The organism is Pseudomonas sp. G1002, from assembly GCF_013385455.1.
Taxonomy (GTDB): domain Bacteria; phylum Pseudomonadota; class Gammaproteobacteria; order Pseudomonadales; family Pseudomonadaceae; genus Aquipseudomonas.
In genome coordinates, this window is the sequence record NZ_JACAPY010000025.1 from 1 (window position 1) to 111,436 (window position 111,436).

General features: G+C 60.9%; 117 protein-coding genes and 2 pseudogenes (1 of these 119 cut by a window edge). 61 read left to right on the forward strand and 58 right to left on the reverse strand.

The features are described from left to right. The first annotated feature begins 165 nt into the window (after positions 1-165). The gene (locus HX801_RS13225; protein WP_087693118.1) at positions 166-879 is read left to right on the forward strand and encodes an HNH endonuclease; all 714 of its coding nucleotides are present in this window, start codon (positions 166-168) and stop codon (positions 877-879) included. Between the two features lie 71 nt (positions 880-950). Further along, positions 951-1,592: an HAD-IB family hydrolase gene (locus tag HX801_RS13230; protein ID WP_177022215.1), complete on the forward strand. Its 642-nt coding sequence runs from the start codon at positions 951-953 to the stop codon at positions 1,590-1,592. Between the two features lie 41 nt (positions 1,593-1,633). Here HX801_RS13230 and HX801_RS13235 read toward each other — a convergent pair whose 3' ends face one another. From HX801_RS13235 to HX801_RS13245, 3 genes are all read right to left on the reverse strand, one after another. Next, positions 1,634-2,038 carry a type II toxin-antitoxin system VapC family toxin gene (locus tag HX801_RS13235; protein WP_026077784.1) on the reverse strand — a complete coding sequence of 135 codons (405 nt, stop codon included), beginning with the start codon at positions 2,036-2,038 and terminating at the stop codon, positions 1,634-1,636. Further along, complete coding sequence (gene vapB, locus HX801_RS13240) at positions 2,031-2,270, reverse strand: type II toxin-antitoxin system VapB family antitoxin (protein WP_008432930.1); 240 nt, start codon at positions 2,268-2,270, stop codon at positions 2,031-2,033. Before vapB ends, HX801_RS13235 begins: the two co-directional genes overlap by 8 nt. A gap of 286 nt (positions 2,271-2,556) precedes the next feature. Further along, on the reverse strand, positions 2,557-3,516 hold the full coding sequence (locus tag HX801_RS13245) for a LysR family transcriptional regulator (RefSeq protein ID WP_177022216.1): 960 nt from the start codon (positions 3,514-3,516) through the stop codon (positions 2,557-2,559). Between the two features lie 262 nt (positions 3,517-3,778). Here HX801_RS13245 and argH point away from each other — a divergent pair, with 262 nt between their 5' ends. From argH to HX801_RS13275, 6 genes are all read left to right on the forward strand, one after another. Further along, complete coding sequence (gene argH, locus HX801_RS13250; RefSeq protein WP_134327176.1) at positions 3,779-5,206, forward strand: argininosuccinate lyase; 1,428 nt, start codon at positions 3,779-3,781, stop codon at positions 5,204-5,206. A gap of 138 nt (positions 5,207-5,344) precedes the next feature. Next, a complete protein-coding gene (locus HX801_RS13255; protein ID WP_003211504.1) occupies positions 5,345-6,223 on the forward strand; it encodes an amino acid ABC transporter permease in 879 nt (292 codons plus the stop codon). 24 nt (positions 6,224-6,247) lie between these two features. Continuing rightward, entirely contained in the window at positions 6,248-7,012 is a 765-nt protein-coding gene (locus HX801_RS13260; protein WP_003211502.1) for an amino acid ABC transporter ATP-binding protein, read from the forward strand. A gap of 25 nt (positions 7,013-7,037) precedes the next feature. Further along, entirely contained in the window at positions 7,038-7,859 is an 822-nt protein-coding gene (locus HX801_RS13265) for an ABC transporter substrate-binding protein (RefSeq protein WP_102605193.1), read from the forward strand. Between the two features lie 147 nt (positions 7,860-8,006). Next, entirely contained in the window at positions 8,007-9,176 is a 1,170-nt protein-coding gene (locus HX801_RS13270; RefSeq protein ID WP_003211499.1) for an MFS transporter, read from the forward strand. Positions 9,177-9,240: 64 nt separating this feature from the next. Continuing rightward, entirely contained in the window at positions 9,241-10,188 is a 948-nt protein-coding gene (locus HX801_RS13275) for a hypothetical protein (RefSeq protein WP_177022217.1), read from the forward strand. Here HX801_RS13275 and HX801_RS13280 read toward each other — a convergent pair. Continuing rightward, on the reverse strand, positions 10,185-10,991 hold the full coding sequence (locus HX801_RS13280) for a sulfite exporter TauE/SafE family protein (RefSeq protein WP_177022218.1): 807 nt from the start codon (positions 10,989-10,991) through the stop codon (positions 10,185-10,187). The genes HX801_RS13275 and HX801_RS13280 overlap by 4 nt on opposite strands. A gap of 115 nt (positions 10,992-11,106) precedes the next feature. Between HX801_RS13280 and HX801_RS13285 the strand changes: the two genes are divergently transcribed. The 4 genes from HX801_RS13285 to HX801_RS13300 all read left to right on the forward strand — a co-directional run bounded on the left by HX801_RS13285 (position 11,107) and on the right by HX801_RS13300 (position 13,024). Continuing rightward, a complete protein-coding gene (locus HX801_RS13285; protein WP_177022219.1) occupies positions 11,107-11,877 on the forward strand; it encodes a helix-turn-helix transcriptional regulator in 771 nt (256 codons plus the stop codon). 103 nt (positions 11,878-11,980) lie between these two features. Beyond that, the gene (locus HX801_RS13290) at positions 11,981-12,301 is read left to right on the forward strand and encodes a helix-turn-helix transcriptional regulator (RefSeq protein WP_023659239.1); all 321 of its coding nucleotides are present in this window, start codon (positions 11,981-11,983) and stop codon (positions 12,299-12,301) included. Positions 12,302-12,348: 47 nt separating this feature from the next. Then, positions 12,349-12,711 (forward strand): type II toxin-antitoxin system RelE/ParE family toxin, encoded by a 363-nt coding sequence (locus HX801_RS13295; protein WP_003211487.1) that lies wholly within the window; start codon positions 12,349-12,351, stop codon positions 12,709-12,711. Continuing rightward, positions 12,686-13,024, forward strand: coding sequence for a helix-turn-helix domain-containing protein (locus HX801_RS13300; protein WP_003211485.1), 339 nt, complete (start codon positions 12,686-12,688; stop codon positions 13,022-13,024). Before HX801_RS13295 ends, HX801_RS13300 begins: the two co-directional genes overlap by 26 nt. A gap of 28 nt (positions 13,025-13,052) precedes the next feature. Here the strand turns inward: HX801_RS13300 and HX801_RS13305 are convergent, their stop codons facing one another. After that, on the reverse strand, positions 13,053-13,991 hold the full coding sequence (locus HX801_RS13305; RefSeq protein ID WP_008432938.1) for a GlxA family transcriptional regulator: 939 nt from the start codon (positions 13,989-13,991) through the stop codon (positions 13,053-13,055). A gap of 116 nt (positions 13,992-14,107) precedes the next feature. Here HX801_RS13305 and HX801_RS13310 point away from each other — a divergent pair, with 116 nt between their 5' ends. Next, positions 14,108-14,902 (forward strand): SDR family oxidoreductase, encoded by a 795-nt coding sequence (locus tag HX801_RS13310; protein WP_008432939.1) that lies wholly within the window; start codon positions 14,108-14,110, stop codon positions 14,900-14,902. Positions 14,903-14,908: 6 nt separating this feature from the next. On the opposite strand, the gene HX801_RS13315 is transcribed toward HX801_RS13310, so the two are convergent. From HX801_RS13315 to HX801_RS13325, 3 genes are all read right to left on the reverse strand, one after another. Continuing rightward, on the reverse strand, positions 14,909-16,291 hold the full coding sequence (locus HX801_RS13315; RefSeq protein WP_177022248.1) for an amidase family protein: 1,383 nt from the start codon (positions 16,289-16,291) through the stop codon (positions 14,909-14,911). 235 nt (positions 16,292-16,526) lie between these two features. After that, entirely contained in the window at positions 16,527-17,174 is a 648-nt protein-coding gene (locus HX801_RS13320; RefSeq protein ID WP_371316567.1) for a hypothetical protein, read from the reverse strand. 240 nt (positions 17,175-17,414) lie between these two features. After that, complete coding sequence (locus HX801_RS13325) at positions 17,415-18,473, reverse strand: MBL fold metallo-hydrolase (RefSeq protein ID WP_003211475.1); 1,059 nt, start codon at positions 18,471-18,473, stop codon at positions 17,415-17,417. 124 nt (positions 18,474-18,597) lie between these two features. Here HX801_RS13325 and HX801_RS13330 point away from each other — a divergent pair, with 124 nt between their 5' ends. From HX801_RS13330 to HX801_RS13345, 4 genes are all read left to right on the forward strand, one after another. Further along, entirely contained in the window at positions 18,598-19,218 is a 621-nt protein-coding gene (locus HX801_RS13330) for a TetR/AcrR family transcriptional regulator (RefSeq protein ID WP_003211473.1), read from the forward strand. 188 nt (positions 19,219-19,406) lie between these two features. Next, entirely contained in the window at positions 19,407-20,465 is a 1,059-nt protein-coding gene (locus HX801_RS13335) for a diguanylate cyclase (protein ID WP_003211472.1), read from the forward strand. A 239-nt stretch (positions 20,466-20,704) separates the two neighbouring features. Then, positions 20,705-22,024 (forward strand): PAS domain-containing methyl-accepting chemotaxis protein, encoded by a 1,320-nt coding sequence (locus HX801_RS13340; protein ID WP_003211470.1) that lies wholly within the window; start codon positions 20,705-20,707, stop codon positions 22,022-22,024. 80 nt (positions 22,025-22,104) lie between these two features. Beyond that, positions 22,105-22,620: a DUF1003 domain-containing protein gene (locus HX801_RS13345; RefSeq protein ID WP_003211469.1), complete on the forward strand. Its 516-nt coding sequence runs from the start codon at positions 22,105-22,107 to the stop codon at positions 22,618-22,620. A 38-nt stretch (positions 22,621-22,658) separates the two neighbouring features. Here HX801_RS13345 and HX801_RS13350 read toward each other — a convergent pair whose 3' ends face one another. Further along, the gene (locus HX801_RS13350) at positions 22,659-23,543 is read right to left on the reverse strand and encodes a LysR family transcriptional regulator (protein ID WP_003211467.1); all 885 of its coding nucleotides are present in this window, start codon (positions 23,541-23,543) and stop codon (positions 22,659-22,661) included. 79 nt (positions 23,544-23,622) lie between these two features. Here HX801_RS13350 and HX801_RS13355 point away from each other — a divergent pair, with 79 nt between their 5' ends. Continuing rightward, positions 23,623-24,318, forward strand: coding sequence for a CTP synthase (locus HX801_RS13355; RefSeq protein ID WP_177022221.1), 696 nt, complete (start codon positions 23,623-23,625; stop codon positions 24,316-24,318). Further along, positions 24,315-24,638 (forward strand): antibiotic biosynthesis monooxygenase, encoded by a 324-nt coding sequence (locus tag HX801_RS13360; RefSeq protein ID WP_087693147.1) that lies wholly within the window; start codon positions 24,315-24,317, stop codon positions 24,636-24,638. The genes HX801_RS13355 and HX801_RS13360 overlap by 4 nt, the downstream gene beginning before the upstream one ends. Positions 24,639-24,879: 241 nt before the next feature. Here HX801_RS13360 and HX801_RS13365 read toward each other — a convergent pair whose 3' ends face one another. Beyond that, positions 24,880-25,203 (reverse strand): DUF2025 family protein, encoded by a 324-nt coding sequence (locus tag HX801_RS13365; protein ID WP_008432956.1) that lies wholly within the window; start codon positions 25,201-25,203, stop codon positions 24,880-24,882. Positions 25,204-25,435: 232 nt separating this feature from the next. Between HX801_RS13365 and HX801_RS13370 the strand changes: the two genes are divergently transcribed. Next, positions 25,436-26,563, forward strand: a complete 1,128-nt coding sequence (locus HX801_RS13370) for a glycerophosphodiester phosphodiesterase (RefSeq protein ID WP_177022222.1) — start codon at positions 25,436-25,438, stop codon at positions 26,561-26,563. Beyond that, complete coding sequence (locus HX801_RS13375) at positions 26,564-27,241, forward strand: helix-turn-helix domain-containing protein (RefSeq protein WP_177022223.1); 678 nt, start codon at positions 26,564-26,566, stop codon at positions 27,239-27,241. Here the strand turns inward: HX801_RS13375 and HX801_RS13380 are convergent. Further along, complete coding sequence (locus HX801_RS13380; RefSeq protein WP_102369739.1) at positions 27,182-28,111, reverse strand: sterol desaturase family protein; 930 nt, start codon at positions 28,109-28,111, stop codon at positions 27,182-27,184. The genes HX801_RS13375 and HX801_RS13380 overlap by 60 nt on opposite strands. A 140-nt stretch (positions 28,112-28,251) precedes the next feature. On the opposite strand from HX801_RS13380, the gene HX801_RS13385 reads away from it, so the two are divergent. The 4 genes from HX801_RS13385 (at position 28,252) to HX801_RS13400 (ending at position 32,874) form a co-directional block, all read left to right on the forward strand. Further along, positions 28,252-28,557 carry a PepSY domain-containing protein gene (locus HX801_RS13385; protein ID WP_008432961.1) on the forward strand — a complete coding sequence of 102 codons (306 nt, stop codon included), beginning with the start codon at positions 28,252-28,254 and terminating at the stop codon, positions 28,555-28,557. A gap of 185 nt (positions 28,558-28,742) precedes the next feature. After that, the gene (locus tag HX801_RS13390) at positions 28,743-29,918 is read left to right on the forward strand and encodes a GAF domain-containing sensor histidine kinase (RefSeq protein WP_177022224.1); all 1,176 of its coding nucleotides are present in this window, start codon (positions 28,743-28,745) and stop codon (positions 29,916-29,918) included. Between the two features lie 100 nt (positions 29,919-30,018). Beyond that, positions 30,019-31,041 carry a transporter gene (locus tag HX801_RS13395; protein WP_003211449.1) on the forward strand — a complete coding sequence of 341 codons (1,023 nt, stop codon included), beginning with the start codon at positions 30,019-30,021 and terminating at the stop codon, positions 31,039-31,041. Positions 31,042-31,257: 216 nt separating this feature from the next. Beyond that, positions 31,258-32,874: an inorganic phosphate transporter gene (locus tag HX801_RS13400; protein WP_008432964.1), complete on the forward strand. Its 1,617-nt coding sequence runs from the start codon at positions 31,258-31,260 to the stop codon at positions 32,872-32,874. 123 nt (positions 32,875-32,997) lie between these two features. Here the strand turns inward: HX801_RS13400 and HX801_RS13405 are convergent, their stop codons facing one another. The 3 genes from HX801_RS13405 to HX801_RS13415 all read right to left on the reverse strand — a co-directional run bounded on the left by HX801_RS13405 (position 32,998) and on the right by HX801_RS13415 (position 35,682). Then, on the reverse strand, positions 32,998-33,972 hold the full coding sequence (locus tag HX801_RS13405) for a biotin-dependent carboxyltransferase family protein (protein ID WP_177022225.1): 975 nt from the start codon (positions 33,970-33,972) through the stop codon (positions 32,998-33,000). Next, positions 33,969-34,847, reverse strand: a complete 879-nt coding sequence (locus HX801_RS13410; protein WP_177022226.1) for an allophanate hydrolase subunit 1 — start codon at positions 34,845-34,847, stop codon at positions 33,969-33,971. The genes HX801_RS13405 and HX801_RS13410 overlap by 4 nt, the downstream gene beginning before the upstream one ends. 76 nt (positions 34,848-34,923) lie before the next feature. After that, complete coding sequence (locus HX801_RS13415) at positions 34,924-35,682, reverse strand: 5-oxoprolinase subunit PxpA (RefSeq protein WP_003211441.1); 759 nt, start codon at positions 35,680-35,682, stop codon at positions 34,924-34,926. Positions 35,683-35,914: 232 nt separating this feature from the next. Here HX801_RS13415 and HX801_RS13420 point away from each other — a divergent pair, with 232 nt between their 5' ends. Continuing rightward, on the forward strand, positions 35,915-36,832 hold the full coding sequence (locus HX801_RS13420; protein WP_177019369.1) for a LysR family transcriptional regulator: 918 nt from the start codon (positions 35,915-35,917) through the stop codon (positions 36,830-36,832). Here the strand turns inward: HX801_RS13420 and HX801_RS13425 are convergent. Then, entirely contained in the window at positions 36,753-37,724 is a 972-nt protein-coding gene (locus HX801_RS13425) for a LysR family transcriptional regulator (RefSeq protein WP_177022227.1), read from the reverse strand. The genes HX801_RS13420 and HX801_RS13425 overlap by 80 nt on opposite strands. Positions 37,725-37,836: 112 nt before the next feature. Between HX801_RS13425 and HX801_RS13430 the strand changes: the two genes are divergently transcribed. Continuing rightward, positions 37,837-38,595, forward strand: a complete 759-nt coding sequence (locus HX801_RS13430; RefSeq protein WP_003211435.1) for an SDR family NAD(P)-dependent oxidoreductase — start codon at positions 37,837-37,839, stop codon at positions 38,593-38,595. A gap of 57 nt (positions 38,596-38,652) precedes the next feature. Next, positions 38,653-39,561: a LysR family transcriptional regulator gene (locus HX801_RS13435; RefSeq protein WP_177022228.1), complete on the forward strand. Its 909-nt coding sequence runs from the start codon at positions 38,653-38,655 to the stop codon at positions 39,559-39,561. A 57-nt stretch (positions 39,562-39,618) separates the two neighbouring features. On the opposite strand, the gene HX801_RS13440 is transcribed toward HX801_RS13435, so the two are convergent. Beyond that, the gene (locus HX801_RS13440; protein WP_177022229.1) at positions 39,619-40,056 is read right to left on the reverse strand and encodes a multidrug/biocide efflux PACE transporter; all 438 of its coding nucleotides are present in this window, start codon (positions 40,054-40,056) and stop codon (positions 39,619-39,621) included. 89 nt (positions 40,057-40,145) lie between these two features. Between HX801_RS13440 and HX801_RS13445 the strand changes: the two genes are divergently transcribed. Further along, positions 40,146-41,000: a LysR family transcriptional regulator gene (locus HX801_RS13445; protein ID WP_177022230.1), complete on the forward strand. Its 855-nt coding sequence runs from the start codon at positions 40,146-40,148 to the stop codon at positions 40,998-41,000. Between the two features lie 137 nt (positions 41,001-41,137). Here the strand turns inward: HX801_RS13445 and HX801_RS13450 are convergent, their stop codons facing one another. Further along, positions 41,138-41,980 (reverse strand): LysR family transcriptional regulator, encoded by an 843-nt coding sequence (locus HX801_RS13450; protein ID WP_003211429.1) that lies wholly within the window; start codon positions 41,978-41,980, stop codon positions 41,138-41,140. Positions 41,981-42,091: 111 nt separating this feature from the next. Between HX801_RS13450 and HX801_RS13455 the strand changes: the two genes are divergently transcribed. Further along, entirely contained in the window at positions 42,092-42,817 is a 726-nt protein-coding gene (locus tag HX801_RS13455) for an SDR family oxidoreductase (protein ID WP_177022231.1), read from the forward strand. A 138-nt stretch (positions 42,818-42,955) separates the two neighbouring features. On the opposite strand, the gene HX801_RS13460 is transcribed toward HX801_RS13455, so the two are convergent. Genes HX801_RS13460 through HX801_RS13475 form a run of 4 tightly spaced genes read right to left on the reverse strand, consistent with a single transcriptional unit; the run spans position 42,956 to position 45,488 of the window. Beyond that, the gene (locus HX801_RS13460) at positions 42,956-44,167 is read right to left on the reverse strand and encodes an RNA polymerase sigma factor (RefSeq protein ID WP_043225961.1); all 1,212 of its coding nucleotides are present in this window, start codon (positions 44,165-44,167) and stop codon (positions 42,956-42,958) included. A gap of 2 nt (positions 44,168-44,169) precedes the next feature. Beyond that, positions 44,170-44,652: an SRPBCC family protein gene (locus tag HX801_RS13465; protein ID WP_003213108.1), complete on the reverse strand. Its 483-nt coding sequence runs from the start codon at positions 44,650-44,652 to the stop codon at positions 44,170-44,172. A gap of 29 nt (positions 44,653-44,681) precedes the next feature. Next, positions 44,682-45,026 carry a YciI family protein gene (locus HX801_RS13470; protein WP_003213107.1) on the reverse strand — a complete coding sequence of 115 codons (345 nt, stop codon included), beginning with the start codon at positions 45,024-45,026 and terminating at the stop codon, positions 44,682-44,684. Between the two features lie 42 nt (positions 45,027-45,068). Next, positions 45,069-45,488 carry a nuclear transport factor 2 family protein gene (locus tag HX801_RS13475; protein ID WP_003213104.1) on the reverse strand — a complete coding sequence of 140 codons (420 nt, stop codon included), beginning with the start codon at positions 45,486-45,488 and terminating at the stop codon, positions 45,069-45,071. A 146-nt stretch (positions 45,489-45,634) separates the two neighbouring features. On the opposite strand from HX801_RS13475, the gene HX801_RS13480 reads away from it, so the two are divergent. Continuing rightward, complete coding sequence (locus HX801_RS13480) at positions 45,635-46,120, forward strand: N-acetyltransferase (RefSeq protein WP_134327202.1); 486 nt, start codon at positions 45,635-45,637, stop codon at positions 46,118-46,120. Between the two features lie 20 nt (positions 46,121-46,140). Further along, complete coding sequence (locus HX801_RS13485) at positions 46,141-46,746, forward strand: pyridoxamine 5'-phosphate oxidase family protein (protein WP_063027754.1); 606 nt, start codon at positions 46,141-46,143, stop codon at positions 46,744-46,746. A gap of 46 nt (positions 46,747-46,792) precedes the next feature. Here HX801_RS13485 and HX801_RS13490 read toward each other — a convergent pair whose 3' ends face one another. Then, entirely contained in the window at positions 46,793-47,278 is a 486-nt protein-coding gene (locus tag HX801_RS13490; RefSeq protein ID WP_008431629.1) for a GyrI-like domain-containing protein, read from the reverse strand. 196 nt (positions 47,279-47,474) lie between these two features. Here HX801_RS13490 and alaC point away from each other — a divergent pair, with 196 nt between their 5' ends. Continuing rightward, entirely contained in the window at positions 47,475-48,692 is a 1,218-nt protein-coding gene (gene alaC / locus HX801_RS13495) for an alanine transaminase (RefSeq protein ID WP_003213096.1), read from the forward strand. 134 nt (positions 48,693-48,826) lie between these two features. Here alaC and HX801_RS13500 read toward each other — a convergent pair whose 3' ends face one another. Further along, positions 48,827-50,182: a GntP family permease gene (locus HX801_RS13500; RefSeq protein ID WP_008431626.1), complete on the reverse strand. Its 1,356-nt coding sequence runs from the start codon at positions 50,180-50,182 to the stop codon at positions 48,827-48,829. A gap of 84 nt (positions 50,183-50,266) precedes the next feature. Next, positions 50,267-50,800, reverse strand: a complete 534-nt coding sequence (locus tag HX801_RS13505) for a gluconokinase (protein WP_087693163.1) — start codon at positions 50,798-50,800, stop codon at positions 50,267-50,269. A gap of 212 nt (positions 50,801-51,012) precedes the next feature. Here HX801_RS13505 and HX801_RS13510 point away from each other — a divergent pair, with 212 nt between their 5' ends. The 6 genes from HX801_RS13510 (at position 51,013) to HX801_RS13535 (ending at position 56,274) form a co-directional block, all read left to right on the forward strand. Next, a complete protein-coding gene (locus HX801_RS13510; RefSeq protein WP_177022249.1) occupies positions 51,013-52,044 on the forward strand; it encodes a LacI family DNA-binding transcriptional regulator in 1,032 nt (343 codons plus the stop codon). A gap of 341 nt (positions 52,045-52,385) precedes the next feature. Beyond that, the gene (locus HX801_RS13515) at positions 52,386-52,622 is read left to right on the forward strand and encodes a DUF6124 family protein (protein ID WP_134327205.1); all 237 of its coding nucleotides are present in this window, start codon (positions 52,386-52,388) and stop codon (positions 52,620-52,622) included. Between the two features lie 199 nt (positions 52,623-52,821). Then, positions 52,822-53,454, forward strand: coding sequence for a glutathione S-transferase family protein (locus HX801_RS13520; protein ID WP_177022232.1), 633 nt, complete (start codon positions 52,822-52,824; stop codon positions 53,452-53,454). A gap of 16 nt (positions 53,455-53,470) precedes the next feature. Continuing rightward, complete coding sequence (locus HX801_RS13525; RefSeq protein ID WP_177019374.1) at positions 53,471-54,208, forward strand: NAD(P)-dependent oxidoreductase; 738 nt, start codon at positions 53,471-53,473, stop codon at positions 54,206-54,208. Between the two features lie 11 nt (positions 54,209-54,219). After that, positions 54,220-55,629: an MFS transporter gene (locus HX801_RS13530; protein ID WP_087693167.1), complete on the forward strand. Its 1,410-nt coding sequence runs from the start codon at positions 54,220-54,222 to the stop codon at positions 55,627-55,629. Positions 55,630-55,764: 135 nt separating this feature from the next. Continuing rightward, entirely contained in the window at positions 55,765-56,274 is a 510-nt protein-coding gene (locus tag HX801_RS13535; RefSeq protein ID WP_008431614.1) for a hypothetical protein, read from the forward strand. A gap of 190 nt (positions 56,275-56,464) precedes the next feature. Here HX801_RS13535 and HX801_RS32285 read toward each other — a convergent pair whose 3' ends face one another. The 3 genes and pseudogenes from HX801_RS32285 to HX801_RS13545 form a co-directional block, all read right to left on the reverse strand. After that, entirely contained in the window at positions 56,465-57,037 is a 573-nt protein-coding gene (locus HX801_RS32285) for a methyl-accepting chemotaxis protein (protein WP_371132976.1), read from the reverse strand. An 18-nt stretch (positions 57,038-57,055) separates the two neighbouring features. Next, a pseudogene (locus tag HX801_RS32290) lies at positions 57,056-57,784 on the reverse strand (PAS domain-containing protein); the annotation flags it as partial. Positions 57,785-57,951: 167 nt separating this feature from the next. Further along, positions 57,952-58,821 carry a LysR family transcriptional regulator gene (locus tag HX801_RS13545; protein ID WP_177022233.1) on the reverse strand — a complete coding sequence of 290 codons (870 nt, stop codon included), beginning with the start codon at positions 58,819-58,821 and terminating at the stop codon, positions 57,952-57,954. A 98-nt stretch (positions 58,822-58,919) separates the two neighbouring features. Between HX801_RS13545 and gstA the strand changes: the two genes are divergently transcribed. Further along, entirely contained in the window at positions 58,920-59,522 is a 603-nt protein-coding gene (gene gstA / locus HX801_RS13550) for a glutathione transferase GstA (RefSeq protein WP_008431610.1), read from the forward strand. Positions 59,523-59,628: 106 nt separating this feature from the next. Here the strand turns inward: gstA and HX801_RS13555 are convergent, their stop codons facing one another. The 9 genes from HX801_RS13555 to HX801_RS13595 form a co-directional block, all read right to left on the reverse strand. Then, positions 59,629-61,023, reverse strand: a complete 1,395-nt coding sequence (locus HX801_RS13555; protein WP_177022234.1) for an aromatic amino acid lyase — start codon at positions 61,021-61,023, stop codon at positions 59,629-59,631. Next, positions 61,020-62,024: an ornithine cyclodeaminase family protein gene (locus HX801_RS13560; protein ID WP_134327210.1), complete on the reverse strand. Its 1,005-nt coding sequence runs from the start codon at positions 62,022-62,024 to the stop codon at positions 61,020-61,022. The genes HX801_RS13555 and HX801_RS13560 overlap by 4 nt, the downstream gene beginning before the upstream one ends. A gap of 293 nt (positions 62,025-62,317) precedes the next feature. Next, the gene (locus HX801_RS13565) at positions 62,318-63,244 is read right to left on the reverse strand and encodes an aliphatic sulfonate ABC transporter substrate-binding protein (protein WP_008431606.1); all 927 of its coding nucleotides are present in this window, start codon (positions 63,242-63,244) and stop codon (positions 62,318-62,320) included. After that, entirely contained in the window at positions 63,244-64,257 is a 1,014-nt protein-coding gene (locus HX801_RS13570; protein ID WP_177022235.1) for an ABC transporter substrate-binding protein, read from the reverse strand. The genes HX801_RS13565 and HX801_RS13570 overlap by 1 nt, the downstream gene beginning before the upstream one ends. 165 nt (positions 64,258-64,422) lie before the next feature. After that, a complete protein-coding gene (locus HX801_RS13575) occupies positions 64,423-67,062 on the reverse strand; it encodes a TonB-dependent receptor (RefSeq protein WP_177022236.1) in 2,640 nt (879 codons plus the stop codon). A gap of 253 nt (positions 67,063-67,315) precedes the next feature. After that, positions 67,316-68,251 (reverse strand): FecR domain-containing protein, encoded by a 936-nt coding sequence (locus HX801_RS13580; protein ID WP_177022237.1) that lies wholly within the window; start codon positions 68,249-68,251, stop codon positions 67,316-67,318. After that, on the reverse strand, positions 68,248-68,757 hold the full coding sequence (locus HX801_RS13585) for a sigma-70 family RNA polymerase sigma factor (protein WP_003213062.1): 510 nt from the start codon (positions 68,755-68,757) through the stop codon (positions 68,248-68,250). Before HX801_RS13585 ends, HX801_RS13580 begins: the two co-directional genes overlap by 4 nt. 218 nt (positions 68,758-68,975) lie before the next feature. Beyond that, complete coding sequence (locus HX801_RS13590) at positions 68,976-69,755, reverse strand: phosphate/phosphite/phosphonate ABC transporter substrate-binding protein (RefSeq protein WP_177022238.1); 780 nt, start codon at positions 69,753-69,755, stop codon at positions 68,976-68,978. A gap of 9 nt (positions 69,756-69,764) precedes the next feature. Continuing rightward, positions 69,765-70,706: a fatty acid desaturase gene (locus HX801_RS13595; protein ID WP_008431594.1), complete on the reverse strand. Its 942-nt coding sequence runs from the start codon at positions 70,704-70,706 to the stop codon at positions 69,765-69,767. A 334-nt stretch (positions 70,707-71,040) separates the two neighbouring features. Here HX801_RS13595 and HX801_RS13600 point away from each other — a divergent pair, with 334 nt between their 5' ends. Further along, complete coding sequence (locus tag HX801_RS13600; protein ID WP_177022250.1) at positions 71,041-71,478, forward strand: GNAT family N-acetyltransferase; 438 nt, start codon at positions 71,041-71,043, stop codon at positions 71,476-71,478. A gap of 60 nt (positions 71,479-71,538) precedes the next feature. Next, positions 71,539-72,357, forward strand: a complete 819-nt coding sequence (locus HX801_RS13605; protein ID WP_177022239.1) for a class I SAM-dependent methyltransferase — start codon at positions 71,539-71,541, stop codon at positions 72,355-72,357. A gap of 136 nt (positions 72,358-72,493) precedes the next feature. Here HX801_RS13605 and def read toward each other — a convergent pair whose 3' ends face one another. The 3 genes from def to HX801_RS13620 form a co-directional block, all read right to left on the reverse strand. Next, the gene (def, locus tag HX801_RS13610; RefSeq protein WP_003213049.1) at positions 72,494-73,033 is read right to left on the reverse strand and encodes a peptide deformylase; all 540 of its coding nucleotides are present in this window, start codon (positions 73,031-73,033) and stop codon (positions 72,494-72,496) included. Between the two features lie 3 nt (positions 73,034-73,036). After that, positions 73,037-73,981 (reverse strand): YihY/virulence factor BrkB family protein, encoded by a 945-nt coding sequence (locus HX801_RS13615; protein WP_003213047.1) that lies wholly within the window; start codon positions 73,979-73,981, stop codon positions 73,037-73,039. Positions 73,982-74,162: 181 nt separating this feature from the next. After that, on the reverse strand, positions 74,163-74,348 hold the full coding sequence (locus HX801_RS13620; protein ID WP_003213044.1) for a CsbD family protein: 186 nt from the start codon (positions 74,346-74,348) through the stop codon (positions 74,163-74,165). A gap of 199 nt (positions 74,349-74,547) precedes the next feature. On the opposite strand from HX801_RS13620, the gene HX801_RS13625 reads away from it, so the two are divergent. Next, positions 74,548-74,925, forward strand: a complete 378-nt coding sequence (locus tag HX801_RS13625; RefSeq protein ID WP_003213043.1) for a hypothetical protein — start codon at positions 74,548-74,550, stop codon at positions 74,923-74,925. A 181-nt stretch (positions 74,926-75,106) separates the two neighbouring features. On the opposite strand, the gene fadD1 is transcribed toward HX801_RS13625, so the two are convergent. Together fadD1 and fadD2 are read right to left on the reverse strand one after the other, a co-directional pair. Continuing rightward, a complete protein-coding gene (gene fadD1, locus HX801_RS13630) occupies positions 75,107-76,798 on the reverse strand; it encodes a long-chain-fatty-acid--CoA ligase FadD1 (protein WP_177022240.1) in 1,692 nt (563 codons plus the stop codon). 394 nt (positions 76,799-77,192) lie between these two features. Further along, entirely contained in the window at positions 77,193-78,881 is a 1,689-nt protein-coding gene (gene fadD2 / locus HX801_RS13635; RefSeq protein ID WP_003213039.1) for a long-chain-fatty-acid--CoA ligase FadD2, read from the reverse strand. Positions 78,882-79,090: 209 nt separating this feature from the next. On the opposite strand from fadD2, the gene HX801_RS13640 reads away from it, so the two are divergent. Next, positions 79,091-80,035 carry an alpha/beta hydrolase gene (locus tag HX801_RS13640; protein ID WP_003213037.1) on the forward strand — a complete coding sequence of 315 codons (945 nt, stop codon included), beginning with the start codon at positions 79,091-79,093 and terminating at the stop codon, positions 80,033-80,035. A 58-nt stretch (positions 80,036-80,093) separates the two neighbouring features. Then, entirely contained in the window at positions 80,094-80,564 is a 471-nt protein-coding gene (locus tag HX801_RS13645; RefSeq protein ID WP_003213034.1) for a MaoC family dehydratase, read from the forward strand. A gap of 55 nt (positions 80,565-80,619) precedes the next feature. Here HX801_RS13645 and HX801_RS13650 read toward each other — a convergent pair whose 3' ends face one another. Next, positions 80,620-81,087: a PA2169 family four-helix-bundle protein gene (locus HX801_RS13650; protein WP_003213033.1), complete on the reverse strand. Its 468-nt coding sequence runs from the start codon at positions 81,085-81,087 to the stop codon at positions 80,620-80,622. Positions 81,088-81,293: 206 nt separating this feature from the next. Here HX801_RS13650 and HX801_RS13655 point away from each other — a divergent pair, with 206 nt between their 5' ends. The 3 genes and pseudogenes from HX801_RS13655 to HX801_RS32025 all read left to right on the forward strand — a co-directional run. Continuing rightward, the gene (locus HX801_RS13655) at positions 81,294-81,530 is read left to right on the forward strand and encodes a DUF3820 family protein (protein WP_003213031.1); all 237 of its coding nucleotides are present in this window, start codon (positions 81,294-81,296) and stop codon (positions 81,528-81,530) included. Positions 81,531-81,542: 12 nt separating this feature from the next. After that, the gene (locus HX801_RS13660) at positions 81,543-82,724 is read left to right on the forward strand and encodes an aminotransferase class V-fold PLP-dependent enzyme (RefSeq protein WP_177022241.1); all 1,182 of its coding nucleotides are present in this window, start codon (positions 81,543-81,545) and stop codon (positions 82,722-82,724) included. Continuing rightward, positions 82,715-82,822, forward strand: a pseudogene (locus tag HX801_RS32025) (outer membrane lipoprotein carrier protein LolA); the annotation flags it as partial. The gene HX801_RS13660 and the pseudogene HX801_RS32025, both read left to right, overlap by 10 nt. A gap of 99 nt (positions 82,823-82,921) precedes the next feature. Here the strand turns inward: HX801_RS32025 and HX801_RS13665 are convergent. From HX801_RS13665 to zwf, 3 genes are read right to left on the reverse strand one after another with little or no spacing between them, the layout of a single operon-like run. Then, positions 82,922-83,587, reverse strand: a complete 666-nt coding sequence (locus tag HX801_RS13665; RefSeq protein ID WP_003213027.1) for a bifunctional 4-hydroxy-2-oxoglutarate aldolase/2-dehydro-3-deoxy-phosphogluconate aldolase — start codon at positions 83,585-83,587, stop codon at positions 82,922-82,924. A gap of 17 nt (positions 83,588-83,604) precedes the next feature. Continuing rightward, positions 83,605-84,318: a 6-phosphogluconolactonase gene (gene pgl / locus HX801_RS13670; protein WP_087693179.1), complete on the reverse strand. Its 714-nt coding sequence runs from the start codon at positions 84,316-84,318 to the stop codon at positions 83,605-83,607. Further along, positions 84,305-85,771 (reverse strand): glucose-6-phosphate dehydrogenase, encoded by a 1,467-nt coding sequence (zwf, locus tag HX801_RS13675; RefSeq protein ID WP_003213023.1) that lies wholly within the window; start codon positions 85,769-85,771, stop codon positions 84,305-84,307. Before zwf ends, pgl begins: the two co-directional genes overlap by 14 nt. Positions 85,772-85,989: 218 nt before the next feature. On the opposite strand from zwf, the gene HX801_RS13680 reads away from it, so the two are divergent. Then, a complete protein-coding gene (locus HX801_RS13680; RefSeq protein ID WP_173406104.1) occupies positions 85,990-86,850 on the forward strand; it encodes a MurR/RpiR family transcriptional regulator in 861 nt (286 codons plus the stop codon). 142 nt (positions 86,851-86,992) lie between these two features. Here HX801_RS13680 and HX801_RS13685 read toward each other — a convergent pair whose 3' ends face one another. The 10 genes from HX801_RS13685 to HX801_RS13730 form a co-directional block, all read right to left on the reverse strand. Then, entirely contained in the window at positions 86,993-87,838 is an 846-nt protein-coding gene (locus HX801_RS13685) for a D-hexose-6-phosphate mutarotase (RefSeq protein ID WP_003213018.1), read from the reverse strand. Positions 87,839-88,016: 178 nt separating this feature from the next. Continuing rightward, a complete protein-coding gene (locus HX801_RS13690; RefSeq protein ID WP_177022242.1) occupies positions 88,017-89,363 on the reverse strand; it encodes a carbohydrate porin in 1,347 nt (448 codons plus the stop codon). Positions 89,364-89,468: 105 nt separating this feature from the next. Next, on the reverse strand, positions 89,469-90,629 hold the full coding sequence (locus HX801_RS13695; protein ID WP_003213014.1) for an ABC transporter ATP-binding protein: 1,161 nt from the start codon (positions 90,627-90,629) through the stop codon (positions 89,469-89,471). A 2-nt stretch (positions 90,630-90,631) separates the two neighbouring features. Beyond that, entirely contained in the window at positions 90,632-91,477 is an 846-nt protein-coding gene (locus HX801_RS13700; RefSeq protein WP_003213012.1) for a carbohydrate ABC transporter permease, read from the reverse strand. Continuing rightward, entirely contained in the window at positions 91,470-92,378 is a 909-nt protein-coding gene (locus HX801_RS13705; RefSeq protein WP_003213011.1) for a carbohydrate ABC transporter permease, read from the reverse strand. Before HX801_RS13705 ends, HX801_RS13700 begins: the two co-directional genes overlap by 8 nt. Before the next feature lie 88 nt (positions 92,379-92,466). After that, complete coding sequence (locus HX801_RS13710; protein WP_177022243.1) at positions 92,467-93,753, reverse strand: ABC transporter substrate-binding protein; 1,287 nt, start codon at positions 93,751-93,753, stop codon at positions 92,467-92,469. 106 nt (positions 93,754-93,859) lie between these two features. Further along, positions 93,860-95,119, reverse strand: coding sequence for an AGE family epimerase/isomerase (locus HX801_RS13715; protein ID WP_177022244.1), 1,260 nt, complete (start codon positions 95,117-95,119; stop codon positions 93,860-93,862). A gap of 156 nt (positions 95,120-95,275) precedes the next feature. Continuing rightward, positions 95,276-96,103 carry a hypothetical protein gene (locus HX801_RS13720; RefSeq protein ID WP_003213005.1) on the reverse strand — a complete coding sequence of 276 codons (828 nt, stop codon included), beginning with the start codon at positions 96,101-96,103 and terminating at the stop codon, positions 95,276-95,278. 118 nt (positions 96,104-96,221) lie between these two features. Then, positions 96,222-97,220: an NAD(P)-dependent oxidoreductase gene (locus HX801_RS13725; RefSeq protein ID WP_177022245.1), complete on the reverse strand. Its 999-nt coding sequence runs from the start codon at positions 97,218-97,220 to the stop codon at positions 96,222-96,224. Between the two features lie 52 nt (positions 97,221-97,272). Next, the gene (locus tag HX801_RS13730) at positions 97,273-98,166 is read right to left on the reverse strand and encodes a LysR family transcriptional regulator ArgP (protein WP_003213001.1); all 894 of its coding nucleotides are present in this window, start codon (positions 98,164-98,166) and stop codon (positions 97,273-97,275) included. A 98-nt stretch (positions 98,167-98,264) separates the two neighbouring features. On the opposite strand from HX801_RS13730, the gene HX801_RS13735 reads away from it, so the two are divergent. The 7 genes from HX801_RS13735 (at position 98,265) to HX801_RS13765 (ending at position 105,943) form a co-directional block, all read left to right on the forward strand. Continuing rightward, positions 98,265-98,666, forward strand: a complete 402-nt coding sequence (locus HX801_RS13735) for an ACT domain-containing protein (protein WP_003213000.1) — start codon at positions 98,265-98,267, stop codon at positions 98,664-98,666. A 5-nt stretch (positions 98,667-98,671) separates the two neighbouring features. After that, on the forward strand, positions 98,672-99,274 hold the full coding sequence (locus tag HX801_RS13740) for a LysE/ArgO family amino acid transporter (RefSeq protein ID WP_177022246.1): 603 nt from the start codon (positions 98,672-98,674) through the stop codon (positions 99,272-99,274). Positions 99,275-99,449: 175 nt separating this feature from the next. After that, complete coding sequence (locus tag HX801_RS13745) at positions 99,450-100,046, forward strand: superoxide dismutase (RefSeq protein WP_003212997.1); 597 nt, start codon at positions 99,450-99,452, stop codon at positions 100,044-100,046. Positions 100,047-100,204: 158 nt separating this feature from the next. Beyond that, a complete protein-coding gene (locus HX801_RS13750) occupies positions 100,205-100,402 on the forward strand; it encodes a hypothetical protein (RefSeq protein WP_003212995.1) in 198 nt (65 codons plus the stop codon). Between the two features lie 270 nt (positions 100,403-100,672). After that, a complete protein-coding gene (locus HX801_RS13755) occupies positions 100,673-102,724 on the forward strand; it encodes a bifunctional diguanylate cyclase/phosphodiesterase (RefSeq protein WP_003212994.1) in 2,052 nt (683 codons plus the stop codon). 162 nt (positions 102,725-102,886) lie between these two features. Next, positions 102,887-104,224: an imelysin family protein gene (locus HX801_RS13760; protein WP_003212990.1), complete on the forward strand. Its 1,338-nt coding sequence runs from the start codon at positions 102,887-102,889 to the stop codon at positions 104,222-104,224. 264 nt (positions 104,225-104,488) lie between these two features. After that, on the forward strand, positions 104,489-105,943 hold the full coding sequence (locus HX801_RS13765; protein ID WP_177022247.1) for a TrkH family potassium uptake protein: 1,455 nt from the start codon (positions 104,489-104,491) through the stop codon (positions 105,941-105,943). Here HX801_RS13765 and HX801_RS13770 read toward each other — a convergent pair. Next, entirely contained in the window at positions 105,900-106,955 is a 1,056-nt protein-coding gene (locus HX801_RS13770; protein ID WP_003212986.1) for an AraC family transcriptional regulator, read from the reverse strand. The two genes, HX801_RS13765 and HX801_RS13770, sit on opposite strands and share 44 nt — an antisense overlap. A gap of 161 nt (positions 106,956-107,116) precedes the next feature. Here HX801_RS13770 and HX801_RS13775 point away from each other — a divergent pair, with 161 nt between their 5' ends. Both HX801_RS13775 and HX801_RS13780 read left to right on the forward strand, forming a co-directional pair. Beyond that, the gene (locus HX801_RS13775; RefSeq protein ID WP_003212984.1) at positions 107,117-107,428 is read left to right on the forward strand and encodes a DUF962 domain-containing protein; all 312 of its coding nucleotides are present in this window, start codon (positions 107,117-107,119) and stop codon (positions 107,426-107,428) included. Positions 107,429-107,461: 33 nt separating this feature from the next. Next, on the forward strand, positions 107,462-108,046 hold the full coding sequence (locus HX801_RS13780; RefSeq protein WP_003212982.1) for an HD domain-containing protein: 585 nt from the start codon (positions 107,462-107,464) through the stop codon (positions 108,044-108,046). Here the strand turns inward: HX801_RS13780 and HX801_RS13785 are convergent. Next, positions 108,043-109,317, reverse strand: coding sequence for an MFS transporter (locus tag HX801_RS13785; RefSeq protein WP_052024259.1), 1,275 nt, complete (start codon positions 109,315-109,317; stop codon positions 108,043-108,045). The two genes, HX801_RS13780 and HX801_RS13785, sit on opposite strands and share 4 nt — an antisense overlap. 362 nt (positions 109,318-109,679) lie before the next feature. On the opposite strand from HX801_RS13785, the gene HX801_RS32030 reads away from it, so the two are divergent. From HX801_RS32030 to HX801_RS13795, 3 genes are all read left to right on the forward strand, one after another. After that, positions 109,680-109,808: a hypothetical protein gene (locus HX801_RS32030; RefSeq protein WP_003212978.1), complete on the forward strand. Its 129-nt coding sequence runs from the start codon at positions 109,680-109,682 to the stop codon at positions 109,806-109,808. A gap of 74 nt (positions 109,809-109,882) precedes the next feature. Further along, positions 109,883-110,056: a hypothetical protein gene (locus HX801_RS13790; protein ID WP_008430977.1), complete on the forward strand. Its 174-nt coding sequence runs from the start codon at positions 109,883-109,885 to the stop codon at positions 110,054-110,056. Positions 110,057-110,142: 86 nt separating this feature from the next. Continuing rightward, positions 110,143-111,342, forward strand: coding sequence for an MFS transporter (locus HX801_RS13795; RefSeq protein WP_003212974.1), 1,200 nt, complete (start codon positions 110,143-110,145; stop codon positions 111,340-111,342). Here the strand turns inward: HX801_RS13795 and arfB are convergent. Beyond that, a protein-coding gene (gene arfB / locus HX801_RS13800; protein ID WP_003212972.1) for an alternative ribosome rescue aminoacyl-tRNA hydrolase ArfB crosses the window boundary here: on the reverse strand, positions 111,339-111,436 show its final stretch. The gene runs 316 nt beyond the window's last position; 98 of the gene's 414 nt are visible here — the last part of the coding sequence; its start codon lies beyond the right edge, outside the window; its stop codon occupies positions 111,339-111,341. The two genes, HX801_RS13795 and arfB, sit on opposite strands and share 4 nt — an antisense overlap.

Here is a 111,436-nt window from a genome sequence, read left to right on the forward strand (position 1 = left end):
GCGCGCTGAGCTGGGATTGATTCCTTAGCCAACTGAAAAGCCCTGACTTGTTCAGGGCTTTTTTGTATTTGCAGAGTGCCAAATCCTACAGCCCAGTAGGAAATTTCGTAGACGTGCTAGTGGCCACTCAGTATCGTCCGAGGACTTTCTACCCTCGGCGACTGTATGGATATTACAAAAGACAGCATCGACTGGAGCGACGAGGAATTAGCCGCGGCAGTCGAGACCTACTTGAAGATGTTGGCGTTGGAGAAGAACGGCCAACCCTTTAATAAAGCCCATGAAAACCGATTGCTACGTCAGGGACCAATCGCAGGTCGTACAGAAGGCTCCATCGAGTTTCGCATGCAGAATATCTCTGCGGTTCTGGTCCAAATGGGCCTGTATCGGATCAAGGGGTACAAACCTGCAAATAACGTGGGCTCGGGAGTAGAACAACAGATTCGCAAAGCCCTCACTGCCCTTCGTATATTTGAATCAGATGAAACAGCGCAAACTGCAGATGAACAAACCCTCGTCCGCCGAGCATCCAAGCTACTGCAGCAGCCCATCGAGAAGGTGCCGGACGGAATTGCGAAGCCACAGAAAGTGTCCATTGTCGGTACGGCTTTTGTTCGCGATCCCAAAGTACGCGCTTGGGTATTGAATGAGGCCAATGGCATTTGCGAAGGCTGCGGTTCAAACGCTCCCTTCGAAGTGGATGGCTTGCCATTTCTTGAAGTACATCACGTCAAGCACCTCGCCCAGAAGGGTTCGGATCGCATCACCAATGCTGTAGCCTTGTGCCCGAATTGCCATCAGCGTTGTCACCGATCAAGTGACCGCGGTGACTTCACCAAAGGGCTTTACTCGAAAATCGAAAGATTGAAAGAAGAGTAAACTTCTGTGGTCACAACTGATGTATTACCAAAATTACGAGATAGGACCGAGACCCGCCCGTGAACCCAGACATGCTCGAATCCGGCCCCTTGGATGCCAAAGTGCTCTCCGTCTTTGACTTCGACGGCACCCTGACCCACCACGACAGCTTCGTGCCGTTCCTGAAGTTCGCCTTTGGTAAAGGCGAATTCGTGCGCAGGATGGTGAAGCTGGCCGTACCTGGCGCGCAGTTTGTGTTGCGCGTGATTAGCCGTGATGAGCTCAAGGCGCAGTTGATCCGCACCTTTATGACCGGCGTGGACAAGGCGTGGGTTCAGCAGAAAGCGGAAGCGTATTGCCAGGCCTATTGGAACAAGCTGATGCGCCCAACCGGGCTGCAATCGGTGGCCGATGAGGTGAAGTCCGGGGCCGTGGTGACGCTGTGTTCGGCGTCGCCGGCATTGGTGTTGCAGCCGTTTGCGGATCGGCTTGGGATCCGGTTGATCGGCACTGAGCTTGAGGTGGTTGACGGGGTATTGACGGGCAAGCTCACGGGGAATAATTGCCGGTGTGAGAATAAGGTGCTTCGGCTTGAGGCGGTTTATGGGGATCTGGGGGAGTATCGGCTCAGGGCCTGGGGTGATACGCGCGGGGATCGGGAGTTGTTGGCGGCGGCGCAGGATGCGCATTTTCGGCATTTTCATGCGAAGAAGAAACGAATCAAGCAACGCTGAATCGCCTGGACGACCTATCTGTGTGCGCTGGATTGACTGCCTTAGGCGGCGATCCAGTTTTCCACGATCAAGCCATTCACTCGCTTGAACTCACCTTCGTTGTTAGTCACCAAGACCAATCCTGAGCTTCTGGCGTGGCCCGCGATATGCAGGTCATTTACGCCGATTGGAGTGCCCTTCTTTTCGAGATCGGAGCGGATCGAGCCGTAGTGAAAAGCGGCCTTGTCATCGTAGTGAATGACGTCAAGCCGGGAGATGAAGTCCTCCACCGCCCGAGTATTTTTCTCAACAAACTGGCTTTTTTCGGCCCCGTGCATCAATTCCGCAAGGGTGATCGAAGAGATCACCATACGACCTACATTCGCATTGAATTTTTCCAGTATTTCCATAGGCCGACGCTTGATGATGTAGATCACGATGTTCGTATCAAGCATGTACTTAATCATCAAAGGACTCTCGCTCTTGCTGGGTTTGGTCGGCGCGCTCCTCCATAAAATCATCAGATACCGATTCGCTTGCAAGGAAAAAGCTGTCCCAAGTGTTTTCAACCGGCGAAATAATCAGTTCGCGCCCCACGGCACGCACCTCTACAGTTTTCACCCCAGCGGGAAAACGCATATCAGCAGGGATGCGGATATTTTGTGTACGGTTATTGGTGAAGATCGTTCCAGTAGACATAAGGAACACCTCTCTAGGCATGGGAAGACAGGTAAGAATGATAGTTTGCAGATGCTCTATTGCATAGCTCTATAGCAGCTACCCGACAAGCGTAGCCGAACAGGTAGCTGTTGGTAGCGGCGCAGGAAGCGCATTTTCATGCGAAGAAGAAGTTGGGCAAGTTGCGGCGGTGATGCGGGTGGATAGGGTCTGCGGGTAGACCGAGTTGATCCCATCGCAGCCTCGCTGGGGCTCGACAGCTCCCACAGGGGATCTCTGTAGGTTCTTAGGGGGTGGTGGGAATTCGTTAGATTGGCGCTTTCAGATCCACGCCGAGTGCCGTTGCGAAGGCTTTGACCAGCGGGCTTCGTGGGGCGTTGTGGCGCAGGATGAGGTTGAACGGCGTGCTCAGGTGGATCTGCTCCGGGCATAACACGCGCAGGCGCCCTTCCCTCACCAGCGGCGCGGCGTAGTGTTCCGGGAGGAAGCCCAGGAAGCGGCCGGTGAGAATGAGGATGGCCACGGCTTCTACCTGTGAGGCCGAGGCGGACTGGCTGTCGTAGCTGACGAAGTTGGCCTTGTCGCTGTGGATCGCGTAACGATGGTTGACCACTTCATGCTGGCGCAACACATCTGTGTTGATATCACTCGCTTCAAACAGCGGATGCCCGACGGCGCAGTACGCGTGGGACTTTTCTTCGTACAGCGGGAAATAATCGAATTCTTCCCGCCGCTGGTACACCGGGACGATGCCGACAATCAGCCGCCCTTCCACCACGCCCCGTTCAATTTCGTCCAGTTGCGAGGCATGTAGACGTAATCTTATTTTTGGCGACTCTGTATGTAATCTTCCCAGCGCGTTAATCAACGGTGAATTAACGTCGGAGACGGTGTTATCAATAACACCCACACTAAGGTCGCCGATCAGTTCGTTCTGTGCCGAACTAAGCTTGTCTCTGAAACTGTCTACCGAGGCAAATAATTCAATGGACGCTTGATAGACTAATTTGCCTTCTTCGGTCAGGCCAAACCCTTCCCGCCCTCGCGTACACAGGCGCATGCCGATGCGAATTTCCAGGTCGGAAATCTGCTTGCTGATCGCCGCCAGGCCCACATTCAGCTCGTTCTGCGCCGCGCTGAAGCCGCCCGCTTCGACCACAGCCTTGAACACCCGCAGCAATTTGAAGTCCAGGCCGCTGAGTTGCAGGGGCGGTCTTGTGCCGGGTTTTGGCGGTATGTTTCCAGAATTGGAAAGTGGGGTTTCCATAATACGTGTTGACCTCAAGTGCCATATTCAACAGGCTTTGACCTACTCCATGAACATCGCCGGGCGGCAATAATGAACATACTTAACCGCCCTTGGCAACCTTGAATATAGCGGGTTGAACAGCTTTTACCGGCTGATTTAACGCCCATAAAAACCTGACACTACGATCAGGACTTTTCGTTTTGCTACTGCCCTCCGAATCCATAAGGCCAAGCCACGTCCATCGGGCTTGTCACTTCTAAAAACAAGCGTGAGGAACACCATGTCTCAGCCCATCGATCGCCTCTGGGGTGCTCGTTTCAAGTCCGGCCCGTCCGCTGCTTTGGCGGCGCTGTCCCGTTGCCCCGAGCGCTATTTTCGCCTGACGCCCTACGACCTGGCCGGCTCCCGGGCCCATGCCCGTGAGTTGCAGCGCGCCGGGTTGCTGGATGAGTCGGAAACCTTGCGCACCCTGGAAGCGCTGGACCGCATCGGTGAGGACTTTGCCGCTGGCCGCCTGCACCCGACGCTGGATGACGAGGATGTGCACACCTTCATCGAGCGGGTGTTGACCGAGCGTTTGGGCGCCCTGGGCGGCAAGCTGCGCGCCGGGCGTTCGCGCAATGACCAGACGGCCAACGATTTGCGCCTGTTCCTGCGAGACCACGCGCGCACCATCACCACCGAGGTGTTGGGCTTGCAGCAGGCGCTGGTGGACCAGGCCGAGCAGCATATCGAGAGCATCTGCCCGGGCTTCACCCATTTGCAGCAGGCGCAGCCGATCGTGTTCGCCCATCACTTGTTGGCTCATGCGCAATCGATGCTGCGGGATGTGCAGCGCCTGGTGGATTGGGATGCGCGTACGGCGTTGTCGCCGTTGGGTGCTGCGGCGATGGCGGGCTCGGCAATTGCTCGCCAGCCGGAGCATTCGGCCAAGGAGATGGGTTACACCGGGCCGTGCGAAAACTCTATCGATGCTGTAGCCAGTCGTGACCACGTGGCGGAGTTTCTGTTTGTGGCGGGCATGCTCGGGGTGAATATTTCGCGGCTGTCGGAGGAGTTTTGCCTGTGGTCGTCGCGGCAGTTTCGCTGGGTGCAGTTGGACGATGCCTACGCCACCGGTAGCTCGATCATGCCGCAGAAGAAGAACCCGGACATTGCCGAATTGGCGCGGGGTAAAGCGGGGCGGTTGATTGGCAACCTGACCGGGCTGATGTCCACGCTCAAGTCCTTGCCGCTGTCGTACAACCGCGATTTGAGTGAAGACAAACACAGTGTGTTGGACAGCGTGGATACGTTGCTGTTGGTGCTGCCGGCGATGGCCGGGATGGTCGCGACGATGAAGGTGCAGGTGGAAGAGCTGCGGCGTCAGGCGCCGATGGGTTTCACATTGGCAACTGAGGTGGCGGATTGGCTGGCCACTCGTGGTGTGCCGTTCAAGGAGGCCCATGAGATTACCGGTGCCTTGGTGCAGGCCTGTGAGAAGCATGAAATTGAATTGTGGGAAGCCTCGCCGGCGTTGTTGGCAGAGGTGGATACGCGGCTGACGCCGCAAGTGCGTGAGTGCCTGACCCTGGAAGCGGCGATTGCGGCGCGCAGTGGTTGGGGCGGTACGGCGCCGGATCGGGTGCGGGAGCAGATTGGGCGGTTGAAGGTGGCTCTGGCTGCGCAACAGAAGTGGGCAGAAAACTACACCGGCTTTCGAATTTAAAGATCGTTCCCACGCTCTGCGTGGGAATGCCTCTTGTGACGATCCGCGTCACGCTTTGGGGACGCAGAGCATCCCTTGCTGCATTCCCACGCAGAGCGTGGGAACGATCAGTGTATTCAGTTGTTTTGGAGAGTCACCATGAAACAAACCCCGGCAGAGCGCTTGCAAGCCGAGCGCCAGCAGACCGAGAACCAGTTCGATATCACCCAGTACGAGCACGTGCCCCGTCGCTATTACGGGCGGATGTTTTTTGCCACGTTGATCGTGATCGCACTGGCTGCCTTGCTGCGTGCATTCGCCAACGGTCAGATCGAATGGTCCTACATCGGTCAGTTCCTCACGTCCGAGGCGATCATCTGGGGCCTGGTGAACACCATCATCATGTCGATCCTGGCCATGGCGCTGGGCGTGGTGATCGGGGTGATCACGGCGATCATGCGCATGTCGGCCAACCCGATCCTGCGCTACGTGGCCATCACCTACACCTGGCTGTTCCGGGGTACGCCGCTGATTCTGCAACTGCTGTTGTGGTTCAACCTGGCGCTGATTTTCCCGGTGATCGCGATTCCCGGGCTGTTCAGCATCGACACCGTGGACCTGATGACGCCGTTCGTGGCCGCCCTCCTCGGCCTGAGCATCAACCAGGGTGCCTACACCGCTGAAGTGGTGCGCGCCGGCCTGTTGTCGGTGGACACCGGCCAGTACGAAGCCGCCAAGTCGATCGGCATGCCGAGCCTTCAGGCGCTGCGTAGGGTGATTCTGCCCCAGGCGATGCGGGTGATCATTCCGCCTGTAGGCAACGAGTTCATCAGCATGGTGAAAATGACCAGCCTGGCGAGTGTGATCCAGTACTCGGAGCTGCTGCACAACGCGCAAAACATCTACTACGCCAACGCCCGGGTCATGGAGCTGCTGATTGTTGCAGGCATCTGGTACCTGGCGGTGGTGACTGTTCTTTCATTCGGTCAGAGCCGCCTCGAGCGTCGTTTTGCCCGCGGCGCCGGCAAGCGTTCGTAAGCCCTGACTGAGGAGATTTGCCCCATGAGAAGCATCGTCAAGGCCGTGAACCTGAACAAGTATTACGACCAGTATCACGCGTTGCAGGACATCAACCTGGAAGTCGAACAAGGCGAAGTGCTGTGCATCATCGGCCCGTCCGGTTCCGGCAAAAGTACCCTGCTGCGCTGCGTCAATCAGCTGGAAAAAATCGACAAGGGCGGCCTGTGGGTCGACGGCGAACTGGTGGGTTACCGGGTCGTCGGCAACAAGCTGCACGAATTGAATGAATCACAGATCGCCCGTCAGCGGTTGGCCACCGGCATGGTGTTTCAGCGCTTCAATCTGTTCCCGCACATGACCGTGTTGCAGAACATCATCGAGGGCCCGTGCCAGGTGCTCAAGCGCTCGCCCAAGGAAGCCACCGAGGATGCGTTGGAGTTGTTGGCCCGCGTCGGCCTGGCGGACAAGCGCAATGCCTACCCGGTGGAGTTGTCCGGCGGCCAGCAACAACGTGTGGCAATTGCCCGTGCGCTGGCGATGCGCCCCAAGCTGATGTTGTTTGACGAACCCACGTCAGCCCTCGACCCGGAGCTGGTAGGAGAAGTGCTGTCGGTGATGCGCGATTTGGCCACCACCGGCATGACCATGATTGTGGTCACCCATGAGTTGGGCTTCGCCCGCGAAGTGTCCAACCGCATGGTGTTTATGGATGCCGGCCAGATTGTGGAAGCCGGCAGCCCGGAAGAAATTCTAATAAGCCCACAAAACCCGCGTACCCAAAGCTTTATTTCTGCCGTTCGCACTTAACTAAAAAACTAACGAGAACGCCCCCATGAAAAATCTGTTTCTTCCAAGTTTGCTCGTAGGCCTGATGGCCTCCACTTCGGTTTTGGCGGCATTGCCGGCAGCGATCAAGGACAAGGGTGAGATCAGCGCGGCCATCGTGCCGAACTACCCGCCGATGGATTTCAAGGACACCGCCACCAACAAGCTCACCGGCCTGGACTTTGACCTGGGCAACGCCCTGGCCGAGCGTTTGGGGGTGAAGATCAAGTGGCAGGAAACCGGCTTCGAACAAATGCTCAGCGGCCTGACCACCAAGCGCGTGGACATTGTGCTGTCGGGCATGACCGACACTGCCGAGCGTCAGAAGGCGGTGACCTTTATCGACTACTTCACCAGCGGCCCGCAGCTGTACACCCTGGCCAAGCGTGAAGACCTCAAGGAATTGACTGACCTGTGCGGTAAAAAAGTCGGCACCAGCCGACGTACCACCTGGCCGTCGGAAATTGCCGCGTGGAGCAAGGAAAACTGCGAGAAGGCCGGTAAGCCAGCCATCGTGGTGATTGGCACTGAGGGTTCGGCGGATGCCCGGGCGCAATTGCAGCAGAACCGTCTGGATGCGGCGATGCAGGGCAGTGAAACCATTCCTTACCTGATGTCGCTGGACAAGGGTAAGTACAAGCCGGTGGGCCTGGCGATTTCCAAGCAGTTCACCGGGCTTGGGATTGAGAAGAGCAATACCGAGTTGGTCACGGCCATCAGTGAGGCGTTGCAGGGCATGATTGATGACGGGACCTACGGCAAGATTCTGCAGAAGTGGGATCTGGAGCAAGGTGCGGTTGAGAAGATCAGCATCAATGCCGGCCAGTAACTCGATCTAAATGTGGGAGCGGGCTTGCTCGCGAATGCGGTGGATCAGCCAGTACAGTTGGCACTGACACACCGCATTCGCGAGCAAGCCCGCTCCCACACTGGATCTTCATCGCCTTGAAAAAAGAATAAGGACATCCGCCCCACCGTGGCCACGTACTCCCTGGTAATCCGCCGCCTGATGATCTGCTCGGTGACCATCGTCGTCAGCCGCGCCATGACCAGCCCATTGCTCGCCCTGTTGCTGAGCACCCGCCTGGGCCTCAACCAGCAAGACATCGGCTTGCTGATGGGCATCGCCGTGTTCATCGCCACCCTGCTGGGCCTCTATGGTGGCTACATCATCGACCGCCTGGAAAAGCGCAAGCTGCTGATCCTGGCGATGCTTTCCAGCTCCATCGGTTTTCTGTTGCTGACCTTCGCCAGCAACCTGTACCTGACCACCCTGACCCTGGTGATCACCGAAGCCGCTTCGGCGCTGTTCCTGATCGGCTCCAAGGCGATCATCAGCGAGAACCTGCCGGTGGGCCAGCGGGCCAAGGTGTTTTCCCTGCGCTACACCCTGACCAATGTCGGCTACGCCACCGGCCCGATGCTCGGCGTGGTGATTGCCGGGCAGATGCCCCTGGCACCGTTCCTGATCGCCAGCGCGATTGCCTTTGGCAGCCTGTTCCTGATGATCGGCATCCCACCGACCCAGCGCGACGACAGCAACAAACCCTTAAGTTTTCTCAGCACCCTGAGGACCCTGCGCAGCGATCGCACCTTGATCCTGTTTACCAGCGGCAGCCTGTTGAGCACCATTGTCCACGGGCGCTACACCCTCTATCTGTCGCAGTTTCTGCTTGTGGCCTACAAGCCGGAGAACGCGCTGAAAATTCTCTCTGCGGTGCTGGCGTGCAACGCCATCACGGTGATCCTGATGCAATACCAGATCGGCCGCTTCCTCAAGCGTGAACAACTGCGCTACTGGATCGTGCTTGGCACCTCGCTGTTTATTGCCGGGTTGATCGGCTTCAGCATGGCAGACGGCCTGGTGTCGTGGTGTGTCGCGATGTTTGTGTTCACCCTCGGGGAGATGATCATCTACCCGTCCGAGTTCCTGTTTATCGACACCATCGCCCCGGACGCCCTGCGCGGCAGTTATTACGGCGCACAAAACCTGGCGGCATTTGGCGGGGCGCTGAGCCCGGTGATCTGCGGCTACCTGCTGATCAACGCATCCCCCGCCTCTATGTTCTATGTACTCAGCGGGCTGACGGCGGTGGGTGGCACCTTGTGTTTCCTGAGTGGCCGGCGTGTGGTGGTCCGTGCGTAATTTCTACTGATATTTGCTCGATATCCCGCTATTAATAGCGAAACCTCTCACGGACCCGAGCCCCATGAAATTCGACACGGCCTACAGCCTGAGTCTCGACGACAAGCTGTCGATCTATGACGTGCGCGACCTGAATTTCGACGAAACCGCCGCCTTCGATTCCGACAAGGACAGTTTCCTGTGCCCCAACGACGAATGCCGGGCGGCGTTTGCGGCGGGCAATGTGCTGGGGACGTTCAATGCGAAAAACGTCAATTACCTGCGTACGCCGCACTTCAAGAACATCCCCAGCACCCGGCATATCGAGGGTTGCCGTTACGCCAGTCGCCCTGCCGGAAAAGGCGAATCTGAGGATGGGCCGGAGGAAAACTTCCCGTCGGAATTTGTCCTGACGCGGCGCCAGTACGAACGCAAAACGCCGGTCATCGGTGCTGAGGCTGGCACCCCACAAGAACCACCGAAAACGCCGGCAACCCGCAACGCCTTGTCTCACAGCTCAAGCGACACCACCCCGGACAAGACCAGCGTCTTTGCCCACCCCGTGGAATGCTACGTGTCGAATATCGGCGATAAGGAAAAGCTGAAAAGCATGCCCTTGAAGATCGGCGATCACACCGCGACCTACTGGACGTTTTTCAAGAAGATCGAATACCTGCAAGACAATAAAGGCCTGATCTACTGGGGCAAGATCAAGGAGATCAAGGACTACACCAGCAGCTTTCGCATCGACTTCGAAAAGAAAGCCTGGCTCGACAAAAAGCCCTATTCCATCAACGTTTACCTGAGCAAAAAACTGATCGAGAACTACCGCAAGCGCAAGGCGTTCCTGGAGCAGATCAAGGCCGCGGTGGACAGTGATCGAGCGCTGTATTGCTTCTTCTACGGGGTGACACCGGAGCTGAAACAGGTGCCAAGCAAGAAAAACCCCGAGCAGACGTTCGGGGTGTTCAGTGCCAATATCGAGAACCTCGATCACCTGATTATTCGCGAGGCGCCGGGGTTGGAAACCTAAAGCAGCATGCTCACCATCACCACGCCCAACAACCCGATATACACCCGCGCATGCAGTGCATCCGGGATGCGACCGATCCACGGCGTGGCCAGGCGAATGCCCAGCAGCGAGCCCAGGGTGAGGATGGCGAACGCCAGCAAATCGACATAGCCGACAAACCACGCGCCCAATTGCACCTTGGCGAATCCAGCCATGAGCATGTAGGTAAACGTACCGGCCAGCGCCACCGGCACGCTCAGCGGGTTGGCCATGGACGTGGACTGGGACATGCTCAAGCCGCAACGGCGCAAGAGCGGCACGGTCATCACGCTGCCGCCCACACCCAGGAAGGTCGCGATCAGGCCAATGGCGATGCCGCCGCCCGTCACTTCCGCGCCGCTCAGGCGTCGTGGCTGGAGCCTGTCGTCCTGGCTGAGAAAGCCCCTGCGCAACAGGCAATCGACAATGGTGATGGCCAGGTAGGCGATAAAGGCGTACCGCATGAAATCGCCGCTGGCGAACATTGCAGCCCCTGCCCCCAGCACGGCGCCGACCCCGATGTACCCGCCCAACGGCCACAGGTAGTGGCGAATCAGATTACCTTTGCGCTGGTGTTTTCCGGTAGCAAGCAGCGCGTTGACGATCATCACGCAGGTGGAGGTGGCGACCGCGATATGCATCGCTGATTCACTCACGCCCGCGTCGTGGCTGAGCTTGAGCATGCCGTACAGCAACGGCACCACCACGAACCCGCCACCGAAGCCGAACAGCACAGCGGTCACGCCGGTCATGCAGCCGAACAGTGCCAGTAATAGATAGAACATCGAGAATCGCCTTCAGTATCAGGGAGAGCTGTCGACGATAGAGATTCAAGGCTTGGCCCGCTTGCGCATGTCGGCCAATAATGTGCGAGATATTGCCACTTCCGGGATCAGCTCCATGCGCAACGTTTCCATCGCTCAGCTCGACCTGACCCCGCGAACGGTCGTGGCAATCGGCACCGACTATCCCCACGGCTATCTGCTCAAGCGCCACAGCCATCGGCGCGGCCAGTTGCTGTATGGCGCCACCGGGGTGATGCAAGTCAGCACCCAGCAAGGCAACTGGGTTGTGCCGCCCCAGCGCGCGGTGTGGATTCCGGCCCAAGTGCCCCATGAAGTGCTGATGCTCGGCGTGTCGACGCGCAGCCTGTATATCGAACCGCACGCCGTCACCGACTTGGGCACCGACTGCCACGTCATCAACGTTTCACCCCTGATGCGGCAGTTGCTGATGGAGGCGGTGGAGCTGCCGCTGGAATACGACGAGGCCGGGCGCGACGGTGCGCTGGTCAGCCTGCTGTTGTATGAACTGGCACGCGCCACGCACTTGCCCCTGCATATCCCGCTGCCGGAGGACCCTCGCCTGCTTGCTCTGTGCCTGACGTTTCTGCAGCGGCCGGACGTGCACCAGTCACCGGTTCAATGGGCGCAACAATCGCACCTGAGCCTGCGCACCTTCAGCCGGCATTTCCGCCAACAAACCGGCCTGAGCTTCGTGCAGTGGCGCCAGCGAGCCTGTGTTGTGCAGGCCTTGGCGCGGTTGGCCAGCGGTGCAAGCGTCACCCGGATCGCCCTGGACCTGGGCTATGAAAACCCGGCGGCATTTTCCAGCATGTTCCGCCGGGTGCTTGGGCAGTCACCGAGCACCTACCTGGAAGGGGCGAAATAGAGCGGCGGCAGCGCTATCGGAAAATCCAGTTGATGAGCGGTCAAAACAACTGTACAAAAACACAGTATAGTTTGCCCTCCCCCGTCGAACCTGGAGAAAGTCCATGTCCTCTCTGGCAATGAGCAGCACTGTAGAACAGCAGATCGTCCTTCATCAATTCACCCCACGGCACAGCGTCCAGGCCCGCCTGATGCTGGGCTGGAGCCGGGAAGACCTGGCCCGGGAAGCGGATGTGGAAGTGGACGCCCTTCAACGTTTTGAAAGCCATGGCGATGTGGACGATGCTGTCCGCCTGAGTGTGGCGTTTCGCCTGGAGGCTGAAGGGTTGGTGTTTTTCCCGGGCTTTGCGCCGGGTTGGGGGATGAATGTGCGGGGCTCTTTGCCACTGTCGTCAGAGCATTCAGTGCTTGAAACGGTTGAGTAAGATTTCTCTTCGCGCTGACGCTTATCCCTATTTAGGTATATCCTCTCATGAGTTCATGGAAGCCACTCCTCTGGGTGGGCGGTAGCAAGAAAGATCTGCAGCAAATGCCTGGGCCTGTTCAAGATGTGTTTGGCTTTGCGCTCCACCTCGCCCAAGGAGGAGGCAAGCACTCACAGACCAAGGCATTGAAAGGGTTTGGCGGTAACGCGGTACTTGAGGTAGTGGAGGATTTCGACAGCAACACTTATCGTGGTGTGTATACCGTCCGTTTCGACTCAGCTGTTTATGTCCTTCATTGCTTCCAGAAAAAGTCGACGAAAGGCATCGCTACAGCACAGCACGACATACAACTGATCAAACAGCGACTCAAGGCGGCGCAGGATCATGCACAAGCATCACAACGCGATTGAGATCGAAGAAAGCACCGGCAATGTCTATGAAGACATCGGGCAGCCCGACGCCAGTGAAATGCAGGTCAAGGCACAGCTGGCGACGAAGATTGGTGAGATTCTCAAGGCACGTAGCCTCACTCAGGCACAAGCCTCCGTCATTCTCGGTTTATCCCAACCCAAGGTGTCTGAAATGCTGCGTGGCAGGTTTCGGGGTATCAGTGAAGCCAAAATGCTTGAGTGTTTGTCGCGCCTGGGGCGCGATGTGCAAATCGTTATTACGGCTGCGCCAGCTTCACGTACTCAAGGACGTATTGAAGTGCTATTCGCCTGAGTTGCCCTAGGTTCTGGCTCCCGCAAGTTCACGCCTGCAACTGCAACGCCCGACGGATCATTTGTGGCGGTTGGCCAAACGCTCGCAGGAAGGCTCGACGCATGCGCTCCGGGTCACCGAAGCCCGTCTCCCGGGCGACAACGTCGATGGAGTGGCTGCCGGATTCGAGCATCAACCGGGCGGCTTCAATGCGCAGGTGTTCTACCGCCTTGGCCGGCGATTGCCCGGTTTCGGCGCGGAACAGTCGGCTGAACTGACGCGGGCTGAGGTGTGCCGCTTGCGCCAGTTGTTCTACCGAGAGGTCCTCGTGCAAGTGCCCTTTGGCCCACGCCAGGGCGGTTTGTACGCGGTCAGACTTTGGGTCCAGTTCCAGCAACGCCGAGAACTGTGACTGGCCACCGGCACGGCGATGGTAAACCACCAGTTTTTTCGCCACGTCGCGGGCCACTTCCACGCCCAAATCGTGCTCGACCAGGGCCAGGGCCAGGTCGATGCAGGCGGTCATCCCGGCAGAGGTCCAGAGCGGGCCATCGACGGTGAAGATCCGGTCTTCCTCCAGCTTCACGTTGGGGTAGCGCTGGCGAAACGTCATGGCGTGGTACCAGTGGGTGGTTGCCTTGCGCCCTTCCAACAGGCCGGCCGCTGCCAGGTGGAACGAACCGGTGCAGGCCGATGTAACCCGGCGCGACGCCGTCAACGACGCTTGCAGGTACTCCACCATGCCAGGAGTGGGCTCAAGTAGTTCGTTGTCCCCCAGCACCAGGATCGTGTCGTAGACCTGCTGCCCGAACGCCAGGCTATCAATGGCAAAGCCCATGGAGCTTTTTATCGGCCCGCCATGCTCCGACAACAAGTCCACGCGGTAGAACGGTCGCCCCACAACGAAGTTGGCAAACTCGAACACGCTGCTGGTGGACAGGCTGAGCACCTGGAAACCGGGAAAAAGCAGGATACCGACGGACACCATGGCCAAACCTCATGTCTCTAAAGGAGGGATATATGACATTGCAGCCATCACATTACACCCATAATCTTGGTTCCAACAAGGCCGATCCCCTCCCCGGCCCATTTGGAGCAACTGCCATGTCGCAACACAAAGGTTATGCCCTGATTACCGGTGCCTCGTCAGGAATTGGTGCGGTGTATGCCGACCGCCTGGCCCGTGCCGGCTACGATCTGATTCTGGTGGCCCGCAACCAGCAACGTCTGGAGCAGTTGGCAACACGCTTGAAAGCCAATACCCAGCGTGACGTGCAGGTGATAGCGGCCGATCTCAATCTGCCAGCCGACTTGGCGCGAATCGCCCGGATCGCGCACGAAGACAGCCGTATCAGCCTGCTGGTGAATAACGCCGGTGTGGGCGCCACGGCTTCGCTGCTGGAGTCGGATGCCGACAAAATGGACGCGATGATTCTGCTGAACGTACTGGCGCTGACCCGCCTGGCCAAAGCCGCGGCAACCAACTTTGTCGCCCAGGGCCGTGGCACGATTATCAATATCGGCTCGATTGTCGCTCTCGCTCCCAAAGTGCTGAACGGCGTGTATGGCGGTACCAAAGCGTTCGTGCAGGCGTTCAGCGAATCGCTGCAGCATGAGCTGAGTGACAAGGGCGTGGTGGTCCAGGTAGTGCTGCCAGGCGCTACCGCCACGGAGTTCTGGGACATCGCCGGCCTGCCTGTGAACAACCTGCCGGAAGCCATGGTGATGACCACCGAGAACCTGGTGGACGCCGCCCTGGCAGGCCTTGCCCAGGGTGAAGCCGTGACGATTCCGTCCCTGCCGGACAGCGCCGATTGGGACACCTACGAAAGCGCACGGCTGGCCCTAGGCCCGAACCTGTCGCACCGTGAACCCGCCGCTCGTTATGGGTTGAAGTAATCCGGACTAGCGCAGGCCGGGTGTAAACGCAGGCTTCCTAATTGCATGGGAGGCCTGCTCATACCCGTAGGCGACCGACAGCAACGTGGCTTCGCTCAAATTTGCGCCATAAAAGTGAACAGCCGTTGGCATCCCTTCGTCGTCCATTCCCGATGGCATGGAGATACCGGGATAACCGGCCACTGCCGAGTAGTAGTAACTGTACGAGTGAAAATTGGACACTATTGCGTCAAGCTTATGCTCGGCCAGCGGCTTATCGATGGTGCTTTTGAAAATCGGGCCGATGGCAGCCCATAACTCATTGCGCGCCTCATCATTGATATCCATCCCGTTGATCATGGTGAGCATCTGTTGATCCGGCACACCCGGACCGCTGTTGCGCTCGTTGAATTCAATCAGCTCAGCCAGCGACTTCACCGGCAAGCCTGCCCGTCCGGCCAGGTAGGCTTCAAGCTGGTGTTTAACGTCCGATAACAACGCGTCGTTATATTGTTCATGGGTTTCGTACGGGACGCCCTCACCCAGTTGACCCACGGGTACCAATGTCGCGCCCTTGCCCCGCAGCAACGTAATGGCATCCTCGAAGTGCTGCCTGTCGGCTATTTTCGCCGGGTCGTTGGCATCTTCTGCTGATAACTCAGGCAACGGCGTATAGCCGATGCGCTTGCCCACCAAGGCGTCAGGCTTGATTCCCTGGGTGTAGCGGTTGGTATCCGTCATCGCATCCAGTGCTTGCGCCGCATCACGCACGTTACGGGTGAAGGTGCCCACCGTGTCCTGGCGGGAACTGGTCATCACCCCTTCAGTGCTCACTAACCCTTCGGTCGGTTTGAAACCAATAACACCGTTGTAAGCCGCCGGCGTAATGATTGAACCATTGGTTTCGACCCCCAATGCCAAGGGCACAATCCCTTGAGCAACGGCTACTGCAGAGCCCGTACTCGAGCCCGCCGCCTGGCCATCCAGCCGATGCGGGTTGAGGGTCAAGCCGCCCCTGGAGCTCCAGCCATCAACCGGCGCCTCAGAGCGAAAATTGGACAATTCGCTCATGTTGGTTTTTCCAATAATCACCACGCCAGCCTTCAGCAGGTTGTCCACCACCTTGGCGTTCCTTGAAGCGGGCCTGCCCACCAACGCCATGGAGCCACCGCTGGTCTGCATCTTGTCGCCGGTTTCGAACACATCCTTGAGCGCTATCGGAACGCCATGCAAAGGCCCGCGCACTTTGCCTTCGGCCCGTTCCAGATCCAGCGCACGGGCTTTCACACGAGCGTCAGGATTGATTTCAATGAACGCATTGCCGCCCTGCAAGCCCTTGTCCATGTTGGCGATCAGCTTCAGCGAATCCCTCACCACCGAATCGGAACTGGCCCCATTGGGCCGGGTCATGGCCACTGCCAAATCGTCGGCACTCCTGTAGGCCTGTGGCGGGTTCACCACTGCATCGAAAAGCCCCGCTGCCCATCCCGCGCCCAAACCTGGTCCGATCATAAATACTCCCCGCCTGCCTGAATGTTGGGAATACCGTTCGATATCCCTGCCTCAGTCTAAGAAGCGAAATACTCGATGACTCGGGGGCAACTCTTACCGCGGCGTACGATCACTCTTCCCATGGCGTAGGCCCTTAAAGCCGCCCTAGAACCTGCTGACAACCTCGCACCAACGCCGCCAGACGATCTCTGGACCAGTGCGCACCATAGAACCAGACGACCCTCGACACCCCGTCGACGTCGGTGCCCGCGGGCACGCTGAAGCGTGGGTTATCGGCAGTCGCTGCTTTGTGGAAAGCAACACCTTGCGCATCCGCCACCACCCCATCCAGGCGGTTTTCCGTGACCCGGTCGTTAATCTCATTGCCGGGGTCCAGGGTGAAGTGACGTGTGTCATCGGTCACCCGCGCCGTCACAGGCACCAATTGCGCACCGGCTGCACGCAGTACGTCCAGTACCCGGGCAAAGTGCGAGCTGTGTTTGGCGGGTTTGCGCACATCACCGGTAACGTACTCGCTGGCAAAACCAATACGGCTGCCAGCCAGGGGCGGTGTGTTGATCAGATGACCCGGATCAGCGACGGGTGGAATCTCCACCATCACCCGCCCCTCAGGGTCGACACCGCTGAGGGCAATCAGTGATAACGCGGGATCGCGCACGCTGTGCATCATGGGGCCAGGGAGGTCGAGCCTGGGGCCGTAACCGCCCGTGGAGCCAAACTCCAGGCCGCCCTGGTGAGTGGCCGAATTGACGATCGTACCGGCCGCATGACTGCCAAACACAACACCCTGGCTGGCAGTGGGGGCGCAAGGCTGGGGAGTACAACTGTCCCCCGATCCTGAAGGCTTGAACAGGCAGCGCACGCACGGCCCCGTGACCTTCCTACTCTTATCGTCCATACACTCCCACGCCCCGGAATAAAGTTTCGAGGCGTGATTGCATCCCTTCAGCGAGGTGGATGTCTGTCGGAAATGGCTGGTTATGGCTCGTTCAAAATCCCTGAGCGCGCGATCAGACGGTGATTATCCGCTGACGTGCGCTTCACTGCCCTGATGCTCGACTTCCAGCCACCAGGCCTGCCCGCGCTCCGGCTGGTTGAGCATGAACGCCTGCCCCATCGCCGGTGTGGTGATCGACACGTTACGCTCCCATGCCAGCGCCATGATGCGGTCGAAGGGTTCGTGCCATGCATGAAACGCCAGGTCGAACGTGCCGTTATGGATCGGCAGCAGCCAGCGGCCCTTCAAGTCGATGTGCGCCTGCAGGGTTTCTTCCGGTTGCATGTGCACGTGGGGCCAGTCGACGTTGTAGGCCCCCGTCTCCATCAGGGTCAGGTCAAACGGGCCGTACTGCTCGCCGATACGCTTGAAGCCCTCGAAATAGCCGGTATCACCGCTGAAGAAAATTCGCCGTGAGCCGTCGATCATCACCCACGAACACCACAGCGTCTGGTTGCCATCGAACAGGCCGCGCCCGGAAAAGTGCTGGGCCGGCGTGGACACAAAACGAATCCCGTCCACTTCAGTGCCCTGCCACCAATCCAGCTGCCGCACCTTGCTGGCATCCACACCCCACTTGACCAGGGTATCGCCCACACCCAGCGGCGCGAGGAAATAGCGGGTCTTGTCCGCCAGTTGCACCACCGCCTTGTGGTCCAGATGGTCGTAGTGGTTGTGGGAAAGAATCACCGCCTCGATCGGCGGCAGGTCCTCAAGGCTGATCGGCGGCTGATGGAAACGCTTGGGGCCCGCCCAACTGAACGGCGAAGCACGCTCGGCGAACACCGGGTCGGTCAGCCAGAACTTGCCGCGCATTTTCAGCAGCACGGTGGAATGGCCGAGGCGGAAAACGCTATGGTCCGGGGCGGCAAACAGTTGCTCGCGAGTCAGCGGCTGCACCGGGATCTCACCCACCGGGCGCGTGCTACGGGGCTTCTGGAAGAGCATCTTCCACATGATGCCCAGGGTCTTGCCCAAGCCGCCATGCTGGATGGGCTTCTGATTGGTGAAGTGACCTTGATGCTGTTCGGAAGACTTGGGCGCTGTAGAAGAACTGTCGAGACGGGTTGAGATCGTGGCCATTACCGAGGAACTCCTGCAGACTGCTCTAAAAATTACACTGCACAGTGTAGTTTCTAGATTGCAACAAAACCGGGAGCAAGTAAACTACCGAGTGTAAGTTTCCCTTCAGAGCCGAACTCCCACCATGACTGTACCCCTGCGCCTCACCGACCGTAAACGCGAAGCCATCGTGGCAGCCGCCATTGCCGAGTTTCGTGACAACGGGTTCGAGGTCACCAGCATGGACAAGATTGCCGCCACGGCGGGGGTTTCCAAGCGCACGGTGTACAACCACTTCCCGAGCAAGGAAGAGCTGTTCGCCGAGATCCTGCATCAACTGTGGGCCAGCAGTGTTGCGCAACTGGACGTCAGCTACGCCAGCGACCGCCCGCTGCGAGAGCAACTGCGCGGGTTGCTGCAGGCCAAGATGACGATGATGTCGGACGCCAACTTCCTCGACCTGGCCCGGGTCGCGATTGCCGCCACCATCCACTCGCCGGAACGTGCCCAGGACATGGTCAACCGCCTGAGCAAGCGTGAAGAAGGCTTCACCCAATGGGTGCGCGCCGCCCAGGAAGACGGCCGGCTGAGCTGCACCGACCCATGCTTCGCCGCCCACCAGGTGCAAAGCCTGCTCAAGGCCTTTGCCTTCTGGCCACAGATCACCCTCGGCCAGCCGACCCTGGACGCCGACGCCCAAGCGAACGTCATCGAGTCGGCCATCGACCTGTTCCTCGCAGGCTATGAGGTCGTGCCGCAGCACTGACCTGTTGCAGGAACGACATCCAAGGTCGTTTTTATCTGATTCGCCGCGTGTCCTTTGCAAATGGCCTGGAAGGACACTGATTATTCCCACGCGAATAACTGACAATATTCACACGTATTATCCGACCAGTGGTTTTCCCGATCACGTGTGCCGTCGTACCTGCAAAAAAAGAATCGACCCAGGAATCTATGGAAAACCAACGAGGCAAAGGGCTGTCATTTGCCAGACGTATCTACAGGCCAAGGATCATCGGCCTGGGCATCGGCTGCATCAGCGTCATCGCCGCGCTCTACCCACTGCAAATGCCAGGCTGGGTCTGGGCGTTGCTGCTGTTCAATGGTTTTGGCTGGGCGCACCTGGCCTATCAACTTTCGACCCGCTCCGATTTCCCCTACAAGGCGGAACGGCGAAACCTGCTCTACGACTCACTGCTCGGCGGGTTCTGGGCGGCGACTACACAGTTCACGCCACTGACGGCCGTGACCATCCTGTCGATGATGACCATGAACAACGTCGCCGCCGGCGGCAAACGCCTGTTCCTCCACGGCATCGTGGCGCAACTGGCGGGTATCGGCGTGTCCTGGTTGCTGTTTGGCATCCACTTCAATCCCGACGTCAGCCTGGTCCAGGTCTACGCCTGCCTGCCGATGCTGACCCTGTATCCCATGGCACTGGGCATGGTCTGCTACCGCCTGGCGATCAAATTGTCGGAACACAAACGCGCCCTGAGCGCCTTGAGCCGCACCGACAGCCTCACCGGCCTGCTCAACCACGGTTCGTGGAAAGACCTGCTGCACCTGAAGTTTCACAAGTGCCAGCAACAACATGGGAACGCCACCATCGCACTGATCGACATCGACCATTTCAAGCAGATCAACGACAGCTATGGGCACATCATCGGTGACCAGGTTCTGCGCCAACTAAGCCTGGAACTTCGACGCAACCTGCGGGCAAACGACCTGGCCGGGCGATACGGCGGCGACGAGTTCTGTGTGATTCTTCCGGACATGCCCATGGAACAGGCCGCACAAGTCATGGAACGCATGCGCGAGGTGTTCAGCAATTACCGCAACCCGGAAATCCCCGAGCTGCGGGTCAGCCTGAGCATTGGCCTAGCGTCTTTCCAGAGCACCTTCACCGACGCGGCCATGTGGCTCAACGCAGCGGACCGCGCGCTGTACGCGGCCAAGGACACCGGCCGTAACCGAGTCAATATCAGCGACTACGTGGTCGCCCATTCCGCCTGAATCCCGCCCTCTGCATCTCGTCTGAATTAAACGCGCCCGTCGCCGACCGATAGCATAATGCCGCCATTGATCGACTGGCATAGAACTTCTTGCCGGCCATACGACTCAGAACCCGCTGTTCCACCCCGCTGTCAGCACAAGGAAGCTGGCAATGAGCACGTTTGCCGTATGGCCAGGCCTTACGGTGGCAGGCGCCCCCATGGATACCCCTGACGCTTGCTTCCCCCGAGCACACGACCATGCTATTCAACGCCCATAAAAAAACCATCAGTACCCTGCAAGCCACCCTTGCCCAGCAAGCCAGCCTTCTCGACGCCATCGACCGCTCAATGGCGGTGATTGAATTTGATCTGCAAGGCACGGTCCTGCGGGCCAACGAGAATTTCCTCAAGGTCATGGGCTACACCGCCGACCAAGTCGTGGGCCAGTCCCACCGCCTGTTCTGCACCCCGGCCTTTGCCCGCAGCGCCGAGTACGGCCAACTGTGGACGCAATTGCGCAACGGCCAATTCCAGTCCGGGACCTTCGAACGGGTGACCAGCGGCGGCCAGCCGATCTGGCTGGAGGCCAGCTACAACCCGGTGCGCGACGAGTCCGGCAGCGTGGTGAAAGTGGTGAAGTACGCCATGGACGTCACCCCGAAAATGCAGGCCGAGAGTGAAGCCAACGCCAAGTTGCAGGCCATCGACCGCGCCATGGCGGTGATCGAGTTCAACCTCGACGGCACCATCATCAGCGCCAACCAGAATTTCCTGCAGCGCATGGGCTACAACCTGGCGCAGGTGCAGGGCAAGCATCACCGCATGTTCTGCACACCGGAGCTGGCCAACAGCAGCGCCTACAGCGATTTCTGGCGACGGCTGAACCAGGGTGAACTGTTCAACGGCCAATTCGAACGCATCGACAAAAACGGCCAGGTGGTGTGGCTGGAAGCCAACTACAACCCGGTGTACGACGCCAGCGGGCGCCTGTGCAAGGTGGTGAAATACGCCTCCGACGTCACGGCCATGGTGGAGAAACACGCGGCCGACGCGCAAAGCGCCACCCAGGCTTATCACATCTCGCTGCAAACCCGGGACATCGCCGAAAAAGGCGCCGAGGTGATCCAGCAGACCGCCACCGGCATGCGTGAGATTGCCGCCAATATCGACGGTTCTTCCGCGCTGATCGCCAAGCTGGGCGAGCGTTCGCAGCAGATCACCGCCATCGTCAACACCATTCGCGGGATTGCCGACCAGACCAACCTGCTGGCATTGAACGCTGCCATCGAAGCCGCACGCGCCGGCGAACAAGGGCGTGGCTTTGCGGTGGTGGCCGATGAAGTGCGGCAATTGGCGGCGCGCACCAGCGGTTCAACGGCCGAGATTTCGTCGATGATCGAGATGATCCAGACCGAAACCCGCCAGGCCATCGACAGCATGGACGGTACCCGCGACCGCGCCGCCCAGGGCGTGGACCTCGCCAACCAGGCCGGCACCGTGATCCTGCAGATTCGCGAAGGCGCCAGCGAGGCGGTACAGGCGGTGAGTGCGTTTGCCAATGAACGGGGCAACAGGTAAGCGACAGGCTTCTTCATGTGCCCGGCCGAGGGCTCGGTCTATAGTGGTGGCTTGTCTTACGCCACGGATTCGAGCCCGCCATGACCCCGGATAAACCTGAAGCCAACGTTGACCACCTGCGCTTTCATCGTAAACACGCCCATCTCGCGCCGACCTTTGGCAACGACACCTTTGCGTTGAAAGCCGAAGCCTTCGCGCGCTTCTTTGGCACCCCGACGTTCCTGGGGGCGCAAACGGCAATCGTGATTCTGTGGGTCGTGCTCAACATGACCGGCATCACGCACTTTGACGTCTACCCGTTCATCCTCTTGAACCTGGCGTTCAGCCTGCAATCGGCCTATGCCGCCCCCTTGATTTTGCTCGCCCAGACCCGCCAGGCCGCACGGGACAAGGCCCAATCCGACGCCGACGCCCAGCACCGCGAAGCCCTGGCCGTGGCCAACACCGAACGCCAGGCCCAGGCGGCGCAGACCACCAAGCAACTGCTGGAACTGTTGGAGCAGAACACCAAGCTCACCGAGATGACCAAACAACTGACCGAACGCATCGAAGGGCTGACCAGCGAAATGCACGACCAATTCGTGCGCAAGACCTGACCCTCCCACGCATCCCGTGTGGGAGCTGGCTCCCACAGTTATCTCACCGGCAAACGCACATGCTGGCCCAACTGATCAAATAACGTCACCACCGAACGCAAGGCCCGGCAATCGGGGCGCGTCAACAGCCACAGGGCGGTGTCGTGCCCCACCAGCGGCGGGCTCAACGGTTGCAGGTCCGCGCCCAGCAGGTAATCCGGCAACGCGGCCACGCCGAGTCCCGCGCGCACCAACTCGGTTACCGAAACCATGCTGTTGCAGCGATAGGCCGGCATCACTCCCGGCAAGTGCTGGCGCCGCCAGGTGACGGTGGGGTGATCCGGCAGGAAGTCATCCGGCGCGATCCAGTTCAGGGCCGCCAGTTCCTCCCCCGCATGCTGGCGGGCATAGTCGGCACTGGCGCACACCCGATACGACACCGTGCCCAGGCAACGTCCTACCAGATGCTCGGGCGGTGCCTTGGTCAGGCGCAGGGCAATATCCGCATCGCGGCGACTGAGGTTGGCGAAGTCATTGGACGTGCTCAGCTCCAGGGTCAACGCCGGGTAGCCCGGCATGAACTGCGCCAGGGCCGGCAGCAACAGTGACTGCAATACCGAGTCCGTGCACGTCAGGCGCACCGTACCGCTGATCACTTCACCGCCCTGCTCCACTCCCACACGTGCTGCCTCCAGCGCCTGTTCGGCACGTTCGGCCTGCTCGGCGAGGGTGGTGGCCAAGGTGGTGGGCAGGTAGCCGGCGCGGCTCTTTTCGAACAGCGTCTGGCCCAGTGCCGTCTCCAGCCGCCGCACCGCGCGAAACACCGTAGACACATCCACCCGCAGCAACGCCGCCGCCCGTGCGAGCGTGCCGCCGCGCACCAGGGCGAGGATCAGGGAAAGGTCTGGGTAGTCGATCTGATAGTGCGCCGCTGCATTGAACATGTGTGTTAACGCCAATATTGATTGCGTGAACGCCAATCTATAGTGAGCGCCAGGACTCAACAAGCCACGGATAACCTCGATGAATAAAACCACCCTGCACCTGGCCCTGATCGGCGACTACGATGCACAGGTCACCGCCCACCAGGCCATTCCCCTGGCGTTGCAACAGGCCGGCGCGGCGCTGGGCCTGACGGTGCGGTTCGACTGGCTGGCCACCGACACGATCAAATCCACCGAACAACTGCAGCACTTCGACGGCTTCTGGTGCGTCCCCGCCAGCCCCTACCGAGACCTTGACGGCGCGCTGCTGGCCATCCGGTATGCCCGTGAACAAAAGCGCCCGTTCCTCGGCACCTGCGGCGGTTTTCAACACGCGGTGCTGGAATATGCCCGCAACGTGCTGGGCTGGGCCGACGCCGAGCATGGCGAACTGGCCCCCGACTCGCCGCGTGCAGTGCTGACACCGTTGACCTGCGCGCTGGTGGAAGCGACCGACACCATCCGCTTGATGGCCTATACCCGCATCGCCGAGGCCTACGCCACCCTCGATATCCATGAAGGCTACCGTTGCCGCTATGGCATCAATCCAGCGTTCGAAAGTGCATTGCTGGAAGCCGACCTGATTGCCAGCGGCCATGACTCGGCGGGCGACCTGCGGGCGGTGGAGTTGCTGGGCCATCCGTTTTTTGTCGCCACCCTGTTCCAGCCGGAACGTGCGGCGCTTAAAGGCGTCACCCCGCCGCTGGCCATTGCGCTGCTGAAGGCCTGCGCATGATCGCCAAGACACCCAAACCGCCGTACTACGCCGTGGTGTTCAGTTCATTGCGCACTGAAGGTGACAACGGTTACGGACAAGCCGCCGACCGCATGCTGGAACTGGCCCGGCAACAACCCGGTTTTCTCGGCGTGGAATCGGCGCGCGGGGACGACGGGCTGGGCATCACGGTGTCCTACTGGAGCAGCGAAGCGGAGATCCTGGCCTGGAAGCAGCACGCCGAACACACTGAGGTGCGCGAACAGGGCCGCGCCACCTGGTACTCGGCGTGCCATACGCGGGTGTGCAAGGTGGAGCGGTCTTACGCGTTCGAGCGCTGAAACATCAGCCTGTGTAAAACACTTAATGTGGACAAGGGAGGCTCTGTGGTGAGGGAGCTTGTGTGGTGAGGGAGCTTGCTGTGGCGAGGGAGCTTGCTCCCGCTGGGCTGCGAAGCGGCCCCAAAATCTTGGGAGCGCTGCGCACTCCAGCGGGAGCAAGCTCCCTCGCCACAGCAAGCTGCCAAGCCAGAGCAAGCTCCCAAGCCACAAAAAGCGCTCCAGCCGCAGGGCTATGCGGCACTCAACTGACCAGACTGCGCACCGCACTGATCTGTGGAATCTCCACCCGACGCATGTACACCCGCAGCGGTTCCGTGATGTTGATGCGATCGTCGATGTTCTGGTCCAGCAACAACTGGATCCGCTCGCGGGACAAGGTCATGGCCTGCCCGTCGACCGGCAGCCAGACAAACTCGGCGGTTGGGATAATGCCGTCATCGGCCACGTCCATGCCGAAGGAGTCTTCGCTGAAACGGACGATGTACTGGCCAGTCTTGCGGTTCAGGCCGACAAAACCCTGGAGTTGGTCGGCGGCCTGGCAGATAAGCTCGGAGGTGATGCGCATGGTAAACCTCACTGAAAAGTCCTACTTGGACTGGAAAGATGGTTTACACGCGTGGCAGGAAAATCTGCCCTCTGATGGGGCAATTCAAGGCAAGAGTACTGCATCGCACCGCACAAAAGTGCAGAAAAATGGCCGGTGAACACGTTAATGTCGGTTTGGTGATAGCGCCATTCGCAAGCAATTGTTAAAAAGGAGCCCTTCTCAAAGTTACCTCCACGAAAGGACTTCGCATATGCCTGTCACGTTTACCAAGAGTGCCCTGCTGCTGGCCCTGATGCTGGGCCTTGGCCACGCACAGGCGGCAAGCCCGATCAGCCCTACCGAACTCGCGGCCAACGAAGGCATCCCGCACCCCGCCGTGATTGCCCACCGTGGCGCCTCCTTCGATGCACCGGAATCCACCGCCGCCGCCTACAAAGTCGCGCGCGACCTGGGTGCCGACTACTTGGAAATGGACCTGCAGCGCAGCAAGGACGGCGTGCTATTCGCCCTGCATGACAACAACCTGCAACGCACCACCGACGTCGCCACCAAGTTCCCGGAGCGCAAGGACAGCCCGGCCAACGAATTCACCTGGGCCGAGCTTAAAACCCTGGACGCCGGCAGCTGGTTCAACGCCGCCTACCCGGACCGTGCCCGCCCGGGCTTCGTCGGCCTGAAAATCCTCAGCCTGGACGAAATCATCAAGATCGCCGAAGGCAATCCGCAGCACAAACCCGGCCTGTACATCGAAACCAAAGAGCCGAAGCAATTCCCGGGCATCGAGGCCGACCTGAAGAACAAGCTGCTGGATAAAGGCTGGTTGAGCTCCACCGGCTCCAACCAGGCCCAGAAAAACATCGGCGTAGGCCAGGGCAAGGGCCGCGTGGTGCTGCAAACCTTTGAGAAAGACAGCCTGAAAGAACTGCAAAAAGAGATGCCCAACACCCCGAAAATCCTGCTGTTGTGGGTAGGTGAAGGCAGCATCGAACCGAAATCCAAGGTGCCCTTCGCCGAGTCCGGCGAGCCGAGCAAAGCCGCCTACTACGCCAAGCAGGAGCCGAAGGATGCCGCCGAGTTCGAAAAATGGATCGACGAGGCCAAGAGCCTGGGCGCCATCGGTACCGGCCCTTCGGCACAGCTGACCAACCTGGGCGACCAGAGCTATTCCGACCTGGTCAAACCCGAGATGAACCAGTTGACCCACGACAAGGGCTTGCTGGTGCACGTGTACACCGTGGATGAGCCGGTGGACTTCGACAAGGTCATGAAAGCCGGCGTCGATGGCATCTTCACCAACCGCGCTGCCGAACTGCTGAAGTACTACAAGCGCTGGCCGTCCTCGAGTGTGGCCGACCTGCTGCAGGACAACGGTTACTGAGTGAGCCCCGAATGGTCAGGTCGCCTGTGGCTGGGGCCTGACTACGGGCTGATCCAGGGCATACCGGGGCGCACCGCGCCCCACGCACACTATGCCCATCAGCTGATGTTCTCCGCGGGCGGGCCGGTCACGGCCAGCCTCGATGGCCGTGCCATCACGGCCCATCGCCTGTTTATCCCATCCAGAATGCCCCACGCCATCCTCCAAACCCACGGTGAGGTATTGATGGTGTATGCCGAACCCGGCGTATTTGATATCGCCCCCTTGCAGGCCGCCCTGGCCGACAGTGAACGGTCCCTGGAAGCACTCGAGCGCACGCTGCGCCAATTGCCGAGACGCGCACTGGAAGATGCCAGGGTGGAGCGCGCGCTGTCGGCGCTGGATCAGCAACTGAGTGGCAAGGTCTCGGCCCAAGCCCTGGCACAGGCGGCGCATGTTTCGTTAAGCCAGCTGGAACGTTTGTTCGCCAACCAACTGGGTTTGCCGGTACGTCGCCTGGTGTTGTGGCGGCGCTTGCGAGTGGCGCTGGGACTGGCGCTCGGCGGTAGCACCCTGACCGAGGCAGCCCATGGCGCCGGGTTCGCCGATTCGGCGCATTTTTCCCGGACCATGAAACAACTATTTGGCGTCACGGCCGGGGCGTCGTTGCGCAACCTGCACGTACGAATCCTCGACTAGACCCGCGGGAACCGGCGGCTCCTTGCTCAATTGCACCGTCCTGAACGGGTCGCGCAACTGCGCCACATACTCCCGCGGAAAATCCGGCCGGCTGCCAATCCCCAAGTCGCCCTGCCCCATTCGATAGTCATGGCTGTAAAACGCCGTGCCCAAGAGCCAATCCCACAGATTGAAAAACAAGCCGAAATTCACATCCCCAGCCCGGCCATATTTCATGTGATGAAAACGATGCACCGGCGCCCAGGCGAACACCCAGCGCAGCGGCCCCAGGCGCATGTCGACATTGGAATGCTGCAACAGCAGCTGCACGGCAATCGCCAGGGCCAGCAGCAGCGCCACCTCCGTGGGAATGCCCAGCAGGATCAACGGCGTCAACCCGGCCGTGGCTTCCAGCATCTGGTGCAACGGATGCTTCATCAAGCCATTGAAGCCATACAGCCGTTGCACGCTGTGGTGCACCGCGTGCAGGCGCCACAAGGCAGCGACTCGGTGGCTGGCGTAATGCATCAGGGTGATGCCCGCATCGGCAATGAAGATCGCCAGCAGCAATTGCGCCCAGAGCGGCCACGCCCGCGGCCATACACCGTCGACGGCCAACAGCGCGGTCAGCACCGGCAAGATCAACAAGCCCGCCGCATTGAGGCCCTCATTGACCAACGCGTGAATTAAGTCGCGACGACGATCACCCTGGTTGCGATTCCACTGCGGCTCATAGGGCAACCACCACTCGGCGATAAACGACACCGCCACCGCCAGAACAAATACCAGCCCCAGCCACTGCAGCGCATCCCTCTGCACCAGCCACAGCGCCCACCCGATAAACCCCGCCCAGAACAAGGGCGCATACACCCAGGCCATTAACTGTTTCATCTGTGCCTCCCGTAAGTGAGACGCCAGCATGAAACCCCGCACTCGCCGCCGATTGAACAAACGGCGCAATCTTAAGGGTGAGTTAAGTTGCGCTGGTTAACCTGATCCCACTTAAACAGCTCACCCCAAAGGATCACACCATGAAAAACCTGACCGCTCTGTTCGCCGCTGCCGCCTTGACCCTTACCGCCGGTTTGGTCCAGGCCGATGTTCGCCCGGACCAGATTCCGAGCCTGCTCAAGTCCGGTGCCGTGATGGATTTTGAAAAGCTCAACGCCAAGGCCGTGGCCCAGCACAAAGGCGCCACCATCGTTGACACCGAACTGGAAGACAACGCCGGCCGCCTGGTCTACGAGACCGAACTGCGTGACACCAGCAACGTGAAGTGGGACGTGAAGCTGGATGCCAAGACCGGCGAAGTCCTGGAAAACAAGCAAGACACTTGAGTTGAACCGCAAAAACGCCGCGCCGCCTTCGGGCCGCGCGGCTTTTTTATGCGCGCTCGTCGCCCAGAAGAGCAATTAGTCTAATTAGCGTGAACGAATTTGTACCTTACGCCGCCAAGCTCGCTAGAATCCCAACCATCAGCCAAGGCACAACGCCAGCAGCATCAGGACCGGAACCGTTCGCCATGGGGCAAAAAGCCGTCGACATTGCCACCATTGGCAGAATCAGCGCCGTCCCGGCGATTCTCCAGGTAGTCAGCGAGATGACCGGCTTGCGTTTTGCGGCCGTGGCACGGGTCACCGATGATTCATGGACCGCCTGCGCTGTGCGCGACCAACTGGACTTTGGCCTGCCCGTGGGTGGCGAGCTGGACCTGACCACCACCCTGTGCCACGAAATACGCGACTCCCACGTCTCGATCGTGATCGACAAAGCCAGCGAAGACCCGCTGTACCGCGACCACCACACGCCGCGCATCTACCACTTTGAAAGCTACATCTCGGTGCCGGTGTTCCGCACCGACGGGCGTTTCTTCGGAACCATCTGTGCCCTGGACCCGAACCCGGCGCAACTGCGCAGCAGCACCATCCAGTCGACCATGGAGTCGTTTGCCCGGGTGCTGTCGCTGCAGATCGAAGCCGAAGAAAGCCTCCAGCAGACCGAAGCCGACCTGCAGCAGGAGCGGGAAACCGCCGAACTGCGCGAACAATTCATCGCCGTGCTCGGCCACGACCTGCGCAACCCGCTGTTCGCCATCAACGTCGGCGCCGAACGCCTGCTGCGCAAACACCCGGACCCGGCCACCGACACCCTGGTGCGGCACATGCTGGCCAGCGGCCGCCGGGCCTCGCAACTGGTGGAGGACGTACTGGACTTTGCCCGCGGGCGAATGGGCAGCGGCATCCCGGTCAACATCAGTGAATGCACTGGGCTTGAAGACACTTTGCAGCATGTGGTGGAAGAGGTGCAGCACGTCCATCCAAAGCGGCTGATTCACGCCCGCATCGGCAATCTCAAGGGTGTGAAAGGCGACCGCGAGCGGCTCGCGCAATTGCTCTCCAACCTGGTCGCCAACGCCATCAGCCACGGCAATCCGCAAGGGCCGGTTGAAGTCAGTGCGCAGGTCAACGCCGGCACGTTTGAGTTAACGGTGAAAAACCTTGGGCTGATCAGTGAGCAAGCCATGCCGCTGCTGTTCCAGCCCTACTCCCGACCGACGGGCGCCCTGCCCCAGGCCGGGTTGGGCCTGGGGTTGTACATCGTCAAACAGATTGCCGACGCCCATGGCGGGCGGCTGGAAGTGTCTTCCAGCGAGCAGGACGGCACGGTGTTCAGCTTCAGCTTGCCCACAGGCGATTGACGGCCACCTCAAACCGTCACAAAACCGTCAAATCCTGTTGCCATGATGCGCTCAAGTGAACCTGTGAAATTTCCTACAGGCACTTTCCCTGCGAGCCTCCATGAACCACAGCATCGACCACAGCCACCAGGACTCCGACCTGTTTGGCTTGCTCTACGGTTTTCGTTTCCGCCCCGGTGAAAAGGGCGAACAGATTGATTCAGCCACTGCCCTTGCGGCCTTGCAGCAGCCCGGAGACCCCGACGAATTTCTGTGGCTGCATTTGAACCTGGCCCACGCCGCCTGTGAGCGCTGGATGCAGGCGCACCTGAACCTGCCGGAAGAATTCTTCGAAGCCTTGCACGAAGGCTCACGCTCCACCCGCATCGAACACGTGGACTCGGCCTTGCTGGCGGTGGTCAACGACGTGGTCTTCAACTTCAGCAGCATGGTGTCTTCAGACATTTCCACCTTGTGGGTGTGCGCCCGCAGTCGGCTGCTGATCAGCGCGCGCCTGCAACCGCTGCATTCGGTGGACAAGCTGCGCTCGTCGGTTAAGGCCGGTGAACACTTTCGCTCGCCGCTGGAACTGCTGGTGCATTTGCTGCGGGACCAGGGCGAGGTGCTGACACAGATCGTGCGCAAGACCAGCCTCAGCGTCGACCAGATCGAGGACCAGTTGCTGTCGTCACGCCTGTCCACCAACCGCGCCGAACTGGGTGCCGCGCGCCGGGTGCTGGTGCGCCTGCAACGGTTGCTGGCGCTGGAGCCGGGCTCGTTGCTGCGGCTGCTCAATCGCCCGCCCCAGTGGTTGCAGAAGGAAGACGTGAAAGAGCTGCGCAAATCCACCGAGGAGTTTGCGCTGATCATCAACGACCTGATGGCGTTGGGTGAGCGCATCAAGCTGCTGCAGGAAGAGATCGCCGCCAACCTCAACGAACAGAGCAACCGCACGTTGTTCACCCTGACCGTGGTCACGGTGCTGGCGTTGCCGATCAACATCATTGCCGGTTTTTTTGGCATGAACGTTGGTGGCGTGCCGCTCTCCACAGACCCGGAAGGCTTCTGGATTCTGGTGGCGCTGGTGGCGACATTCACCCTGATTGCCGGACGCTGGGCATTTCGCAAGCGCAAGGATTATTGATTTGAAATGCGATCAAGTGTGGGAGCTGGCTTGCCTGCGATAGCGGTGGTGACTGATACACCGCTATCGCAGGCAAGCCAGCTCCCACATTTTATCGGCGGTGTTTTATAGACCGGCGGCAACTTCAATTCCCTAAACACTGATTTACCGCAGCATCTCTGTAACATTCTGCAACGATCATGACGGATATCCTCCCTCAACACTGGATGTTCCGGCATGGCAACCCCTTCGCTGACCGCCTCCACCGCCTCCGTCACCAACGATCCCAAACCGCGCCTGGACAAAAAACCGGGCCTGGTGACGGTGATCATTTTCTTCGCCGTACTCGCCATGGGCCTGTTGTTCACCGCCTACAGCCTGATGCACGACATGCACGAGCTGGGCACGGTGGTCACCACTTGGACGCCGTTCCTGCTGCTGGGCGTGGCGCTGTTGATCGCCCTGGGCTTCGAGTTCGTCAACGGCTTTCACGACACCGCCAACGCGGTGGCCACGGTGATTTACACCAACTCATTGCCACCGCATTTCGCGGTGGTGTGGTCGGGCTTTTTCAACTTCCTCGGCGTGCTGCTATCCAGCGGCGCGGTGGCGTTCGGCATCATCGCCCTGCTGCCGGTAGAGCTGATTTTGCAGGTCGGCTCCTCCGCCGGCTTTGCGATGATCTTCGCGCTGTTGATCGCCGCGATCCTGTGGAACCTCGGCACCTGGTGGCTGGGGTTGCCGGCGTCGTCGTCCCACACCTTGATCGGCTCGATCATCGGCGTGGGCGTGGCCAACGCACTGATGCATGGCCGCGACGGCACCAGCGGTGTGGACTGGGGCCAGGCGATCAAGATCGGTTATGCGTTGCTGCTGTCGCCGCTGATCGGCTTCGCCTTCGCCGCCCTGCTGTTGCTGGCGCTGCGGGCCTTCGTGAAAAATCGCTCGCTGTACAAAGCGCCGAAAGGCGACACCCCGCCGCCGTGGTGGATTCGCGGCATGCTGATCGCCACCTGCACCGGCGTGTCGTTTGCCCATGGTTCCAACGATGGCCAGAAGGGCATGGGCCTGATCATGTTGATCCTGGTGGGCACCCTGCCGATGGCCTACGCGTTGAACCGCACCATGCCGGCCGGTGAGTCGTTGCAGTTTGCCGCGGTGGCCGAAGTCACCCAGGCCGCCCTGGTAAAAGCGGCGCCGCAACTGGCCCCCGCCGACTCTCGCGGCACCTTGTCGACCTACGTACGCACCAAGGAAGCCACCCCGGAACTGGTGCCCGCCCTGGCGGCCATCACCGGGCATATCGGTGAGGAAGTGAAGAGCTACGGCTCCCTGGCCGCCGTACCGGCCGAGGCCGTGGGCAACGTGCGTAACGACATGTACCTGACCAGCGAAACCATCCGCCTGATGGACAAGGGCAAGGTCGGTAACTTCGATGCCGACACCCAGAACAAGCTGCAACTGTTCAAGCAACAGATCGACAACGCCACACGATTTATCCCGCTGTGGGTCAAGATCGCCGTGGCCATCGCCCTCGGGCTCGGCACCATGGTCGGCTGGAAACGTATCGTGGTGACCGTGGGCGAGAAGATCGGCAAGACTCACCTGACCTACGCCCAGGGCGCATCCGCCGAGATGGTGGCGATGCTGACCATCGGCGCGGCAGACATGTATGGCTTGCCGGTGTCCACCACCCATGTGTTGTCGTCGGGTGTGGCCGGGACCATGGTGGCGAACGGCGGTGGCTTGCAGATGAAGACCATCCGCAACTTGCTGATGGCCTGGGTGCTGACCTTGCCGGCGGCGATTCTGTTATCGGGTAGCCTGTACTGGCTATTCACCCAATTGTTCTGACACAACCCGATAAAAATGTGGGAGCGGGCTTGCTCGCGAATGCGGTGGCTCAGTCACAGACTTATTGACTGACACTCCGCTTTCGCGAGCAAGCCCGCTCCCACATTGGGTTCAGTGGTGAGTTCAGGTGCTAAACAACCCACCCATCAGCTTCAACCGCTTCTTGTACACCCGCCGCGCCTCCAACGCTTCCTCCAGCGTCACCGCCACAAACCCCGCCCGCTGGTTCGGTTGCATCTGCCCGATCAGATCCAGGTCGGCACTGATCACCGTGCCAATCATCGCGTAGCCCCCGCCCGACACCGCGTCCCGGTGCAGCACAATAGGCTCCAGGCCCGCCGGCACCTGGATCGAGCCGATGGGGTAGCAACTGTCGACGATGTTCGACGGATCGGACCCGGCGCCAAACGGTTGTTCCCGTGGCTGAAAGCTCAAGGCATTGCCGCCCTTGAAGCGATAGCCGATGCGGTCGGCCTCCGACCCCACCGTCCAGGGCTCGGCAAAAAAGCTGCTTTTGGCGGCGGGCGTCAGTCGCTCGTAATACAGCCCCGGCACCACCCGCAGGGTCACGTCCCCACCCACCGATTGGCGCAACGCCATGGGCAAACTGTTCCCCGCCCGGCCTTTGCCGCTGGCTTCGCCCACGGGCAGTTCATCACCCTCCACCAGCCGCCGCCCCTGAAACCCGCCCAATGCGCCGAGGGTGTAAGTCGAGCGACTGCCCAACACCAGCGGCACATCGATGCCACCGGCCACCGCCAGGTAAGTCCGCGCGCCGGCCCTGGGAAATTCAAAGCGCAGCACTTGCCCGGCCCGCACTTCAAACGCGGTGTCCTGATGCACCACTACGCCGTCCAGGCGCGGCGACATCAGCGCCCCGCACAACGCCACCAGGGCATCCTGCTGAAACTCCAGCTCCGGCCCGATCAACGTGCATTCCAGCCCGGCAGCGCCGATGGGGTTGCCCACCAGGTGGTTGGCCGCGCTCAACGCGTATTGGTCCAGGGCGCCGGATGGCGGGATGCCGAGGTGGTAATAACCTTCGCGGCCAAGATCCTGCACGGAGGTGGCGAGGCCGGGTTTGAGTACCTTGATCATGCCAGCGCCTCCTGCAAGGTTTTCGGGTAGCCGATGGGGTCGGCGAGAAAGGCGTCGAGGGAAAACTCCACCGGGCGGATGCGCAGGTCGAAGCGCCCTGCGTCCACTTCTGCCACGGCCAGGTCATAGGCGTCGCGGTCCATGGGTTTGAACTGCACGATGTCGCCGGGGCGGAAGAACACCATGTGCTCTTTCAGGTAAGCCAGTTGCTGTTGCGGGTCGTAGATCGGCGCCGGGGTGACGCCGAACATCTGGTAACCGCCGGCGCCGCGTACCGAATAGATACAGCCAAAGCAGCCGCCGTGGCCGAGGGTCAATTTCGGCGTGTCGGTGCGTGGGCGCAGGTACTTGGGCACCTGCAACTGCCGCTCGCGTTCCACCATCTGGAACATGAACGGCAAGCCCGCCACAAACCCCACCATCGAGACAAACCACGGCGCGCCACTGTGGGCCGCGATAAACGCGTCCACATCCGCCAGGCCGTTGATCCGCGCTGCGTATTCCAGGTCGGTACCGGTCGGGTCCTGATGACGGTCGCGAAAGCGCATCAGGGTGTCATGGGTCCAGGGGTCGTTGTACAGCACCGGGATTTCGATGATGCGGGTGTGCAAGGTACGTTCGGCCACGGCCTGGGCTTCGGCGCTTTGTACCGCGTCGAGCAACACGTGGGGCGCGATGCGGTCCGGGTCGAAGCGAATCTGGAACGAGGCGTTTGCCAGGCAGACGTCCAGCACACCGTCCAGGGCCAAGCGTTCCACCGCGCGGGTGACGGCCATGCCCTTGAAGAAAGCCTCCAGGGACATGCTCTCGCTGACCTCGGCAAACAGGTGTTCATCACCGCCAAAGCTGTAGCGGATCGGGGAAGATTCAGCCATGTCTGTTCCTCTTGGAATCATTGTAGAAAGGCAGGCAAAAAATCAGTCAGACCCGGTGTCTGGGCACCGGTGTCGGTCAGCGGGGTGTGCGTACTTCGATGCCCGCCTGATCCAGCGCTTCACGGGTGGCTTCCACCAGTTCAAGGGCGCCGGGGGTGTCGCTGTGCAGGCAAATGGAATCGAATTCGATAAACAGGTCTTCGCCTTCAACCGTGCGCACCAGGCCGGTCTGGCAGGCACGCAGGACACGCGCCGCAACCGTTGCCGGATCCAGCGCCCGCACATTGCGGGTAAACACGATGGAGCCGGTGAGATCGTACTCACGGTCGGCATAAAACTCCCGCACCACCGGCTGGCCGAGTTCCTTGGCGATACGCCAGATCACCGAATTCGGCATGCAATACAGCAGCAGCGTGGGCTCCAGCCGTTGCAGGTTTTCCACGAGCAACCGCGCCGCTTCTTCATCCCGCGCCAGGTGCATATACAGCGCGCCGTGGGGCTTGATGTGTTGCAGCGTGAGGCCCTGCACCCGGGCGATTTCCCGCAGGGCGCCGAGTTGATAGAGCATGTCGTCCACCAGCTCCTGGGCCGGGGCGTTGATATGGCGTCGGCCGAAACCGACGAGGTCACGAAAGCCCGGGTGCGCGCCAATCGCCACACCCAGTTGCTTGGCGCGCTCGACGGTGCGGCGCATGGTGCCCGGGTCGCCGGCATGAAAGCCGGTGGCGATGTTGGCCGAGCTGATGTAGGCCATCAGTTCACTGTCGACGCCATCGCCGATGGTCCAGGGGCCGAAGCCTTCGCCCATGTCCGAATTGAAATCCACTGCCTGCATCGGGGTCGCTCCGTTGAAGTTCTTGCGATGGAAATTAGGCTGCCCCTTGACCCCTTGGGAAGATCTATTATCAGATGGCCCATCTTCTGAAAATCAGATACCCGATACTGATCGTTCCCACGCTCCGCGTGGGAATGCCGCCCTGGACGCTCTGCGTCCGCCCTTGAAATCGTGACGCGGAGCGTCACAGGATGCATTCCCACGCAGAGCGTGGGAACGAGCGGAGAAACCAATGTCCCTGACCCTGCGTCAAATCCGCTACTTCGTCGCCACCGCCGAAATCGGCCAGATCTCCCAGGCGGCGATTCACCTGAACATCTCCCAATCCGCAGTGACCACCGCGATCAAGGAGCTGGAAGCGATGCTCGGTGCGCAGCTATTCGTGCGCTCGGCCCAGGGCATGAGCCTGACCGACGCCGGGCGGCATTTCCTCAACCGGGCGTATGTGATTGTGCGCAGCGTCGACGATGCCCTGAACAGCCCGCTGCCGGACTACCGCGCCAGCGGCGTATTGCGGGTGGCCGCCAGCTACACCGTGCTCGGTTACTTCCTGCCGCACCACTTGCAGCGCATGGAACACTGGCACCCGGACGTGACCATCGAGGTGTTCGAACAGGAACGCCAGGCCATCGAACACGGCCTGCTCAACGGCCAGTTCGACATGGCCGTGGTGCTCACCGCCAACCTCACCCACGCCGATATCGTCTCGGAAATCCTCTTCAACTCCGAACGCCGCCTGTGGCTGCCCAGCCATCACCCGTTGTGCGAACGCCCCGCCGTGAGCCTCGCCGATGTGGCCAGGGAGCCGTACATTTTCCTCACCGTCGACGAAGCCGAACAAAGCGCCATGCGCTACTGGGAACAGGCCGGGCAAACCCCCACGGTGCGGCTGCGCACCAGTTCGGTAGAGGCAGTGCGCAGCATGGTCGCCAACGGCAGCGGCGTGGCGATCTTGTCAGACCTGGTGCATCGCCCGTGGTCACTGGAAGGCAAACGCATCGAAACCGTGAGCGTCACCGACAAGGTCACGCCCATGAGCGTCGGCCTGGCCTGGCACCGCGAGCGCGATTTCACGCCGGCGATGCAGGCGTTTCGGGATTACTTCCATGATGCATTCCTGGCGCCGCAGCAGTTGTCTGCCCGGCGTTGAAAGCAGCCTGCAAGGTGGCGGCCAGCCAATCCATGAACACCCGCACCCGCAGCGGCAAATGCCGTTGGCCTGCGTACAGCAGGGACACGTCCAGTGCCGGCGCCGGATAGTCCGCCAGCACCGCCACCAACTCGCCGCTGGCCAGTTGATCGTGAATGCCCAGGGCGGGCACCTGGGTCAGGCCAAAGCCACCGATGCACGCCGCCCGGTAAGCGTCGGTGCTGTTGACCGTGACGCGCCCGGCCATGGAAATCCGCTGCACCTTGTTGCCTTGTACGTATTCAAACCCTGGGGAACGTGAGCCCAGCGGGCGTACGTAATGCACCAACTGATGGTGAGCCAAATCAGCGAGCGTCCTGGGTACGCCGTAACGCTTCAGGTACGCAGCACTGGCGCAGTTGATCATCGGCATGCTGCACAACAAGCGGGCTACCACCGACTGGTCCGGCTGCGCACCGACGCGCAAGACGCAGTCGAAACCTTCCGCCAGCAAATCAACCTGGCGGTCGGTGCTGCTGATTTCCAGCTCGATCAGCGGGTGCAGGTCCATGAACTCGGGCAGGCGCGGCAGGATCAATTCCCGGGCCATGACATTGGGCATGTCCACCCGAATGCGCCCCGCCAGCTGCGCTTCATCCTGGCGAAACAAGCCTTCCAGCTCTTCCATGTGCGACAGCAAATCCTTGCTGCGCTCATACAGCACGCGCCCGTCCTGGGTCGCCTGAACCTTGCGCGTGGTGCGCTGCAACAGGCGCGCGCCCAGCAACTCTTCCAGCGCCTGCACATGCTCGGAAACCGTGGAGCGCGGCAAGCCCAGGCTCTCGCCCGCCTGGGTGAAACTCGACAGTTCGGCAACGCGCACGAAGGTACGCAGCAACTCTAGTTTGTTCATGGGATTGTTCGCCTTATCCGGCCAGTGATTCCGGCATAGCTCTGTTTATCACGTTATGGCCGGACAAATACACTCAGTCCCACGAACCATCACACGCCCCGAGGACTTCACCATGACCCGTAAAATCGCACTCATCACCGGCGCCAGCCGCGGCCTGGGCAAAAGCGCTGCGCTGCACCTGGCGGCACAAGGCGTCGACATTATCGGTACCTACAACAGCGCGGCGGACGAAGCCCAGGCCGTGGTCGCCCAAGTCGAAGCGCTGGGCGGCAAGGCGGCCATGCTGCAACTGGACGTCAGCCAGAGTTCCACCTTCGAGGCGTTCACCGCCCAGGTCGGCTCGGTATTGAAGGACGTGTTCGGCCAGGCGCACTTCAACTTCCTGATCAACAACGCCGGGATCGGCGCCCACGCCAGCTTCGCCGACACCACCGAAGCGCAGTTCGACCAACTGGTGGCGATCCACTTCAAGGGCCCGTTTTTCCTGACCCAGAAACTGCTGCCGCTGATCAGTGACGGTGGCCGCATCATCAATATCTCCAGCGGCCTCGCGCGCTTCAGCCTGCCGGGTTATTCGGCCTACGCCTCGATGAAAGGCGCGGTGGAAGTGCTGACCCGCTACCAGGCCAAGGAACTGGGTGCCCGTGGCATCACCGTCAACACCCTGGCCCCCGGCGCGATTGCCACCGACTTCAGCGGCGGCGTGGTGCGCGACAATCCGGACGTGAACGCGATGGTCGCCAACAACACCGCCCTCGGTCGCGCAGGCTTGCCGGATGATATCGGCGGGGCGATTTCCACCCTGCTGGCCGACGGCAGCAACTGGATCACCGGGCAACGGGTCGAGGCCTCGGGCGGGATGTTTCTGTAACGCGCTCGGATTCTCCGCTAGCATCAATGCTTTCGGATACCTGACAGGCAATCACCCATGAGTTTTGATCCAGGACTGGCCGGTGGCATGGGCGTACTGGCCGCCGTGGTCGACAGCGGCAGTTTCGCCCGCGCCGCCGACAGCCTGGAGATGACGCCTTCGGGGGTCAGCCGGGCTATTTCGCGGCTGGAAAAACGCTTGGGCATCCGCCTGTTCGACCGCACCACCCGCTCGGTGCAATTGACCGACGAGGGCCGGCGTTTCTACCAGGAAATCGCCCCGCTGCTGGCCGGCCTGGAAGATGCCGCCAGCTCGGCGGCCGACAGCGCCCTGACGGTGCGCGGGCGGTTGCGGGTGAACATCGACCCGTACTTTTCGCGGCTGGTGCTGGGGCCGGTGCTGGGTGAATTCATGAGCCAATACCCGCAGCTGCAGTTGGACCTGCACACGCGGGATCAACTCGGGGACCTGGTGGCGGATGGCTTTGACCTGGCCATCCGTTTTGGCATTCCGCAATCGTCCTCGCTGATCGCCCGCAAGCTGATGGAAGTGCGGGTGCTGACGTTGGCCTCGCCAGCTTATCTCGAGCAGCATGGTCGCCCTTCACACCCCAAGGACCTGGAAGACGGCCAGCACGTGTGCATCGACTTTCGCGACTCCCAGACCGGCCGGCCGTTTGGCTGGGAATTCCACCGGCCGGGCGAGCAGGTCAACATCGCCACCAGCGGGCGGCTGGTGGTCAACGATGCAGGGACCTTGTACAGCGTGTGCGAACACGGCCATGCCGTGGCGCAAATGCTCGACCTTGGGCTGGCACCGGCGCTGGAATCCGGCGCGTTGATCGAGTTGTTTCCCGACTGGCCCGACGAGCGTTTCCCGTTGTATGCCTTCTACCCGTCGCGGCATTTGCCGGCGGCCAAGGTGCGGGCATTCCTCGATTTTGTGGCCGCCCTACAACCCCTGTAGGGGCTGGCTTGCCGGCGATGACGTATCCAAAATCGCCATCGCCGGCAAGCCGGACTCCTACGCGGTGCGCATCCGTTTCTGCATGATCCGCTCCCGCACAGCGTCATACGCCCAGTGATACACATAGGTGTACGGCAGGAAAAACAACAACACGCCGATGTCGAGGATAAACGCCTGCATCAGGCTGATGTTCAGCCACCAGGCAATCAACGGCACACAGATCGCCACCAGCCCGCCTTCAAACATCAACGCATGCACCACGCGGGTCCACACCCCGCCGGACAGTTGCAGGCGCGCCTTGAGACGGTCGAACAGGCCGTTGAAAATCACGTTCCAGGCCAGTGCCATAAGGCTGATGGCCAAGGTCACGACGCCCATCTCCAGGGCCGGTTTATCCATGATCCACGCCAGCAGCGGTGTACAGATCAACAAGGCCAATCCTTCAAAACCAATGGCCTGCCAAACGCGTTCAGTAATCGACTTGGTGGGTGTCATGACCCGTTCTCCGTGAGTGACGATGGTTGCCATCATTACCCTTTGACTCGATACTTCATAACCAGTAACCATCGATCAAGGCGATAGTCATGGCATCCCACGAAGTGCTTCAGGCGTTTGTGCAGGCGGCGACCCACGGTTCGTTTTCAGCGGCGGCGCGCAAGTTGGGCAAGAGCCAGTCCACCGTCAGCGCGGCGGTGGCCAGCCTGGAGATTGACCTGGATGTGGTGCTGTTTGATCGCAGCAGCCGCAAGCCGACGCTGACCCCGGCCGGGCATGTGCTGCTGCAACGCGCCGAGCAGGTGTTGGAAGCCAGCAGCCGCCTGGAGTTGGCGGCCAGTCAGTTATCCCAGGGGTTGGAGCCGAAGCTGAGTATCGCGATGTCCGATACGTACCAGTCGGACCGTTTCGAAACCGCCCTCAGCGCCTTCGAACAGCGCTACCCGGACCTGGAGCTGGAATGCCTGATCGCCGAATGCGAGGACTTGATCGCCCTGGTGCAAAGTGGCCGGGCGCAGATTGCGTTTATCGAGATGCAGGAGGTTTACCCGCCGGACCTCACCAGCACCACCGTGGAAGAGCGCACGGAAATCGCGCTGTTTGTCTCACCCAGACATCCGCTGGCGAACCTTGCGGACATCGACCAGCACACCCTGGAACAACACCGCGAACTGCGCCTGGCGAGCATCATCAACCCGAATGAAACCCGCGGCCTGGGCCGAGTGTGGTCAGCGCCCAGTTACCTGATGCTGATGGAAATGGCGCAGCTGGGTTTTGGCTGGGCACCGCTGCCGCGCTGGCTGGTGGAGCGGTTTGGCGGCGGCCATCTGTGTGAAATCAAGGCCCGGGGCTGGCCGCGCTCGGTGGCGGTGGACGCGTTGTGGTCACGCCAGCATCCGCCCGGCCCGGCCGGCAGTTGGCTGCTGGGCAAGATGCTGGAATAACGCCGGAACACACTATTCGCAACAATGAAGATCAAATGTGGGAGCTGGCTTGCCTGCGATAGCGGTGTGTCAGTTACCACCGCTATCGCAGGCAAGCCAGCTCCTACATTGAATTTGCGGTGAATTCAAAGGCGCCGTCAGGCGGCTTCAATCTGCGGCGGGCGGTTGTTCTGGAAATACTCATGCAAGGCCCGCAACGCCGGCAACTCCAGGGCCTGGGCGGCAAAGCACAACCCCACCCGGCGCGTCGGTGCCGGCAGGTGCCAAGGGCGAATCACCACCCCGGCCCGCTCCGCCGCCAGCGACTGCGGCAACATCGCCACGCCGACACCGGCCGCCACCATGTGCAATGCCTGGGTCAACGAACCGGCATGCCCGGCTACTGCCTGGGGCGAGCGGCCGTACAAGGCCATCAGCCGTTGGTGGGAATCATGCTGCGGGCAGGTGATCCAGTCTTCGATCGGTGCCCAGGCCTGCTCCTTGCCGCCCGCCGCCATCGGGTGCGCAATCGGCAGTGCCATCACGTAGGACTCTTCCCAAAGCGGCAGGAACAATTCGTCCTCGCAGCACATTTCCTCTACCGCCAGGCGCCCTTCTCCTTCGCAGCCTTCCTGCAAGGTCAGCAGCAAACCCGGCAGGCCCTGGTGCGCCATGCGCAGGAAAGTTTCGATCTGGCTGTCGGCAATATCGCCTTCCACACCCAGTTCCAGGGCGATGCGGTTTTCGCGCCCGCGAAACAAGCGGCTCAATGCGTCGGCCTCGGCCACCATGCGCCGGGCTTGCGGGTACAGCACCCGCGCCTCGTCACTGACCTCAACCCCACGAGGCTGGCGCAGAAACAGCGCCACGCCCAGCTCTTCTTCCAGTTGCTTGATGGTCACCGACAACGTCGGCTGGCTGATGAACAGGCGCTGGGCGGCGGCGGTGATATTGCGTTCCTCGAATACCGCGAGAAACGCCTTGAGATGACGCACATCCATAGTTAATACCGATGACAGACAGAGGAATAAGGCATTTTTCAGCCAACCGAGGGCTAAATATACTGCGCGCCACGTTCAGTTATTTGTTTTTCTTATTTCAGGAGTTCCACCATGAGCAAGCCATTGATCATCATCACCGGCGCCAGTTCGGGCATTGGCGAAGCCACCGCGCGCTTGCTGTCGGCCGCCGGCCACCCGCTGTTGCTGCTGGCCCGCCGCGTCGACCGGCTGAATGCGCTGGAGTTGCCGAACACCTTGAGCCGCGGTGTCGACATCACCGACCGCGCTGCGCTGGTGGCGGCGGTGAAAGAAGCCGAAGCGCAATTCGGCCCGGCCGATGCACTCATCAACAATGCCGGCGTGATGCTGCTGGGCGCGGTCAGCGAACAGGACCCGGCACAGTGGGAGCAGATGCTCGACGTCAACGTAAAGGGCCTGCTGAACGGCATCCATGCGGTGGCCGGCAGCATGGTCGAGCGCAAGGGTGGCACCATCATCAACGTCAGCTCGGTGGCCGGGCGCAAGACCTTCCCCAACCACGTCGCCTATGTAGGCACCAAGTTCGCCGTGCATGGAATTTCGGAAAACCTGCGGGAAGAAATGTCGCCACACAACGTGCGCGTGATCACCATTGCGCCGGGCGCGGTGGAAACCGAATTGCTGAGCCACACCACCGACGAAGCCATCAAGACCGGCTACCAGGCGTGGAAACAGGACATGGGCGGCACCGTGCTGAGCGCCGATGATGTGGCTTCGGCGATTGCCTATGCCTACCAGCAGCCGCAGCATGTGTGCATTCGCGAGATCGTGTTGGCGGCGACGCGTCAGCAGCCGTAACTCATTCATCAAGACAACATCGAACAAATGTGGGAGCGGGCTTGCTCGCGAATGCGGTGGATCAGTCACTGAAATGTTGACTGACACACCGCATTCGCGAGCAAGCCCGCTCCCACATTTGGATCTCCGGCGCCTGCACTATTTGAGTTCGGCCAGACGCCGCTCGATAAAGCGCTTTTCGGGCACTTGCTGGGTCAATGCCAGCGCCCGTTCAAACGCTCGCCGCGCGTCCTCCACTCGGCCCAATCGCCGACAAAACTCGCCCCGCGCCGAGTACGCCAGGTGATAGTCCACCAACTCCCCCCGCGCCAGAATGCCGTCCACCAATTGCAAACCGGCCTGCGCTCCATCGCGCATCGCAACGGCCACCGCGCGATTCAGCTCGATCACCGGCGATGGCATCGCTCCAAGCAACACGTCATACAGCCCGACGATCTGCGGCCAATCAGTCTCATCGGCGCTCACGGCTTCAGCGTGTACCGCCGCAATCGCTGCCTGCAGGCTGTAGGGCCCGAAGCGGCGTGTGGTCAGGGATTTCTCCACCAGGGCGCATCCTTCAGCAATCAACGACGCATCCCACAGCGAACGGTCCTGCTCATCCAGCAGCACCAATTCGCCGCCCGCCGAGGTGCGTGCCGGGCGCCGGGACTCGTGGAGCAACATCAGCGCCAGCAAGCCCATCACTTCCGGTTCCGGCAACAACTCCATCAGCAAACGGCCCAGGCGAATCGCTTCGCGGGTCAGGTCTTCACGGGTCAGGTCGGCGCCCATGGACGCTGAATAGCCTTCGTTGAACACCAGGTAAATCACCCGCAGCACACTGTCCAGGCGCTCGGGCAACTCCGCCAGGGATGGCACCTGATAGGGGATCTTCGCTTCGCGGATCTTGCCCTTGGCCCGCACGATGCGCTGGGCGATGCTAGTGGGCGTGGCGAGAAACGCCCGGGCGATTTCCTCGGTGGTGAGGTCGCAGATCTCACGCAAGGTCAGCGCCGCCTGGGCATCCGCCGCCAGCGCCGGGTGGCAGCAGGTGAAGATCAGGCGCAGGCGGTCGTCTTCCACGTCTTCAACGCTCCAGTCTGCCGCTTCCAGCGCATCGGCTTGCGCCTGCAACAACGGGGTAAAACGCGCCTGGCGACGTAAACGGTCGATGGCCTTGAAGCGCCCGGTCGAGACCAGCCAGGCCCGGGGGTTATCCGGCACACCGTCCTGCCCCCAGCGCTCGACTGCGACGAAGAACGCCTCGTGCAAGGCTTCTTCAGCCAGGTCGAAATCGCCAAGCAAGCGAATCAGGGTCGCCAGGATGCGCCGCGATTCGCTGCGATAAACCGCTTCAACCCGGGCCTGCACCGTCAATCGCGCAGGCCTTCGGTCACCAGCGTCACCAGCCGGTCGAGGCTCTGTCCCCAGCCCTCGTGAAAGCCCATGGCTTCGTGGGCCTGCTTGGTTTCGGCGCTCCAGTGCATGGCGCGGGCGGTATAGAGGGTTTTGCCGTCGACGTCTTCAAAGGTGACTTCGGCGGTCATGAATGGCTGGCCCGAAGGGATCCAGCCGGGGGTGAAGGCGTCGGTAAACACCAGCCGACTGGGGGCGGTAATCTCCAGGAATACGCCCTGGGTCGGGTATTCGCTGCCGTCCGGCGCGCGCATCAGCGTGCGAAATTGCCCACCCACCCAAAGGTCCATTTCGCACTCGGGAGTGGTCATGCCGTGTGGGCCCCACCACTGCTGCAACAAGGCCGGCTCGGTCCAGGCGCGGAACACGCGGCTGCGAGGGGCATCGATCAAGCGACTGATGGACAGTTCAAATTCGGCGGGTTTGGGTTGAATGCTCATGGGAAACCTCCTGGGTTTTATTGTTGTGATCAGAGATTCAATTCACGCACGGGGCGCACTTCCACACTGCCGACCCGAGCCGCCGGTATGCCGCCGGCCACCTGGATCGCTTCATTCAGGTCCTTGGCTTCGATCAGGTAAAACCCGGCGAGCTGCTCCTTGGTTTCGGCAAACGGCCCGTCGGTGATCGACAACTTGCCATTGCGCATGCGCACGGTGGTGGCGGTGCTCACCGACTCCAGCGGCTCGGCGGCGAGCATGCGCCCGCTGGCCTGCACGGACTGGCCATAGGCGAAACATTCCGGGTCCTTGGGGCTGTCGGGCGAATCGTGCAGCACCTGTTCGTTGCTATAGATCAGGCAGAGGTATTTCATGGGATTCTCCGTTTTCGGACAACTGACTATAGTTCGCGGCGCTCAAGGTTTCAGGTCGAACAGACCGGCGCCGGTTTCCATGTCGAAGGGTGCCGACCAATGTTCATGCACCACTTTCCACTCGCCGCCAACGCGCTGGTAGCCGGCGCTGACGCGCATCCAGCAGGTCTTGAGTACGCCGTCGGGCCCGGTGCCGCCACAGTGCGCGAGCCAGTGGGCAAAGGCGCTGTTATCGCCGGCGACGATACGCATCTCATGGAAGTCAAAGACCCCAGGGCCCGGGCAGAACTCCATGCACGCCTTCCAGTGCGCCTGATAGGCGGCCTTGCCCTTGAACTGCAGGGCGCTAACGGCGTCGAACGCGACGATATCGTCGGCGTAAAAGCTGACAATCTTCTCGACATCCTTGGCGGTGACCGCCTGTTTCCATTGTTCGATCAAGCTGCTGATTGCGGTGCTCATGGCAATACTCCTTGCGGGAAAAATCACTGAAGACACCCTTAGTCGACTGAGCCCCGGGCCAATCGACAGTCCCGCAAAAAATAATTGCGACTACCGCAAACCCGCTAAAATCCGCGCTTCTTTGTAGGATTTCGGATGCTACGCCGATGGAAACCCGCCTCGTCGCCTATCAGACGTTGACTGCCCTGCAACAACAGCAACTCAACGCCCTGGAAGTGCATCCCGAACAACTGGGTTTTTCCGGCGATATCTACTGTGCGCTGAACACCCTGCTGGTCAATCCGAACCCTGGCGTGGCAGGCTTTGCGTTACTCGCCGACGAGATTCCCGTGGCCTTCCTGCTGCTCAAACGCCCACCCTGCCTGCCCCATTGGGCGGATGAACACAGCGCCACGCTGCATGCGTTGCAAGTCGATCGCCATCAGCAAGGCCTGGGGTTTGGCAAAGCCTGCCTGCAAGCCCTCCCCGCCGCCGCGCGCCTGGTTTGGCCGCAGATCAAGGCGCTGGAGCTGTCGGTGGACACGGACAATGTGGCGGCGATGGGGCTGTATTTGCAGCAGGGTTGGGTGGACAGCGGGGAGGCGTATAAGGGGCGGATTGGGTATGAGCGCCGGTTGGCGTGGGTGTTTTAAACAATAAGGAGCTGGTGAAGATGCTAACAACCCTGGAACAACTCGAATCCCTCTACGGCCTGCCCCACGAACGGGCCGTGCGCAAGGAAATCCCGTTTCTCAACGAGGATTACCAGGCCATGGTCCGCGCGTCACCCTTGGTGGTGGTGAGTTCATCCGGCCCGGACGGCATCGACGGTTCGCCCCGTGGCGACGTGCCAGGTTTTGTACGAATCATCGACGAGCGCACGTTGGCGATTCCGGATCGGCCGGGGAATAACCGCCTCGACACCCTGCGCAATCTGGTGGTGGACCCACGTATAGCGTTGCTGTTCATCATCCCGGGCATTGGCGAGACGTTGCGGGTCAATGGCCGGGCGCAGATTTCCATCGAGCCTGAGTTGCTGGAGAGCTTTGCGGTAAATGGCAAAGCGGCCCGTTCGGTGATTCTGGTGCAGGTGGAGGCGGCATATTTCCATTGCTCCAAAGCCTTTGTGCGCTCCGATTGCTGGAACCCGGAAAAGCATCTGGATCGCTCGGCACTGCCCTCCGCCGGGGCGTTTCACAAGCGCTTGAATGATGGGGCGTTCGACGCCGAAGCCTATGACCGCGAGATGCCGGAGCGGGTCAAGGCCACGCTGTATTGAGAGGCCATTGCAGGAGCGAACGTGCTCGCTCCTGCCGGTGGCGCGGTCAGGCGGATTCGGCGTTGATCGGGATCCAGATTTCCACGGAGCCCGTGCCTTTACCCACATCGAAATCGGCGCTGTAGCGCTCAAAATCAGCCCCGACCACCTTGTACCCGGAGGCCGGCAGCCATTCGAACATGATGCGTTCATAGGTCTGCGCCAGCGCCTGCACCGGGCCAAAATGCGGGAACACGGCATAGCGATGGGCCGGGATTTCAATCGACTGGAAGTTGCTCGGTACATCGCCCTTGGCCGGCACCTCGATGCCCGCCAGGTAGTCGAATTCACCGTGTTTGGCGTTGTGGCACACGCCGTAGGTCACGCCGCCAACGCGCTTTTTAATGTCTTTGAAACAGGTGTTGAACAACGCCCACAACTTGGGAATATCGCCAATCGTGGCCTTTGAATAACGCCCTTGCACACCCGCGATCACCAGGGCCTTGCCCTCTTCCATGCGCGGCTGTAACGGCAGTTTTGTCTGTTGATCCATCTGAACAGTCTCCTTCTTATGAGGGAACAAACCCGCGTCGAGTATAGGGGCATATCCCCGTCGCACTCCAAACAGAAATTTTTCCCACAGCATCTGGACAATTGGCCATCACCGACCGTATTGTCTGCCCCGCAGGCCACCGCAGTGGCCGACGTCGCTCGGACGGTTCCGGGCGCTTACGTATTTCGAGGCAACAATGGCCGAACCCCGTTCGCCGCGCCGCTTTGCGCGCATAGATCGACTCCCCCCTTACGTGTTCAATATCACTGCCGAGTTGAAGATGGCTGCGCGTCGGCGCGGCGAAGACATCATCGACTTGAGCATGGGTAACCCGGACGGCGCCACGCCACCGCACATCGTGGAAAAAATGGTCACCGTCGCCCAACGCGAAGACACCCACGGTTACTCCACTTCCAAAGGCATTCCGCGGCTGCGCCGGGCGATTTCGCGCTGGTACAAAGACCGCTACGAAGTGGACATCGACCCGGAAACCGAAGCCATCGTGACCATCGGTTCCAAGGAAGGCCTGGCGCACTTGATGCTGGCCACCCTGGACCAGGGCGACACGGTGCTGGTGCCCAACCCCAGCTACCCGATTCACATCTACGGTGCCGTGATTGCCGGCGCCCAGGTGCGTTCGGTGCCGCTGATTCCGGGGGTGGACTTCTTCGCTGAGCTGGAACGTGCGATTCGTGGCTCGATCCCCAAGCCGAAGATGATGATCCTCGGCTTCCCGTCCAACCCCACCGCACAGTGCGTGGAACTGGACTTCTTCGAACGGGTGATCGCCCTGGCCAAGCAGTACGACGTGCTGGTGGTGCATGACCTGGCCTACGCCGACATCGTCTACGACGGCTGGAAAGCTCCGTCGATCATGCAAGTGCCGGGCGCCAAGGACATCGCGGTGGAGTTTTTCACCCTGTCCAAGAGCTACAACATGGCCGGCTGGCGCATTGGTTTCATGGTGGGCAACCCGGAACTGGTCAACGCCCTGGCGCGGATCAAGAGCTACCACGACTACGGCACCTTCACCCCGCTGCAAGTCGCAGCGATTGCGGCGCTGGAAGGCGATCAGCAGTGCGTGAAAGACATTGCCGAGCAGTACCGCCAGCGCCGTAACGTGCTGGTGAAAGGCCTGCATGAGCTGGGCTGGATGGTGGAGAACCCGAAGGCGTCGATGTACGTCTGGGCAAAGATCCCCGAGGCGTACGCCGCAATGGGTTCGCTGGAGTTTGCCAAGAAGCTGCTGCTTGAGGCGAAGGTGTGTGTGTCGCCGGGGATTGGCTTTGGTGAGTATGGTGACGACCACGTGCGCTTTGCACTGATCGAAAACCAGGACCGGATTCGCCAGGCGGTGCGGGGCATCCGGGCGATGTTCCGGGCGGATGGGCTGGTCAAGAAAGCTGACGCCTGACCCGATCCAACGGCAGGAATGATCGTTCCCACGCTCTGCGTGGGAATGCCGCCTTGGACGCTCTGCGTCCGCTTGTGACGCGGAGCGTCACAGGATGCGTTCCCACGCGGAGCGTGGGAACGATCACTTACCGCCTAGACCACCAGTGACAGCAACATGATAAAGCCCAACGCCACTACCGACAGGATGGTCTCCATCGCTGTCCAGGTCTTGAACGTCTCGGCCACGGTCATATTGAAGTACTGCTTCACCAGCCAGAACCCCGCATCGTTGACGTGAGACAGCACCAGCGAGCCCGCCCCCGTCGCCAATACCAGCAACTCGCGGTTCACCCCTGGGATCATCCCCACCACCGGCACCACAATGCCTGCACCGGTAATGGTCGCCACGGTGGCAGAACCGGTAGCCACACGAATCACCGCCGCCACCAGCCAGGCCAGCAGGATCGGGTTGATCTGCGCGGTCACCGCCATATGGCCGATCACATCACCCACGCCGCTGGTCACCAGCATCTGCTTGAAGCCACCACCGGCACCGATGATCAGGATGATCGCAGCCGTCGGCGCCAGGCTGGCGTCGAGCAGCTTGAGGATTTGCTTGGAGCCAATGCCCTGGCGATGGCCAAAGGTGTACAGCGACAACAGCAAGGCCAGCAGCAAGGCGGTGATCGGGTGACCAATCATGTCCATCCAGTTGCGGATCACGTGGCCGTCCGGCAGGGCGACGTCGGCGAAGGTTTTCAGCAGCATCAGGAACACCGGCAACAGCACGGTGATCAGGGTGATGCTGAAGCTCGGCAGGGTCTTGGATTCCGGTTGCTCACTGGCCAGTTGGTCCACCAGTTCCTGGGACGGGTTGCCCGGGATGTACTTGGCGATAAACGAACCGTAGAGCGGGCCGGCGATGATCGCCGTAGGCAGCGCGACGATCAGGCCGTAGAGAATGGTCTTGCCGATGTCGGCACCGAACACGCCGATCGCCAGCAGCGGGCCCGGGTGCGGTGGCACCAGGCCGTGCACCGCCGACAGGCCGGCCAGCAGCGGAATGCCGATCTTGATCAGCGACACACCGGTACGGCGCGCGACGATAAACACCAGCGGGATCAGCAACACAAAACCGATCTCGAAGAACAGCGGAATGCCCACCAGGAACGCGGCGAACATCATTGCCCACTGCACCTTCTCCTTGCCGAAGGCCCGCACCAGGGTTTGCGCGATCTGATCGGCACCGCCGGAATCGGCCATCATCTTGCCGAGCATCGTACCCAGCGCGAGGATAATCCCGACAAAGCCGAGCACCCCGCCGAAGCCGTCCTGGAAGGCCTTGATGATCTTGTCCACGGGCATGCCCGAGGTCAGGCCGAGAAAGCCTGCGGCGATGATCAGCGCAATGAACGGGTGGACTTTGAACCGGGTGATCAACACGATCAGGCCGATGATGGTCACCACTGCATCGAGCAGCAGATAGGTATCGTGGGACAAGCCAAACATGGGGGTCTCTCCTGTTTGTTGTTGTTATTAAAGCCGGTAAAAAATTCAGTGCAGGCGGACAGCGCTATCTTGTCCGGCAAAAAATTATTTGTTTGGTTCAAAGCCGTGTTCGAGCCACCAGGCATTGGTTTGCTCGGCCAGTTCTTCAACGCTGTCTTCACTGGCGTTGAGGGCCAGGGTCAACGGCTCGCCCACCGGGGATTCCAGGGTGGCGAACTGGCTGTCTATAAGGCTGGCCGGCATGAAATGGCCGGGGCGATGGGATACACGGTCGGCGGCGACTTCGCGGGTCAGCTCCAGAAACACAAACCCCAGGCCCGGCGCGGCTTCGCGCAGGTGGTCGCGGTATTTCTTCTTCAGGGCCGAACAGGTGAGCACCGGATGCTCGCCGGCCTTGAGCGAGCGGCGCAGCTCATCGCACAGGATGTCGAGCCAGCCGGCGCGGTCTTCGTCGTTAAGGGGATGGCCGGCGCTCATCTTCTCGATGTTCGCGGCGGGGTGAAAGCTGTCGCCTTCGATGGCGGTGGCGCCGTTCAGCAGGCACAGGGCCTCGCTGACGCTGGACTTGCCACAGCCGGAAACACCCATGATCACGAGGGCAGTAACAGGTTGACTCATGAAACACCTCAAGACGCAGATAGCGCTACCTTTGCACGCTGTAAGGCTAGTGCAAAAACAGGCTTTTCCCGCGCCGTCTTGTCATTTTTATGGAGTGACGCGTGCATCTGCTCCAAAGGTTTGAACGGGAACAGGCATCCCGACGTTCAAGAATTTGCAGGGTCTTGGAGACAGCGCTACCTTAGTGCCTCGATTTTTGTTTGGCAAGCCGCCTGATGACTCCCAAGAACGATAAAAATACCCGCACCACGGGCCGCCCTACCCTCAATGAAGTGGCCCGCCTGGCTGGCGTGAGCCCGATTACCGCCTCCCGGGCCTTGCGCGGCATCAGCACCGTGGCCACCGAACTGGTGGAAAAAGTACAAAAAGCCGCTGCCGAACTGAGCTACGTGGTCAACCCGGCCGCCCGTGCCCTGGCATCTGCCCAGAGCCAGTCGGTGGTGGTGTTGGTGCCGTCACTGTCCAACCTGCTGTTTATCGAAACCCTGGAAGCCATCCACCAGGTGCTGCGGCCCAAGGGCTTTGAAGTGCTGATCGGCAACACCCACTATTCCCGTGACGAAGAAGAAGACCTGCTGCGCAACTACATGGCCTACCAGCCACGGGGTTTGCTGCTGACCGGGTTTGACCGTACGGAAAGTGCCCGGCGCATGGTGGAATCGAGCAATGTGCCGTGTGTGTACATGATGGACCTGGACCCGGGCGCCGGACTGAACTGCGTAGGATTTTCGCAGTTGAACGCCGGGGAAACAGCGGCGGCGCATTTGATCTCACGGGGGCGCAAGCGGTTGGCCTACATTGGCGCTCAGTTGGACCAGCGCACGTTGTTGCGCGGTGAAGGCTTTCGCCGGGCGTTGCAGCAGGCGGGGTTGTACGACCCGGCACTCGAAGTGCTGACGCCACGGCCATCGTCGCTGGGCCTGGGTGGTGAGCTGTTCCTGCAACTGCTGGCCAGCCATCCGGACGTGGACGCGATCTTCTTTGGCAACGACGACCTGGCTCAGGGTGCGTTGCTGGAAGCGCTGCGCCATGGCATCAAGGTGCCGGACCAGATCTCGGTGCTGGGCTTCAACGACCTGCCCTCCTCCTCGTTCATGGTGCCGCGACTGAGCAGCATCAGTACGCCGCGTGAAGCCATTGGCCGGCGCGCGGCAGAGCATTTGCTGACGGTGATGGCCGGCAACAATATCGCCCGGCCGGTGGTGGACATGGGGTTTGAGTTGAAGGTGCGCGAGAGTACCTAGGCGGTAGCTGTAGGAAGTGGCTGGTGTTGATGGCAGCGCCTTGCTCCGTTACCTACAGGTACGTCAGAATCCGCCGGCTTGTGCGCCTGGGTAGGGCTCTCTAAGGTTGCCCGGTCGCTGAATTTCTCAGTGATCGGGTTTAGTAGCCTGGACAGTCATACAGAATGAGCATGAGCTTCATCTATCAGACTTACGTGTCTGTGCTTGATGGTGGCTGTGCGCAGGGCGCCCTTGTGGCGCGCCGGATTTTTGTGTGACTTTGCCGGTCTACTAACCTGCGTGCAGCCGCCACCCTTTCGTTTAGTAGCGATCAGGTGATGGCCCAGATAGAGGTCACGCTTATGTTCAAAGTTACTCCCAATCCTCCTTCCTTATTCACCGTCAGCCCCGACGCCAGCAGCGAAAGCCTGATCGCCAACAGCTACGAGACGTTTTCCTCGGTCAGCACGTTATTGCTCGACCTGTCTGATGAACTCACCGGCAAAGACCGCGACACCGCATTGGCGATTCACCAGTTGAGTGAGTTGGGCGTATTGCTGATGGGCAAGCTGATGGACCTGGAATCACCACTGATCTAACAGACCGCACGCGGTCAAACTGTGGGAGCGGGCTTGCTCGCGAATGCGGTGTGTCAGCCGAGCTTTCCATCACTGATACACCGCATTCGCGAGCAAGCCCGCTCCCACATTTTTGATCCTGCCCACTTAACACCCTCGCCGTGCCTTCTGGCCCCTGCTAAATTGCCCCCTGCCTTCTCACCCTCGTCTGGAAAGCACCATGGGCCATTCGCTGAAAATCCTCGGTCGCACTTCTTCCATCAACGTGCGAAAAGTCCTGTGGACCTGCCAGGAACTGGATATCCCCTACGACCGCGAAGACTGGGGCATCGGCTTCGCCTCCACCCAGTCCCCCGAATTCCTGGCCCTGAACCCCAACGCCCAAGTCCCGGTGATCATCGACGACAACGGCGTGCTGTGGGAATCCAACACCATCTGCCGCTACCTCGTGAGCCTGCACCAACGCCACGACCTGTTGCCCACCGAGCCGGTCGCCCGTGCGAGGGTCGAGCAATGGATGGACTGGCAAGCCACCGAACTCAACCCGTCGTGGGGCTACGCCTTCCACGCTCTGGTACGCAAGAATCCGGACTACCAGGACCCGCAACGCATCAAAGCCGGGGTAAAAAGCTGGAACGACAAGATGGGCCTGCTTGAAGAGCAACTGATCAAAACCGGCGCCTACGTCGCCGGTAACAACTTCACACTCGCCGACATCCTCATCGGCCTGTCGGTGCACCGCTGGTGGATGACGCCCATGGAGCATCCGTCCTACCCGGCGGTCAGCGCTTACTACGAAACCCTCAGCCAACGCCCCGGCTTCAAAACCTTCGCCCTCGACGGCCACAACTAAAAACAAGGACTACACAATGAACGGACTCAACGTACTACTCACCGGCGCCTGCGGCCGCATCGGCAAGACGTTTTTCGAAGCCTCGAAAGACCGCTACCGCTTCACCCTCACAGACCGCATCGAGCCGGATTTCGCCCTCGGCGAGCACCGTTTCATCCCCGCCGACCTGAGCGACAAAACCGCCCTCGCCGCCCTGCTCGACGGGATTGACGTGATCGTGCACCTGTCGGGCATCCCCCACGCCAGCGCGACCTTCGACGAGTTGTTGCCCAACAATATCCTGGCCACCACCTACCTGTTCGAAGCTGCCGTGGCCGCAGGTGTGAAGCGCCTGGTGTTCGCCAGCAGTGCCCAGACCATCGAAGGCTACCCGGTAGACCGGCAGATCACGCCGGGCATGCCTGTATTGCCCGCCAACCTGTACGGCGTGAGCAAATGCTACGGCGAAGCCCTGTGCGGTTTTTACGCGGCCAAAACCCCGCTCTCCACCATCGCCCTGCGCATCGGTGCGTTTGAATTCCCCGAAACCCACGACCTGAACAACGCCCGCGACCTCAGCGCCTGGCTCAGCCCCCGCGACGCCGTGCAACTGCTGCAACGCTCGGTGGAAACCATCGGGGTGAAACACCTGATCGCCCATGGCATTTCCAATAACCGTTTCAAACGCCTGGACCTCAGCGAAACAACCCGTGTGCTGGGTTACCAACCGGTGGATGATGCGTTCCAGGAATTCGAGATCCCGATCACTTACTGAGTCTTCTGCCCATGTCTTCACCCTCTCTTGCAGACGGTATCGACCCGATCCGCGCCGCGCACATCAGCGCGCGCATTGATCGGTTGCCCGCCGTAGCCACTGTCTGGCGCCTGGTGGCGCTGCTGTCGATTGGCGGCTTTTTCGAGCTGTATGACTTGTTCCAGACTGCCTATATCAGCCCCGGCCTGATCAGTGACGGAATTTTCCACACCGGCAGCCAGGGCGTATTCGGCTTCTCCGACCAGGCGGCCTTTGCCTCGGCGACCTTTCTCGGCCTGTTCCTCGGCGCCAGCCTGCTCAGCCCGATTGCCGACCGCTACGGGCGCCGGGCGATCTTCACCTTTGCGTTGATCTGGTACACCGTCGCCACCGTGTTGATGGGTATCCAGACCTCCGCCCTGGGCATCATCTGCATGCGCTTCCTGGTGGGCATCGGCCTAGGCATCGAACTGGTGACCATCGACGCCTACCTCTCGGAACTGGTGCCCAAGCGCATGCGCAGCTCGGCGTTTGCCTTTGCGTTTTTCATCCAGTTCCTGTCGGTGCCGGCGGTGGCGTTGATGTCGTGGTGGCTGGTACCCCAGGCACCGTTCGGGATTTCCGGCTGGCGCTGGGTAGTGGTGAGCAGTGCGGTATTTGCGCTGTTTATCTGGCAACTGCGCAAACGCCTGCCGGAATCGCCGCGCTGGCTCGCACAAAAAGGCCGTTTCGACGAAGCCGGGCAGATCATGGACAACCTCGAAGCGCGCTGCCGGAAAGACCACGGCAAGCCACTCGATGAGCCGGAACCGCAAGCCGTCAGCGTGCAGGGCCAAGGGCGCTTCGCCGATATCTGGCAACCGCCGTACCGGCGCCGGGCGTTGATGCTGATTGTGTTTCATGTGTTCCAGGCCATCGGCTTTTTTGGCTTCGGCAACTGGCTGCCGGCGCTGCTCTCGGGCCAGGGCGTGAGCGTCACTCACAGCCTGGGCTATGCCTTCATTATCACCCTCGCCTACCCGTTGGGGCCGCTGCTGTTTGTGAAGGTGGCGAACCGGTTTGAGAACAAATGGCAGATTGTCGGATCGGCGCTCGGCGCGGTGATCTTCGGCAGTTTGTTCGCGCTGCAAACCACCGCCGTGGGCCTGGTGATCTGCGGGGTGATGATCACCTTCTGCAACGCCTGGCTGAGTTTCAGTTATCACTCCTACCAGAGCGAACTGTTCCCCACCAACATCCGCGCCCGGGCGGTGGGTTTCTGCTATTCGTTCAGCCGGTTGTCGACGGTGTTCAGCAGCCTGTTGATCGGCGTGATCCTCGAACACCTCGGCACGCCCGGCGTGTTGGCGTTTATCGCCAGCAGCATGTTGATCGTGATGATCACCATCAGTTGGTTCGGCCCGCGCACCCGCAACCTGGCGCTGGAGAACATTGCCCACTAGCGGCAAACAATGGCCGGCGGCACGCCAACGCTTGCCGACGGTAGCGGCCAAAAGCCCCGTAAACACGGGGCCATACCACTGGGCACGCTAATTGCTCCACCTGTGGCACCGCCCACATCCACAGGTGTCCTGATCATGCTGATCAACAACAACCCCCAGGCTCAGTCGACGATCCAACGCATCAAGCGCGCAGACATGGACCCGGCCAACGCCGCGGCCAGCGCGCTGTACAGCGGTGCTGCGCAAAACGTGCAACAGGGCACTACGACTGTATCGACCACACAGGCAGCGGCCGACGCCACTGCCGACAACATCAATGCCGCCTTCGCCAAGACCCGTGTGCAGTTGCAAGCCACCACCGCAACCGCCTCGACCACCGATACGGCCAAGACTGACTCCACCACGTCGGCCCGCAGTGACTTCACCGACTACATGAAAAAAAGCCCGGCTGAGCGCATCCGCGAGCAACTGCTCAAGGAACAGGGTTTGACCGAGGATGATGTGAAGAACATGCCTCAGGACAAGCAGGATGCTATTTCCAAGGAAGTTGCAGAACGCCTGAAGGAGCAGCAGGCGCAGCAGGTAGCGGCGAAGACCGCTGACCCGCAGGCGCAGAACGTGAAAGAGACCCTGGCTGCGATCTAAGCGCTGACAATACAAACCCTGGTCAGGGAACTTGCTGGAGTGAGGGAGCTGCTGTGGCGAGGGAGCTTGCTCCCGCTGGAGTGCGCAGCGCTCCCAGGATTTTGGGGCCGCTTCGCAGCCCAGCGGGAGCAAGCTCCCTCGCCACAGCAAGCTCCCTCGCCACAGGTTATTTCTCGGCCATAACGGTGTGTTACTGCAATTGCAGTGTGGAATTGAACTGACTGATCGCATCCACCACATGCCGTGACCCTTCCTGAATCTCCAGGATCACCTGCCCCGCCTCATTCGCCAGCTCCACCCCAAGCCCCGTGCGGCTCAGGCTCGACTGCATGCTCGACACCGCGCTGATCGACAGGTCGTGGTTCTTGCGCACCACATCCACAATCTCGATCGTCGCCTGGCTGGTTCGCGCCGCAAGGCTGCGCACCTCATCCGCCACCACCGCAAACCCGCGCCCATGCTCGCCCGCTCGGGCCGCTTCGATTGCGGCGTTCAGCGCCAGCAGGTTGGTCTGGTCGGCGATGCCGCGGATGGTCTGGACGATGGTGCCGATGATGTCCGACTGCTTGCTCACTGCGTCGATGCTCACGGCCGCTTCGTTAAGGTCACGGGAAATTTCTTCGATGATCTGCACGGTCTGCTGCACCACTTCCGAACCCTTGCGGGCGCAGGCGTCGTTTTGCACCGAGGTGGCGTGAGCCGAGTCGGCAGCCGTGCGCAAGGTGGTGACCTGGTCGGTGATGTCGCTGGCGAACTTCACCACTTTGTACAGGCGCCCGTTGGCATCGAAGATCGGGTTGTAGGAGGCTTCCAGGAACAGCGTTTGGCCGAATTTATCTTTGCGCTCAAACCGGTGGGAGTGATATTCGCCGCGGTTGAGCGAGGCCCAGAATGCCTTGTAGGCCGGCGAATCGGTCTCACCGCGATGACAAAACAGACTGTGGTGCTGGCCGACGATTTCACTGAGGGAATATTTCACCGTCTTCAGGAAGTTGTCGTTGGCATTCAGGATCTGGCCTTGCGGGGTGAATTCAATGACCGCCATGGAGCGGCCGATGGCGTCGATCAGGCTCTGGTTTTCATGCTCGCGGTGAATCCGCGCCGAGATGTCCGAGGCCACCTTGATCACGCTCTGCACCTGGTTGTCGGCACCGATTACCGGCATGTAACTGGCCTCCAGCCACACTTCCTGGCCATGCTTGTTCAACCGCATGAAGGTGCCACTGAGGGGCTCGCCCCGCGCCAGGTCGCGCCAGAGTTTGGCGTAGGCATCGGTGTGGGTGTAGGCCTCTTCGCAGAAAATCCGGTGATGCTTGCCGCGAATTTCTTCGGCGCGGTAGCCCATGGTCTTGCAGAAGTTTTCATTGGCATCCAGCACGATGCCGTCGCGATCAAACTCGATCATTGCCATGGAACGGCTGATGGCGGCCAATTTGGCTTTGGCTTCGGTAAGGGCGCAGGAGAAACGTTCGATTTCCAGCAGGTCGGATTTGTGTTGGCGGTTGAACATGTCAGATCACCCTTTATTTTCCCGACGCCCACGCGGGCGCATTCCATTCACGGTTTGAATCTAGATCGCAGACCTTTATGGGGAAACCTATCCGAAACGCTTTATATGCCGAGCGTCATCAACGGTTCTGGGTGAGCATAGACAGGCGTTGGCGCTATGCAAGGCCACTAGTCAGCCAGCATTTGCAACAAAGCATTAACCACTGCGGAGGGCGGTTGGTGGCGTGATGTCACCAACGCAAACTCGCGATGCACCGGCTCCGCCAGGGGCATGATGCGCAAGCCTTGGCGCTGGGCCGGCAGGGTCATCTCGGGCACCAGCGTCACTCCCACGCCTTCACGCACTAGGCTGAAAGCGCTGTTCCATTCGCGCACTTCCACCCGCACCTCGCGCAGCACCAGGCCGGCTTCCTGCGCCAGGCTGCGGGCGTTGACGGTGCAGCCGCCGGTGGCAAGCACGAACGGTTGCTCCACCAACTCTTCCAGCGTGACCGTTGCCTGCGCCGGGCGCCGGGAAAACCCGTGGGCCATCGGCAGCACCGCCACCCAGTTATCCCGCCCCAGCACGGCGGCATTGCGCTCGGACGGCGGGTTGAGCACCACGCCCAGGTCGATCAGATTCGCGTCGAGCAAGGTGTTCACTTCATCGTCGGTCACTTCCAGGGCCGTGACCTCGATGCCGGGGTAAAGCTGGTTGAACCGACGCAGCAGCGGCGGCAGGAACACCGCCAGCACCATGGGGAAACTCGCGATGCGAATCGTCCCACGCAGCATCGGCCGCGCTTCGTCCACGGTGGTGCGAATCGCCTGCAACGCTCCCAACATCACCCGCGCCTGCTCGATCACTTGCAGGCCCAGGGCGGTAGGCACGGTCTGACGCGCCTCACGCACAAACAACTGCGCACCGAGGTTGGCCTCCATGGCCGCCATCGCCTGGCTGGCGGCGGACTGAGTCATGCCCACCCGTTCGGAGGCGGCAGTGATGCTGCCGTTGTCCGCCACGGCCACCAGCAGGCGCCAGTGCATCAGGTTCAACATGGCAGTAGCTGTCCTTATGGCAGGATTCTGAAAGATTAATTTTACCCAAGGTGCCATGCCCACGAGACTGAAGGCAACTGTCCTGCGGAGTTGCCCCGATGAAGCTGTATTTTTCCCCGAATGCCTGTTCCCTCGCCTCCCATATCGCGCTGCGGGAATTGGCCCTGCCGTTTGAATTGATTCGCGTCGACAACCAGAAAAAGCTCACGGCTGACGGTGATGATTTCCTGCAGATCAACCCCAAGGGCTATGTGGCCGCACTGCAACTGGACAACGGCGAGGTACTGACCGAAGGTGCCGCCATCCTGCAATACCTGGCCGACCGTGTACCCGCAGCGGGCCTGGCGCCGGCCAATGGCAGCTGGGAGCGGGTGCGTTTGCAGGAGTGGCTGAACTTTGTCTCCAGCGAGATTCATGGCGGGCTGGGAGTGTTGTTCAAGGACGCGATTCCCGATGAGGTGAAGGCGCTGTTCAAGGCCACGCTGTTCAAGCGCTTTGCGATTCTGGTGCAGACCCTGGAGCGCCAGGATTACCTGCTGGGCGCGCAGTACTCGGTGGCGGATGCGTACCTGTTTGTGGTGCTGCGCTGGGCGGGGTTGTTTGATATCGACTTGCAGCAGTGGCCGGCGTTAGCGAAGTTTCAGCAGCGTGTCGGTGAACGCCCGGCAGTGATTGCTGCCTTGGCCGCTGAAAATCCATGACCTGAAATGCGATCAACCTGTAGGAGCTGGCTTGCCTGCGATAGCGATGGTGAATCCAACACCGCTATCGCAGGCAATCCAGCTACCACAGTTGGTCTTCATAGTTTTAGAGAATGGGTTTCAAGCCATCGTTTTCGATGAATGCACTTAACGCCAACACATCCACCGACCCCGAACGGTCCTGATCCAGGTGCGCCACCTGGCGGCGCACCGCCTGATGAATACGCCGGGTGCCCTGCCCCAGTTGAACCGTGCCGCACAGGTCCACCGCCTGCGCCGCCACGATCAACTCAATGCTGCCCAGCCACACCACGCGCTGCACCAGTTGCCGGGTTTTCTCGACCACCGCCAGCGCCTGCCCCGCATAATCTTCCACGCGATCCGCCACCGGCACGCTCACCGCCGGGATCGGATTGGCCAAGTGCCCGATCTCCGCCACCAACGCCGAACCGGTGCGCTGCAAGGCGGCCATGCCCACGTGCCCGGGCTGGTCGATCAGAAAGCGCGGCAGTTCACTGGAAGCCGGCGACAGCAACTTGGCAATCCGCTCGGCGCTGCACACCGCCACACGGCTCAACGCCAGGCCCAAGCCTTCGGCCGCCAGCGCGAGATGGGTGCTGTCGAAATTGGCCGTGGCCAGCACCAACGCGTCTTCGCTGATCAACGCCGGATTGTCCGCACCGCTGGCCAGTTCCAGTTCGATCAACTCGCGTAACGCCTGCATTGCCTGTTGCGCCGCGCCTTGAACCACCGTGGCACAGCGAAAGCTCAGCGGGTCCTGTAGCCGACGCGGGTTATCGACCAATTTGCCGCCCGCCAGCAATTCCAGCAACGCCGCTGATTGCCCGCTTTGCCCCGGCGCCGGGCGCAACCGCGAAGCCCACGGCTGGAAAGGACTGAGGTTGGCCCGATAGCCTTCACACGACAACGCCAGCCCCGCCAACATGGCCTGCAATGCCTGTTCGGCCTCGGCCACCAGCAACGCGCCAAGGCCGATGCTCGCGGAGTTGGCCGACACCAGCGCCAGGCCATCCTTGCCCGTCAATGGCACGTTCAGCGCCAGGCTCAAATGCGCCAACGGCGCCAGGTCGCTCTCGCCCAACGAGCCGAGCAACGGCACCGCGGGCTCCATGCCGCAGTTGAGTAACGCCAACAGCGCCTGCGCCGCACCCGGCGAAATACCCGAACGCCCCTGGGCCAACCCGGCCAAGCGGGCTGCGGTGATCGCGCGTAATTCCTCACGCTTGGCCAGGCGGCCAACGCCCACCGCACGCCCCAAAGGAATGTTTGCCTGCACCGGCGCAACCTGCGTATCCACCGCCGCACCGAGGCCGGTGGTCACCCCGTAAATCGGCGTACCTTCAGCCACCAGGCGCAGCAACAGTCGATGCCCTTCGTCGATACGTTGGCGGGCCGCATCGCTGAAGTCAGCCGGCGCGTCTTGGCGGGCAATCGACAGCAAATCCTCAACCGTCAAACCGGCGGGATCGAAGTGAATCATGCCCAGCGCAACCGCTGGCCGATCCCCAGGCGTCTGGATTTTTCCAGCAGTGCGTGGCCCAGGGCGATATCGCTGAGGCTCAAGCCACGGTGCCAGAACAGGATGGTTTCCTCGGGGGTTTCCCGGCCGGTCTTCAAGCCGGCGACGATCTGCCCCAACTCGGCATGCAAGGTCTCGGCGCTGAGTTTTCCGGCGTCGACATGGGCGCGCAATGCGCCGAACATCCCGCCCTTGCACTGGCCCCAGTCGTCCACCACCAGCTTGTGCATGATGTCGGTCAACGACAGTTCCACCGCGCTCATGGTGCCGTAGGGCACGACGAAGGCACCGGGCTTGATCCACTCGGTGTGCAGCAACGGTTGCGGCTGATCCAGGCGTGAAGCTTCCACCACGATGTCGGCGCCGCGCACCGTGGACTCCCAGTCGTCGGTGACAATCACCGGCTTGCCGAGGTCGCGGCGCAGGCGTTCGGCGAAGGCTTCGCGGCTTTCACTGCGGCGCGAGTGCACGCGGATTTCGTCGAAGTCGAACAGGTGGTCCAGCAGCCGCACGTTCCAATACGCCGTGCCACGGGCACCGATGTGCGCGAGGACTTTACTGTCGGGACGGGCCAGGTATTTGGCACCGATGGCGGTGACGGCGCCGGTGCGCATGTCGGTAATCGCCGAGGCGTCCAGGATGGCCTTGGGGATGCCGGTGGCCGGGTCCAGCAGGTTGAGAATCGCCAGTTCCGAGGGCAGGCCCTTGCGGTAGTTATCGACAAAGTCGCCCACCACCTTGACCCCGGCGTAGCCGATTGCGCCGCCCAATACACCGCGCAGCACGTTGAAGTGGCCGTTGATTTCACCGCCGGGAATCAGGTGCATGCGCGGCTCGATCACCGCCTCGCTGCGGCCCTGGATCGCCAGGCTGGATTCGATGGCGTTGAGGATTTCGTCGTTGGTCAGGGCCAGTTCGTCGATGTCCAGGCCGTTGAGGAAGTCGATGTAGATCGGTTGCATGGTCTGCTCACTGATGGGTTGCGAAGGTCGATGCTGAAGATGCTTTTATGGGGTGAGGGAGATTGCTTTGGGGAGGGAGCTTGTTGTGATGAGGAGCCTGTTGTGGTGAAGAGCTTGTTGTGGCGAGGGAGCTTGCTCCCGCTGGAGTGCGCAGCGCTCCCGCTTTTTTTGGGGCCGCTACGCAGCCCAGCGGGAGCAAGCTCCCTCGCCACAACAGCTCTTTCCCTAAAGCAAGCTCCCCTGCCACAGCAAGCTCCCTCCCTACAGCAAGCTCCCTCTCCACAGGGATCAAGTTATGGAGCCTTGAACACAACCTGCTGCACATCGACCTTTTTCGGGATCAGGCCGTTGGCAAAAAACGCGTCGGCCGTACGTTGCTGGTTGGCGATATCCACCGCTTCCAATGGCCGGCTCGGCGTCGGCGAGCGGTGCTGGAAGTAACTCTCCACCACCGCCGGCTGCAAGCCCAATGTCTTGGCCATCAGCGCGACGCTTTCGTCATGCTGGTCCAGCGACAACCGCTGCGCCTGGGCAAACACCTTGAGAATTGCCGCAATCGCCTGCGGGTGCTGCTTGGCAAACGGCCCGCTGGCGATGAAGAAACTGCCCGCCGGGTTCAGCCCCTGGCCATCCCCCAGCACCTTCGCCGAACCGTCCACCACGGCCGCCGAGTAGTACGGGTCCCACACCACCCAGGCGTCGACCTTGCCTTGTTCAAACGCGGCACGGCCGTCGGAGGGCGACAGGTACACCACGTTCACGTCCTTCCACTGCAAGCCGGCACGCAGCAAACTTTTGAGGAACAGGTTGTGGGCGCTGGAACCCTTGAGCAACGCCACGCGCTTGCCCTTGAGTTCGGCCACGCTTTGCACGGTGCTGTCCTTGGGCAGCAGGATGGCTTCGGTGCGCCCGTCATTGGGCTCGACTCCGATGTAGCGAATGTCGATGCCGGCAGCCTGGGCGAAGATCGGCGGGATGTCGCCGATATTGCCGATGTCGATGCTGCCGCCATTTAGGGCTTCGATCAGCGGCGGGCCGCCGAGGAATTCGATCCACTCGACCTTGGTGCCCGGCAACCCTTGCTCGAACAGGTGATGCTCACGGGCGAGCACCATGCTCACCGAGCTTTTCTGGTAGCCGACGCGCAGGGTGGCCGGTTCTGCCGCCAGCAGCGGTCCGGCGCACAGTGCCAGCAGTGTGGCCGCGATGAGCTTGCGCATCAGAGACTCTCCTTGACCTTGGCCGCGACGTCCGCCGGCACCCACTGCTGCCAGACCTGCGGCTGTTCTTTCAGGAACGCTTCGGCCACCTGGCGCGGCGCGGTACGTTTCTCGGCCATTTGCGCGAGGATGCCGTTGAGCAGGTCAATCGGCAGGTCGACTTTTTCAAAGAACGTCACCAGTTGCGGGTACTGCGCCTTGAACGGCGCCGACACGCCAATCGCCAGGTGCGCTGGCATCGAACGAGTACCGATGGGGTGCGGGTTGTTGGCGTCGGCCAGGGTCTTCCAGGCTTCGGCGTTGAACGGTGGTTCTTCCAGTTTGATCAACTTGAAGCGCCCCAGCAGTGGCGTCGGCGACCAGTAGTAGAACAGCACCGGCTTGCCGCGACGGATCGAGGATGCAACCTCGGCATCCAGCGCCGCGCCGGAACCGGTGCGGAAGTTGACGTAGCTGTCGGTCAGGCCATAGGCCTTGAGCTTCTGGCTGTTGACGATCTCCGAGGTCCAGCCGGTGGGGCTGTTGAGGAAGCGCCCACGGGTCGGGTCTTCGGGGTCGCGGAACACGTCTTTGTAGCGGGCCAGGTCGGCGACGGATTTAAGCTCCGGGGCCAGGGGTTTGATGCCCCGTTCGGCGTCGCCCTTGATCACGTATTCCGGCACCCACCAGCCTTCGGTGGCGCCTTTGACGGTGTCGCCCAGGCCGAACACCTTGCCTTCGCTTTCGGCCTTGACCCACGCCGGACTGCGCCCGGCCCACTCTTCGCCGATCACCTGGATATCGTCCTTGGCCAGGGCGGCCTCCAGGCTCACGGTGCTGCCGGGCAAGGTGTCGGTGGGCAGGCCATAGCCTTTCTCGACGATCAGGCGCAGCACTTCGGTGATCAGGCTGCCGCTTTCCCAGGTGATGTCACCGAAGTGGATCGGTTTGGCAGGTTCGGCGGCCGTGGCTGATTGTGCCAGGACGGTGAGTGCCAATAGCGAGCCACCGAGCAGGTTTTTTAGTGTTCTCATGAGTAGCCTCTTGGAGATTCAAAACAGATCCAGAGTGGGCAGTGTCAGTGTGGGAGCTGGCTTGCCTGCGATGCAGACACCTCGGTTTTCCAGGAAGACCGAGGTGATGCAATCGCAGGCAAGCCAGCTCCCACAGTTGATCTCCACACCCTTCAAGATCAGGGTTTAAAAGTCATAACTGAGCCGCGTGTAGTAAAACGCCCCTTCCGGCGCCGTCGGCGACAGGTAGCTGTATTGCTGGCCCGGGGTCTGGCGCAAACGGGTGTTGTAGTCGTCAGGCTTGCTGTCGAACAGGTTGTTGACGCCCACCGACACCCGCAGTTGTTTGGTGAAGGCGTAGTTCACGTCCAGGTCGGTGGTCCATTGCGCGCCGAAGGTCTGGTCGTACTGGGCGTTGGCTTCGCTGGACGCATATTTGCGGTACTTGCCGTAACGGGTTTCGTTGAGGGCGATGGTCCATTGGTTGAGCTTGTGGACCGCGCCAAACACCAGCTTGTCTTCCGGGTAACCGTGCTCCAGGAAGCCACGGGATTCACGGGTCAGCACTTCGAAGCCGTTGGGGTTTTCGTGGACCTTTTCGATAGTGGTGCGGGCCTTGGTGTAGCCCGCCGACAGGTTCAGGTTGCCGAACTGCTCAAGGTCCAGGTTGTACTTGCCCACGATGTCGACGCCGCGGGTGCGGGTGTCGGCGGCGTTGGTCATGAACTGCGCCCAGGAGTACTGGCCGTAGCCGGCGTCCTTGAGGATCTGCTCGGCCAGCGGCCCGGAAATGCCACCGCTGAACAGCAGGCGGTCACGAATCGAGATCTGGTAGGCGTCGATGGTCAGCGAGGCCTGGTCGGTTGGGCGCAGCACCAGGCCCAGTGAGAAGTTGGTGGACTTCTCGGGCTTCAGCGGCTGTGCACCTAGGGCTCGGGCGGCCGGGTTGTCGGCCGGCAGCATGCGGGTCAGCACCGGGTTGCCGTTGGCGTCGAGGTTGGTGGTGGTGGTCCAGGAGGTGCCGATCTGGCCCAGGCTGGGCGCGTGGTAGGCATTGTTGACCGTGGCCCGCAGGCCGACTTTCGGGGTGAAGTCATAGCGCGCCGAGAGTTTGCCGGTGGTGGCTGAACCGAAGTCCGAGTAGTGCTCGGTACGCCCGGCAATGCCCACCTGGAGCTTGTCGGTGACCTGGTTTTCCAGGCCGAAATACACGCCGCCCACATCACGCTTGAAGGTGCCGGCGTCGTCCGGGGTCAGGCCCGAAGCCTGCACCGCGCCAACCTGCACGCCGTCGATGCCACCGTAGGAATAGGAATCGTAGTCGCCGGCCTCCAGCCGGTATTGCTCATGCCGGTAGGCAACGCCCGCTGAAACGGTGAGTGGATGGCTCGACCAGTCGACGTTCAGATCCTTGGCGTAATCCAGGGTGATGTTGGTCTGGTCGTTGACCAGGGTGGCGACGTTGAACTTGGTCGGGCTGTTGATCCCGTAGCTCGGGTTGACGGTGTTGAAAGCCAGTTCGTCGTGCTCGTCGCGGCCATAGGTGGCGCTCAAATCGAAGCGGCCGATGCTCTCGTCTTCATAGCGGGTGCCGACGGTGACGGCGCCGTCTTCATAGCGATAGCGGTATTTCGGGATGGTGCCGTTGGGGTAGATCCCGGCCACGTTGTTCGGGCTGCTGGCCAGCAGCGGCGGCGTGTTGTTTACCGAGGTGTCCTGGCCGAAGGTGGCGAAACTGTAGAGGCGCCATTGGTCGTTCAGGCCGATTTCGGCGTTGGCCGCCAGGTTGTATTTGTCGCGCCCGGCACCGCCCCAGCGCGGGTCTTGTACCTGGCCGTCGGCGACGTATTTGTCGCCGATGTCATCGGGTTTGTTGTTCAGGGTGTTGAAGCTCAGGGTCAGGAAACCATCCCCCGGCAAGCCGATGCCGTACCAGCCATCGGTGGTTTTGCTGAAGCCGTCGCCCTGGGCGTATTTGCCCAGTTGGGTGTTGATGCCGCCACCGCTGTCGCGCTCCTTGAGCACGATGTTGACCACCCCCGCCACCGCGTCCGAACCGTATTGCGCCGAGGCACCGTCGCGCAGCACTTCGACGTGGTCGATGGCGCTGATGGGGATCATGTCGAGGTCCACCGGCTGCGCGCCAATGAACGGCACGCCACCGGAAATGTTCACCACCGCCGAGGTGTGCCGGCGCTTGCCGTTGATCAGCACCAGGGTCTGGTCCGGGGACAAGCCGCGCAGGGAGGCGCCTTTCGGATCCTGGCCGCGGGTGGCGCTGTTGTTCTGTGGAAAGTTGAACGAGGGCAGCAGTTGGAACAGCGCCTGGTTGAGGCTGGTGGCGCCGGTTTGCTTGAGTTCTTCGGCGTTGATCACATCCACCGGGGCGCTGCTGGTGAGGGCCGTGGCGTCACTGCGACGGGTACCGATGGCGACCACACGGTCGAGGGTCGGCGCCTGGGCTTCGGCGGTTTGCGCCTTGATGCTGTTGCTGGCAGGCGCGACTTTGGCGCCTTCCTTGATGATGAATGCACCGTCCGGGCTGACCTGGACTTGCAGGCCGGTGCCCTTGAGCGCGGCGTCTACCGCCTGTTGCGCCGACAGCGAACCGTCGACCCGCGCCGAGGAATAATTGCCCAGCTGCGGCGTGAAGGAAATCACCTGGCCGCTCTGGCGGCTGATGTTCAGCAGCACTTCGTCCAGCGGGCCGGGCGCGATGTGGTAGACCTGCCGCGTGTCTTCGGCGCTGGCGGCGAAGGACAGGAACAGACTGGCCAACGGCACCAGGGCAAAGGTTCGAAGCGGTGTACGGTTGAATGGGCTCACGTTGGCTCCCCCCAAGGAAACTCCTGAGCGCTGCTCCCCGCAGCGCTTACGGGAGTGATGTGGGATGGCCGGGGGAAAACTTGCAGATCGTTTGGTTATGTCGTTAGAACCGACATTCGGAAACGACGCGGTCAACTGTGGGAGCTGTCGAGCTTTAGCGAGGCTGCGATGGTATCGCTGCGGTACATCTGCGAGGCCGAGGTGCTCGCATCGCAGGCAAGCCAGCTCCCACATTGACCGAGGTGAACCGTTTTCAGGCGGCACTGACGGTCACCCACAACCCGGTCCGGCGGGTGATGTGGATCGGCAGGGTGCGTGCCAGGGTGTCGAGGATCTGGTCGGGATTGTCGAGGCGGTACAGGCCGCTGACCCGCAACCCTGCCACCGCCGGATCGAGGCGCAGCACACCGTTGTGATACGGGCGCAGTGCGTCGATCACTTCCACCAGCGGGCGGTCGCGCACTTGCAGGAAACCGTCGATCCACGCCGTCGCCCCCGAGGAACTGGCCAGCACCGGGCCGAAGCCGAAGCGGTCGTAAGTGACTTCGTGCCCGGCCTCCAGTTGCAGGCGTTCACCGTTCTGGCCGTCGATCTCCAGGGCACCGTTGAGCGCCACCACATGGCCCTGCCCTTCGCGCTCGCGCAGCAACAGGCGATTGCCCAAGGCATGCAGTCGAGCTTGATCGGTCTGGATGAAAAACGGTCGGTTGCTGTCCCTGGCAATCTTCACCAGCAACTCGCCATCGCGCAGGCGCACCACGCGGTGTTGTGGGTCGAACTGGATGTCGGCGGCACTGCGGGCGTTGAGCAGTAACTCGCTGCCATCCGCCAGCGCTACAGTGCGCCGTTCGCCGGTGCCGGTGCGGATATCGGCGGTCAAATCCTCCACCACCGGCCGGGCCAGCCAACCGGCGCCCAGCATCAGGCCAGCGCCCACCAGGGCGCCGCGCAATACGGTGCGGCGGCTGGATGGCGCGTCCAGTGCCTGCTGCAATACCTTGCCGCTGACGCCTTGGGCCTGCGGAATTTGAAACACACCGAGGCGGGTTTCCAGTTGTTGGCACAAGGCTTCGTGACGCGGGTCTGCGGCGCGCCACTGATGATAACGCTGCCAGTCGGCGGCACTCGCCTCGCCGGAGCGCAGCAACACCACCCAGCGAGTGGCGCTGTCGATCAGGTCGTCGCTCATTCCAGGCACAGCCGCAGGCAGCGGTTGACGGCACGGGTCATGTAGTCGCTGACCGAGCGTTGGGAAATGCCCAGCTCGGCCGCGATTTCCGGGTAGGTCAGGCCATTGAGTTGCGACAGCAGAAAGGTCGCCTTGACCTTGGCCGGCAAGCCGTCGAGCAACTGGTCGATGGCCTGCAGGGCTTCGAGCATCTGCGCCAAATCTTCAGGGGATGGCGCGGGCGAGGTTTCGTCCTGGTCGAGGGCGTCGAGGTAGGCACGCTCCAGGTCACGACGACGCCACAGTTGGTACATCAGGCGTTGGGCAATGGTGGTGAGCAAGGCGCGTGGCTGGCGGATCGGCGCCACGCCCGGGGAACTCAGGAGCTGGACGAAGGTGTCGGCGGCGATGTCTTCGGCGTGGGCACGGGAATCGAGATGGCGGTGCAAACGGCCGCACAGCCAGTCGTAATGACTGCGGAACAATCCGCCCACGTAATCGCTGTGAGAAGTGTCGGCGCCGGACATAGTGGCTCCATCTGAGTAGGTTGCGCGTTATGTCCGGTGTTCCGGTGGAGCGATCCTAGCAAGGCTGCTTATTCTTTAATAATATTTAAAAGGTATTTTTATATAACCAATCGCTCACACGCTCTGCGTGGGAATCCCGCCTTGGACGCTCTGCGTCTGCTTTGAAATGGTGACGCAGAGCGTCACAGGATGCATTCCCACGCGGAGCGTGGGAACGTTCATTGGAGGCGTGGATAACCCAAGGCTTCCGCCTGCTGCCGGTAATCCAGCAGCACCTGGTAATCCGCTTCGGTGGCGGGCAGCACTTCGTGTACGCCGAGGGTTTGCACCACTTCGGGCAGATCCTGCAAGGCCAGGTTCATGGCCTCCCGCAGGTGTTCACTTGAGCCCGGCGCGCTGATGTAAGGCAGCGTCGGGCTGGGCGCGCTGCGGGTGACGATCCTCAGCCCGGCCACTTCCTCTGGGGCAAAACGGGCGAGGTAGTCGAAGGTCACACTGTCGATGGCGGCAAGGTCGGCGCGATCTTCCCGCAACCAGCGCAGGCTTTCGCGATGGGCGCCGCTGATGCCGACTTCGGCAAAGAACCGACCGCCCTGCTGCAGCGGCGCCAGGCGTTCGCGCAGCAGGTTCATGCCGCTGTTGGAGTCATGGCCGTTGATCACACCGCGGCTGTCTTGGAAGTCCGCCAAGGCAACGCGGGGATTGTCGTCGCGGGTCAGCAGCAGGCTGCAATGCTGGCCGCCGCTGCTATGGGGCAATTCGTAGCGCGGGCGGCCAATCACCTGGACTTGCCCGCGCAGCTCGGTCATCAGCGGGTAGCCGCAGGTTTGCGTCAGCAGCAATTGCGGGGCACGCCACAGGCTGCGCAGCTCGAGATGATCAGCCTTGCGGCGGGTCGCGCCCAGGCGCTCAAGGATGCGCGAAAGCCAGCGCTCATTGGCCTGTTGCACCTGCTGCGGCGCCACGTACATCAGCAGTTCGGCGTAGCGGTCACTCATGGTCGTCTCTCAGGCAAAGGGGTGCCGTGGGCTGTCGATGGCCTTGAGCCCGTGACGGCCGATCAACTGGCCGTAACCCTGCACCAGGAACCCGCCGCTGCGCGCCACCCATTGTTCACGCCGTGCGCGGTACACGGTGGGCAGCAAATACCACGGCAGCTTCGGCAAGTCGTGATGCACCAGGTGCAGGTTATTGTTGAGGAACAGCCAGGTCCACGGCCAGGCGGCTTCGTTAAGCACCGTGCGCTGTTCCGGTTGTGGGTGCGGGCGATGCTCATAGTAGGAACGGATCGCCGCCACCGACAAGGCCGGCACGCTGACCAGCGCCACGTAGTGCCACACCGGCAGCACGCTGTAGTGGGCGATGAAGGTCAGCATCAGCACGGTCACAGTGCCATGGCTCAGCCACATCAGCCACGCCTGGCGCTGGCCTTTGCGCAGGCGCCTGACCTCGTTGCGCGCCAGCTTCCACAGCGCCAGCGGCGAACCCAACAGGAAGCGCCCCAGGACGGTCTTGGTCAGCCAATGCAAGGTGCGCTCGAACAGCGAACTGTCGTCCCACTGCCGCTGATTCAGGTAGCGGCTTTCCGGGTCGACACCGGGCACCGTCAGGTCTTCGTCGTTGTGGTGCACCAGGTGGCAGTTGCGGTATAGGGTGTAGGGGTACCAGACGGCAAACGGTGCGTAGCCGAGGAGTTTGTTCAAAGCAGTGAAGCGGGTGGGATGGCCGTGCAGCAGTTCGTGTTGCAGGGACATCCACAGCGTCACGAGCGGGATCAACAGTGCGGTACTCAGCCACAGGCCAAGCCAGTGGCTGGCGAGGATCACGGCAAACCAGCCGGCATAGACGCCGATCAACAGCAGCCAGGTCGGCCACTCGGTGCGGGCGGTAAAGGTCTGGGCCAGGGCTTCGATTTCCCGGCGCTGGGTTTCATCAAGGTAGTTGGACATCGGCAGCTCAGGGCAGGCGTGGCCGACGAAAAAGTCGGCTTCATCCTGCTCTGTGCAATGGGGCGGGAAAATCTTGCAGATCGTTTGGTGCTTAGCTTAGAACTTAATGACCGAACAGGTTGCTGTCGGTTTTCTTGGCCTTTTTCTCAGCGCGTTTTTCATCGGCGGTCTTTGCCGGTTTTTTCTTGTCAGCTTTCTTGGAATTCAGACCTTTGGCCATGATGCGTGCTCCACTTACAGGGGATGTAACACTGGGTATAACACCGATTGCCCAACAGAAGGCGCTTTGCCCGACTTATAATCTGCGCCCCCTGGATTCGCGTGTTTGAAAACCATGCCCGAGTTGCACATTGACCGACTGGCAGAGCCGTTGTGGCCGCTGCTGAACAAGTTCTATCGCAGCCATAACTCACCGATGAAGGCCCTCAAGGGTGGCCAGTTGTGGGTGGCCAGGGGCAGCGAGATTGTCGCGGGCCTGTGCCTGACGCCGGTGGTGGGTGGGCAGTGGTTGACCGGGCTGTTTGTCGACCCGGCGCTGCGTGGCCAGGGGCTGGCGGCGCAATTGATTCGCGCCTCGGTCGCAAGCGTTGAAGGCACGGTGTGGCTGCTGTGCCATCCGGACCTGGAAGGCTTTTATCAACGCCTGGGTTTTACCCAGGACACGTTGCTGCCGCAGTCCTTGTCGGAGCGCCTGGTGCGCTACAAACGCAACAAGCCCATGATCGCCATGGGCTTAGAACCGTTGGTGAGGTCGACCTTCAATAAAGTGTGATCAGCCGTTGTGGGCCCCATGCTAGCCTCGGCGGCACCAGCGGCCCATTACAGGATGATCATGAAAGCGACTCTTGCAGCCTTATCCCTTGCAGCCCTCCTCGCCCCGGCCTTGAGCCAGGCAGCCGAAGCGCCGGTTTCCGCCGAGCAGTATGCAACCGTGCTCGCCGGCAGTTGGCGCTTGCCGGCCAACAGCGCGCGCGATGTTTATCGCCACCCGCAGCAGACCCTGGAATTCTTTGGCCTGCGGGCCGACCAGACCCTGATCGAAATCACCCCCGGTGGCGGCTGGTACAGCGAGCTGCTGGCGCCGCTGCTCAAGGATAACGGCCACTACATCGCTGCCGTGCAGGCGCCGAACAGCAGTGCCTACGCGCGTACATCAGAAGAAAACCTGAAAAAGAAATTCGCCGCAGACCCGGTGCATTATTCCAAGGCCGGCTTCGCCGAGTTCGACCCCAAGGCTCCGGTGCTGGGCAAGCCTGGCTCGGCCGACACCGTGCTGACCTTTCGCAACGTGCATAACTGGGTGATGGCGGATACGGCGCCGGCGATGTTCGAGGCGTTCTTCAAGGTGTTGAAACCGGGCGGCGTGCTGGGGGTGGTGGATCACCGGGCCAAGGACGGGGCGTCGCTGGAAGACATCAAGCACAGCGGTTACCTGACCACCGCGTATGTGGTGAAACTGGCGACGGATGCGGGGTTCAAGCTTGAGGGGCAGAGCGAGGTGAATGCCAACCCGAAAGATACCAAGGACTACCCGGATGGGGTCTGGACCTTGCCGCCGGCGTTGACGTTGGGGGAAAAGGACAAGGCCAAGTATGTGGCGATTGGTGAGTCGGACCGGATGACGTTGCGGTTTGTGAAGCCCGCAAAATAAGCTGAATGCACGCAGAACAAATGTGGGAGCGGGCTTGCTCGCGAATGCGGTGGATCAGTCTATATCTTCGGTGACTGGCACTCCGCTTTCGCGAGCAAGCCCGCTCCCACAGTTTGAGGTGTGTTTTGCCTGAGGGTTATTCGTCTGCGGTGGGATCCATATCCGGGAACATCACTTCGATAAACCCGAACTTGCTGAAATCGGTAATCCGCGATGGGTACAGCCGGCCGATCAGATGATCGCACTCGTGCTGTACCACCCGCGCGTGAAAGCCTTCGGCAATCCGCACAATCGGCTCGCCCTTGGGGTCAAACCCTTCGTAGCGAATCTGCTGGTAACGGTCCACGGCCCCGCGCAAGCCCGGCACCGACAGGCACCCTTCATAGCCTTCTTCCAGCACCGGGCTGAGCGGCGTGATCAGCGGGTTGATCAGGATGGTCTGGGGCACGGCGGGCGCGTCCGGGTAGCGTTCGCTGCTCTCGAAACCGAAGATCACCAGTTGCAGGTCCACTCCAATCTGCGGTGCGGCCAGGCCGACGCCGCCGACGTGTTCCATGGTCTGGAACATGTCATCAATCAACTGCCACAGCTCGGGGCTGTCGAACATTTCCGGCGGAACCGGCGGGGCAATGCGCAGCAGGCGCTCATCGCCCATTTTCAGGATTTCACGGATCATCGATCAGACTTCATCGGTAGTGGGCTTTAGGGAAGGGTCGCGGCCAAGGCCTGAGACATGCTTTTTTTCGTCGTGCTCGCCAAAGTCCTTTTCACCAGGATCCTTGCCTTCGGCCGACATGTGTTCGATCACCGCATTCATCTCCGCCCCCAGCAACAGCACGGCAGCCGAGATGTAGAAGTACAACAGCAGCACAATGATCGCGCCGATACTGCCATACATGGCGTTGTAGTCGGCAAAGGTTTTGACGTAGTAGCCAAAACCCAGGGAAGCGACGATCCAGACCACCACCGCCAGCACCGAACCCGGTGTGATGAAGCGAAACTTCTGCTTCACGTCAGGCATCACGTAGTACATCAACGCCACGGAGAACATCAACAGGATGACGATCAGCGGCCAACGCAGGATGGTCCACAGGGTGACCACGAATTCCTGCATGCCGATCTGCCCCGCCAGCCATTCCATTACCTGGGGCCCGAGCACCATCAAGGCGGCGGCGGCCAACAGCATGCCGGCGAAGCCTACGGTGTAGAAAATCGACAGCGGGAAGCGCTTCCAGATCGGTCGGCCTTCCACCACGTCATAGGCGGCATTCATCGCACTCATCATCAGGCGCACACCCGCCGAGGCGGTGTACAGCGCGATCACGATACCCACCGACAACAGGCCACCCTTGGATTGCTGCAACTGGTCGATCACCGGGTTGACCTGCTCCAGGGCCTGGGGCGGCAATACCAGTTCCGATTGCATGCGCAGCCAGGTGAAGAAGTCCGGCAGGTGCAGGAAACCGATCAGGGCAATCAGGAACAGCAGGAAGGGAAACAGCGAGAACAGCATCTGGTAGGCCAGCGCCGAGGCGTACGTAGGCATCTCGTCATCGAGGAACTCTGTGACAGTGCGCACCAGCACTTTGTGCAGGGGCAAGCCTTGTAATACCGGAAAAATCATAGCGTCTCCTTTCGCCGCAAAAAGTTGAGTTCGTGGGCGACTCAGGGGCCGTTTTCTACATCAAGGTAGCTTATTTGGCGACCTTGAAACAATTTCCAAACTTTAATCACTGCAGGTGACACAAAAACGGCCATCCGTGGATGGCCGTCGGGCTGCTGGAGTGCAGGCAGCCAGGTCGGGACTATTTGACCGCTTTCTTTACTGCGTCCTTGGTGTCGCCGACTGCTTTTTGCACTTCACCTTTCTTTTCCTGAACCACGCCTTCAGCCCGCAACTTGTCGTTGCCGGTGACTTTGCCAACACCTTGCTTGATGTTGCCTACGGCTTCGTTCGCCAAACCTTTTGCCTTATCCGATGTGCTACTCATGGTATTTCTCCTGGGAACAATCAAGGATTTTGGTCACTACGTAAACGTTGACCCTTGGCCTTTCCAGAGAGTTTCAATTATTTTTTCAGCGGCATTTCATCGCGCCGTACAGGTTTGGCTTTATGTTTTGCGGCCAACCCACGAGAATGCCGGGCACATCCAGGCGCAAGCGCTGGGTAACAGATCCCGTAGGAAGGTTATGAAACTCAATAAAGCACAGGCCATTGCCCGCAGAAACCAGGAACTGGGCGGTGCCGTACTCGGTGTCAACAACTGCCACTTCACCGACCTGGACCGCAAACGCAACATCTGGTGGTTCGACCTGCCGGTGGGCCGGATTGCCGTGGGCCAGTACGAGTGGATTCACTTGTTGATGCACAACGCCGAAAGCGACCAGTTGCTGCACCTGAAGGTGCCAACGGTGTTTTTGCGCGAGAAGCTGGAAGGCCTGGTGGTGCGCAATGCCGGCAAGCGCAAGCCGGAGATTACCCTGGAGCTGAGTGCCGACAAGGACTCGTTCCTCAAGGACGTACGCCCGGCCGGTGCCGGTGTGAGCTTCGCGCAGTTCGCACTGTAGGAATACGGTAAAACCTGTGGGAGCGGGCTTGCTCGCGAAAGCGGTGTGTCAGTCACCGATATGTCACTGACACTCCGCTTTCGCGAGCAAGCCCGCTCCCACATTTGGATTGCATTCCAAGTGGCCGGATCAGCGTTCAATAAAAAGCCCCGCATCTGCGGGGCTTTTTGTTGGGGCCGAGTTACTTCTTCAAACCCAGCTTTTTCAGTTCTTCATCCCGCAGTTCGCGGCGCAGGATCTTGCCCACGTTGGTGGTCGGCAGCGCATCGCGGAATTCCACGGCCTTGGGCACCTTGTAGCCGGTGACGTTGGCGCGCATGTGCTCCATCACCTGGTCTTTGGTCAGGCTGGCACCCGGCTTGACCACGATGAAGATCTTGATGTGTTCCCCGGACTTCTCGTCCGGCACACCAATGGCCGCGCATTGCAGCACGCCCGGCAGGGTCGCCAGCACATCTTCCAGCTCGTTGGGGTAGACGTTGAAACCGGAGACCAGAATCATGTCCTTCTTGCGGTCGACAATGCGCATGTAGCCATCCGGCTGGATGATCGCGATGTCACCGGTCTTCAGCCAGCCTTCGCTGTCGAGGATCTCGGCGGTGGCGTCTTCGCGCTGCCAGTAGCCCTTCATCACTTGCGGGCCCTTGACGCACAATTCGCCCACTTCACCCAGCGCCAGCTCGACGCCGTCATCGGTGATGACCTTGCACAGGGTCGACGGCACCGGAATGCCGATGGTGCCGACCTGGATGTTCTGGATCGGGTTCACGGTGGCCACCGGGCTGGTTTCGGTCATGCCGTAACCTTCGCAGATGGAGCAGCCGGTGACCGCTTTCCAGCGCTCGGCCGCCGCCAGTTGCAGGGCCATGCCGCCTGACAGGGTGACCTTCAGCGCCGAGAAATCCAGCTTGCGGAAGGCGTCGTTGTTGCACAGGGCAACAAACAGGGTGTTCAGGCCGACAAAGCCGCTGAACTTCCACTTCGACAGTTCCTTGACCATCGCCGACAGGTCGCGCGGGTTGCTGATCAGGATGTTGTGGTTGCCGATCAGCATCATCGCCATGCAATGAAAGGTGAAGGCATAGATGTGGTACAGCGGCAGCGGGGTAATCAGGATCTCGCAACCTTCATTCAGGTTGGAGCCCATCAGCGCCTTGCACTGCAGCATGTTGGCGACGAGGTTGCGGTGGGTCAGCATCGCGCCCTTGGCCACGCCCGTGGTGCCGCCGGTGTATTGCAGCACGGCGACTTCGTCGCTGGCGGGGCTGACTTCGTTCACCGGCTGGCCGTGGCCCTTGGCCAATACGTCGTTGAACTTGATCGCCTTGGGCAAGTGATAGGCCGGGACCATCTTCTTCACGTACTTGATGACGCTGTTGATCAGTAGGCGCTTGAGCGGCGGCAACAGGTCGGCGACTTCGGTGACGATCACGTGCCTGACGGAAGTCTTGGGCACGACTTTTTCAGCCAGGTGCGCCATGTTGGCCAGGCAGACCAGGGCCTTGGCACCGGAGTCGTTGAATTGGTGTTCCATTTCCCGCGCGGTGTACAGCGGGTTGGTGTTGACCACGATCAGGCCGGCACGGATGGCGCCGAACACGGCGACCGGGTATTGCAGGACGTTGGGCAGTTGCACGGCGATTCGATCACCGGGCTGCAAGTCGGTATGCTGTTGCAGGTAAGCGGCGAAGGCGCCGGACAGTTCGTACAGTTCACCGTAGGTGATTGTCTTGCCCAGGTTGCTGAAAGCCGGTTTGTTGGCGAAGCGTTGGCAGGACTGCTTCAGTACCGCCTGAATATTCGGATACTCGTCTGGATTGATTTCTGCAGCAATCCCGGCGGGGTACTTATCCTTCCAAAAGTCTTCGATCATGGAAGCCCACTCCTCAGCGACGCGAATTCATTCATCGCATTTGATGCGATTATTATTTGTTTGTTTTTGGGTGAGTCTGGCGGTTAAAAGCAGGCCAAGAGGTCACAAAGCGCGCCGAGAGTAGCAGCTTTGCCAAGGGCCGCCTAGAGCCAAAAGAGGCCCCTACGGTCATAAACATGACTCAAGAATATCTAATGGTCATTTTTAGAGCAAAGATTCTATAAGCCAAGAAAGGGCTCTGGAATGGGCTTCTACGCATTTAAACTGAATGAATAAAAACCAAATGTGGGAGCGGGCTTGCTCGCGAAAGCGCAGTGTCAGTCACAGGATATGTCGACTGGTACACCGCTTTCGCGAGCAAGCCCGCTCCCACATTTTTTGACCTTATTTCAAATCAGGCTATGTCGCGCAATTCGCGCCGCAGGATCTTGCCCACCGGCGTCATCGGCAACGACTCACGCAACACAATATGCTTGGGCACCTTGTAGCCGGTGAAGTTGGCCTTGCAGTAGGTCTTCAGCTCTTCAAGGCTCACGCCCTGGGCACGGGCCACCACAAACAGCTTCACCGCCTCGCCGGTACGCTCGTCCGGCACGCCGATCACCGCGCAGCTGGCCACCGCCGGATGCGCCATCACCACGTCTTCGATCTCGTTGGGGTACACGTTGAACCCCGAGACGATGATCAGATCCTTCTTGCGATCAACGATGCGCACAAAGCCGTCCGGGTCGATCACCGCGATATCGCCGGTCTTGAGCCAGCCTTCGGCGTCCAGGGTCTCGGCAGTGGCCACCGGTTGCTGCCAGTAGCCCTTCATCACTTGCGGGCCCTTGATGCACAGCTCGCCCCGCTCGCCCAGCGGCAGCTCCGCGCCGTTGTCGTCGATGATCTTCATCGCCGTGCCCGGCACCGGAATGCCCACGGTGCCCAGCTTCGATTTGCCGCCATAGGGGTTGGTGCTGGCCACCGGTGAGGTTTCGGTCAAGCCGTAGCCTTCACCAATCGCACAGCCGGTCAGTTGCTGCCAGCGCTCGGCCGTGGCCTTGACCAGTGCGGTGCCGCCGGAGTTGGTGAGCTTGAGGTGGGAGAAATCCAGGCTCTTGAAGTCCGGGTGGTCCATCAAGGCCACGAACAGGGTGTTGAGCCCCAGCAGCCCGGTGAAGCGCCACTTTTTCAGCTCCTTGATAAAGCCGCCGATGTCCCGGGGATTGGTGATCAGTACGTTGTGGTTGCCCGATACCATCATGCACATGCAATTCGCGGTGAAGGCATAGATGTGGTACAGCGGCAGCGGCGCCACCATCACCTCCTGGCCTTCCTTGATCAGCGGATGGCCGTCGTCCCCCAGTTGCGACATGCACGCCCGCACTTGCTGCATGTTGGCCACCAGGTTGCCGTGGGTAAGCATTGCGCCCTTGGCCAGGCCGGTGGTGCCGCCGGTGTATTGCAGCACCGCGATGTCGTCGAGGGTCACCGGATGGCGGTTGAGTGCCTGGCCGGCGCCCATGCGCAGGGCGCGCTTGAAGGAAATGGCTTGCGGCAGGTTATAGGCCGGGACCATCTTCTTCACCTTGTCGACCACGGTGTTGATCAGCCAGCCCTTGGCGGCGGGCATGAAGTCGCCCATCTTCGCTTCGATCAGGTATTCGATCTCGGTGTCCTTGCTGACTTCTTCAACCCGCGAGCCAAACAGGTTCAGGTACACCAGCGCACGAATGCCGGCATCCTTGAATTGGTGACGCATTTCCCGCGGGGTGTACAACGGGTTGGTGTTGACCACGATCAGCCCGGCGCGCAGGGCGCCGAACACGGCAATCGGATAATGCAGGACGTTGGGCATCTGCACGGCAATGCGGTCACCCGGCTTGAGGTCGGTGTGCCACTGCAGGTAACCGGCGAACGCGGCGCTGCGCCGATCCAGCTCGGCGTAGGTCAGGGTGATCCCCATGTTGCTGAACGCCGGACGATCGGCAAAGGTCTTGCAGGAACGCTCGAAGACTTCGATCACCGATTTATAGGCTGTGAGGTCGATCTCGTTGGGAACCCCGGCTGCGCGTTTGTCATTCCAGAAATCAGGTTGCATTATTCTTGTCCTCTTACCTGAGTGGTCCGGCCGCTTTTGATGTTGCGATGAAAGCGGAGCTTTGGGGACGTTAGCAGCTATGGTCAATCAGGCAAATACAACAAGATGCGTCATTGATTGTGTGAATCTCCCCGCCAAGGCCAGCGCTGATCCAGCGGCCTGCGGTGAATGAGCTATACACTGCAACGACCCTGAGCAAAGGAAGCGCCATGAACCACACCACTTTCTGGCTGACCGCGAATGACCGCAGTCGGGTGTACGTCAACCAGTGGCTGCCGGACGGGCCGCCCAAGGCGCTGATCATGCTGGCCCACGGCATGGCCGAGCACAGTGGCCGCTATGCCCGCCTGGCCCAGGCGTTGTGCGATGCCGGCTACGGCCTGTACGCCCCCGACCAGCGCGGCCACGGGCGTACCGCCGACGAGGGCACCCTGGGGCTGTTCGCCGAGAAAGACGGCTGGAACAAGGTGGTGGGCGACCTGGCGAGCCTCAACCAGCATATCGGCCAGCAAGCGCCGGGGGTGCCGATCATCCTGCTGGGCCACAGCATGGGCAGCTACATTGCCCAGGCGTACCTGCTGCACCACAGCGCGAGCCTTAACGGGGCGATTCTCAGCGGCTCGAATTTCCAGCCGGTGGCGCTGTACGGCGCGGCCAAGGTGATTGCCCATGTCGAACGCCTGCGCCAGGGGTTGCGCGGGCGCAGTGCGCTGATTGATTTCCTGTCATTTGGATCGTTCAACAAGGCGTTCAAACCCAATCGCACCGCTTTCGACTGGCTCAGCCGTGACCCGGCCGAGGTCGACAAGTACGTCAGCGACCCGCTTTGCGGCTTCCGTTGCACCAACCAGCTGTGGATCGACCTGCTGGGCGGCTTGCAGCAAATCAGCAAAGCGTCCAATCTCGCTCAGATAGACCCGGGGCTGCCGATCCTGATAATGGGCGGTGAATGTGATCCGGTCAGTGAAGGCAAGCGTCTCAAAAGTCTGGCCAACGCGTTGCGCGAAGCCGGCTGCCAGCACCTGGAGCTGAGCATTTACCCACAGGCGCGCCACGAATTGTTCAACGAAACCAACCGTGATGCGGTCACAGCCGACGTGCTGACGTGGCTGGCCCAGGCTGCAGTGCTGCGCCGCCCTACTCGCTGCGAATGATTTTTCGTTTAAAATCAATATATTAAGATTTCTGATTAGCCACAGGATGCACCAACTGATGACCCAGGTTACCAACACGCCTTACGAAGCCCTCGAAGTCGGCCAGACCGCCAGCTACAGCAAGACCGTCGAAGAGCGCGATATCCAGTTGTTCGCGGCAATGTCCGGCGACCACAACCCGGTGCATCTGGACGCTGAATTCGCCAAGGCGACCATGTTCAAGGAGCGCATTGCCCACGGCATGTTCAGCGGCGCCCTGATCAGCGCGGCGGTTGCGTGCGAGTTGCCTGGGCCCGGCACGATCTATATCGGCCAGCAAATGACCTTCCAGAAGCCGGTCAAAATCGGCGACACCCTGACCGTGCGTCTGGAAATCCTCGAGAAGCTGCCGAAATTCCGCGTGCGCATCGCCACCCGCGTATTCAACCAGCGCGATGAGCTGGTGGTAGACGGGGAAGCCGAGATCCTCGCGCCACGCAAGCAGCAGACCGTGACCCTGACCGAACTGCCGGCCATCAGCATCGGTTGAACGAACGCCCATGAAAAAGCCCCGCATCTGCGGGGCTTTTTTATTCAGGCGGGGCTCAAGACTGAGCGCGAGCCTGGTTACGCAGGGCTTTCACCTGGTCGTGGTTGCGTTGCGCGCCGTGGAACTGACGCTCTACCAGGTCACGAATGCCCAGCAGGTTGTGCTTGTTGATCTTCTCGATCGCTTCTTTGTAAGCCTTCAGTGCGTGGTCTTCACCGCGCTCGGCTTCGTTCAGCACGGCTTCTTCGTCTTTACCGGTCACCATCGACTTCACGTCGACCCAACCACGGTGCAAGGCACCGGCGACGCTGCCGGAATCTTCTGGATCGCCACCCAGTGCTCTTACTGCGGTCTGCAGTTCGGCAGCGGCGGTACCGCAATCAACGGAACGTTTGGCAAACAGGGCTTTGAGTTCTGGGTGCTTGATGTCTTCTGCGCAGGTCTTGAAGCCTTCCTGGCCGTCTTTGCTGGTCTCGATCAGGTCGTTGAGTACGGAGATCGATTCTTTGTTGATATCAGTCATTTTTCAATTCCTTCGCGGGTTAAGAAACGTGTATTAGTAATTGCAGCGCCCGTGCCAGCTTTTGAAAAACAATTTATTACTTAAATTTCAATAAGTTAGCCAATACACAGAAATCTGTATCCGCTTTATTTGCATGATCTGTCATTTGGCCTCCATGCAGAATGCCTGTATTTTCCAAGGCATCGACTCAAACACCTGAAGCCGCAATGAACCCTGAAAAACTTGAACTGCTGATCACCCGCGAAATGCCCTTCGGCAAGTACAAGGGCCGGATCATTGCCGACTTGCCCGGCCCCTACCTGAACTGGTTCGCCCGTGAAGGTTTCCCCCACGGCGAACTGGGCGGGTTGCTGGCCCTGATGCAGGAAATCGACCACAACGGTTTATCCGAACTGCTGGAACCCCTACGCGCCAAGCACGGCAAGCCCGCCCCTCGTCATTAATAGAGCACGCACATGGACAGTACCCGCGACGAACAACACTGGCACGCCATCGCCCAGCGCTACGACCTGGAGCCCGGCCCGATCAACCTCGAAAACGGTTACTTCGGGCGCATGAGCCGCGCGGTACTTGAGCAGTATCAGGACAACGTCGCCTTCATCAACCGCAGCAACTCTATCCATGTGCGCCAGCGTTTCGAGCAGGGCGAAAACGTCGAGATCCGTAACCAGTTGGCGCAGTTGATGGACGCCGATCCTGAAGCCATCGCCCTCACCCGCTGCGCCTCGGATGCGTTGCAGTCGCTGATCCGCAACTACAACCGCTTGCAGCCCGGCGACCAGGTGCTGATCAGCGACCTGGAGTACGACACCGTCAAGGGCGCCATGCGCTGGCTGGCGCAGAATCGCGGCGTAGAAGTGATCGAAATTGCCCACGAACACCCGGCCAGTTTCGACAGCCTGGTGCAGACGTATCGCGATGCGTTCCTGCGCTATCCCCGCCTGAAACTGCTGGCACTGACCTACGTGACCCACCGCACCGGGCTGGTGATGCCGGTGGAGGCGATTGCCGGCGCTGCCAGGGAACATGGAATTGATGTGATCCTCGATGGCGCCCATGCGCTGGGGCAGATCGAGTTCAACCTGGCACAGTTGGGTATCGCGTTTGCCGGTTTCAACTTGCACAAGTGGATCGGTGCGCCGTTGACCCTGGGCTTTATTTACATCGACCCGCAACGGTTGGCGGACATTGATCCGGACATGGGTGAGTTTCATTACCCGGCCACCGATGTACGTGCCCGCACGCCATACAGCACGCCGAATTTCCCGGCGCTGATGACCTTGCCGCTGGTGTTCGAGGAGCATCGCTTGTTGGGCGGTTCGAAGGCCAAGGGTGCCCGACTCAACTACCTGCGGGATTTGTGGGTGAGTGAGGTGCGGCAGTTGCCGGGAATTGAAGTGCTGACGCCCGACGACCCACGGCTGTATTGCGCGATTACGTCGTTCAAGTTCACTGACAAGCCGGATCAGCAGGTGATGGCGGACCGACTGCTCAAGGAATACGACCTCTTCACCACAACCCGCAGCGGGGCGTCGTTCGGCAGTTGTATTCGGGTGACACCAGGCTTTTTGACGTCCGCGGCAGACATTCATGCGCTGATCAAAGCCATCACCGAACTGAGCGCGATATCACTGTAGGAGCGAGCTTGCTCGCGAAGGTCGTTAACGATGACACGGGAAACCTGACACCCAGCGGTGCTCTCGGTTTTTTCGCGAGCAAGCTCGCTCCTACAGTGGGAGTGGGCCATTTTCCGCAGGCAAAAAAAAGCGGCACACCGACCAAGTGCACCGCAAAAATGCCGTAGAACACAGCAACAACGATTCGGTAAATCCAATCAGTCCAGCAGGGCCAGCGCCTCGGCGGTGGTTTCCTGGATGCGTGCCCAGTCGCCGTTCTTGACCCATTCCGGATCAAGCATCCAGCTACCGCCCACGCACATCACATTTTTCAACGCCATGTAGCTCTTGATGTTGGCCGGGCCAACACCACCAGTCGGGCAGAATTTCACTTCGCCAAACGGGCCGCCCAGGGCCTTGATCGCCGCCACGCCACCGCTGACTTCAGCCGGGAACAGCTTGAAACGGCGATAACCCAGGCCATAACCTTCCATGATCCCGGAGGCATTGCTGATGCCCGGCAACAGCGGAATCGAGCTGTGTACCGAGGCTTCCAGCAGGTCACGGGTAATCCCGGGAGTGACGATAAATTGCGAACCGGCCACTTCGGCCGCTTCCAGCATATGACGATCCAGCACGGTACCGGCACCGGTGCACAGCTCCGGACGCTGCTCACGCAGTACCTGGATGGCCTTGAGGCCGAACTGCGAACGCAGGGTCACTTCCAGTGCGGTCAAACCACCGGCTGCCAGGGCATCGGCCAGCGGCAGGATGTCCTGTTCACGGGCAATGGTGATCACCGGCAGGATCCGCGCCTTGGCGCAGAGGCTGTCGATCAAGGCAACTTTGTCCGCCATGGAAACGGTAGGTTGAGGGCTGTTCATCGCGGCTGATCCTTGGCTCATGGGCACCAGTAAATCTCTAGAGTAGGTTGCAAAAACGCGCGTATCGGCATGGCAGCAACGTCGTCACTGGCCAGCGCGGCGCTCAAGGTGGTCAATTTCGAGCTGCCGGAAATCGACAGCACGGTGTAGTGGGCGGTGGCCAGCAGCGCGCGACTCATGGTCAGGCGCTGGTGCGGCACGGTCGGCGCCAGCATCGGCCAGCAACGACGGCTGCCGTCCGGCTTCAACGCTTCAGCCAGGTTCGGGCTGTTGGGGAACAGCGACGCGGTGTGGCCGTCGTCGCCCATGCCCAGTACCAGCACATCAATCGTCGGCAACTCGGCCAGCAGGCGATCGGCCTGCTCGGCAGCGTCGTCAAGGGTGGCGGCGACGCTGTACAGGCTCAGGAACTTGGCCTTGGCCGCCGGGCCTTGCAGCAAATACTTCTTCAACAGGCCGGCATTGCTGTCGGCATGTTCCACCGGCACCCAGCGCTCGTCGGCCAGGGTGATGGTCACCTTGGACCAGTCCAGGCCTTGCTTGGCGAGGTTCTGGAAGAACGCCACCGGGCTGCGGCCGCCGGACACCACCAGGGTCGCCTCGCCACGGGCACTGATGGCCGCGCGCAGTTGTTCGGCCACGTCATTGGCCAAGCCATCCGCCAGCAGCACCGGGTTGCGGTACTCATGGGCAGTCACGCCCTGAGGCAGTTTCAAATCAGATATCGCCATACCAAGACCTCCCGTCCCGCGTGATCAGTGCAATCGAGCTCATTGGCCCCCAGGACCCCGCCGCGTACGGCTTGGGCGCATCACCGGATTTTTTCCACCCGGCGATCAACTGGTCACACCACTTCCACGCAGCTTCGATTTCATCTTTGCGCACAAACAGGTTCTGGTTGCCACGCATTACTTCCAGCAACAGCCGCTCGTAGGCATCGGGAATCCGTGCGCTGCGATAGGTGTCGGAAAAATTCAGTTGCAGCGGGCCGCTGCGCAGTTGCATGCCCTTGTCCAGGCCCTGCTCCTTGGTCATCACGCGCAAGGAAATCCCTTCGTCCGGTTGCAGGCGGATGATCAGTTTGTTGCTGATCTGCAAGCGCTGCTCGGGGGCGAAGATGTAGTGGGACGGTTCCTTGAAGTGGATGACGATCTGCGACAGTTTTTGCGGCATGCGCTTGCCGGTACGCAGGTAGAACGGCACCCCGGCCCAACGCCAGTTACGGATATCGGCACGCAGGGCGACGAAGGTCTCGGTGTCGCTCTGGGTGTTGGAGTTCTCTTCTTCCAGGTAACCCGGTACCGGCTTGCCGGCGCTGTAGCCGGCGATGTATTGGCCACGCACCACCTGGGTGGTCAGGCCGTCCGGGCTGATGGGCGCCAGGGCCTTGAGCACCTTGACCTTCTCGTCCCGAATACTGTCGGCAGACAGGTCGGCCGGCGGGTCCATGGCGATCAGGCACAGCAGCTGCAGCAGGTGATTCTGGATCATGTCCCGCAGCTGCCCGGCCTTGTCGAAATAGCCCCAGCGACCTTCGATGCCTACTTGCTCGGCCACGGTGATTTCCACGTGGGAGATGTAGTTCTGGTTCCACTGGGTTTCAAACAGGCTGTTGGCAAAACGCAGGGCGATCAGGTTCTGGACGGTCTCTTTGCCCAGGTAGTGGTCGATGCGGTAGGTGCGGTTTTCCGGGAAGAACTGCGCCACGGCGTCATTGACCTTGCGCGAGGAATCCAGGTCCGAGCCGATGGGTTTTTCCAGGACCACGCGGGTGTTTTCCGCCAGGCCGACCTTGGACAGGTTCTCGCAGATCGCGCCGTACACCGCCGCCGGGGTGGCGAAGTAGGCGATCAGGCGTTGTTCAGTGCCGGCGTTCTCTGCCAGGGCGACGTAGTCATCGGCCTTCAGGAAGTCGACATGCAGGTACGTCAGGCGGGCCAGGAAACGTTGGGCGACGGTTTCGTCCAGTTCCTTGCCAACGTAACCACGCAATTCTTTTTCGATGTGGGCCAGGTGCTGTTGCTCGGAACCGGCCTCACGGGCCAGGGCCAGGATGCGCGTGTCTTCGTGCAGCAGGCCCGCACCATCGAGTTGATAGAGGGCAGGAAATAACTTGCGCAGCGCCAGATCACCCAAGGCGCCAAACAGGGCAAAGGTGCAGGGTTCTACGGTTATCGAAGGCATGATGTTTGTTCTTTTATCAAGTTAAGCTACAAATACCTTTTTTTAAGGCATCACTCAAGGAAAAATGTAGTAATAACCACAACATTTTCCCGAAAAACGTATTCCGAGTGGTGGTGTTCAACTACCCTCAGTAGGATAGGCCACCGCAAAGGGCCGCTCGTCGATTGGTTGACGACCCTTATTTGCATCGTCGCCCTAAGGAAACATGAATGGACCGCGTGCGAAATCTACTGGAACAGATCCAGAAACGCCTCGAAGAACTGAACAAGGCTGAACGTAAAGTCGCCGAGGTCATCCTGCTCAACCCGCAGCAGGCGACCCGCTTCTCTATCGCCGCCCTCGCCCAGGCCGCTTCGGTCAGCGAACCTACAGTGAACCGCTTCTGCCGCTCGTTCGGCGTGAGTGGTTACCCTGAACTTAAATTGCAGCTGGCGCAAAGCCTGGCCAGTGGCGCGGCGTATGTCAGCCGCGCGGTGGAGGCCGATGATAACCCGGAGGCCTACACCCAGAAGATCTTCGGCAGTGCCATCGCGTCCCTCGACAGCGCCTGCCAGGCCCTGGACCCGAACCTGATCAGCAAGGCCGTCGACCTGCTGATCCAGGCTCGGCAGATCCACTTCTTCGGCCTGGGTGCTTCGGCGCCGGTGGCCATGGACGCGCTGCACAAGTTTTTCCGTTTCAACCTGTCGGTCACGGCCCACGCCGATGTGCTGATGCAGCGGATGATCGCCTCGGTGGCCCACACCGGGGAGTTGTTCGTGATCATTTCCTACACCGGGCGTACCCGTGAACTGGTGGAAGTAGCACGTATTGCGCGGGAAAACGGCGCCTCGGTGCTGGGCGTGACCGCCGAAAATTCGCCGCTGGCCAAGGCCAGTACGGTGAGCCTGAACATTCCGTTGCCGGAAGACACCGACATCTACATGCCGATGACCTCGCGGATCATTCAGTTGACGGTGCTGGATGTACTGGCGACGGGCATGACCTTGCGTCGCGGGGTGGATTTCCAGCCGCACTTGCGCAAGATCAAAGAGAGCTTGAACGACAGCCGGTATCCGGTTGGGGATGAATTCAACTAGGCCCGAATCTACTGTGAATGTGCCGGCCTCTTCGCGAGCAAGCCCGCTCCCACATTCGACTGCATTCCAAAAGTGGAACTCGGTCTAATGTGGGAGCGGGCTTGCTCGCGAAAGCGGCATCAGCAACACCGGAACATCCGGATCAAGCCCCCGCCCTCGCCTGCAAACTCAAATGCGCCCTCTCCCCCGGCGCCAGGCTCGCAGCAGCCATCGCCGACTCCACACACACAAACCCCGCAGCCTCGTTGAAGCTCACCCCCAGCAACGGTCGACTCCCCGGGTGCCACACCACCGTGTCGGCACTCTCGCCGGTGTCGATGCACAATTCGCGCTGCCAGGCGTGGTCCTTGAGGTGCAATTCGCCGTCGTGCTGGAACACCCGCTGACACCCACCATCGACACGCAACTCGCCTTCCTGCTGGCACGCCTGACGATTCAGCTGGTCGTAGCCCTGCGCGCCATCGAGCCCAGACAGCGCTATCTCACCAACGTTGCCAATCCGCCAATAAGCGTGCAAAGCATGGCTCAATTGGCACGGCAGCTCGTCCTGGTGCTCGGTGGCCAGGCGCAGCTCCAGGGTTTCCCCCAGGTGTGCATGCAGGTCCACCTGCCAGTCGCATAGCTGCAATTGCCAGTGCAAACGCACGCCGTCGTCGTCGGTGCTGCTGTCCAGCAATTTCCAGTCGATCAGCCGTGCCCAACCATGGGACGGCCAGGCGTTTTCGCTGGGATGGCGGCCATACCACGGCCAACACACCGGCACGCCGCCACGGATGGCGCCGACCTGCGGCCACTTGGCCGCGCACCACAGCCAGGGCTTCTGGCCCGTGGGCTGAAAGTGCAGCAATTGCGCGCCCTGGCGACTGAACACCGCCTGGCAGAGCGGGTGATCGATCACCAGCACATCGCGCATCTGGAAGCGTTCCCAGGCGAATACCGGCCGCTCGCGCAGGGATTTGAAAAAGCGTTGCAGCGGATGCTCATGCATGTGCCACGGTCCTGAATATCTTTGCAGGCGCTGGCTTGCCTGCGATGGCATCGCCTCGGTGTGGCAGATACACCGCGGGGCTCGCATCGCAGGCAAGCCAGCTCCCACACAAAAAAAAGCGGATAGCCATGGCTACCCGCAAAATGCGCACAGAGAGAAGGAGCTTATCGCAACAACGTTAGAACGTAGACTGAATTTTCAGGCCCGCTACCACCGCGTTGTCGACTTGCTTAACACCACCTGGGTTGGCGATGTATTGCAGGTTGGGACGCACGGTCAGCCAGTTGGTGACGTGGATGCCGTAGTTGAGTTCGACGTTGTACTCCGTGTTACGCAGCGGTGCGTAACCCGATTGGTCGTAATCCGTGAAACCGCCGGCCGCGTTGAGCAACTCAGCATTTTTCTTCACGTCACTGTTGGCATGGATACGGGATACACCGATACCCACGTCATCTTTTGTACGTGCGTCGAATGGACCTTTATACACAAGCATCAGCGACTGGTAGTTGTCGACCAGGTTGGTGTCTTTGTCGTGGAAGGTGACGTTGGCCGCAATGTTCAAGCCGCGGGAAGCATCGCCATTGTGGGTGGTGAGTTGCTGTTGCAGAACGCCCCAGTAACCGCTTTTGCTGCTGCGAACGCGGAAGGCTGCGCCCGTGGTGCCAGCATCGTTACCGTTGACGTCTTCACGTACGTCGGTAGCGTCGGCGGTGCTCTTGTAGTAACCCACACGGTATTCGCCCGGCAGGCCATTGACCTTCGGCGACCAGACCAATTCAACCGGCAATACGGTGCCCTTGGTGCCGCTGCCGCTGAGCTTGAAGCCGTTGCCGTGCTCCAGTTGCGACGGGTTCTGGTTGTACGCACCGATTTGCGCATACAGCTCAGGCGTGATGTTGTACTTCACGCGGATAGCCGCCTGGCTGACGGGCCAGTTGTACCAGGTGTTTACATAGTTACCGACCTGCGAGCCGCAGAACGACAGGTTCTGGAAGTCGCACGGGAAGGTGTTGAAGTCTTCGCCTTCACCGAAGTAACCGAGTTTCACGTCCAGCTTGTTGTCGAACATCTGGTGCTGAATCCAGAACTGGGTCAGACGCACCATGTGGCCTCGGCCGTCGACTTCCTGAGACGAACTCAAGGTGCCGGCACGCGGGTCACCGATACGGTCGTTGGAAATGTTTGCGCCATTACGATTGGTCAACTGGATCTTGGCCTGGGTGTTATCCCAGCCCCACAGCTTTTGCAGGTCCAGTGCCACGCCCAGACCGAACTGGTCAGCGTAACGGGCAGTCTTGTCGTTGTTGTAGCCGCCGCCAAGGTTGCCACCGACTTCACCGACGTAATCCGCCTTGATGTCGATACCTTGCTCGATCAGCTTGGTACGTTCGCCGCCCCAATCACCGGTCATCCACTTGGAGTCGGCGCTGAACGCGTCGTCCGCCATCGCATTGGCGGACAGTACCAGGGCTGCTGCTGCTGACAGTTGGCAGAACAACCGGGTGTTGTTGTGGTGCTTTTTCATCCCTACATCCTCGTCTTTATTGTTATTAACTGTTTTTATCTAACGCGGTTTACTTCTTTGTGAGAGCAGGACTCTCACAAAAGCCCCTACACATCATTTGAAACTTCAGCGTCCCTTGAATTGAGCAACGTTGTCCGCACGATCCTGTGCCGGCAACGAGGTGGCAGTGCCCAGGCGCTCGCCGGTCTTGGCGTCGAACAGCAACACTTTGGCCGGGTCGAACTGCAAGGTCAGGGTCTCGCCCACTTGCGGCGCCACATCGGGCGCCAGGCGGCAGCAGACCTTGGTGTCATTGATTTGCACGAACACCAGGGTGTCCGGACCGGTCGGCTCGGTGACTTGCACCTCGGCCCGAATGGTCGGCGCGCCGGTGGCTTCGGCGGCGGCCAGCACGATCTGCTCCGGGCGCAGGCCCAGGATCACTTCGCGGTCTTCAAGACCGGCATCGTTCATGTTCAACGGCAATTCACAGCGGGCCTGGCCGCTGTCCAGCAGCGCCACCAGGCGGCCGTCCTTGCGTTGCAGGCGCAGTGGAATGAAGTTCATCGGCGGCGAACCGATGAAGCTCGCCACGAACAGATTGGCCGGGTCGTTGTAGATCTCTTTCGGCGTGCCGAACTGCTGGATGATGCCGTCCTTCATGACCGCCACTTTGTCGCCCAGGGTCATCGCTTCGATCTGATCGTGGGTGACGTAGACGGTGGTGGTTTTCAGACGCTGGTGCATCAGTTTCATTTCGGTACGCATCTCGACCCGCAGCTTGGCGTCGAGGTTGGACAGCGGTTCGTCGAACAGGTAGATCTTCGGGCGACGCGCCAGTGCACGGCCCATGGCCACGCGTTGTTGCTGGCCACCGGAGAGCTGGCCCGGCTTGCGATTGAGCAGGTGCTCGATCTGCAGCAGCTTGGCCACTCGCGCCACTTCTTCATCGATCGCTGCCTGGGGCATCTTGCGAATCTTCAGGCCGAATTCGATGTTCTCGCGCACGCTCATGGTCGGGTACAGCGCGTAGGACTGGAACACCATGGCGATGTCACGATCCTTGGGGCTCATGCCGCTGACGTCCTGGTCGCCGATCATGATCGCGCCACCGGTGATGTTTTCCAGGCCGGCAATGCAATTCATCAAGGTCGATTTGCCGCAACCCGAAGGGCCGACCAGGATCAGGAACTCACCTTCCTTGATCGACAGTTCGATGTTCTTCAGGGTGTCCGGCAGGCCGGTACCGTAGGTCTTGTTTACGTTACGAAGTTCAAGCGTTGCCATGATTACCCCTTGACCGCGCCGGCCGTCAGGCCGCGCACGAAATACTTGCCTGCGACCACATAGACCAGCAGGGTCGGCAGCCCGGCGATCATCGCCGCCGCCATATCAACGTTATATTCCTTGACCCCGGTACTGGTGTTGACCAGGTTGTTCAGCGCCACCGTGATGGGCTGCGAATCACCGCTGGAGAACACCACGCCGAACAGGAAGTCGTTCCAGATCTGCGTGAACTGCCAGATCAGGCACACCATGATGATCGGTGTCGACATCGGCAGGATGATCAGGCGGAAGATCGTGAAGAACCCCGCGCCATCCAGGCGAGCCGCCTTCACCAGTGCATCGGGAATGCTGACGTAGTAGTTACGGAAGAACAGTGTAGTAAACGCCAGTCCGTAGACGATGTGCACGAACACCAGGCCCGTGGTGGTACTGGCCAGGCCCATCTTGCCGAGGGTGAACGAGGCTGGCAGCAGCACGGTCTGGAACGGCAGGAAGCAGCCGAACAGCAACAGGCCGAAGAACAACTGCGAACCACGGAAGCGCCACATCGACAGCACGTAGCCGTTCAACGCACCGATGGCGGTGGAGATCAGTACCGCCGGAACGGTGATCTTGATCGAGTTCCAGAAGTAGCCGTCAACCGTGGCCCAGGCTTTCACCCAGCCGATGCCGGTGATCACGGTGGGCCAGCTAAGCAGGTTGCCGGTGCTGATGTCTTCCGGGGTCTTGAAGCTGGTGAGCAACATGACCACCAACGGCACCAGGTACAGCAGGACAGCGAGAATCAGCACCGCGTAGATCGCGACGCGGCTCAGGCTGATGGCAGGTTTGCCAGCAAGACTAGTCATTGCGCTTGGTCCTCAGCTCGGAGTACAGGTAAGGCACGATGATCGCGAGAATCGCACCGAGCATCAGAATCGCACTGGCCGAACCCATGCCCATCTGGCCGCGGCTGAAGGTGAAGGAGTACATGAACATCGCCGGCAGGTCGGAGGAGTAACCCGGACCACCCGCCGTCATTGCAGCCACCAGGTCGAAGCTCTTGATCGCGATATGCGCCAGGATCATTACCGCACTGAAGAACACCGGGCGCAGGCTTGGCAGCACCACTTTCCAGTAGATGCGCGGCATGCTCGCGCCGTCGATCTGCGCCGCACGGATGATCGATTGATCAACACCGCGCAGGCCGGCGAGGAACATCGCCATGATGAAGCCCGAGGCTTGCCACACAGCAGCGATCACCAGGCAATACACCACACGGTCCGGGTCGATCAGCCAGTCCAGGCGAAAGCCTTCCCAGCCCCAGTCACGCAGCAGTTTGTCCAGGCCCATGCCTGGGTTGAGCAGCCATTTCCAGGCGGTACCGGTGACGATCATCGAGAGCGCCATCGGGTACAGGTAAATGGTGCGGATAAAACCTTCGCGACGGATTTTCTGGTCGAGGAAAATCGCCAGGGTCACGCCGATCACCAGGGTGATGCCGATGAACATGCCACCGAATACCGCGAGGTTCTTGCTCGCGACCCACCAGCGGTCGTTGTCGAACAAGCGCACGTATTGCGCCAGGCCTACGAACTTGTAGGTCGGCAGGAAAGTCGAGTTAGTGAACGACAGCACGAACGTCCACAGGATGTAGCCATAGAAGCCCACCAGAACGATGAACATGCTCGGCGCCAGCACCAGTTTGGGTAGCCAGCGCTGCAGTGCATCGAACGGCGAGGCTTTGCTGAACACAGCAACAGAACTCATGGGAAAATCCAGTACAGGGAAAAAGGACTACAGGAACAGGCCTTGTGGGGGTTAGGGGTCCCCCCACAAGGCCATTCGGTACTAACCGTTACTTGGCCGACTTGATCGCTGCCGCGAGTTTCTTCGCGGTATCGGCAGGGTCAGCTTTCGGGTCATTGATGTAGTTGGTCACGACATCAAAGAACGCGCCTTGTACCGCCAGCGTGGTTGCCATGTTGTGGGCCATGCTTGGTTGCAGGCCGCCAGTCTTGGCATCCGCCAGGAAGTCCTTGGCAGCAGTCTGGGCGCAGGAGTCGAAGCCGTATTTGCCCATGTCTTGCAACATGTCGATACGAACCGGGATCGAGCCCTTGTTGATGCTGAAGACTTTCTGGAAGTTTTCGCTCAGCACGACCTTGGCGATGTCCTGCTGACCGGCAGCAGTGCCTTTGTCTTTCTGCTTGAAGGCTGCGAGGGAGTCGATGTTGTAGGTGAAGGCCTTGTCGGTGCCCGGGAAGGCTACGCACTCGTAGTCTTTGCCGGCGACTTTCTTGGCGGCGGTCCATTCACTCTTGGCCCAGTCACCCATGATCTGCATGCCGGCCTTGCCGTTGATGACCTTGGCGGCTTCCAGGTTCCAGTCCTGGCCCTTGCCGTCGGCGTCCATGTAGGTCGCGACTTTCTTCAGCTCGGTCAGGGACTTGATCATTTCAGGGCCGGTCAGGGCTTTTTCGTCGAGGTCGACCAGGGCTTTCTTGTAACCGTCAGCCCCCATGACCGAGAGCACGACCGCTTCGAAGACGGTGCTGTCCTGCCAAGGCTGGCCACCGTGGGCGAGCGGAATGAAGCCCGCGGCCTTGAGCTTGTCGCCCGCTGCGTAGAATTCTTCGAGGGTGGTCGGGTTCTTGGTGATACCGGCTTTCTTGAACACTTCCGGGTTGATCCACAGCCAGTTCACGCGGTGAATGTTCACCGGCACGGCCACGTAGTTACCTTCGTACTTCACGGTATCGGAGACTTTCTTGTCCAGCAGGCTGTCCCACTTCTCTTCTTTGGCGGGTTCCTTCAGGACGTAGGTGTCGAGCAGCCCGGTGGACGCCCATTCCTGGATGTCGGGGCCTTTGATCTGGGCCATGCCTGGCGGGTTGCCAGCAACGGCGCGGCTTTTCAGTACGGTCATGGCAGTGGAACCGCCACCGCCGGCGACGGCACCGTCTTTCCAGGTGAAACCGTCTTTTTCAACTTGGGCCTTCAGGACATCTACTGCCGCTTTCTCGCCACCCGAGGTCCACCAATGCACAACTTCAACCGTCCCTTTCGAGTCGGCGGCAAAAGCACTGAGGGGAAACAACGAGGCAACGGAAATAGCTACGGCGAGGCGACTGATCGCTTTCATCTGAGTACCTTTTTTCTTGTTGTTATGCATGCAAGTCGGTGCTTGCGCTGCAAACGAGTTTAAACAGGGATTTTTCAGGTGCAGGTAACAAAGGGACGCCAAAATGTCACCACTTGGTGACATAGCGCCCGGTGGCCACGGCACTGGCCATGCTCGGTGACAAGGGTAGCCCCGGCAGCAAGACAGACTGCCAGGCGTGGTAGAGGTCCGGTTTGCCACCCCAGATTTTCGCGCTGGGCTGGTTTTTCGGGCTCAGTTCGTGGTGCCAGCTGCCGTGGGTGCGGTCAATGAAACGGGTTTCACAGAACTCCCAGAAGCGCCGGTACCAGGTTTCGTAATGCAGCTCCCCCGTGCGTTTGAGCAGCGCCTGGGCAGCGGCACTGGCTTCGCAATGGGTCCAGTGCAGGCGCTCGCGTACCACGGGGCGCTGGCTCCAGTCGAGGGTGTAGACAATGCCGGGGGCGCCGTCGACGGCCCAGGCGTATTCACAGGCGCTGGCGAACAGGCCCTTGGCGTCGGTCACTAGCCACTCAGGGGTGACGAGCCCGGCATCCAGACGCGCAGCCTCAAGGTGCAACACCAGTCGCGCCCATTCGAAGCCGTGGCCGGGGGTGATGCCGTAGGGACGAAAACCATCGGCCGGGTTGTCTTCGTTGTAACCACGCAGGGGTTGCCAATGGCTGTCGAAATGCTCGATCACCATGTCCCGGTTTTCTGCCGCATGGGTATGAATAATCCGCTCGACGATGCGCAGTGCCCGGTCCAGCCAGCGGGTTTCACCGGTGACATCGGCCAGGGCCAGGAAGGCTTCAGTGGCGTGCATGTTGCTGTTGGCGCCGCGATAGGCTTCTACCCCGCTCCAGTCCTGGGCAAAGGACTCGAGCATCGCGCCCTCCTCTTCGCTCCAGAAATACTGGTCGATGATGTGGATCGCGTCGTTGAGCAAGGTTTGCGCGCCGGGAGCGCCGGCCACTACTGCGGAGCTGGCGGCCAGGGCGACAAAGGCGTGCAGGTAGGCGGCCTTGCCGGTGTTGCCGTCGCGGGCGTCGGGCGTGGCGAACCAACCGCCGTGCCGGGCATCGCGCAGCGGGCCGCTGAGGGCCACGACGCCGTGTTCCACCAGGTCGGCATAACCTGGCAGGCCCAGGCCATGGGCCATGGCAAAGCTGTGGGTCATACGGGCGGTGTTCATGGTTTCAGCGACGGCATCGGGCGGCAAAACACCGTGATCGTCGAGGTTGCCGAAGCCGTCAGGCAGCCTGGAAGCCTTGGCGAATGACAGCAGGCGCTGGCCTTCAGTGGCAAGCCAGGCGTGATGGGCAGGTGCGTTCAGCCAACTACTGGCAGGCAGTGGTTGCGTGGTCATGATTAGCCCTTTTTATTATGTGCGGGATGACGGGAGTCTAAACAAGGGCGGCGCGAGGGCAAGTAACGAAGGAGACGGGAAATGTCACCGATTGGTGACATTGATTGTGCCAGGGCCTGCAGGCGTCATGTGTAGTGACGCCTGCAGCACCTCACATCACTGCTGCCCGAGAGGGGTGATCCGGGCCGGCTGGTTGATCTGCTGCTGCAGGTTCTGCACCTGGCTTTGCAAGGCAGTGACGTTACGCGTGGTCTGGATGCGGAACACGTCGAACTCCTTGGTGGACGGACCGTCCGAAGCCGCGGCGCGGTTGTCCAGTTCGCTCTTGAGGACCACAAGGTCCTGCTCCAGGCGGGCGATGGCGGCCGTGGGGTTGCCCTGTTTTTTCAGGGCTGCGACGTCGGCGGAGAGGTCCTTGAACTCGGCGTCCCGGGACTTGAGGGTAGCCACCGCCTCCGTCAGCGCCTGGACCTGGCCCTGCAATTGCGCGTTGGCACTGGACAGCTGGGTCGTGCTGGCGGTCATCTGCTCCAGGCGCTTGTCCAGGTCAGTTGCCTGGCCGGCCACGCCCATCTGCTGCTTGCCCTGCTCCAGCAACTGGGTCTCCAGCTGCTTGATCTGCAGTTTCAGGGCCTCGCTGCCATTATTCACATTGGCTTCGCTGGCCACCACCTTGCCGGAAATATCCTGCAGGCGCCCCGCCGCTTCCTCGCTGATGCGCGCGAAGCTTTCCTGGGTCGCCACCAGTTGCTGGCCCATCAGGGAAATCTGCTGGAAGCTCCACCAGGCAAGGCCGGCGAAGGCGAACAGCAGCGCACCGACCAATGCCCACAGCGGCCCGGTACTGGCGCTCTTGACCTTGACAACCGGCGCAGGCCGGGAGCGCACGGAGGTAGCCGGCGTGGGCTCGAAATCATCGTCGTCCGAGGTGTCGGCCCGCAGGCTGGGAACGTTGTCGAAGTCGTCGTTAGCATCGTTACGCATGAATCAACCTTAAATCCTTTGAGGTGGCATATGGATAGCCAGGCGTCGGAGTATAAACCCCCGACCTGCCGCACTGATCGACCCGGGTTCGCAAATTCGGTTCCCGGTGTGTTGCCGGTTATTTAAGTCCCACGTCCTGGGCCTTCCACCAACTGCAGAACTCGTCGAGGGCCGCCCACAGGCTGACCTTGGGCTGGTAGTCGAGATAATGCCGTGCGCGGGTGATGTCGAGGGTGAAATCTTTGTTCATCACCTGCATGCCCAGCCGTGACAAAGACGGTTCCGGGCGCCCTGGCCACATGGCACAGAAAGCTTCATTGAGCGCCGCAACGCTGTAAGACAAGCCGTAGGACCGATAACGGGTGACCTGAGGCATGTCCATCTGTCGCATCACGTAGTTCACCACATCCCACACCGGCACCGGGGCGCCGTTGCTGATGTTGTAGACCTTGCCCAACGCCGAGCCCGTCGCCAGCAAACTGCTGAGCAGGGCTTCATTGAGGTTGTGCACGCTGGTGAAATCGACCTTGTTCAGGCCATCGCCGACAATCGCCAGGCGGCTCTTGCGCTGCATCTTCAACAGGCGCGGGAAGATGCTCATGTCGCCGGCCCCCGTGACAAAGCGCGGGCGCAGGGCCAGCACTTCGAGGCCAAACTCCTGGGCGCCAAACACCTTTTGCTCCGCCAGGTATTTGGTGGCTGCATACGGATGCTTGAAACGCTTGGGCACTTGTTCTTCGGTCAAGCCCAGGTGGTCACGGCCGTCGAAGTAGATCGACGGCGAAGACAGGTGCACCAGGCGCCCGACCCGCTGCTTGAGGCAGGCCTCCACCACGTTTTCGGTAACCAGCACATTGCCCTGGTGGAAGTCCTGATAACGCCCCCACAGCCCCACGGCCCCGGCGCAATGCACCACGGCCTCGACGTCGCGGCACAGCTCGCGCACCAGGTCCGGATCATTCAAATCACCCTGGATAAACTCGGCGCCGCGCCGTACCAGGTGTTCCACACCTTCGGCCCGCCGCCCGTTGACCCGCACGTCCAGGCCCTGCTCCAGGGCGAAACGCGCAAAGCGCCCGCCAATGAAGCCGCTTGCGCCGGTGACCAGAATTTTCATGACTTACTCCGCATTCTTTCGTTTTTCATCGCTGTTGCCTTGACGCTGGCCATCACGCCAACGGCACCAACCATTGCCCCGTTGTGTGTGCCAGATGATCCGTCAGCAGGCCCAGCAATTGTCCACCACTGCGCCAATGATGCCAGTACAGCGGCACATCGATCGGCTTATCTGGCAATAACTCCACCAACACGCCCTTTTCCAGCTGGTCGCGCACCTGCAGTTCGGGCACCAGGCCCCAGCCCAATCCGGCTTCCGTCAGGCGAATAAAACCTTCGGACGAGGGGCATAGATGGTGTTCGAAACCACCGTCGACGCCCAGGGACGCCAGGTAGCGATGCTGCAGGAAATCATCCGGGCCGAACACCAGCGCCGGCGTGCGGGCCAGTTGATCGGCCCGCACGCCCTCGGGAAAGTGCCGGGCGACAAACGCCGGGCTGGCCAGCGCCCGATACCGCATCGCGCCGAGCAACAGGCTGCGGGCACCGGCCACCGGGCGTTCGCTGGCGCAAATACAGGCTGCCACTTCGCCGGCGCGCATGCGCTTGAGGCCGACGGTCTGGTCTTCTACCACCAGGTCCAACAGCAAATGCTGCTCGGCGCAGAAGTCGCTCACCGCCTCGGCCCACCACGTGGCCAGGCTGTCGGCATTCAAGGCGATGCGCAGGCGCTCGGGCATGCCCTCTTCATCCAGCGCGGGCACCTGGCTTTGCAGGTCGCGCTCCAGCAATCGTACCTGTTGCACATGGTTGAGCAGGCGGCGGCCGATCTCGGTGGGCGTCGGCGGCGTGGCACGTACCAGCACCGGCTGGCCGATTCGCGCCTCCAACAGCTTGATGCGCTGGGAAATCGCCGATTGGGAAATTCCCAGTACCTGCGCGCCCCGCTCGAAGCCGGCCTGTTCCACCACCGCCGCCAGGGCGGAAAGCAATTTATAGTCGAACATCAGTTTTCCTAATGAGCGATCAGCAATATTGGTTTTTCTTATACAGCCTTGGACGGGAGAATAGCCAGCATCGCTTCTTCTTATTCAAGGACCTCCACATGGCTGGCGAAACCGCCCTGGCAACCCTGCTGCGCAGCATGAGCCCACAGCTCAATGACGGCGACTACGTGTTCTGCACCCTGGCCGACAGCCGAATCCCCGAAGGTTGCGAGGTGATCGGCAGCTTCCGCGAGCAGGAAGGCCTGACGTTGATCGTCGAGCGCCAGCAAGCCGAGCGCGCCGGACTGGCCTTCGACTACGTGGCGGCGTGGATCACCCTCAACGTGCACTCGGCCCTGGAAGCGGTCGGCCTGACCGCCGCGTTCGCCACGGCCCTGGGCCAGGCCGGGATCAGTTGCAACGTGATTGCCGGCTACTACCACGATCACCTGTTTGTCGGCCGCGCCGATGCCGAGCGCGCCATGACGGTGTTGCGGCAATTGGCGGCGGGCGCGGAGTAAATCCTATGTGGCAAAGCTATATGAACGGCCTGTTGGTGGCCTTTGGTTTGATCATGGCGATCGGCACCCAGAACGCGTTTGTGCTGGCGCAGAGCCTGCGGCGCGAACATCACCTGCCGGTGGCAGCGCTGTGCGTGGTATGCGACGCGATCCTGGTGGCCGCCGGCGTATTCGGCCTGGCCACCGTGCTGGCGCATAACCCGGTATTGCTGGCGATTGCCCGCTGGGGTGGTGCGGCGTTCCTGCTCTGGTACGGTACCCTCGCCCTGCGCCGGGCCTGCTCGAAGCAGAGCCTGGGCGAGGGCGAGAACCTCAAGGTACGCTCGTTGAAGGCGGTGATGCTCAGCGCCCTGGCGGTGACGTTGCTCAACCCCCACGTGTACCTGGACACCGTCTTGTTGATCGGCTCCCTCGGCGCCCAGCAAACCGAACCGGGCGCCTACGTGGCCGGGGCCGCCAGCGCTTCGTTCCTGTGGTTCATGACCCTGGCCCTGGGCGCCGCATGGCTGGCACCGTGGCTGGCGCGCCCCTCCACCTGGCGGATTCTGGACCTGCTGGTAGCCGCCATGATGTTCAGCGTGGCCTATCAATTAATCAGCGCAGCGTAGATATTCCAAAACGCTCTGGAACCTCTATCCCACACAGTTGTTGCGTGGTTTTGCCGCACCCCCGGTGCTATGATCCAGCCCCTGCGCCGCAAAGAGTACAAACTCCCCGGCGCTTGTTTGGCCGCCCGTGATCGGCCTTGCGCTCACCGCAACTGACCTGATTAGGAGAATCATCATGGCTTTCGAATTGCCGCCGCTGCCCTACGCACACGATGCCCTGCAGCCGCACATTTCCAAGGAAACCTTGGAATACCACCACGACAAGCACCACAACACCTATGTCGTGAACCTGAACAACCTGGTGCCTGGCACCGAGTTCGAAGGCAAGACCCTGGAAGAAATCGTCAAGTCTTCTTCGGGCGGCATCTTCAACAACGCCGCTCAGGTCTGGAACCACACTTTCTACTGGAACTGCCTGGCGCCAAACGCTGGCGGCCAACCTACCGGCGCACTGGCTGAGGCGATCAACGCTGCCTTCGGTTCGTTCGACAAGTTCAAGGAAGAGTTCACCAAGACTTCCGTCGGCACCTTCGGTTCCGGTTGGGGCTGGCTGGTGAAAAAGGCTGACGGCTCCCTGGCCCTGGCCAGCACCATCGGCGCCGGCAACCCGCTGACCAGCGGCGACACCCCGCTGCTGACCTGCGACGTCTGGGAACACGCTTACTACATCGACTACCGCAACGTGCGTCCAAAGTATGTGGAAGCGTTCTGGAACCTGGTCAACTGGAAGTTCGTGGCTGAGCAGTTCGAAGGCAAGACCTTCACCGCTTAAGTACCGCTTGCAGTAGAAAGAGCCCGGCGATTGCCGGGCTTTTTTGTGGGCGATTACAAATGGAAAAATGCCAGGAAACCACTGGAACTCATCAAAAGGATTTCGCCACGCAGCATGTAAGAGGAATGTCCCTCTGATTGACTGCAGGAGAACTTGATATGGATCTAGCATCTTTGATCGGCATGGCCCCTCAAGCACTTAACGTGTTCGATAACGTGACAGATAAGGGCCTGGACGTCCTGGACAAAAGCTTGGGCATCCTTGATAAGACCGTGGACATAGCTCGACAGGCCTTGGGGCAAATCGACCCTCAGGCGCAAGACCAGCCACAACCGCCGAAAATTTCGTTTACCTGATGGGCGCTGACGCTCGACGGTTTGTTTCGCTGGCCTGAAAAACCCGCGCTCGTCCTGAAAAGACAGTATAAGAAGTCGGCACGTACGATCCGCCGACTTCACTCCATGCCAGGCCTGCCTTTCCATTCCCCCTCCCAACGTCTTACCCCCGGACGCGCTCATCTAAACTGCAAAACCTGCCCTGGCCGCAATGTCCCTTTGACTGCCCTCACGGGATTGCCAATACTCATGGCATATTGAGGCTACCCGCATGGAACAAGGAATAACCCTTTGAAGCTGGAACTCAAAAACAGCTTGTCGGTGAAGTTGCTACGGGTGGTACTGCTTTCGGCATTGGCCGTGGGCGTGGTACTGAGCGCGGCGCAGATCGTCTTTGATGCGTACAAGACGCGCCAGGCCGTGGCCGGTGATGCCCAGCGCATCCTCGACATGTTTCGCGACCCGTCCACCCAGGCCGTCTACAGTCTGGACCGGGAGATGGGCATGCAGGTCATCGAAGGTCTGTTCCAGGATGATGCCGTGCGCATGGCCTCCATCGGCCACCCCAACGAAACCATGCTCGCGGAAAAAACCCGCGACCTGCAACAATCCCCGAGCCGCTGGCTGACCGACCTGATTCTGGGCCAGGAACGCACTTTCACCACACCGCTGGTGGGGCGCGGGCCTTACAGCGAGTACTACGGTGACCTGAGCATCACCCTCGACACCGCCACCTATGGCAAAGGGTTTCTCGTCAGTTCGGTGATCATTTTCATCTCCGGGGTGCTGCGGGCGCTGGCCATGGGGCTGGTGTTGTACCTGGTCTATCACTGGCTGCTGACCAAGCCGCTCTCGCGCATCATCGAGCACCTGAGTTCGATCAACCCCGACCGCCCCAGCGAGCACAAGATCCCGCAGCTCAAGGGCCACGAGAAAAACGAGCTGGGGCTCTGGATCAACACCGCCAACCAGTTGCTCGAATCCATCGAGCGCAATACGCACTTGCGCCATGAGGCGGAAAACAGCCTGCTGCGCATGGCCCAGTACGACTTCCTGACCGGCCTGCCGAACCGCCAGAAACTGCAGGAGCAACTGGACAAGATCCTGATCGACGCCGGCCGCCGGCAACGTCGGGTCGCGGTGTTGTGCGTGGGGCTGGATGACTTCAAAAGCGTCAACGAGCAGTTCACCTACCAGGCCGGCGACCAGTTGCTGCTGGCCCTGGCCGACCGCCTGCGCGCCCACAGCGGCCGCCTCGGCGCCCTCGCCCGCCTCGGCGGCGACCAGTTCGCCCTGGTGCAGGCCGATATCGAGCAGCCCTACGAAGCCGCCGAATTGGCACAAAGCATCCTCGACGACCTGGAAGCCGAATTCGCCCTCGATCACGAACAGATCCGCCTGCGTGCCACCATCGGCATCACCCTGTTCCCGGAAGACGGCGACAGCACCGAGAAGCTGCTGCAAAAAGCCGAACAGACCATGACCCTGGCCAAGAGCCGCTCGCGCAACCGCTACCAGTTCTATATCGCCAGCGTCGACAGCGAAATGCGCCGCCGCCGCGAGCTGGAAAAGGATCTGCGCGACGCCTTGAGCCGCGAGCAGTTTCACCTGGTGTACCAGCCGCAGATCAGCTATCTCGACCACCGTGTGGTGGGTGTCGAAGCGTTGATCCGCTGGCAGCACCCGGAGCACGGCCTGGTGCCGCCCGACCTGTTTATCCCCCTGGCCGAACAGAACGGCACCATCATTGCCATCGGCGAATGGGTACTGGACCAGGCCTGCCGGCAACTGCGGGAATGGCATGACCTGGGCTTCACCGAGCTGCGGATGGCGGTCAACCTGTCGACCGTACAGCTGCACCACGCCGAGCTGCCACGGGTGGTCAACAACCTGCTGCAAATCTACCGCTTGCCGCCGCGTAGCCTGGAGCTGGAAGTCACCGAGACCGGCCTGATGGAAGACATCAGCACCGCCGCCCAGCACCTGCTGAGCCTGCGCCGCTCCGGGGCACTGATTGCGATTGATGACTTCGGCACCGGCTATTCATCCCTGAGCTATCTGAAAAGCCTGCCGCTGGACAAGATCAAGATCGACAAGAGCTTCGTCCAGGACCTGCTGGATGACGACGACGATGCGACCATCGTGCGGGCGATCATCCAGCTCGGCAAAAGCCTTGGCATGCAGGTGATCGCCGAGGGTGTGGAGACCGCCGAACAGGAGGCCTACATCATCTCCGAGGGTTGCCACGAGGGTCAGGGCTACCACTACAGCAAACCCTTGCCGGCACGGGAGTTGGTGGCCTACTTGAAGCAGGCCCAGCGCAATAACGCCGCCATCCTCTGAAGCGATGCCGGCCATCGGGGCCACGCGCACCGATGGCCGGCAAATCGATACTAAATATTTCCTGCTTATAACGCTTTACACAAAATGCAAATCTTTCGCATTATGTCGCAGTTTTGCGCGCCCCCCGCGTGCCCCATCAACAACCGAAGCAGGATGTTCGCCATGATTCGTATGCCCCTGGCCACCGCCAGCCTTCTCGCCATTGCCATTTCGCTCGCCGGTTGCGGTGAAGGCAAAGACAAGGCCGCCGCGCCTCAAGCCCCGGCCGCCGCCAGCACCACCGCCCCGGCGGCTGCCCCGGCAGGCCAGGTAGACGAGGCCGCCGCCAAGGCTGTGGTCGCGCATTACGCTGACATGGTGTTCGCGGTGTACAGCGATGCCGAGTCCACCGCGAAAACCCTGCAAACCGCGATCGACACTTTCCTTGCCAACCCGAACGACGACACCCTGAAAGCGGCCCGTACCGCCTGGATCGCCTCGCGCGTGCCGTACCTGCAGAGTGAAGTGTTCCGCTTCGGCAACACCATCATTGACGACTGGGAAGGCCAGGTGAACGCCTGGCCCCTGGACGAAGGCCTGATCGACTACGTCGACAAGACCTACGAACACGCCCTGGGCAACCCTGGCGCCACCGCCAACATCATCGCCAACAACGAGATCCAGGTCGGCGAAGACAAGGTCGATGTCAAAGACATCACCCCGGAAAAACTCGCCAGCCTGAATGAGCTGGGCGGTTCCGAAGCCAACGTAGCCACCGGCTACCACGCAATTGAATTCCTGCTCTGGGGCCAGGACCTGAACGGCACCGGCCCGGGCGCCGGCAACCGTCCAGCGTCGGACTACATGACCGGTGATGGCGCCACTGGCGGCCACAACGAGCGCCGCCGCACCTACCTGCGCGCCGTGACTCAACTGTTGGTCAGCGACCTGGAAGAAATGGTCGGCAACTGGAAGCCCAACGTCGAAGACAACTACCGCGCCACGCTGGAAGCAGAACCTGCGACCGATGGCCTGCGCAAGATGCTGTTCGGCATGGGTAGCCTGTCCCTGGGCGAGCTGGCCGGTGAGCGCATGAAGGTTTCCCTGGAAGCCAACTCGCCGGAAGACGAACAGGACTGCTTCAGCGACAACACCCACAACTCGCACTTCTACGACGCCAAGGGTATTCGTAACGTTTACCTGGGTGAGTACACCCGCACCGACGGTACCAAGATGACCGGCGCCAGCCTGTCCTCCCTGGTGGCCAAGGCCGACCCGGCGGCCGATGAAGCGTTGAAGGCTGACCTGGCCTCCACCGAAGCGAAGATCCAGGTGATGGTGGACCACGCCAACAACGGCGAACACTACGACCAGTTGATTGCTGCCGGTAACGACAAAGGCAACCAGATCGTACGTGACGCCATCGCCGCATTGGTGAAGCAGACCGGTTCGATCGAACAGGCTGCTGGCAAGCTGGGCATCAGTGACTTGAACCCGGATAACGCTGATCACGAGTTCTGATCAGTGCCGCGTTGAATGAGGCGACCTTCGGGTCGCCTTTTTTGTGCCTGCCCTCCAAGCTCCATCAACCAGCACAAATCTCCTGTGGGAGCGGGCTTGCTCGCGAAAGCGGTGGGTCAGCCAATGCATCCGTTGACTGATACACCGCTTTCGCGAGCAAGCCCGCTCCCACACTTGATCTGCCACGTCTCCAACGCCCCCCCGGTTTACTTGCCCTGCACCGCAGGTAGAATGGCGCCTTTCCTGTCACCCCGAGCGGACCTCATGGCGTTGCCGACCTTACGGATAATCGGTTTCATTATCGGCATCTTCCTGATCACCCTGGCGATCGCCATGGTCATCCCCATGGCGACCCTGGTGTTTTTTGAACGCACCAGCGACCTGCCGTCGTTCCTCTGGGCCAGCCTGATTACCTTTATCGCGGGCCTGGCACTGGTCATCCCCGGCCGCCCGGAACATGTGCACCTGCGCCCGCGGGACATGTACCTGCTCACCGTCTCCAGCTGGCTGGTGGTGTGCATCTTCGCCGCACTGCCGTTCCTGCTGACCCAGCACATCAGCTACACCGACTCGTTCTTCGAAAGCATGTCCGGCATCACCGCCACCGGTTCCACGGTGCTCAGCGGCCTGGACACCATGTCCCCGGGCATCCTCATCTGGCGCTCGCTGCTGCACTGGCTCGGCGGCATCGGCTTTATCGGCATGGCGGTGGCGATCCTGCCGCTGCTGCGCATCGGTGGCATGCGCCTGTTCCAGACCGAATCCTCCGACCGCTCGGAAAAGGTCATGCCCCGCTCGCACATGGTGGCGCGCCTGATCGTGGCGGCGTACGTGGGCATCACCATCCTCGGCAGCCTGGCGTTCTGGTGGGCCGGGATGGGGCTGTTCGATGCGATCAACCATGCGATGTCGGCAATTTCCACCGGCGGGTTTTCCACTTCCGACGAATCCCTGGCCCACTGGAAACAGCCGGCGGTGCACTGGGTGGCCGTGGTGGTGATGATCATGGGCAGCCTGCCGTTCACCCTGTATGTGGCCACGATGCGTGGCAACCGCCGGGCACTGATCAAGGATCAGCAGGTGCAGGGCATGCTTGGTTTGCTGGTGGTGACCTGGCTGGTGCTCGGCACCTGGTATTGGTGGACCACCAATCTGCATTGGCTGGAGGCGCTGCGCCACGTGGCGGTAAACGTCACTTCGGTAGTCACTACCACAGGTTTTGCGCTGGGGGACTACAGCATCTGGGGCAATTTCTCGCTGATGCTGTTCTTCTACCTGGGCTTTGTGGGCGGTTGCTCCGGCTCCACGGCTGGCGGGATCAAGATCTTCCGTTTCCAGGTCGCCTACATCCTGCTCAAGGCCAACTTGAACCAGCTGATTCACCCACGGGCGGTGATCAAGCAGAAGTACAACGGTCATCGCCTCGATGAAGAAATCGTGCGTTCGATCCTGACCTTTTCGTTTTTCTTCGCCATCACCATCTGCGCCATTGCCCTGGCCCTGTCACTGCTGGGCCTGGACTGGATGACCGCACTGACCGGCGCCGCCAGTACCGTGTCCGGCGTGGGCCCGGGCCTGGGGGAAACCATCGGCCCGGCCGGTAACTTCTCCACCCTCCCGGACGCTGCCAAGTGGATCCTGTCATTCGGCATGCTGCTGGGCCGGCTGGAGATCATTACGGTGTTTGTGCTGTGCATTCCGGCGTTTTGGCGTCACTGACAGGCAGCTCATGCAACCGCGCCCGGTACTCGCCGGGCGTGGCATCGAACCAGCGGCGGAACGCACGAAAGAAGTTGCTCGGGTCGGCAAACCCCAACAGGTAGGCAATTTCCAGCAGGGTCATGCTCGGCTGCGCCAGGTATTGCTCGGCCAGTTCGCGGCGGGTGTCGTCGAGCAAGGTCTGGAAACTCGTGCCCTCCTCCTGCAAGCGGCGCTGCAAGGTGCGCTGGGACAGGTGCAACGTCTGCGCAACCACTTCACGCTTGGGCTCGCCCTGGGGCAGCAATCGGCATAGCACCTGCCGCGCCTTGTGGGTCACCCGGCTCTCGGAAAACCGCGCCAGGTACTCCCCGGCAAAACGATCGTGCAACAACGCCATCGCCTCGTTCGCCGTGGGCAACGGCGCCTCCATATCGGCCCGTTCGAAGATCAGCGCGTCATAGGGCGCGTTGAACACCAGCGGTGCATGGAAGGCTTGTTTGTAGGGCGCCAGGTCCGCTGGCTGATCGCCCTGCACCAGCACCTTGCGCGGTTGCAACGTGCGCCCGGTCAGCCAGCCGCATAACGCCAGGGCACTGGCCAGGGACGCTTCGGCACTTTGCCGGGTAGGCGGCAGGTGGTCGCCGTGCACCGTCAGAATCAGCGCATAACCTTCGGGCAACAGGCGGAAACTCAGGTCGGCACTTTCAGCAATGATTCGCTGGTAACGCACCAGCCGCATAAAACCTTCGGCCAGGGTATTGCTGGACATCAAGGCGTAGCCGGCCACATGAAACGACGCCGGGCGCACCACCTTGCCCATGTTCAAGCCAATCGCCGGGTTGCCCGACAGCTCGACCGCGCGCTGCCAGAGCCGGGTCATGGAGTCCTGGGGGAAGCGTGCATCCGGGTCATTCAGCGCGGCGTAATCCAGGCCAAGCTGCTTGAACAAGGCACGGCAATCCAGGCCGTCCATTTCCAGCGCCTTGACTATCCCCATCGCCCAGCTTGCAGAAGTCGTTCGTTCGCTCATGGCGTTTTCTTAACAAGGAAGGCTGAAACGACAGCCAGGAATCCGAAGGATACTAAAGTGGCATCTATTGTCACTGGCTGTTACCACTGATGACTCTAGACTCAAATAAGCTCCCCGCCGAACATCTGTCGGGCAGAACAATAACCAGAGGGCCGACCACTGTGGAAAATGCCAGGCAATTCAACAGCTTTGCCGATTTCTACCCGTATTACCTGAGCGAACACGGCAACAGTACGTGCCGTCGCCTGCACTTTATCGGCACCAGCCTCGTTATCTTCATTCTCGCGTTGGCGATCGGCAAAGGTGCGTGGTGGCTGCTGCTGGCGCTGCCGGTAGCCGGCTACAGCTTTGCCTGGATCGGCCATTTCTTCTTTGAAAAGAATCGCCCGGCGACCTTCCAGCATCCGCTGTACAGCCTGTTGGGGGATTTCGTGATGTACCGCGACATGATTCTGGGCAAGGTGCCGTTCTAGCCCCACGCTTGAAGAACAATAAGAGAGGCTTTGATGAACCAGCAGGCCCGTTTCACCCATATGCAGGATGGTACCCAGGAAGACTGGGCGATCATCGCCAAGGATTTCAGTGCTTACGCCCGGCAATTGCCAAGCCGGATCCTGGCGCATCTACGGCTGCTGGAGGGCGACTTCGGCGGCTTCCCGGTGGACCGCCTGACCCACTCGCTGCAAACCGCCAGCCGCGCCTGGCACGATGGCCGGGATGAAGAGTACGTGGTGTGCGCCCTGCTCCACGACATCGGCGACACCCTCGGTTCCTACAACCACCCGGACATCGCCGCCGCGATCCTCAAGCCGTTCGTAAGCGCCGAGAATCTGTGGATGGTGGAGAAGCACGGGATCTTCCAGGGCTACTACTTCTTCCACCACCTGGGGATGGACCGCCACCTGCGCGAGCAATTTGGCGACCACCCGCAGTACCGGCAAACCATCGAGTTCTGCGCGCAGTACGACGCGGCGGCGTTCGACCCGGCCTACGACACCCTGCCGCTGAGCTTCTTCGAGCCGATGCTGGCCCGGGTGTTTGCCCAGCCGAAGAACTCGCTCTACAAGGCGGCGATGGAACGCCAGGGTTAAACCGGCAGCAATGTGCCGCCGTGACCGGTTTGGGTGGCTGGCTCCGGATCTTTGACGATCTCCCGGGCCACCATCAGGATCACGATGGCCGCAATGATGTCGAAAATCGCCAGCACCACAAACAGCGGGCTGTAGCCGACCTTGGTCACCAGCACGCCGAACACCGCAGTAAATGCCGCAGCCCCGATAAACCCGCACATCTGCCCGCCACCGGTGGCGGTGGCCACGTCATTCTTGCCGAATGAGTCCGAGGCGATGGAAAACAGTGCACCCGACAAGGTCTGGTGGGCGAAACCGCCGACACACAGCAGGGCAATCGCGGTGTAGGCACTGTCCACCAGGCCGATGCACGCCGGGCCGATCATGCACAGGCAACCGAACAGCATCACCAGCTTGCGCGAGGTGAACAGCGAGACCTTGAAGTAGCGGTGGAACAACGGGCTCAGGTAGCCACCCAGCACACAGCCAATGTCGGCGGCCAGGAACGGCAGCCAGGCGAACAGCGCCATTTCCTTGATGTTCATGTGCCGCTCGGTCATCAGGTACAACGGAATCCAGGCATTGAACGTCTGCCAGGCCGGCTCCGAGAGCATCCGCGCCGAGGCGATGGCGAAAAAGTTGCGGCTCTTGAGGATGCGCTTCCAGCTGGCTTTCTTCTGCACGCCTTCCTTGAGGTGGGTTTCCTGGCCGGCCTCGATGTACTCACGCTCGGCCTGGGCCAGCAGGCGCTGGTCACGCGGGTGCTTGTACAGCAGCAGCCACAGCCCGCTCCACACCAGGCCGATGCCGCCAACGATCAGGAATGCCAACTGCCAGCCGCTGTGCAAAATCGCCCAGACCACCAGTGGCGGCGCCAGCAACGCACCAAACGACGAACCAAAGTTGAACCAGCCGATGGCGACGGAGCGCTCCTTGGCCGGGAACCACTCGGTAATCGCCTTGACGCCGCCGGGGAAGCCCGCCGACTCCGTCAGCCCCAGTGCGCCACGGGCCACTGCCAGGCTCTGCCAACCGGTGGCGAATGCCGCCAGGGCACAGACTACCGACCAGGAGATGGCGAAGATGGCAAAGCCCATCTTGGTACCGATCGCATCGATCACATAACCGGCGATCGGCTGCATCAAGGCGTAGCACACCTGCCAGGCAACAACGATGTGGGAATACTGCTCAGTGGAGATGCTCAGGTCGGTCATCAGCGTGGGGGCTGCGACTGAGAGCGTGTTGCGGGCCAGGTAGTTAATAATCAGGCCGACCGTCATCAGCCCGACCATCCACCAACGGATGCCTTTGATTTTCATCGCTTCACCTTAATTATTTTTAGATTTGAGGCGTACGTTCTGCGACCGAGCGCATCCGTATTACGGGCGCTATAAAACTGTAACGTCATATGTCGTCATACAACTGTTAGCGTTATATTCAGTCAGCAGCACGATGTCAATCCGTTGAAGGCGATGTTGTACGATGACAATCGACACCCCTGTGGCGCCACGTCACTTGCGCGGCGGGATGAAGACGCGTTCATTTTCTGAGATAAAATCTTTCTGTCATTTACAGTGCTGTATCCTGCACAGGCTTTTTGAACGCGCGGAATCACCTGCGATTGATAAAACAGATCTTGCGAGGAGCGACGACGATGCACGAAATCCCTAATCTCCCCTTCCCAAGCCTGCACGAAACTGAGCAGCCAACCCCGCAACAGGCCGGTGCCACCAAGCCCGAGCCCAAAGAGGCAAAACCGGTCGACCGCAAGAGCGAAGACTGAGAGCCGTACCCAGACCGTGTGGAAAGCGTGACATTGCGCGCTTTCCACACCGCCTGAACACCGTGAGCCCCGCCATGACCGACACCACCCCCGATACCGCCCTGCTCGACACTGCCTTGCACATGGTCGACGTATGGAACCGCCTCACCCCGGAAAAACAGGCCCTCCTGCTCAAGCGCTTCGGCACCCAGGAAAACGCCCTCGCCGCGTTGGTAACCACGCAACTGCTCAACCCCGCCGATCGCTAAAAGTTTGCTTTGCTGCCCCCGCACGCGCCCAGCATCGGTATCATAAGCAGCCTATCTTTTCCTGCTGCGACAGTGGACCTCTCCCCATGCCAGATACCCAGCGCCCCATGGCGGTCACGCTGCAAGTCGTTTCCATCGTTTTGTTCACCTTCATCGGCTACCTGAATATCGGCATTCCCCTGGCCGTGTTGCCTGGCTATGTGCACAGCGACCTGGGCTTTGGCGCCGTGATCGCGGGCCTTGTGATCAGCGTGCAATACCTGGCGACTCTGCTGAGCCGGCCCTATGCCGGACGCATCATCGATAATCGCGGCAGCAAGCGCGCCGTCATGTACGGCCTGGCCGGTTGCGGGTTGAGCGGCGTGTTCATGTTGCTCTCGGCGTGGCTGTCACACCTGCCGGCGCTGAGCCTCACCAGCCTGCTGATTGGCCGCCTGGTGCTGGGCAGCGCTGAAAGCCTGGTGGGCTCGGGTTCCATCGGCTGGGGCATTGGCCGGGTGGGCGCGGCGAATACCGCCAAGGTCATCTCCTGGAACGGCATCGCCAGCTACGGCGCCCTGGCCATCGGCGCACCGCTGGGGGTGTTGCTGGTCAGTCATTTCGGGCTGTGGAGCATGGGCGTCAGCATCATCCTGCTGGCGGTGCTGGGCCTGCTGCTGGCCTGGCCGAAAGTCGCCGCGCCGATCGTGGTGGGCGAGCGCCTGCCGTTCATGCATGTGCTGGGGCGCGTGTTGCCTCACGGCTGCGGGCTGGCGCTGGGCTCGATCGGGTTTGGCACCATCGCCACCTTCATCACCTTGTATTACGCGACCCAGCATTGGGATAACGCGGTGCTGTGCCTGAGCCTGTTCGGTGCCAGCTTTATCGGGGCGCGGTTGTTGTTCGGCAATTTGATCAACCGCATTGGCGGGTTTCGCGTAGCGATTGCCTGTTTGTCGGTGGAGACGCTGGGGCTGCTGCTGCTGTGGCTGGCGCCGGATCCTCATTTGGCGTTGGCGGGTGCGGCGTTGAGCGGGTTTGGCTTTTCCCTGGTGTTTCCGGCCTTGGGTGTGGAGGCGGTCAACCTGGTGCCCGCCTCGAGCCGGGGTGCGGCGGTGGGGGCGTATTCGCTGTTTATCGATTTGTCGTTGGGGATCACCGGGCCGTTGGCCGGGGCGATTGCGGCGGGGTTCGGGTTTGCCTCGATCTTCCTGTTTGCGGCGATCGCGGCGTTTGGCGGGTTGCTGTTGAGCCTGTATTTGTATCGGCAGGCGCCGAAGTATCGCGAAGAACGTCAGGCGAGTTAGAAGTCCACCTTGCCGCGGCCGGCCTTGATGCTGCCGCGTTTGGTCTTGGATTCGAGGCGGCGCTTCTTTGAGCCCAGGGTGGGTTTGGTGGGGC

Excerpts from the sequence above, each read along its gene's own strand:
- HX801_RS13370 (WP_177022222.1), top strand. The coding sequence starts at position 25,436 with ATGCCTGTCACGTTTACCAAGAGTGCCCTGCTGCTGGCCCTGATGCTG.
- HX801_RS13255 (WP_003211504.1), top strand. The coding sequence starts at position 5,345 with ATGAAACAAACCCCGGCAGAGCGCTTGCAAGCCGAGCGCCAGCAGACC.
- HX801_RS13730 (WP_003213001.1), bottom strand. The coding sequence starts at position 98,166 with ATGTTCGACTATAAATTGCTTTCCGCCCTGGCGGCGGTGGTGGAACAG.
- HX801_RS13475 (WP_003213104.1), bottom strand. The coding sequence starts at position 45,488 with ATGAGCACCGCAATCAGCAGCTTGATCGAACAATGGAAACAGGCGGTC.
- zwf (WP_003213023.1), bottom strand. The coding sequence starts at position 85,771 with ATGCCTTCGATAACCGTAGAACCCTGCACCTTTGCCCTGTTTGGCGCC.
- HX801_RS13530 (WP_087693167.1), top strand. The coding sequence starts at position 54,220 with ATGTCTTCACCCTCTCTTGCAGACGGTATCGACCCGATCCGCGCCGCG.
- HX801_RS13725 (WP_177022245.1), bottom strand. The coding sequence starts at position 97,220 with ATGAAAATTCTGGTCACCGGCGCAAGCGGCTTCATTGGCGGGCGCTTT.
- HX801_RS13790 (WP_008430977.1), top strand. The coding sequence starts at position 109,883 with ATGACCGACACCACCCCCGATACCGCCCTGCTCGACACTGCCTTGCAC.
- HX801_RS13290 (WP_023659239.1), top strand. The coding sequence starts at position 11,981 with ATGTCCTCTCTGGCAATGAGCAGCACTGTAGAACAGCAGATCGTCCTT.
- HX801_RS13780 (WP_003212982.1), top strand. The coding sequence starts at position 107,462 with ATGAACCAGCAGGCCCGTTTCACCCATATGCAGGATGGTACCCAGGAA.
- HX801_RS13300 (WP_003211485.1), top strand. The coding sequence starts at position 12,686 with ATGCACAAGCATCACAACGCGATTGAGATCGAAGAAAGCACCGGCAAT.
- HX801_RS13770 (WP_003212986.1), bottom strand. The coding sequence starts at position 106,955 with ATGAGCGAACGAACGACTTCTGCAAGCTGGGCGATGGGGATAGTCAAG.
- HX801_RS13590 (WP_177022238.1), bottom strand. The coding sequence starts at position 69,755 with ATGAGTGACCGCTACGCCGAACTGCTGATGTACGTGGCGCCGCAGCAG.
- HX801_RS13645 (WP_003213034.1), top strand. The coding sequence starts at position 80,094 with ATGACCCAGGTTACCAACACGCCTTACGAAGCCCTCGAAGTCGGCCAG.
- HX801_RS13715 (WP_177022244.1), bottom strand. The coding sequence starts at position 95,119 with ATGACCACGCAACCACTGCCTGCCAGTAGTTGGCTGAACGCACCTGCC.
- HX801_RS13560 (WP_134327210.1), bottom strand. The coding sequence starts at position 62,024 with ATGCAACCGATCTACATCGACTTCCTCAACGGCCTGGACATCGACGAA.
- HX801_RS13235 (WP_026077784.1), bottom strand. The coding sequence starts at position 2,038 with ATGATTAAGTACATGCTTGATACGAACATCGTGATCTACATCATCAAG.
- HX801_RS13330 (WP_003211473.1), top strand. The coding sequence starts at position 18,598 with ATGACTGTACCCCTGCGCCTCACCGACCGTAAACGCGAAGCCATCGTG.
- HX801_RS13360 (WP_087693147.1), top strand. The coding sequence starts at position 24,315 with ATGATCGCCAAGACACCCAAACCGCCGTACTACGCCGTGGTGTTCAGT.
- HX801_RS13595 (WP_008431594.1), bottom strand. The coding sequence starts at position 70,706 with ATGTCCAACTACCTTGATGAAACCCAGCGCCGGGAAATCGAAGCCCTG.
- HX801_RS13265 (WP_102605193.1), top strand. The coding sequence starts at position 7,038 with ATGAAAAATCTGTTTCTTCCAAGTTTGCTCGTAGGCCTGATGGCCTCC.
- HX801_RS13735 (WP_003213000.1), top strand. The coding sequence starts at position 98,265 with ATGGCTGGCGAAACCGCCCTGGCAACCCTGCTGCGCAGCATGAGCCCA.
- HX801_RS13310 (WP_008432939.1), top strand. The coding sequence starts at position 14,108 with ATGTCGCAACACAAAGGTTATGCCCTGATTACCGGTGCCTCGTCAGGA.
- HX801_RS13525 (WP_177019374.1), top strand. The coding sequence starts at position 53,471 with ATGAACGGACTCAACGTACTACTCACCGGCGCCTGCGGCCGCATCGGC.
- fadD1 (WP_177022240.1), bottom strand. The coding sequence starts at position 76,798 with ATGATCGAAGACTTTTGGAAGGATAAGTACCCCGCCGGGATTGCTGCA.
- HX801_RS13415 (WP_003211441.1), bottom strand. The coding sequence starts at position 35,682 with ATGCAGGCAGTGGATTTCAATTCGGACATGGGCGAAGGCTTCGGCCCC.
- HX801_RS13605 (WP_177022239.1), top strand. The coding sequence starts at position 71,539 with ATGAAAGCGACTCTTGCAGCCTTATCCCTTGCAGCCCTCCTCGCCCCG.
- HX801_RS13720 (WP_003213005.1), bottom strand. The coding sequence starts at position 96,103 with ATGCGTAACGATGCTAACGACGACTTCGACAACGTTCCCAGCCTGCGG.
- HX801_RS13490 (WP_008431629.1), bottom strand. The coding sequence starts at position 47,278 with ATGGATCAACAGACAAAACTGCCGTTACAGCCGCGCATGGAAGAGGGC.
- HX801_RS13515 (WP_134327205.1), top strand. The coding sequence starts at position 52,386 with ATGTTCAAAGTTACTCCCAATCCTCCTTCCTTATTCACCGTCAGCCCC.
- HX801_RS13785 (WP_052024259.1), bottom strand. The coding sequence starts at position 109,317 with ATGGTCGGGCTGATGACGGTCGGCCTGATTATTAACTACCTGGCCCGC.
- HX801_RS13230 (WP_177022215.1), top strand. The coding sequence starts at position 951 with ATGCTCGAATCCGGCCCCTTGGATGCCAAAGTGCTCTCCGTCTTTGAC.
- HX801_RS13275 (WP_177022217.1), top strand. The coding sequence starts at position 9,241 with ATGAAATTCGACACGGCCTACAGCCTGAGTCTCGACGACAAGCTGTCG.
- HX801_RS13280 (WP_177022218.1), bottom strand. The coding sequence starts at position 10,991 with ATGTTCTATCTATTACTGGCACTGTTCGGCTGCATGACCGGCGTGACC.
- HX801_RS13765 (WP_177022247.1), top strand. The coding sequence starts at position 104,489 with ATGGCGTTGCCGACCTTACGGATAATCGGTTTCATTATCGGCATCTTC.
- HX801_RS13400 (WP_008432964.1), top strand. The coding sequence starts at position 31,258 with ATGGCAACCCCTTCGCTGACCGCCTCCACCGCCTCCGTCACCAACGAT.
- HX801_RS13745 (WP_003212997.1), top strand. The coding sequence starts at position 99,450 with ATGGCTTTCGAATTGCCGCCGCTGCCCTACGCACACGATGCCCTGCAG.
- HX801_RS32030 (WP_003212978.1), top strand. The coding sequence starts at position 109,680 with ATGCACGAAATCCCTAATCTCCCCTTCCCAAGCCTGCACGAAACTGAG.
- HX801_RS13480 (WP_134327202.1), top strand. The coding sequence starts at position 45,635 with ATGGAAACCCGCCTCGTCGCCTATCAGACGTTGACTGCCCTGCAACAA.
- HX801_RS13615 (WP_003213047.1), bottom strand. The coding sequence starts at position 73,981 with ATGATTTTTCCGGTATTACAAGGCTTGCCCCTGCACAAAGTGCTGGTG.
- HX801_RS13570 (WP_177022235.1), bottom strand. The coding sequence starts at position 64,257 with ATGAGAACACTAAAAAACCTGCTCGGTGGCTCGCTATTGGCACTCACC.
- def (WP_003213049.1), bottom strand. The coding sequence starts at position 73,033 with ATGATCCGTGAAATCCTGAAAATGGGCGATGAGCGCCTGCTGCGCATT.
- HX801_RS13440 (WP_177022229.1), bottom strand. The coding sequence starts at position 40,056 with ATGACACCCACCAAGTCGATTACTGAACGCGTTTGGCAGGCCATTGGT.
- HX801_RS13795 (WP_003212974.1), top strand. The coding sequence starts at position 110,143 with ATGCCAGATACCCAGCGCCCCATGGCGGTCACGCTGCAAGTCGTTTCC.
- HX801_RS13640 (WP_003213037.1), top strand. The coding sequence starts at position 79,091 with ATGAACCACACCACTTTCTGGCTGACCGCGAATGACCGCAGTCGGGTG.
- HX801_RS13690 (WP_177022242.1), bottom strand. The coding sequence starts at position 89,363 with ATGAAAAAGCACCACAACAACACCCGGTTGTTCTGCCAACTGTCAGCA.
- HX801_RS13405 (WP_177022225.1), bottom strand. The coding sequence starts at position 33,972 with ATGATCAAGGTACTCAAACCCGGCCTCGCCACCTCCGTGCAGGATCTT.
- HX801_RS13705 (WP_003213011.1), bottom strand. The coding sequence starts at position 92,378 with ATGAGTTCTGTTGCTGTGTTCAGCAAAGCCTCGCCGTTCGATGCACTG.
- HX801_RS13260 (WP_003211502.1), top strand. The coding sequence starts at position 6,248 with ATGAGAAGCATCGTCAAGGCCGTGAACCTGAACAAGTATTACGACCAG.
- argH (WP_134327176.1), top strand. The coding sequence starts at position 3,779 with ATGTCTCAGCCCATCGATCGCCTCTGGGGTGCTCGTTTCAAGTCCGGC.
- HX801_RS13555 (WP_177022234.1), bottom strand. The coding sequence starts at position 61,023 with ATGATTCACTTCGATCCCGCCGGTTTGACGGTTGAGGATTTGCTGTCG.
- HX801_RS13625 (WP_003213043.1), top strand. The coding sequence starts at position 74,548 with ATGAAACTCAATAAAGCACAGGCCATTGCCCGCAGAAACCAGGAACTG.
- HX801_RS13505 (WP_087693163.1), bottom strand. The coding sequence starts at position 50,800 with ATGAGTCAACCTGTTACTGCCCTCGTGATCATGGGTGTTTCCGGCTGT.
- HX801_RS13385 (WP_008432961.1), top strand. The coding sequence starts at position 28,252 with ATGAAAAACCTGACCGCTCTGTTCGCCGCTGCCGCCTTGACCCTTACC.
- HX801_RS13355 (WP_177022221.1), top strand. The coding sequence starts at position 23,623 with ATGAATAAAACCACCCTGCACCTGGCCCTGATCGGCGACTACGATGCA.
- vapB (WP_008432930.1), bottom strand. The coding sequence starts at position 2,270 with ATGTCTACTGGAACGATCTTCACCAATAACCGTACACAAAATATCCGC.
- HX801_RS13485 (WP_063027754.1), top strand. The coding sequence starts at position 46,141 with ATGCTAACAACCCTGGAACAACTCGAATCCCTCTACGGCCTGCCCCAC.
- HX801_RS13380 (WP_102369739.1), bottom strand. The coding sequence starts at position 28,111 with ATGAAACAGTTAATGGCCTGGGTGTATGCGCCCTTGTTCTGGGCGGGG.
- HX801_RS13365 (WP_008432956.1), bottom strand. The coding sequence starts at position 25,203 with ATGCGCATCACCTCCGAGCTTATCTGCCAGGCCGCCGACCAACTCCAG.
- HX801_RS13335 (WP_003211472.1), top strand. The coding sequence starts at position 19,407 with ATGGAAAACCAACGAGGCAAAGGGCTGTCATTTGCCAGACGTATCTAC.
- HX801_RS13650 (WP_003213033.1), bottom strand. The coding sequence starts at position 81,087 with ATGACTGATATCAACAAAGAATCGATCTCCGTACTCAACGACCTGATC.
- HX801_RS13535 (WP_008431614.1), top strand. The coding sequence starts at position 55,765 with ATGCTGATCAACAACAACCCCCAGGCTCAGTCGACGATCCAACGCATC.
- HX801_RS13750 (WP_003212995.1), top strand. The coding sequence starts at position 100,205 with ATGGATCTAGCATCTTTGATCGGCATGGCCCCTCAAGCACTTAACGTG.
- HX801_RS13500 (WP_008431626.1), bottom strand. The coding sequence starts at position 50,182 with ATGTTTGGCTTGTCCCACGATACCTATCTGCTGCTCGATGCAGTGGTG.
- HX801_RS13740 (WP_177022246.1), top strand. The coding sequence starts at position 98,672 with ATGTGGCAAAGCTATATGAACGGCCTGTTGGTGGCCTTTGGTTTGATC.
- pgl (WP_087693179.1), bottom strand. The coding sequence starts at position 84,318 with ATGGCGATATCTGATTTGAAACTGCCTCAGGGCGTGACTGCCCATGAG.
- HX801_RS13425 (WP_177022227.1), bottom strand. The coding sequence starts at position 37,724 with ATGAACAAACTAGAGTTGCTGCGTACCTTCGTGCGCGTTGCCGAACTG.
- HX801_RS13435 (WP_177022228.1), top strand. The coding sequence starts at position 38,653 with ATGAGTTTTGATCCAGGACTGGCCGGTGGCATGGGCGTACTGGCCGCC.
- HX801_RS13325 (WP_003211475.1), bottom strand. The coding sequence starts at position 18,473 with ATGGCCACGATCTCAACCCGTCTCGACAGTTCTTCTACAGCGCCCAAG.
- HX801_RS13695 (WP_003213014.1), bottom strand. The coding sequence starts at position 90,629 with ATGGCAACGCTTGAACTTCGTAACGTAAACAAGACCTACGGTACCGGC.
- HX801_RS13350 (WP_003211467.1), bottom strand. The coding sequence starts at position 23,543 with ATGTTCAATGCAGCGGCGCACTATCAGATCGACTACCCAGACCTTTCC.
- HX801_RS13410 (WP_177022226.1), bottom strand. The coding sequence starts at position 34,847 with ATGGCTGAATCTTCCCCGATCCGCTACAGCTTTGGCGGTGATGAACAC.
- alaC (WP_003213096.1), top strand. The coding sequence starts at position 47,475 with ATGGCCGAACCCCGTTCGCCGCGCCGCTTTGCGCGCATAGATCGACTC.
- HX801_RS13285 (WP_177022219.1), top strand. The coding sequence starts at position 11,107 with ATGCGCAACGTTTCCATCGCTCAGCTCGACCTGACCCCGCGAACGGTC.
- HX801_RS13660 (WP_177022241.1), top strand. The coding sequence starts at position 81,543 with ATGGACAGTACCCGCGACGAACAACACTGGCACGCCATCGCCCAGCGC.
- HX801_RS13760 (WP_003212990.1), top strand. The coding sequence starts at position 102,887 with ATGATTCGTATGCCCCTGGCCACCGCCAGCCTTCTCGCCATTGCCATT.
- HX801_RS13225 (WP_087693118.1), top strand. The coding sequence starts at position 166 with ATGGATATTACAAAAGACAGCATCGACTGGAGCGACGAGGAATTAGCC.
- HX801_RS13315 (WP_177022248.1), bottom strand. The coding sequence starts at position 16,291 with ATGACCCGGCCCAATGGGGCCAGTTCCGATTCGGTGGTGAGGGATTCG.
- HX801_RS13565 (WP_008431606.1), bottom strand. The coding sequence starts at position 63,244 with ATGCGCAAGCTCATCGCGGCCACACTGCTGGCACTGTGCGCCGGACCG.
- HX801_RS13430 (WP_003211435.1), top strand. The coding sequence starts at position 37,837 with ATGACCCGTAAAATCGCACTCATCACCGGCGCCAGCCGCGGCCTGGGC.
- HX801_RS13700 (WP_003213012.1), bottom strand. The coding sequence starts at position 91,477 with ATGACTAGTCTTGCTGGCAAACCTGCCATCAGCCTGAGCCGCGTCGCG.
- HX801_RS13390 (WP_177022224.1), top strand. The coding sequence starts at position 28,743 with ATGGGGCAAAAAGCCGTCGACATTGCCACCATTGGCAGAATCAGCGCC.
- HX801_RS13520 (WP_177022232.1), top strand. The coding sequence starts at position 52,822 with ATGGGCCATTCGCTGAAAATCCTCGGTCGCACTTCTTCCATCAACGTG.
- HX801_RS13295 (WP_003211487.1), top strand. The coding sequence starts at position 12,349 with ATGAGTTCATGGAAGCCACTCCTCTGGGTGGGCGGTAGCAAGAAAGAT.
- HX801_RS13245 (WP_177022216.1), bottom strand. The coding sequence starts at position 3,516 with ATGGAAACCCCACTTTCCAATTCTGGAAACATACCGCCAAAACCCGGC.
- HX801_RS13420 (WP_177019369.1), top strand. The coding sequence starts at position 35,915 with ATGTCCCTGACCCTGCGTCAAATCCGCTACTTCGTCGCCACCGCCGAA.
- HX801_RS13665 (WP_003213027.1), bottom strand. The coding sequence starts at position 83,587 with ATGAACAGCCCTCAACCTACCGTTTCCATGGCGGACAAAGTTGCCTTG.
- HX801_RS13445 (WP_177022230.1), top strand. The coding sequence starts at position 40,146 with ATGGCATCCCACGAAGTGCTTCAGGCGTTTGTGCAGGCGGCGACCCAC.
- HX801_RS13395 (WP_003211449.1), top strand. The coding sequence starts at position 30,019 with ATGAACCACAGCATCGACCACAGCCACCAGGACTCCGACCTGTTTGGC.
- HX801_RS13305 (WP_008432938.1), bottom strand. The coding sequence starts at position 13,991 with ATGGTGTCCGTCGGTATCCTGCTTTTTCCCGGTTTCCAGGTGCTCAGC.
- HX801_RS13580 (WP_177022237.1), bottom strand. The coding sequence starts at position 68,251 with ATGAGCGACGACCTGATCGACAGCGCCACTCGCTGGGTGGTGTTGCTG.
- HX801_RS13465 (WP_003213108.1), bottom strand. The coding sequence starts at position 44,652 with ATGAGCATTCAACCCAAACCCGCCGAATTTGAACTGTCCATCAGTCGC.
- HX801_RS13545 (WP_177022233.1), bottom strand. The coding sequence starts at position 58,821 with ATGTTGAACCTGATGCACTGGCGCCTGCTGGTGGCCGTGGCGGACAAC.
- HX801_RS13340 (WP_003211470.1), top strand. The coding sequence starts at position 20,705 with ATGCTATTCAACGCCCATAAAAAAACCATCAGTACCCTGCAAGCCACC.
- HX801_RS13450 (WP_003211429.1), bottom strand. The coding sequence starts at position 41,980 with ATGGATGTGCGTCATCTCAAGGCGTTTCTCGCGGTATTCGAGGAACGC.
- HX801_RS13710 (WP_177022243.1), bottom strand. The coding sequence starts at position 93,753 with ATGAAAGCGATCAGTCGCCTCGCCGTAGCTATTTCCGTTGCCTCGTTG.
- HX801_RS13620 (WP_003213044.1), bottom strand. The coding sequence starts at position 74,348 with ATGAGTAGCACATCGGATAAGGCAAAAGGTTTGGCGAACGAAGCCGTA.
- fadD2 (WP_003213039.1), bottom strand. The coding sequence starts at position 78,881 with ATGCAACCTGATTTCTGGAATGACAAACGCGCAGCCGGGGTTCCCAAC.
- HX801_RS13345 (WP_003211469.1), top strand. The coding sequence starts at position 22,105 with ATGACCCCGGATAAACCTGAAGCCAACGTTGACCACCTGCGCTTTCAT.
- HX801_RS13655 (WP_003213031.1), top strand. The coding sequence starts at position 81,294 with ATGAACCCTGAAAAACTTGAACTGCTGATCACCCGCGAAATGCCCTTC.
- HX801_RS13600 (WP_177022250.1), top strand. The coding sequence starts at position 71,041 with ATGCCCGAGTTGCACATTGACCGACTGGCAGAGCCGTTGTGGCCGCTG.
- HX801_RS13470 (WP_003213107.1), bottom strand. The coding sequence starts at position 45,026 with ATGAAATACCTCTGCCTGATCTATAGCAACGAACAGGTGCTGCACGAT.
- HX801_RS13685 (WP_003213018.1), bottom strand. The coding sequence starts at position 87,838 with ATGCATGAGCATCCGCTGCAACGCTTTTTCAAATCCCTGCGCGAGCGG.
- HX801_RS13585 (WP_003213062.1), bottom strand. The coding sequence starts at position 68,757 with ATGTCCGGCGCCGACACTTCTCACAGCGATTACGTGGGCGGATTGTTC.
- gstA (WP_008431610.1), top strand. The coding sequence starts at position 58,920 with ATGAAGCTGTATTTTTCCCCGAATGCCTGTTCCCTCGCCTCCCATATC.
- HX801_RS13455 (WP_177022231.1), top strand. The coding sequence starts at position 42,092 with ATGAGCAAGCCATTGATCATCATCACCGGCGCCAGTTCGGGCATTGGC.